The organism is Pseudomonas azadiae (genome assembly GCF_019145355.1).
GTDB lineage: Bacteria > Pseudomonadota > Gammaproteobacteria > Pseudomonadales > Pseudomonadaceae > Aquipseudomonas > Aquipseudomonas azadiae.
Genome location: NZ_JAHSTY010000001.1, coordinates 1,775,929 through 1,888,054, shown reverse-complemented (window position 1 = coordinate 1,888,054; position 112,126 = coordinate 1,775,929). Strand labels below are relative to the sequence as shown.

Here is a 112,126-nt window from a genome sequence, read left to right as displayed (position 1 = left end):
GCGCCCTACGCCTGAGTTGACCGCCCAGGCCGACGACGAGCGCCTCGCCGAAGACCTGCGCCTGTTCTATGTCGCGTTGACCCGCGCCAAACATGCGTGCTGGCTCGGCATCGCCGACCTCAAGCGCGGCAACAGCAGCAGTTCCGTACTGCACCTGTCGGCACTGGGCTATTTGCTGGGCGCCGGTGCCTCGTTGGGAGAATCCGCCGGCCTGGCGCGCTGGCTGCTGGACCTGCAGGAAGGTTGCGCCGCAATCGATTATGCCCAGGTGCCCGAAGCGCAAGACGTCCTCTTTCACCCGCCGCGCAACGACGCCACGCTGCGAGCGCCCTTGCTGCCCAAACGCAAGGCCGCCGAAAACTGGTGGATTGCCTCCTACAGCGCCTTGCGCATCGGCGACAGCATGAGCGCGGCAAGTCCCGAAGCGCCGGAAAGCCCACAAGCCCAGAAGCTGTTCGATGACGAGCGCCTCGACCCCGACGCACCGCGTGAAGTGGCGGCGTCCGGCGGCGACATTCACCGTTTCCCACGCGGGCCCAACCCCGGGACCTTCCTCCACGGCTTGCTGGAATGGGCGGGTGAAGAGCGTTTCAACGTCACCCCCGAGGCTATCGAAAAAGCCGTGGGCGCCCGCTGCAACCGCCGTAACTGGGAAGGCTGGATCATCACCCTCAGCAGTTGGCTCGGCCATCTGCTGCAAGCGCCATTGCCTGTGGATAACGGCCACGTCGCCCTCAGCGGTTTGCAGCAGTACCAGATCGAAATGGAGTTCTGGTTCGCCAGCCATAAGGTCGACGTGCTGGCCCTCGACAAGCTGGTGTGCCAATACACCCACAACGGCGTGTCGCGCGTTGCCGCCGAACCGGTGCTGCTCAACGGTATGTTCAAGGGTTTCATCGACCTGACCTTCGAGCATGACGGCCGCTACTACGTGGCCGATTACAAATCCAACTGGCTTGGCCCCGACGATTCGGCCTACACACACGACGCCATGGAACAGTCGATCCTTGAGCATCGGTACGACCTGCAATACGTGCTTTACCTGCTGGCTCTGCACCGCCAGCTCAAGGCGCGACTGCCCGACTATGACTACGAGCGCCATGTCGGCGGCGCGCTGTACCTGTTCCTGCGCGGTACCCAGTCCGCCAGCCAGGGGGCGTATTTCACCCGGCCGCCACGGGAATTGATCGAAGGCCTGGACCTGCTGTTCCAGGGCAAGCCCATACCGCCCAAGGTTGAGCCCGCCTGGGAACAAGGAGTGTTGCTATGAGCTTGTCGCCGTTACCGCTCGAGGAACTGGCGCCTCTGAGCCGCGCCGCCGACCTGGTGCAACTGCTGGAACGTTGGGTCGATCGCGGATGGTTGCGCGCCCTGGACAAAGCCTTCGTCGGCTTTCTGCACGAACTTGATCCACAGGCCGATCCTTTGGTGCTGTTGGCGGCGGCGCTGACCAGCCACCAATTGGGCCATGGCCACGTTTGCCTCGACGTGTTCGAAACCCTCAAGGCGCCGGATTTCGCCCTGTCTCTGCCGCCAGAGGGTGACCTGCAAACCGGGGCCATGCTGTTGCCCTCGCAGTTGCTGGATGGACTCGATGGCGCCCATTGGTGCCATGCGCTGGCCTCAAGCCGCCTGGTCGCGCTGGCCGTGGACGGCAGTGAGTCCGCCCAAAGCCGCCCGTTGGTGCTGTCCGGCAAGCGCCTGTACCTGCGCCGCTACTGGACCTACGAGCGACGCATCGACACCGCCTTGCGCCTGCGTCTCGCCACCCGGGAAACCGTCGCCGCCGATTTACCGCAGCGCCTGAACAGTTTGTTCGACCAACCGCCGCCCGACGGCGTGATCGACTGGCAAAAGCTCGCCTGCGCCCTGGCCACTCGCGGTGCCTTCAGTATCGTCACCGGCGGCCCCGGCACCGGCAAGACCACCACCGTGGTGCGCTTGCTCGCGCTGTTGCAGGCGCCGGCCGTGGAAACCGGCAACCCGTTGCGCATCCGTCTGGCGGCGCCCACCGGTAAAGCGGCCGCACGGCTCACCGAGTCCATCAGCCAGCAAGTGCTGTCGCTGCAAGTGCCGCAGAGCGTCAAGGAAAAAATCCCGACCCAGGTCACCACCGTCCACCGCCTGCTGGGCAGCCGTCCGGGCACGCGGCACTTTCGCCATCACGTCGGCAACCCGCTGCCCCTGGATGTGCTGGTGGTGGACGAAGCGTCGATGATCGACCTGGAAATGATGGCCAACCTGCTCGACGCCTTGCCGGCCCATGCACGCCTGGTGCTGCTGGGGGACAAGGACCAACTCGCGTCGGTCGAGGCGGGCGCCGTGCTCGGCGATCTGTGCCGCGACGCCGAAGCGGGCTGGTACAGTCCCGACACTCGCCAGTGGCTGCAAGCTGTCAGCGGCGAAGACCTCAGTGGCAGCGGCTTGCATGAGGATCTCGACGCCAGCCACCCTTTGGCTCAGCAAGTGGTGATGCTGCGTTACTCGCGCCGTTTCGGCGAGGGCAGCGGCATCGGCCAACTGGCGCGTTGGGTCAACCAGCAAAACGCCGAAGAGGCGCGCAGGCTGCTGGCCGCTGGCAGCCACAGCGACCTGTTCTGCATCGGTCTCAAGGGCGAGCACGATCATGCGCTGGAGCGTCTGGTGCTGGACGGGCAGGGCAGCGACGGCGCCCAAGGTTATCGTTACTACCTCAACCTGTTGCAAAGCGCGCGCCCCGGGCCCGACACCCCGCGCGAAGACTCCGCCTGGACCCAGTGGGCGCAGCAACTGCTGCAAGCCTTTGATGCGTTCCAACTGCTGTGCGCGGTGCGCAAAGGCCCTTGGGGCGTGGAAGGCCTGAACTTGCGCATCACCGCCGCCTTGCGCAAGGTGCGGCTGATCGAAGGCGACGAGCACTGGTATGAAGGCCGCCCCGTGTTGATGACCCGCAACGATTACGGCCTGGGCTTGATGAATGGCGACATCGGTATCGCCCTCAAACTGCCCGAAAGCGACGGCGGCCCGCAGGTGCTGCGCGTGGCCTTTCCGCGGAACGATGGCCAGGGCGGCGTGCGCTTTGTGTTGCCCAGCCGTTTGAATGATGTGGAAACCGTGTACGCCATGACCGTGCACAAATCCCAGGGCTCGGAATTTACCCACACGGCGTTGATCCTGCCGGATGCGCTGAACCCGGTGCTCACCAAGGAATTGATCTACACCGGCATCACCCGGGCCAAGCGCTGGTTCAGCCTGATCGAGCCCCGTGGCGGCGTGTTTGAAGAAGCGGTGCGGCGCAAGGTCAAGCGCTTGAGTGGCTTGATGCTGGAGTTGGAGCAGCCGTCAGAAATGTCCGACGCTGTGCTATCGTTGCGGCATCCACCCGAACACACCTGAGAGTATCGCTGCATGAACCTGGCTGTCTCGCCGACAGAGCGCAGTTTGAGCTGGAGGCGCATTCTGCCGACGGCGATCCTGTGTGTGCTTGCGCCGCACGCCTTCGCCCAGGCGCCGGATCCCGTGGGCCTTGCAGACCACCGCGCCCAGGCGGTGACCCAAGTGGTGCTGGGAATCCTCAGTTACGCCCGCTGGCCGGTGGAGCCCGCGCAACTGCGCCTGTGCATCGTCGGCCCGACCCAATACACCGATGACCTGATCAAAGGCACCACCCAGGCCACCGGCCGTCCGGTGGTGGTGCAGCGCTTGCTGGCCGACCATGCCGATATCGTCACTGCCTGTGATGCGGTGTACATCGGCAAACTCACCGGGGATGAGCGCAGCCGACTGTTCAGCTCGTTGGCCGGCCACCCGGTGCTCAGCATCAGCGAGGGCGGCGACCAGTGCACCGTGGGCAGCCTGTTCTGCCTGCGCGTTGGGGATGAGCAAGTATCATTCGAGGTCAACCTCGATTCCGTCGCCCGCAGCGGCGTGCGCATTCATCCCAGCGTGCTGCAGCTGTCCCGTCGTCGAGCGCCTGCGTCATGACAGCAGTCAAGGTGCGACCGACCCTGCGCTCGGTCATTGGCCGAGGACACTTGATCCTGGCCCTGGTGGCGGTGACCCTGGCGAGCATCTCACTGACCCTGCTTGGCGTGCTCGCGCTGCGCGTCTATGCCGAACACAATCTGCACCTGATCGTGCGCTCCATCAGCTACACCGTGGAGGCCGCAGTGGTGTTCAACGACAGTGCAGCGGCCACCGAAGCCCTGAGCCTGATCGCCTCCACTGAAGAGGTGGCCCAGGCCGAAGTCCTCGATGCCAACGGCAAGGTGTTGGCGCAGTGGATACGCCCGGATACCGGCGTGCTCTCGCGGGTGGAATTGGAGCTCGCCCATGCGCTGCTTGATCAACCGATCAGTCAGCCGATCCTGCACCAGGGACAGACCATCGGCAGCATTCATCTCACCGGCCACGGCGGTAGCCTGCTGCGCTTCCTGTTGAGCGGGCTGGCCGGGATCCTCATTTGCACCGCCCTCAGCGCGTGGGTCGCCTTGCACTTTGCGCGACGTTTGTTGCGCGGTATTACCGGGCCGCTGCAAAGCCTCGCCGCCGTCGCCCATGCGGCGCGCAGCGAGCGCGACTTCGAGCGGCGCGTGCCGCCGGCGCGGATCGCCGAACTCGACAGCCTGGGCAGCGACTTCAACGCCTTGCTGGGCGAGATGCAGGCTTGGCAAAACCACCTGCAAAGCGAAAACGAATCCTTGGCCCACAAAGCCAACCACGACAGCCTCACCGGCCTGCCCAACCGCGCGTTCTTCGAAAGCCGTTTGATCCGTGCCCTGCGCATCGCCGCCAGAGCCAAGGAACACGTGGCGGTGCTTTACCTCGACAGCGACCGTTTCAAAGAGATCAATGACAGCTTTGGCCATGCCGCCGGCGACGCCGTGCTCGTGGCCGTCGCCGAGCGTGTGCGTGCGCAGTTGCGCGAAGACGACCTGGTGGCGCGCCTGGGTGGCGATGAGTTCGCCATCCTGTTGGCGCCGTTGCACAAGGTAGAAGATGCCGAGCGCATTGCCGACAAGATCATCGCCAGCATGGACTTGCCGATCGCCGTGCCTGGCAACACACAGGTATTGACCTCACTCAGTATCGGCATCGCCGTCTACCCCGATCATGGCGCCACCCCCGGCACCTTGCTCAATGCCGCCGACACCGCGATGTACCAGGCCAAGCGTTTGTCTTCGGGCGGCCAGCAAACGGCGGAATCGGAGCACTGCGCCGTCAACGTTCCACACAGGAGTTGATCCCTTGTTTTTGACTGCGCGTTCCATGTTCATCACCCTGCTGGTGGCGCTGCTCGCCCTTGGCGGCTGCCAGACGACGCCCCCCATGGGCCTGACCCCGGCGCAGGTGGCGGTGCTTAAACAGCAAGGCTTTGAACTGACCGAAGAAGGCTGGGCCTTCGGCCTGTCCGGCAAAGTGCTGTTTGGCAGCGACGTAGAAGCCCTCAACCCAGCCAGCACCGAGATCGTCCAGCGCATCGGCAAGGCCTTGCTGGGCGTGGGTATCGAACGCGTGCGTATCGACGGCCACACCGACGCGTCGGGCAAAGAAACCTACAACCAGCAACTGTCCCTGCGCCGCGCCCAAAGCGTGGCCACGGTGCTGACGGGCGTGGGCATGAAAGAACAAAACGTCCAGCTGCGCGGTTTGGGCAGCAGCCACCCGGTGGCGTCCAACGACACTGTCGATGGGCGAACCGAGAATCGCCGGGTGTCGATTGTGGTCATAGCCGACTGAGCAAACTCACCAGCCTCAAACTGAAATGCAATCAGAATGTGGGAGCTGGCTTGCCTGCGATAGCGGTGTATCAGTACCAGATGTACTGACTGACACACTGCCATCGCAGGCAAGCCAGCTCCCACACTATTTTGTGCCGGTTGTGATATTTGCGCTCGCCACAATAAAAATGTGGGAGCGGGCTTGCTCGCGAATACGGTGTGTCAGTCACTGAAAGTGTCGACTGAACCACCGCTTTCGCGAGCAAGCCCGCTCCCACAGTTGAACAGCGTTCGCTTAACGGCTCGGCGTCATCGCCTGCGTCAAGTCATCCACCACGGCCTTACCCATCTCGCACAGATAATGCGCAGCCCACGCATACTGCTCACCGCGCACATCCATGGCGGCTTCCATCGCGAGCTTTTTGGAATAGAACAGTAGGGTAGAGGCGTGTTCCAGCGCTTCGTGAAGGGGCATGCCGGCGTTGACGCGGAACAGCGGTTTTTCGTTTTCGCCGTAGTCGCCGAAGGTGACGACACCGAGGGTGGTGAGGGAAGAAAGGGGTGGGTCAGGAATGATTTTGCTCATGATGATTGCTCTCTGCTGAAGTAGAGCCGCCACATCACATCGCTAAACATGAAGAGGGTGGCAGCTGTGTGCAGGTTAGCGATCCGGGCCAGAGCGCATCCCGGGTAGACTCGAAAGTCTCCCGCACACAGCCGCCATAAAACGCTAAAAGCTGGCAGACGCCAGCTGATGCTGTTTGGGAGCAGTGTCACGCTCGAATCCGGATCGCTAAACCCGATCGCTGATGTGCAGCGACCCAGGGAGGCTAGTGATCCAAACGGTACAGCGCAATAGGCCGGAGATTCTCTAGGAAACGTCCTGCAAATTAAAGCGAATCGTCATTGATGGCCCTTTAATCGGCAAACTTGATCTCCCGCGTCTCCCCCATCAACAACCCCTGATTCTGCTCCGTCACCTCCCTGATGTAATCCCACAGCAACGTGATCCGCTTCAGTTTGCGCAGGTCCTCCCGGCAATACATCCAGAACTTCCGCGTAATCGCAATCTGCTCCCCCAACACCGGCAACAACCGCGGATCCTGCGCCGCCAGGAAGCACGGCAATATCGCCATTGACCGTCCCTGCTGCGCCGCCACGTACTGCGCAATCACGCTGGTGCTGCGCAAACTGGCGCTGGCGCCGGGCACCACATTTGCCAGGTACAGCAGCTCCGAGCTGAACGCCAAATCATCCACATAGCTGATAAATGGGTGCTCGGCCAAATCCGTGGGTTTGCGGATCGGCGGGTGTTGGTTGAGGTAGTCCTGGGTCGCGTAGAGCTGCAGTTTGTAGTCGCACAGCTTGCAGCACACATAAGGCCCGTGTTCCGGGCGCTCCAGGGCGATGACGATGTCGGCTTCGCGCTTGGACAGGCTGATGAAGTGGGGCAGGGGCAAAATGTCCACCGAGATCGCCGGGTAGGTGTCGACGAAGTGACTCAACTGCGGCGTCACGAAGAAGCTGCCGAAACCTTCGGTGCAGCCCATGCGCACATGGCCGGACAACGCCACGCCGGAGCCGGAGACTTGTTCGCAGGCCATGTGCAGGGTGCTTTCGATGGACTCGGCGTAGCCGAGCAAACGTTGGCCTTCGGTAGTGAGCACAAACCCGTTGGTCCGGGATTTTTCGAACAGCAGCGTACCGAGCGACACTTCCAGTGAACTGATGCGCCGCGACACCGTGGTGTAGTCCACGGCCAGGCGCTTGGCGGCGACGCTGGCCTTGCGGGTGCGGGCCACTTCGAGGAAAAACTTGAGGTCATCCCAGTTCAGGGAACCCAGCGACGTGATGTTTTTTTGCATATTGGTCCGGCTTTTATGTGCGTTCTTATTAGAGATTTGCACATCTATACTCCAAAAACGCCTCATTCCCAAGGCGATTCACGCGCCTTGTCTCTGCATAACTACAAGATTGGAGACCACATGAACGCATCTGCCGATATTTCCGTGCAACAGGTCAAGTTGCTGATCAACGGCGAATGGGTCGAGTCCAAGACCACCGAGTGGCAGGACATCGTCAACCCGGCCACCCAGCAAGTGCTGGCCAAAGTCCCGTTCGCCACTGCCGATGAAGTCAACGCCGCCATCGACGCCGCCCATCGCGCCTTCCAGACCTGGAAGCTGACGCCGATCGGCGCGCGCATGCGCATCATGCTCAAGCTGCAAGCCTTGATCCGCGAACATTCCAAGCGCATTGCCGTGGTCCTCAGCAACGAGCAGGGCAAGACCATTGCCGATGCCGAGGGCGATATTTTCCGCGGCCTGGAAGTGGTGGAACACGCGTGTTCCATCGGCACCCTGCAAATGGGCGAGTTCGCCGAAAATGTCGCCGGTGGGGTCGACACCTATACGCTGCGCCAGCCCATCGGCGTGTGTGCCGGTATTACCCCGTTCAACTTCCCGGCGATGATTCCGCTGTGGATGTTCCCGATGGCGATCGCCTGTGGTAACACCTTCGTCCTCAAGCCGTCCGAGCAGGACCCGCTGTCCACCCTGCTGCTGGTGGAGCTGGCGCTGGAAGCCGGCGTACCGGCCGGCGTGCTCAACGTGGTGCACGGCGGCAAGGACGTGGTGGATGCGCTCTGTACCCATAAAGACATCAAGGCGGTGTCTTTCGTCGGCTCGACCGCCGTGGGCACGCATGTGTATGACCTGGCCGGCAAGCACGGCAAGCGCGTGCAATCGATGATGGGCGCCAAGAACCACGCGGTGGTGCTGCCGGATGCCAACCGTGAACACACCCTCAATGCCTTGGTCGGCGCCGGTTTCGGTGCGGCGGGCCAGCGTTGCATGGCCACCTCGGTGGTGGTGCTGGTGGGCGCGTCGAAACAATGGCTGCCGGACCTCAAGGCGCTGGCGCAAAAACTCAAGGTCAACGCGGGCAGCGAAGCCGGTACTGACGTAGGTCCGGTGATTTCCAAGCGCGCCAAGGCACGCATTCTGGAGCTGATTGAAAGCGGTGTGAAAGAAGGCGCCAAGCTGGAACTGGACGGCCGCGACATCAAGGTGCCGGGCTTCGAACAGGGTAACTTCGTCGGCCCGACGCTGTTCTCGGGCGTGACCACCGACATGCGCATCTACACCGAGGAAATCTTCGGCCCGGTGCTGGTGGTGCTGGAAGTCGATACCCTCGACCAGGCCATCGCTCTGGTCAATGCCAACCCGTTCGGCAACGGCACCGGCCTGTTCACCCAGAGCGGCGCGGCCGCGCGCAAGTTCCAGAGCGAGATCGACGTGGGCCAGGTCGGCATCAACATCCCGATCCCGGTGCCGGTGCCGTTCTTCAGCTTCACCGGTTCCCGTGGTTCCAAGCTCGGCGACCTCGGCCCATACGGCAAGCAGGTGGTGCAGTTCTACACCCAGACCAAAACCGTCACCAGCCGCTGGTTCGATGACGACACGGTCAACGATGGCGTCAACACCACCATCAACCTGCGCTGATTCTGGAGACGACCATGAAGATTGCATTTATCGGCCTGGGCAACATGGGCGCGCCCATGGCCCGTAACCTGATCAAGGCGGGCCACGCGCTGAACCTGTTCGACCTGAACCAAACGGTGCTCAAGGAACTCGCCGAGCTGGGGGCCAGCATCAGCAACTCCCCGCGAGAGGCGGCCAGCGGCGCAGAGCTGGTGATCACCATGCTGCCAGCCGCTGCCCATGTACGCAGCGTCTGGCTGAATGATGACGGCGTGCTCGCCGGCGTCGGCCAAGGCGTGCCGGCGGTGGATTGCAGCACCATCGACCCCCAGACCGCGCGCGACGTGGCGGCTGCTGCGGCCAGACAAGGCGTGGTGATGGCCGACGCACCCGTCTCCGGCGGCACCGGCGGCGCCCAGGCGGGCACCCTGACCTTCATGGTCGGCGCCACCCCGGCACTGTTCGCCACCCTGCAACCGGTGCTGGCGCAGATGGGCCGCAACATCGTGCACTGCGGCGAGGTAGGCACCGGGCAAATCGCCAAGATCTGCAACAACCTGCTGCTGGGCATCAGCATGATCGGCGTCAGCGAAGCCATGGCCCTGGGCGATGCGCTGGGCATCGACACACAAGTGCTGGCGGGGATCATCAACAGCTCCACCGGGCGCTGCTGGAGCTCCGACACCTACAACCCCTGGCCGGGCGTGATCGAAACCGCGCCGTCATCGCGCGGCTACACCGGCGGATTCGGTGCCGACCTTATGCTCAAGGACCTGGGCCTGGCCACCGAGGCGGCGCGTCAGGCGAAACAGCCGGTAATCCTCGGCGCCGTGGCCCAGCAGTTGTATCAATCGATGAGTCAGCGCGGGGAAGGGGGCAAGGACTTCTCGGCGATCATCAATAGTTATCGCAAGCCTGAATAGAGCCCCTGTAGTGAGCGGGCTTGCCCCGCGCTGGGGCGCGAAGCGGCCCTAAAACCAGCCGCCGCGTTCTTCCTGAAAGAATGCGGCGTTTTTTTATTGGGGCTGCTGCGCAGCCCAGCGCGGGGCAAGCCCGCTCACTACAAAAAATTATGCAAACACAAAATACTTACGCACCGTCTCCACCACTTCCCACGTCCCCTTCATCCCCGGTTCCACCACAAAGATATCCCCAGCCCGCAGGTGAATCGGCTCCAGGCCTTGCGGGGTGATGATGCAATAGCCTTCCTGGAAGTGGCAGTACTCCCACTTCACGTAGTCCACGTACCACTTGCCCGGTGTGCAGATCCAGGTGCCCATGATCTTGCTGCCGTCTTCGCTGGTGTAGGCGTTGAGGTTGACGGTGTGCGGGTCGCCTTCGAGCTTTTCCCATTTGCAGGCATCCAGGACCGGCAGTGGGTGGGTGTCGCGCAGTACGGTGATGGGCTTGGACATGATGACTCCAGGGCGGGGAATGGAAGATGCACCCTAAGGCGTTGGGCGTTGCGCCAGTGGTCTGAACTCGACACTGGGATGCCCAGAAGCGCAGGGGAGTGCGATGCTTCGGGCACCCATGCAGTCCGTGGGAGCGGGCTTGCTCGCGAATGCGGTGTGTCAGCCACACATAAATTGACTGACTTACCGCCTTCGCGAGCGAGCCCGCTCCCACATTGGATCTTCAGCGGCTGCTCCACCGGGCCGGAATGATATATCTAAGCGCCAATTCGCCCATTCCTCGCAGTTAGTGCGAAAGTTTTCCCGCTTCACGCCAGAATTCGCAAGAAAATTCACACCTGGCCCTCGTATCATTCATCCCAGTAACCGCCGAGAGCCTTGAAATGAACCCAATAAAAACGTGGTGGGACATCAGCCCGCCCTTGAGTACGGCGACCCCGACCTGGCCGGGGGATACGCCGTTCCAGGAAGAACGTGTGTGGCAGTTCGGCCCGCAATGCCCGGTGAATGTCGGGCGTATCACGTTGTCGCCACACACCGGCGCCCATGTGGACGCGCCGCTGCATTACAGCGAGGACGGTGCGCCGATTGGCGAGGTGTCGCTGGACGTGTACATGGGACCGTGCCGGGTGCTGCATTGCCTGGACAGCGGTGCGCTGGTACTGCCGCAGCAGTTGGACGGTCGTGTGGATAACGTGCCGGAGCGCGTGCTGCTGCGCACTTATCCACAAGCGCCACTGACCGAGTGGGATCCGGACTTCACTGCCATCGCCCCGCAAACCATTGAGCTGCTGGCCAGCCTGGGTGTGCGTCTGATCGGTATCGACACGCCGTCCCTGGACCCGCAACAGTCCAAGACCATGGACTCCCACAACGTCGTGGCGCGCCATGGCATGGCGATCCTCGAAGGCATCGTGCTCGATGACGTACCGGAGGGCGACTATGAACTGATTGCACTGCCGTTGCGTTTCGCCAACCTGGATGCCAGCCCCGTCCGCGCAATCCTGCGCCCGCTTTTGGAGCCCACGCGATGAGCCAATGTCCCTTCTCTGCCGACTACCAGCCCCCGGAAGACTGGCATAACGCCGAATTGAATTTTTCCGAGTCCATGAGCTACGGCGATTACCTGGACCTGGGCAAAGTCCTCAGCGCCCAGCACCCGCTGTCGCCGGACCATAACGAAATGCTCTTCATCATCCAGCACCAGACCTCCGAGCTGTGGATGAAACTGATGCTCCATGAGCTCAAGGCTGCCCGCGAACACGTGCGCCTGGGCGAGCTGCCGCCGGCGTTCAAGATGCTGGCGCGGGTCTCGCGGATCTTCGATCAACTGGTGCACGCCTGGGCGGTGCTGGCGACCATGACGCCTTCGGAGTACAAGGCGATCCGCCCGTTCCTGGGGCAATCGTCGGGGTTCCAGTCGTTCCAGTACCGTGAGATCGAATTCATCCTCGGCAATAAAAGCGCGGCGCTGTTGCGGCCCCACGCCCATCGGCCGGAGCTGCTGAACGAGTTGAAAGTGGCGATTGCCACGCCGTCGCTGTATGACGAGGCGATCAACCTGATGGTCAAGGCAGGTTTGGCGATAGACCCGAAACGGGCCGAGCGCGACCCGACGGCGGCAACGGTTCACGATGAGTCGGTGGAGGCCGCGTGGCGCGTGGTATACCGCGACCCGAGCCGTTACTGGGACTTGTATCAGTTGGCCGAGAAGTTCATCGACCTGGAAGATTCGTTCCGCCAGTGGCGCTTCCGGCATGTGACCACCGTGGAGCGGATTATCGGCTTCCAGCCCGGCACGGGCGGCACGGAAGGGGTGGGGTATCTGCGCAAGATGCTCGACACGGTGCTCTTCCCCGAACTGTGGCGAGTGCGTTCCACCCTCTAAACAAAAAGCCCCGGATCACCGGGGCTTTTTATTTGGAATGCATTCAAAACGGTGGGAGCTGGCTTGCCTGCGATAGCGGTGTATCAGTTGGCAGATCCTGTGCCTGATACACCGCTATCGCGGGCAAGCCCGGCTCCCACGGGAATTACGGTACGCTCACCACCGCATTGCTGTTTCGGACTCGCAACCGATACGCAACGTAGATAATCCCCACCCACACCGGCATCGCATACACCGACTCGCGAATCCCCGGAATCGCCAGCATCACGCTGATGATCATCAGCATGAACGCCAGGCACAGGTAGTTGCTGAACGGAAACCAGAAGGTCTTGAATGACGGCGTCACGCCTTGTTCGCCCATGGCCTTGCGGAACTTGATATGGGTGATGCTGATCAGCGCCCAGTTGATCATCAGCGAGGCAACCACCAGCGCGAACAGCAACTCCAGCGCACTCTGCGGCGCGACGTAGTTGACCACCACACACAGCATCGTCACCAACGCCGAAATCGCCAGCGCCCGCAATGGCACGCCTTGCTTGTTCAGCTTCATCAACGCCTTGGGCGCATCACCTTGCTCGGCCAGGCCGAACAGCATGCGGCTGTTGCAGTAAACGCCGCTGTTGTACACCGACAGCGCGGCGGTCAGCACCACGAAGTTGAGGATGTGCGCAGCGGTGTCGTTGCCTATCAACGAGAAGATCTGCACAAACGGGCTGCCGCTGTAGGCATCGCCTGACGCGCCGAGGGTTTGCAGCAGCTGATCCCACGGGTACAGCGACAGCAGCACGGTCAGGGCGCCGACGTAGAAAATCAGGATGCGGTACACCACCTGATTGATGGCCTTGGGGATCACTTTGCGCGGCTCGCTGGCCTCGGCGGCGGTGATGCCGACGAGCTCCAGGCCACCGAACGAGAACATGATGAACGCCATCGACATCAACAGCCCCATGCCGCCATTCGGGAAGAACCCGCCGTGGCTCCACAGGTTGTTGACGCTCGCCTGCGGGCCGCCGGTGCCGCTGAACAGCAGGTAGCAGCCGAGCACGATCATGCCGACAATCGCCACCACCTTGATGATTGCGAACCAGAACTCGGCTTCACCGAAGAACTTCACGTTCAGGGTATTGATCAGGTTCACCGCCACGAAGAACACCAGGGCACTGACCCAGGTCGGGATTTGCGGCCACCAGAACTGGATGTACTTGCCCACGGCCGTCAGTTCGGCCATGCCCACCAGCACGTACAGCACCCAGTAGTTCCAGCCCGCCAGGAAGCCTGCGTAACCGCCCCAGTACTTATGCGCGAAGTGGCTGAAGGAGCCGGCCACTGGTTCTTCGACGATCATTTCGCCCAGCTGGCGCATGATCAGGAAGGCGATGAAACCGGCAATCGCGTAGCCCAGGATCATCGACGGTCCCGCCGACTTGAGCACCCCGGCCGAGCCGAGGAACAACCCCGTACCGATCGCCCCTCCCAAGGCGATCAGCTGAATATGCCGGTTCTTGAGGCCCCGCTTGAGGCCTACCGGGTTAACCATGTCATCCGCCATTAACGTTCCCTTCTACTTGTTTTTCTTAAGGGTGAGTGCAGGCGCATCAGCCCCTCAGAAGTGCTGAGGGTCAGATATTACTCTGCGTAAACTTTTCGTAATACAGTTGAACGCCATCAAGTGCCTGATCCGCCAGCCATTGCTGGATGGATTCGACCATGGGAGGCGGGCCGCACACATACATATCCGCCGGTCCATCGCGCAATGGTGCCAGGTCGAAATGCTCGGTGAGGTAACCGCGTTTGCCCGGCCATCCCTCTGAGGGGGCGCTGAGCACTTCGGTGTAGCGAAAGCCCGCAATCTTTGTGGCGTAGCCCTGGATGCGCGCCGTTTCGCATAGATCCTCGGCACCGCGCACGCCGTAGTAGAGGTGCACCGGCCGATCGCAACCGTTGGCGGCCAACTCATCGAGCATGCCCAGCAAGGCCGACAGCCCGGTTCCACCGGCCACTAATACCAGCGGCCTGCCGACGTGGCGCAGGTAAAAGGCGCCGAGTGGCGCTTCCATCACCAGCTCATCGCCCACCTGGCAGCGCTCGCGGATGTAGTTGCTCATCACCCCGTCGGGGAGCAGGCGGATCAGGAACTGCAACTGATGGCCCGGTCGGTTGGCGAACGAATACGCGCGCCAACTCTGCGTACCGGGCACTGACAGGCGGGCGTATTGGCCGGGCAGAAAATCCAGCGCCTGCTCCAATTGCACCTGCAGGATCGCCGTGCCGGCCGACACCAACTGCACCGCACTCACCATGCCGCGCACTTGAACCGGGCCCGGCGCATTGCACAGGCTCGAATCAAAGTCGAAGTAAAACGTCGCGTCGGACTTTACCCGCGTCTGGCAACTGAGCATCTTGCGCTGTTGCAGGTCGAGGCTGGACAGCGCTTCTTCGTCCACATAATCCTGGCTGTAGTCGCCGGACTCGCAACGCCCCTGGCAGGTGCCACACACGCCTTCGCGGCAATCCAGCGGGATTTTTATGCCATTGCGCAGCGCCGCATCCAGCAGGATTTCATTCGCGCCCACCGGGAAAAACAGGGTCTTGCCGTCGGCAAAACTGAAGGCCACTTTATGATTCATTTGGTGTGCTCCACATTCGCAGGCAGAACCTTGTAGTGAGCGGGCTTGCCCCGCGCCGGGCTGCGCCGGGCTGCGCAGCCCGGCGCGGGGCAAGCCCGCTCACTACAAGTCACAGTCGGCTGTCAAAGGTGATAGAAATCCAGCACCGAGTTGATGGTGTCGTTGAGCAGCAGCGCGTGTTTGCGGGTAATCAACCAGCTGTCGCCATCGGGCTTGAGGGTGTAAGTGGCCTGCCCGTAGAACTGCTCCGAAGTCGCCAGGCGATAGAACAGCGTGTGCCAGTTCAGCTTCACTTCCAGCCTGCCGTCCGCCTGTTCGGCAATCCTCAGGTTATTGATCAGGTGCAAGGTGCGCGGCATTGGCGTGGCGGATGCCGCCTTGCCGGTGCGCAGGCGGAAGACGCGGTCTTCCAGGCCCGAGCGGTTGGCGTAATAGATCAACGACATTTCGCGCTTTGGATCCTGGGTGTAGACGTGTTCCGAGTCCCATTGCGGCAGGTGAAATTCACTCTGCGGGTCGAACAGCTGCACATAGGCGTCCCAGTCCTGGGCGTCGCACAGTTCGGATTTTCGGTAGAAAAACTGCTCGACCCGGTACTGCAACTCGGCATTCATCATTCCACCTCCCGCAGTGTCAGCGCTTGTCGATCCAGGCCATCGAGCAGGAACTGCTGCCAGTTGCGGTGCTGGTTCACGTACAGGCCTTCATGGGTGAATTCGGTGCCGGTCATGGCCGGCTGAATGCCGATGGCTTCGCTGTTAGGCGTCGGCCCGGTTTCCCAGCGATGGCTGCCGCGTGAAATATCGCTCCAGCGCTCCAGACGGCCCTGGAAACCGCGCTGGGCTTCGCGAAATTCCACCAAGTCGTCCGGCGTGCCCATGCCCGAGACGTTGAAGAAATCTTCAAACTGGCGAATGCGGTTCTCGCGGTCAGCGTCGGACTCGTGCTTCACCCCCAGGCACTGGCTGATGATCTCGGTCTTGTTCCACGCCACCGGGCGGATGATGCGCAACTGCGAGCTGATCTGGTCGAGAAAAAACAGGCTTGGGTAGATGTTCAGGTTGCGCAGGCGATGCATCATCCACTCGGCCTTTCGCTGGCCGTGCTCCTCCACCAGGCGCGGCATGATGGTGGTGTAGCCGGAGCGCACGCTGGGGTTGGGCATGTCGCTGAACAGCAGGCTGTGGCCGTTGTTGAAGGCGAACCAGCCGTCGTCGGTGTTGGCGTCGCCGGCACCGAGCTTGCTGTAGTCCAGCGTAGTTCCCGGGCCTGCGCCGTTTTCGGTATTGACCTGCTGGCGATGCTGCACCGTGGCCACGTAGTTGTAGTGCACGGTACTGACGTGATAACCGTCCAGGCCGTTTTCGTTCTGCAGTTTCCAGTTGCCGTCGTAGGTGTAGGCCGACTTGCCCGGCAGCACTTCAAGCTCGCCGGTGGCGGACTGCGCAACCATCATGTCGAAGAACACTTTGGCATCACCGAGGAAGTCCTCCAGGCTGTCGGTACCGTTCACGTCCAGGCTGATAAACACAAAGCCCTTGTAGCTGTCGATGCGCGCCTTTTTCAGGCCGCGCGTGGCTTTGTCGAAACCTTCCGGGTATTCCGCCGGCGCCTTGACCTTCACCAGCCGGCCATCGCTCTTGTAGCACCAGGCATGGAACGGGCAGGTGAAAGTTGATTGGTTGCCCTTGCCAACCCGCGTCAGCGTGGTGCCGCGATGCTGGCAAGCGTTGATCAGCGCGTTGAGTTGGCCTTCGCCATCGCGGGTGATGATCATCGGCTGGCGTCCGGCGCGCATGGTCACGAAGTCGTGATTATTGGCCAGTTCGCTTTCGTGGCAGGCGTAGATCCAGTTCTTTTCGAAGATCAGTTCCATCTCCAGGTCGAACAGTTCCGGCTCGGTGAACATGTCGCGAGCGATGCGGAATACATCATCGGCCGGGCGAAAATCCAGGCAGCTTTCGATAAAGGTTTTCCACTGCTCGACGCTTCTTGCACCACTCATGGGAGGCACCTTTTTGATGGGGGCTAAACGGTGGTTTATTAGAGGCAGCAGGGCAGGGCGCGGGCTATCCGCTTAATGGAGGAAGGCAGGCCGGAAAATTGGGCAGCAAATACCCAACCCGGTGCGCGGCGGTGACGGGATGCGCTACTGTCTTGCAGGGCAATGGTCGCAAAAGCCGGCTTCTTATCCACTTAATCGACCGTTGCTATCCAGCCAGTGGCAAATTCGCTGGCGTGGCGCATTACTTGCTGTCGAACAATAACGACGCGCCGTCAGAGCGCGCAAAAGCCTAACCGCCGTGGGTGCACCTGATGAGCAGCCAAACGATTCAACGCTTCGACCTGGAGGGCGCGCGTAGCTGGATGTCCGGCATCTGCGGGCCCCATCGCCTGGCCACCGCCACACCCGAACGCCTGCGATTTCACCACAGCGCCAACATGTTCAAGTCCCGTGCGACCACCTTGGGTGTGATCGAATACGGCACTGACGTGACCATCGACATCGAAGACGCCGAACACTTCAGCAGTTACAGCCTGAGTCTGCCCCTGGTGGGCGAGCAGGAGTTGAGCAAGAACGGAGAACGGCTCAGTTCCAACCGCGACCAGGGCGTCATCATCTCGCCCAACGAGCATCAGGTGCTGGCAATTTCCGGCGACTGCCGCAAATTGCAGGTGGTGATCACTCGGGCGGCAATGAGTGAGTCGCTGGAAGGTTTGCTGCAACGGCCGATCGAGGCGCCGTTGCGCTTTGAGTCGGTGATGGACGCAGTGGACGGCGCTTCGGCGTCGTGGTGGCGCATGGCGCGTTACTTCATTGCCGAGCTGGAACACGGCAGTCAGTTGTATGAGCAGGCCGCGTTCACCCGCGACCTGGAAAGCTCATTGATCAAGGGGCTGATCCTGGCGCAGCCGAGCAATTATTCCGAAGAACTGCGCGATGTACTGGGCGTGAAACTGCCCCACTACCTGATCCGTGCGCGCCAGTATATCCACGATAACGCCCGTGAAGCCGTGCACCTGGAAGACCTGGAGGCTGCCGCGGGGGTGTCGCGGTTCAAGCTGTTCGATGCCTTTCGCAAATATTTTGCGCTGTCGCCGATGGCTTATTTGAAAAAGTACCGGCTGGGCGCCGTGCGCCAGGAAATGCTTGAGCATGGCGCCACCCGTACCGTCTCCGAGATCGCCCTGGGCTGGGGCTTTACCCACTTGGGGCGGTTTTCGGCGGAGTATAAAAAGCTGTTTGATGAGTCGCCCAGTCAGACCCTGCAGCGCAAGCGCCTGCGCACTACTTAAGAACCATGAAGAGCAAATGTGGAGCTGGGAGATATCAGATCAACTCTTCCACCAACTGCAGGCAATGACTCAGCCCCGGCGACTGATCATTCACCCGTCGGCTGAGAATGATCGGCGAGGTCGCCGTAGCCTCCACGACCGGCGTATAGCCGATATCCGCCCGGTGCAGCACCTGCACCGAAGCCGGCACCAACGTCACGCCCATCCCCGCACCCACCAGGCCGATAGCGGTCTGCAATTCATTGGTCCACTGCGCCACCTTGAGGCTCAAGCCATGGGCATCGAACAGCGCGATCACGTGATCGGCATAGCTGGGGCGCGGGTTGCCTGGGTAGAGCACAAAAGGTTCGGCGGCCAATTGGGCGAGGGTAGCGGGCGCTGCCAGCAAGGGATGACCGGCGGGCAGCACGGCCACCAACCGATCCTCCACCAGCACGCGCTGGACGATGGCCGGGTCGTCGATCCGAATCCGCCCGAAACCCACATCGATGCGCCCGGCCTTGAGCGCCTCGACCTGTTGCAACGTCGTCATCTCCGACAGGCCCAGCTCCAGCGCCAGCGCCTCATGGGTGCGCAATCGTCGAATCAGTTCCGGCAGCACGCCGTACAAGGTCGATGGGGCGAAACCGATACCCAGCCAGGTTTTTTCACCTTGGCCGATGCGCCGTGTGTTGTCGCACACCTTGCTCAGTTGTTCGAGCAGCACATTGACGTGCTCATAAAAAAACCGCCCGGCCTCGGTCAGCCGCAGTGGCCGGCCGCGCTCAAGCAGAATCACCCCCAGCTCATCCTCCAACTGCTGGATCTGCCGGCTCAACGGCGGCTGGGCGATGTGCAAGCGTTCTGCGGCGCGGGTGAAATTGAGGGTTTCACCCAGCACCTTGAAATAGCGCAGGTGGCGCAGTTCCATGACGGCTCCTTTCATACCTTGAGGGTATTGCTCGAAACCCATTCTATATTGGAAGCCTTTGAAAATACGGCACAGAATCGGCTCAAACCTGAAAAGAACCCAGCGGATATCGCCATGCCGATTTGCACCATCGAGTCGATCGACAGCCTCATTGTTGACCTTCCCACCATTCGCCCACACAAGCTGGCGATGCACACGATGCAGAACCAGACGCTGGTGATCATCCGCCTGCGCTGCGCCGACGGCATCGAAGGCATCGGCGAAGCCACCACCATCGGCGGCCTGAGCTACGGCAATGAAAGCCCCGACAGCATCAAGGTCAACATCGACCGCCACTTCGCGCCGCTGCTGATCGGCCAGGATGCCAGCAATATCAACGCAGCCATGTTGCGCCTGGAGCGCAGTATTCGCGGCAACACCTTTGCCAAGTCCGGTATCGAAAGCGCCTTGCTTGATGCGCAGGGCAAACGCCTGGGCCTGCCGGTCAGCGAACTGCTCGGCGGCCGCGTGCGCGACGCGTTGCCGGTGGCCTGGACCCTGGCGAGCGGCAACACCGAAAAGGACATTGCCGAAGCCGAAAAGATGCTCGACCTGCGCCGCCACCGCATTTTCAAACTGAAGATCGGCGCCGGCGACGTCAGCCACGACCTGGCCCATGTGATCGCGATCAAAAAAGCCCTGGGCGAGCGTGCGAGTGTGCGCGTCGACGTCAACCAGGCGTGGGATGAAGCGGTTGCATTGCGCGCCTGCCAGGTGCTGGGCGACAACGGTATCGACCTGATCGAGCAGCCGATTTCACGCAACAATCGCGGCGGCATGGCGCGACTCAACCGGTCCAGCCCGGCGCCGATCATGGCGGATGAGTCCATCGAGTGTGTCGAGGACGCCTTCAACCTGGCCCGCGAAGGTGCGGCCTCGGTGTTCGCCCTCAAGATCGCCAAGAACGGCGGCCCGCGCGCGGTGTTGCGCACGGCGGCGATCGCCGAGGCGGCGGGGATCGGGCTGTACGGCGGCACCATGCTCGAAGGGGGCATCGGCACCCTGGCTTCGGCGCATGCTTTTCTCACGCTGAACAAACTGGCGTGGGACACCGAACTGTTCGGCCCACTGCTGCTGACCGAAGACATCCTCACCGAGCCGCTGGTGTACCGCGATTTCCATCTGCATGTCTCCACCGCACCGGGCCTGGGCCTGGCCATCGATGAGGAGCGCCTGGCGTTCTTCCGTCGTGACACACACTAAGAGGCGCCTGCCATGTTGTTCCACGTAAAAATGACCGTGAACCTGCCCGTCGACATGAACCCCGAGCGTGCAGCCAGCCTCAAGGCCGATGAGAAAGCCCTGGCGCAGCGTCTGCAACAAGAGGGCAAATGGCGCCATCTGTGGCGCATCGCCGGGCACTACGCCAACTACAGCGTATTTGACGTCGACAGCGTGCAAGGCCTGCACGACCTGCTGATGCAACTGCCACTGTTCCCCTACATGACCCTCGAAGTGAATGGCTTGTGCCGGCACCCTTCGTCGATCCACGAGGACGACCGTTAAGCCGGTCACACGCCCAATAATGACAAGATGAGGAATGCACCATGTCCATCCGACTGTTCCAGACTGCCCAAGCCCAACAGTTTCTCGAACAAGCCAGCGGTAACCTCAATGACGCCGGTAACCCGCGCACCAAGGCGCTGATCTACCGGATCCTGCGCGACACTGTGAACATCATTGAAGACCTGGAGGTGACCCCGGAAGAGTTCTGGAAGGCGGTCAACTACCTCAACGAACTGGGCAAAAACCAAGAGGCGGGTTTGCTCGCCGCCGGGTTGGGCCTGGAGCATTACCTGGACCTGCTGATGGACGCCGCCGACGAGCAAGCCGGCAAGTCTGGCGGCACGCCGCGCACCATCGAAGGCCCGTTGTACGTGGCCGGTGCGCCGCTGTCGAAGTACGAGGCGCGGCTGGATGATGGCAAGGACGACGCGGTGCCGCTGTTCATGCGCGGGCAAGTGCGTGACACCGAGGGCAAGCCGTTGGCGGGGGCGATTGTCGATGTATGGCAGGCCAATACCGGCGGCACGTATTCGTGGTTTGACCCGACGCAATCGGAGTTCAACCTGCGCCGGCGCATCGAGACCGATGCCCAGGGCAACTACCGTTTTCGCAGCATCGTGCCGTCGGGTTACGGCTGTCCTCCAACCGGGCCGACCCAGCAGCTGCTCGATCAACTCGGGCGCCACGGGCAGCGGCCGGCGCATATTCATTTCTTCATTTCGGCAGCGGGGCATCGCCACCTGACCACGCAGATCAACCTCTCGGATGACCCGTACCTGCATGATGATTTTGCCTACGCGACGCGGGATGAATTGATCGCCGAGATTCGCTTCAGTGACGATCAGCAACTGGCGCGGGAATTCGGCGTGCAAGGGCGCTTTGCGCAGATTGATTTTGACTTTGAACTGCAGTTGGCTGATGTACCAGCAGAGCAAAAGCGCATGCAGCGAGTCCGCGCGCTCGAGGACTGAACGCGGTTAAACGTGGGAGCTGGCTTGCCTGCGATAGCGGCGGTGAATCCACCCTAGCTATCGCAGGCAAGCCAGCTCCCACAGAACTTTGTGGCGTTGGTGCTATTTGCGGATGACCAGATCCAAAACCTCATCCCTATCCTTGATCTTCTGCAACACAATCTCCGAGCGTATATCCATCACCCCCGCCGTACGGTTCAGGTGGTTCACGATGAAGTCCGAAAAATGCTTCAAATTCCGCGCCTGCACCCGCAGCACATAGTTGCTCGCACCGGTGATCACATAAGCACTGGCCACTTCCGGCCAGCCCTGCACCTTCTTGATAAACGTCTCATGCCAATCCTCCACATCCTGGCGCAACGACAGGTGGACGATGGCCTCCAGCTCTATTCCCAACTGCTCGGCATTGAGCACCGCACGGTAGCCGCTGATGACACCTTCGCTTTCCAGCAGACGCAGGCGGCGCAGGCAAGCGGAGGGTGACAGCGCGACTTTCTCCGCCAGTTCCTGGTTGCTGATGCGGCCATCCTGTTGCAGGAAATGCAGGAGGCGCAGGTCGGTGGCGTCGAGAATCATGTTGGCATAAATCCGCGTATTTGGAGGTTAAATTCGAATTTCCTACAGCTTAATTAGCCGCTTACGCACCACTTTGCACGAAAATTCTGTAAATGTTCGTTCATTATTTGGTCCATCGTCACTGACAAAAACCAGGACCGCCCCATGATTGAACGAAGCCATTGCCAAGCTCTCGATGCTCAGGACCCGCTGGCGCCCCTGCGGCATCAGTTCGCCTTGCCGCAAGGGGTGATTTACCTCGACGGCAATTCCCTCGGCGCACGCCCCGTGGCATCGTTGGCGCGGGCGCAACAGGTGATCACGCAGGAATGGGGCAATGGCTTGATTCGCAGCTGGAACAGCGCTGGTTGGGCGCACTTGTCCCAGCGCCTCGGCGATCGCCTGGCTCCGCTGATTGGGGCGCATGACGGCGAAGTGGTGATCACCGATACCACTTCGATCAACCTGTTCAAAGTGCTCAGCGCCGCGTTGACCCTGCAGCGCCAGCGTGCGCCTGCCCGTAAGGTGATCGTCAGCGAGGCGAGCAACTTTCCCACCGACCTGTATATCGCCGAAGGCCTGGCCGAGTTGCTGCAACAGGGCTATTCCCTGCGCCTGGTGAACAGCCCGGCCGAGTTGCCCCAGGCTATCGACCAGGACGTTGCGGTGGTGATGCTGACCCACGTCAACTACAAGACCGGCTACCTGTACGACATGCAGGCGCTGACGGCCCTGAGTCATGAGTGCGGCGCCTTGAGTATCTGGGATTTGGCGCACTCGGCGGGCGCGGTGCCCATCGATCTGCATCAGGCCGGCGTCGATTATGCAATTGGCTGCACCTACAAATACCTCAACGGCGGCCCGGGTTCCCAAGCGTTTGTGTGGGTCAACCCGGCGCTGGTGGATGAGGTGCGCCAGCCGCTGTCAGGCTGGTTCGGGCACACCCGCCAGTTCGCCATGGAATCGAGTTACGCACCGAGCGCCGGCATTGCGCGCTACCTGTGCGGCACCCAGCCGATCACCTCGCTGGCCATGGCGGAGTGCGGCCTGGAGATTTTCGAGCAGACCGATATGGCGAGTGTGCGCAGTAAGTCTCTGGCGTTGACCGACCTGTTTATCGCGCGGGTGGAAACGCGCTGCGCCGCCCATGGCCTGGCGTTGATCACCCCGCGTGAGCACGCCAGGCGCGGCAGCCATGTGAGTTTCGAGCATCCCGAAGGTTATGCGGTGATCCAGGCCCTGATAGCCCGTGGGGTGATTGGTGATTATCGCGAGCCGCGCATCATGCGCTTTGGTTTTACGCCGTTGTACACAAGCTTTACCGAAATATGGGACGCGGTGGAAATCCTTGGCGACATCCTCGACAAACGCGCCTGGGACCAGCCGCAATTCAAAGTGCGCAATAGCGTCACTTAAGCGCCACGCACATCAAATGTGGGCGCAGGCAAGCCAGCGCCCACAAGGGCAGTGTCAACCGTCACCATCACAATAATAAAGGGGCACTCCACGTGACCACGCCAGACAACGGTTTTGCAGAGATCACCCACCGCGAACTGGGCCTGCGGCGCCAGCTCCCATCGTGCCATGGAACCAGGCCGGGCAGACCCAGAGCCCGTTTGTCACGGTGATGCAGACCCTAGGCATTCCCGGCGCCACCGGGGTGATGAATTTCGTGATCCTGATCGCGGCGCTGTCGGCGATGAACAGCCAGCTCTATATCACCACGCGCATGATGTTCAGCCTGTCCCGCGCAGGGTTTGCACCCAAGTCCATGGGCGCGTTGAGCAAGAGCGGCATTCCACTGAACGCGTTGTTGCTGTCCAGCTCGGGGATCGCCCTGGCGACCGTGCTCAATGTGGTTTATCCGCAGAGCTCGTTTACCCTGATGATGGCGATCTCGATGTTTGGCGCGATCTTCACCTGGTTCATGATCTTCCTGACGCACCTGTTCTTCCGCTGCTACCGCCGCCGTCATGGCGGCGTGACGTTGTCGTTCCAGCTGCGCCTGTTTCCCTACAGCACCCTGTTGGGCCTGGTACTGATGGGTGCGGTGATGATCACCACCTACTTTACCGATGCGTTCAAAATGACCTTGGTGTTCGGCGTGCCGTTCCTGCTGATTCTGTCGGCGGTGTATTACGGGTTTTTCCGCAAGGGCCGGGCCAGGGCGTCGAGCAAGGCTCTGGCGTAGGCAGGCAATTGTTCGAACGAGCGCGCAGCGAGTAGCAGGGTGCGGCAGGCCCAGTCCTCATTGAGCGGCTGGGTCTTGAAGCGGCGCTCTGCCGGCCAGCGTTCCAGTGCGGCCTGGGGCACGATGCCCAGGCCTGCGCCGCCGGCAACCATGCGAATCAACCCATCAAAACCGTCGGCACGTATGCGTGTCTGCAGACGGAACCCGGCGTGCAATGCTTGTTCTTCCAGATACACCGCCAGCGCACTGTGGGTAGCCAGACCCACGTAGTCGTGTTGCAGGCTGTCGATAAAACTCGCGGGTTGCGCGGTGAGAGGATGGTTCAGCGGCATGATCAGCACCAGCGGGTCATCGCGAAAGGGCAGGGTCTGTAAGCCATGGGTGTCGACCGCATCGGAGATAATCCCGAGGTCGGCCGTGCCCTGGCGTAACGCTTGGGTGATGCGCAGGCTCGGCAACTCTTGCAGGTCGATATCGAGGTTGGGGTGCTCGCGCAGGAACTGCGCGAGCAATTCCGGCAGGTATTCGCTCAAGGCCGTGGTGTTGCACAGCAGGCGCACCTGGCCTTTGATGCCTTTGGCGTATTCGGCCAGGTCTTGTTGCAGATGCTCGGCCTGTTGCAGCAACAGCCGCGCGTGACGGGCCAGGGCCTTGCCGGCGGCGGTTGGCGTGACGCCGCGGCGGCCGCGTTCGAGGCATTCGATGCCCAGCGCGGCTTCCATGGCGCGGATGCGCGCGCTGGCGGCGGCCAGGGAGAGGTGACTGCGGGCCGCGCCGGCGGTGATGTTGCCGGTGTCGAGGGTGTGTAGATAGAGGCGCAGGTCGATCAGGTCAAAGTGCATGGTTGAGCTTCTCGGGTGGCGGGACTGGCCTCATCGCAGGCAAGCCAGCTCCCACATTTTGACGTGTGAATACATCCAAGTGTGGGAGCTGGCTTGCCTGCGATGATCATTCAGCCTCATGCAAAACAAGAGTCTGCCTCAGTATATGGCGAATTTCACGCCTCACTCGCAAGCCTCACAATGAGCCGATGAATACCTTCCTCGGCTTTTACCAAACCATTGGCCCCGCCCTGACCCTGCTGGTGATCGGCACCTTCCTGCTGGCCGGTACCGTCAAGGGTGTGATCGGCCTGGGCCTGCCGACGATCGCCATGGGGTTGCTCGGCCTGGCTATGCTGCCGGCACAGGCAGCGGCATTGCTGATCATCCCGTCGACGGTTACCAACCTCTGGCAACTGGCGTTCGGCGGCCATCTGCGTGGACTGGTCAGACGCCTGTGGCCCATGCTCCTGCTGATTTTTCTCGGCACCGGGCTGGGCACGTTGTGGCTGGGCATGGACGGCGGTGGCTGGGCGGTCCATGCGCTGGGCGGGGCACTGCTGGCCTATGCACTCAGCGGATTGTTCCTGCCCTCGTTCAGAGTGGCGCCCGAAGCCGAACGCTGGCTGGGCCCCGTGTGTGGCGTGATCACGGGCATCATTACCTCGGCGACCGGTGTGTTCGTGATCCCGGCCGTGCCCTATCTGCAAGCGTTGGGGCTGAACCGCGATCAGTTGGTGCAGGCGCTGGGGCTGTCGTTCAGTGTGTCCACCCTGGCGCTCGCTGCCGGGTTGGCCTGGCTCGGCAGCCTGGGCGCGGGTGAAATCAACGCGTCGCTGCTGGCGCTGGTGCCGGCTCTGCTGGGGATGTGGCTTGGCCAAGTGGTGCGCCAGCGCATCAGTGCGGCGTTATTCAAGCGGGTATTCTTCATCGGCATGGCGCTGCTGGGCGGTCATCTGCTGATCAACGGTTAACAATAGCCGAGCATTCGTGCATTCCGGTCAAAGGTATTTTGCCGTGCCGTCGCTTATTCCGACGGGGCAATGTCGATAGTCTGCGTCCAGACATTTTCACTTCTGGATACCCCCCATGAAAAAAGTACTCCTGCTCAACGGCGGCAAACAGTTCGCCCACTCCGACGGTCGCTACAACAGCACCTTGCATGACGCCGCCTTGGCTGTGCTGGACCGTGGCGGCATCGACGTCAAAATCACCCACATCGACGAAGGCTATGACGTCGCCGAAGAGGTCGCCAAATTCCTCTGGGCCGACGTGATCATCTACCAGATGCCCGGCTGGTGGATGGGCGCGCCGTGGATCGTGAAGAAGTACATCGACGAAGTCTTCACCGAAGGCCACGGCAGCCTGTACGCCAGCGATGGCCGCACACGTTCCGATGCCTCGCAGAAGTACGGCAGCGGCGGCCTGGTGCAGGGCAAGCAATACCTGCTGTCGCTGACCTGGAATGCGCCCCAGCAAGCCTTCGACGACCCGAGCGACTTCTTTGAAGCCAAGGGCGTGGACGCGGTGTACTTCCCGTTCCACAAGGCCCACGAGTTCCTCGGCATGACCGCGTTGCCAACCTTCCTCTGCGTTGACGTGATGAAGCGCCCGGCGATCGAAGCTGACGTGGCACGCTACGAGCAGCATCTGGCGCAGGTGTTCAATCTCTCGGTGTAAGCTGCGCTGAACCGATAACGAGGAGCGCCCGTGAAAGCCCGATCCGATGAGCTACAGATCTTTGTCAGCGTGATCGAGTGCGGTTCGATCTCCGCAGCGGCGGAACAGGTCGGGCAGACGCCGTCCGCGGTCAGTCGCACCTTGTCGCGCCTGGAAGCCAAGCTCGACACCACGCTGATCAACCGCACCACGCGGCGCATGGACCTGACCGAAGAGGGCAAGTACTTCTTCGAGCAGGCCAAGGCGATCCTGGCGCAAATGGATGAGCTGGAAGAACGCCTGTCGTCCCGCCAGAAAAAACCCGCCGGGCGCCTGCGCATCAACGCCGCGGTACCGTTCATGTTGCATGGCATCGTGCCGTACATCGCCGAGTTTCGCCGCCTCTACCCCGACATTCAACTGGAGCTGAACAGCGATGACGTGATCATCGACCTGCTCGAGCAAAGCACCGATATCGCCATTCGCATCGGTGCCCTGGCCGACTCCACCCTGCATGCGCGCTCCCTTGGCTGTACGCCGCTGCATATCCTCGCCAGCCCCGATTACCTTGAGCAACACGGCACGCCGACCACGGTCGCCGAGTTGGCGGACCACACCCTGCTCGGGTTTACCCAGACCGAAACCCTCAACCATTGGCCGCTGCGTCATGTGGAAGGCGACCGCTGGCTGATCCAGCCCGGCATCGCCGCGTCCAGCGGTGAAACCGTGCGCCAACTGGCGCTGGAAGGGCAGGGCATCTGCTGCCTGTCGAACTTCATGACCGCTGCCGACATCGACGCCGGGCGCTTGGTGCCGGTGCTGGAAACCTTCAACAGTGGCTACCGACAGCCAATCCACGCGGTGTTCTACCGTAACTCGCAATTGGCGTTGCGTATCCAGTGTTTCCTGGATTTTATCCAGGCCAAGCTGGCGCGCTATGCCTGCTGATTCGTGATTCGGGCGCAAGAGTGAATTGGGCGCCAGGGGGTTATTCAGCGGGAGTGCACCCTCGATACTGGACGCATCACTTACCCAGTCAGGAGAACACGCCATGAACGTATTCGTAACCGGCGCCGCAGGTTTTATCGGCGGTTCCATCGCCACCGGCCTGATCAAGGCTGGCCACACCGTCACCGGCCTGGTGCGCAGCGCCGAGCAAGCTGCCGAGATGACCGCCCTGGGCATCACGCCCGTGATCGGCAGCCTCGATGACGCCGCCGTGCTCACCGAACAGGCGCACAAGGCCGATGCGGTGATCAATGCCGCGAGCAGCGACCATCGCGCTGGCGCCGAAACCCTGCTGGCGGCACTGAAAGGCTCGAACAAGCCGTTCCTGCACACCAGCGGTTCGAGCATCGTCGGCGATGCATCGGGTGGCAAGGCCAGCGATGTCATCTACTACGAAGGCAACCTGCCGGAACCGACGGTCGACAAGGCTGCTCGTGTCGCCATCGACAACCTGATCCTGGCCGCCGCCCGGGACGGCGTGAATTCGGCCGTGATCTGCAACACCTTGATCTACGGTCACAGCCTGGGCGTGAAGCGCGACAGCGTGCAATTGCCGCGCTTGCTCAAGCAGGCGCGCAAGAGCGGGGTGGTCCGCCATGTGGGCAGCGGCCAGAACATCTGGTCCAACGTGCACATTGAAGACGTGGTGGCGCTGTACCTGCTGGCGCTGACCAAAAATGTACCGGGTACGTTTTACTTCGTGGAAAGCAGCGAGGCAGCGTTTGTCGACATGACCACCGCCATCGCCGAAGCGCTGAAACTGGGTCAACCGCAGGATTGGCCATTAGCGGATGCCGAGGCCGAGTGGGGCTATGAAATGGCCAACTATGGCCTGGGCTCCAACAGCCGGGTGCGGGGCAGGCATGCCCGTGAATGGCTGGGCTGGGTGCCGAAGCGGACGTCGGTTGTGGAATGGATTCGTAACGAGATGGTGTGATGTTCGCTTGAGACCGAGGTGTTGCCATCGCAGCCATAGGTATCTACACATTTGTAGTGAGCGGGCTTGCCCCGCGCTGGGCTGCGGCCCCAAACCAGACGGCTCGACTCCATCTGGAACTCGGCGGTGTCTTTATTGGGGCCGCTTCAGCCCAGCGCGGGGCAAGCCCGCTCACTACAGAGAGATTTTCAACCTTTGAAAGTTGTGTAGATGCCTATGGCCATCGCAGGTACCCCGATCTCCCAGACTAGCCCCGGCCCCTTCAATTCCGTACCATTCCCCGCCTTATCCCCCGCACGACCCTGGTACCTCATGAACCTCACCCGTCTGCGCGCCGATGCCCTGGCCGGCCTCACCACTTCCTTTGCGTTGCTGCCCGAGTGCATCGCCTTTGCCCTGGTGGCTCACCTCAACCCGCTGATGGGGCTCTATGGCGCCTTTATCATCTGCACACTGACCGCCTTATTCGGCGGGCGCCCCGGTATGGTCTCCGGTGCGGCAGGCTCCATGGCGGTGGTGATCGTGGCGTTGGTGGTGCAACACGGTGTGGAATATCTGCTGGCCACGGTGCTGCTGGGCGGGCTGATCATGGTCGCGTTCGGCCTGCTGCGCCTGGGCAAACTGGTGCGCATGGTGCCGCACCCGGTGATGCTGGGGTTCGTCAACGGCCTGGCGATCATCATTGCGCTGGCGCAGCTTGAGCATTTCAAGAACGGCGAACGCTGGCTCAGCGGCACACCGCTGTACGTAATGACCGGCCTGGTGCTGGTGACCATGGCCATCGTCTACCTGTTGCCGCGTATCACGCGCGCCGTGCCGCCCGCGCTGGTGGCGATCCTTGGCGTGGGCCTGGCGGTCTATCTGCTCGGTTTGCCGACCCGCACTCTCGGCGACATGGCCCACATCGCCGGCGGCCTGCCGACCTTTGCGTTGCCGCAGATCCCCTGGACCCTGGAAACCCTCGGCATCATCGCGCCCTACGCCTTCCTGATGGCCATGGTCGGTCTGCTGGAAACCCTGCTGACCCTGAACCTCACCGACGAAATCACCGAAACCCGTGGCTACCCCGACCGCGAAAGTGTGGCCTTGGGCGCAGCGAATATGGTCTCGGGCCTGTTCGGCGGCATGGGCGGTTGCGCGATGATCGGGCAAACCGTGATCAACCTCAGCTCCGGCGGACGCGGGCGTTTCTCCGGGGTATTTGCCGGAGTGATGATCCTGCTGTTCATTCTGTTTCTGTCACCGCTGATCGAGCGCATTCCGCTGGCGGCGCTGGTCGGGGTGATGTTCGTGGTGTCGCAGCAGACCTTCGCCTGGGCGTCGTTGCGGGTGATCAACAAGGTGCCGCTCAATGATGTGCTGGTGATCATTGCGGTGACGGTGATCACCGTCTTTACCGACCTGGCCACCGCTGTGCTGTGCGGGATTGTGATTGCGGCGCTGAACTTTGCCTGGCAGCAAGCGCGCGAACTGTATGCCGATGAGCACCTGGAAGCCGATGGCAGCAAGCTCTATCGCCTGCACGGTACCTTGTTCTTTGCCTCGACTACGCCGTTCCTGAACCAATTCGACCCGGCCAACGACCCGGCCCAGGTGACGCTGGATTGCCGTCACCTGAGCTTTGTCGACTACTCGGCGATTGCCGCGCTGATGACCTTGCGTGAGCGCTACGCCAAAGCCGGCAAGCACCTGCGGGTGTTGCATCTGTCGGAGCGCTGCAAGAAGTTGCTCAAGCGTGCGCGGGTGCATCACGACTGATCAAGGCCCGACAAGGTTTTCCAACGCCTGGGCGCGTGCCTGGGTCATGTCCAGCACGCAACCGGAGCCGTTGACCTGATCGATGGTGCCGCCGGTGGCCGAACCGATGAAGCCGCAATTGGCATCGCGGTACTTTATCCACAGGCGCTGCACGTCTTGCAATTGCTGCCTGCGGTTGCCTTCCTGGGCGGCGAGGGCGGCCTTGTAAGCTTTGTTCAGGCGTGCGTCTTGCACCTTGGCTTCCTTGACGTTGCAACCGACCATGTCTGCGGTCGTGCTGGCGCCGTCCATGCATTTTTTCAGCGCCGGGGTGTCGGCTGCGGCGGCGGTGCCGCACAGGGACAGCAACAGGGCGCCGGCGGCAAGTGTCGTGTGTTTCATGGTCGATTTTCCTGGCGTCAATGAATGTGCAGGCTAAGACCCCGACCGCGTGCGGTGAGTTTCCAGCCTGGTCTGATCTTCGTGTAAGAACGCTCCCTGAACTTTCATCGACGGGTGTTGGGCATATCCCAATGCGACAGCGCTTACCTGTGGGCGAAACTTACTTTCATTAAAATTGAAAATACACCTCGGTAATGATTTATGAGTTTCACAACACATCTGACGTGACCCTTTCCGAGGAGTACCGCATGGCCGCATCACTGGGCTTCGGGCTATTGGCATACGCTGCCATCGCCATCATTGCTTTGATCGTGCTGATTGCACGTTACCGGCTCAACCCGTTTATCGTCATCACCCTGGTGTCCATCGGCCTGGCGCTGACGGCCGGGATGCCGGCGGATACCATCATGGGCTCCTATGAGGCGGGCGTCGGTAAAACCTTGGGGCACATCGCTCTGGTCGTCGCGCTGGGCACCATGCTCGGCAAGATGATGGCCGAATCCGGCGGTGCCGAGCAGGTGGCGCGCACGCTGATCAACCGATTCGGCGAGCGCAATGCCCATTGGGCGATGGTGTGCATCGCGTTCCTGGTGGGGCTGCCGCTGTTTTTCGAAGTCGGTTTTGTGTTGCTGGTGCCGATCGCCTTTACCGTGGCGCGGCGTGTAGGCGTTTCAATCTTGATGGTCGGCTTGCCGATGGTCGCCGGCTTGTCGGTGGTGCATGCGCTGGTGCCGCCACACCCGGCGGCGATGATGGCGGTGCTGGCCTATAATGCGTCGGTGGGGCAGACCGTGCTGTATGCGATCCTGATCGGTATTCCCACGGCCATCATCGCCGGCCCCCTGTATGCCAAGTTCATCGTGCCGCGTATCCAGTTGCCGGCGGAAAACCCGCTGGAGCGCCAGTTCATCGAGCGCGAGCCGCGCACCCGTTTGCCCAGCTTCGCACTGACCATGGGCACCATCCTGTTGCCGGTGGTGTTGATGATGATCGGCGGTTGGGCCAACGTGATCGCAACGCCCGGCACGGCGTTCAACCAGTTCCTGTTGTTCATCGGCAACTCGGTGATCGCGCTGCTGGTGGCGACATTGGTCAGCTTCTGGACCTTGGGGATCGCCCAGGGTTTCAACCGCGAGTCGATCCTCAAGTTCACCAATGAATGCCTGGCGCCGACGGCCAGCATCACCTTGTTGGTGGGCGCGGGCGGTGGGTTGAACCGCATACTGGTGGACGCGGGCGTGACCCACGAGATCCTCGGCCTGGCCCATGCGTTTCACCTGTCGCCGCTGGTGATGGGGTGGCTGTTCGCCGCGTTGATGCGCATTGCCACAGGCTCGGCCACCGTTGCCATGACCACCGCGTCCGGCGTGGTGGCGCCGGTGGCCATGGGTCTGGGTTATCCACACCCGGAATTGCTGGTGCTGGCCACCGGTGCGGGCTCGGTGATCTTTTCCCACGTCAACGACGGCGGCTTCTGGCTGATCAAGGAATACTTCAATATGACGGTGATCCAGACCTTCAAGACCTGGACCGTGTTGGAGACGCTGATTTCACTGGTCGCCTTCGGTCTGACCTACGGCCTTTCACTGTTGTTATGAGCCCTGTTTAGTAACCCGGAGACCCCATGGACATCCTCTACCAGATTCGCGCCCGCCAGGATTCCTTCAGCGCAGGGGAGGGGCGTATCGCCAGGCTGATGCTCGATGACGTGGGCTTTGCCGCGTCGGCCAGCCTGGAAGCGTTGTCCCAACGGGCCGAGGTCAGCACCGCGACCTTATCGCGCTTTGCGCGCAGCGTCGGGTGCCGCGATTTGCGCGATCTGCGCCTGCAATTGGCCCAGGCCAGTGGCGTGGGCAGTCGCTTCCTCGACCCGGCGGGGTTGCCGGAACAGTCGGCGTTTCATCGGCAGATCCTGGGTGATATCGAGGCGACGTTGCGTCAGCACCTGTCGGGTTTCAACCAAACGAGCTTCGTCGATGCGGTCAGCCTGTTGGGCAAGGCGCGGATGATTCACGCGTTCGGCATGGGCGGTCCGTCGAGCCTGTGCAGCGATGAGTTGCAAGTGCGCCTGGTGCGCCTGGGCTATCCGATCGCCGCCTGCCATGACCCGGTGATGATGCGTATCACGGCGGCGACCCTGGGCCCGGAACATGCGCTCATTGTGTGTTCCTTGACCGGCCTCACGCCCGAGCTGCTGGACGTGGTGGAGCTGGCGCGCAACTACGACGCGCGCGTTGTCTCCATCACCCTGGCCGGTTCGCCCTTGGCCCGGTTGGCAAATGTCGTGCTGCCACTGCAACCGGCCGAAACCAGTTTTATCTACAAACCCACGGCGGCGCGCTACGGCATGTTGCTGGCCATTGACCTGCTCGCCACCGAGCTGGCGCTGGCCCTGCCGGACGCCAACCAGGAACGCCTGCGCCGCATCAAGCTGGCCCTCGACGATTATCGCGGCGGCCCTGACAGCCTGCCGCTCGGAGACTGATATGAAATACGACACGCTGATTCGCCAGGCGCGGGTCATCGATGGCAGCAACACCCCCGGCTACCTGGCCGATGTGGGGCTGCGCGACGGTCGCATCGCAACGATCGGCGATTTATCCATGGCCGCTGCCGAGCAAGAGATCGATGCCGCCGGCCGCGTATTGGCACCGGGGTTCATCGATGTGCACACCCACGATGACACCGTGGTGATCCGTCACCCGCAGATGCTGCCCAAGCTCAGCCAGGGCGTGACCACGGTGATCGTCGGCAACTGCGGCATCAGCGCCTCGCCGGTGAGCCTGCGAAGTGATCCGCCAGACCCGATGAACCTGCTGGGCCAGCGGGAAGCGTTTGTGTATCCGCGGTTTGCCGACTACCGCGCCGCGGTGGAAAGCGCCCATCCTGCGGTGAACGTGGCAGCCTTGATCGGCCACACGGCATTGCGCAGCAACCATATGGACGATCTGCACCGCACCGCCACGCCGGCTGAAATCGCCGCTATGCGCGTGCAGTTACAGGAAAGCCTCGCCGCTGGCGCCCTCGGTTTATCCACAGGCCTGGCCTACGCCAGTGCGTTCAACGCCGAGACCGACGAGGTGCTGCAACTGAGCGAAGAGTTGACGGCTTTCGGCGCGGTGTACACCACGCATCTGCGCAGCGAATTCGAACCGGTGCTGGAGGCGATGGACGAAGCCTTCCAGATCGGTCGGCATGCCCAGGCGCCGGTTATCATTTCCCACCTCAAGTGTGCGGGCGCGGGAAACTGGGGGCGCAGTCCGCAGCTGCTGGCTGCGCTGGAACGGGCGGCGCAAACCCACCCGGTGGGCTGCGATTGTTATCCCTATGCCGCCAGTTCTTCGACCCTGGACCTCAAGCAAGTCACCGATGCGTTCCGTATCACCATCACCTGGTCGACGCCGCACCCGGACATGGGCGGGTGCGACTTGCAGGCTATCGCGGGCGACTGGAACGTTTCGCTGATGGAGGCAGCGCGTCGGCTGCAACCGGCGGGGGCGGTGTATTACGGAATGGACGAAGCGGATGTGCGGCGTATCCTCGCGCATCCGCTGTCGATGGTGGGTTCCGACGGGCTGCCTGAAGACCCGTTCCCGCACCCGCGTTTGTGGGGCGCGTTTCCACGGGTCCTGGGGCATTTCAGTCGCGATGTCGGGTTGTTCCCGCTGCATACCGCCGTGCACAAGATGACCGGCCTGTCGGCGGCGCGTTTTGGCCTGGCGCAGCGAGGCGAAATTCGCGAAGGGTACTGGGCGGACCTGGTGTTGTTCGACCCTCTGCGCGTGCGCGATGTGGCGGACTTCAAGGAACCGCAGCGTGCGGCAGAGGGCATTGACGGGGTGTGGGTCAATGGCGTGCTGAGCTACCGCGATGGGCAGGCCAATGGTCAGCGACCGGGCCGGTTCCTGGCACGCAGCGGGGATTTGCGTGGCGGGTTTTCATCTTTATAGTGGGGCCATCTCATACACGGAGCAGTTGCCATGCACTTAGGAAAAGTCACCCCCATCCTGCGGATTTTCGACGAGACCAAAGCGTTGGAATTCTACGTCGATTTCCTTGGGTTCAAGGTCGATTGGCAGCATCGGTTCGAGGCCAATTTTCCGCTGTATCTGCAGGTGTCGTTGGGTGAGTGCGTGCTGCATTTGTCCGAGCACCATGGCGATGCGTCGCCGGGCGCGGCAGTGCGGATCCAGGCGCCAGGCGTGGACGCGTACCGGCAGCAATTGCTGGGTAAAGATTACCGTTATGCCAAGCCGGAGGTTGAAGCAACGCCGTGGGGCTCGCGTGAGATGAGCATCAAGGATCCGTTTGGGAATCGGGTGGTGTTTGTCGAGGAAGGTGAGGGCTGAGGGTAAAGCGCAGGCAATAAAAAACCGCCCGGATAGGGCGGTTTTTTATTGCAACCCCAGTTTGCGGCTGGGGTTGCGCTCTCACAGGAGCACTGACGTGAGCGCAATACTACTGCTGCTTCGGGGGCTCATGCAAGACCTTAAAATGATTGAGTAGTACATGCTAAAGCGTCGGAAGCTTATTGGTAACGACTGCAAGATATGGCAACAACTCAAGGAGTAATCGGCCTTTGTCTGTCACATCTTGGAGCCGGGGCTGAGCTAATATCGCCCTCGTTCTGCGTTCGTCGTGATGCAGGTTGGTTGGGTTCGCGCGCACATTTTTGGACCGACCGCCACGGGCTTGCAACCCGTGCCGGATCCATGCGGGAGGACCATAAACCCAGCCGCCTCACAGGAGCACTGACGTGCATCCGAAGGCTCACGTGTTCCGGTAAGTGCGCTGGAGGTAAGGCCCAACTCACGGAGGGCCGAGTATGTCTAAGTTTGCACGACATACATGAAACCTCGTAGTGAACTGCCTGCGTGCTTATCACGTATGGAAGTTCCTGCGGGACAGCTTCGATGACCGTTAAGGTCTGAGAGGTGGAGCCGCCTCGGTTAATCCCGAGGCGGCTTTTTGCTTTCTTACACCCGGAAATGACTGACCATCTGCTGCAACTGGCTGCCCAGGCGCGCCAGTTCCACACTCGACTTGGCCGTCTCGTCACTCGCCGTGGCGGTCTGCTCGGACACATCACGCACATTCACAATGCTGCGGCTGATCTCTTCGGCTACGGCGCTTTGCTGCTCGGCGGCGGCGGCGATCTGCTGGTTCATCGACTGGATATTCGACACGGTACGTGTGATGTTTTCCAGCGACACACCGGCCTTGCGCGTCAGCTCGACACTGCTGTCGGTGAGGCTGCGGCTGTTGTTCATCACGTTGGCCACTTGCTGGGTGCCGTTCTGCAAGCCGGCCACCAGGCCTTCGATTTCTTCGGTGGATTTCTGCGTGCGCTGGGCCAGGCCCCGCACTTCGTCGGCCACCACGGCAAACCCACGGCCGGCTTCACCGGCTCGCGCCGCTTCAATCGCCGCGTTGAGCGCCAGCAGGTTGGTTTGTTCGGCCACGGCCTTGATCACGTCCATCACGCTGCCGATCTTGTTGCTCTCTTGTTGCAGGTGCGCCATGGCGTCGGTGGAGCGCGCCACTTCAGCGGCCAGGCGTTCGATTTGGGCGATGGCTTCAGCCACCACTTTGTCGCCTGCGCGGGCTTGGCCATCGGCGTCGGCGGCGGCCAGTGAAGCCTGTTCGGCGTTGCGCGCCACTTCTTGCACGGTGGCGGTCATTTCGTGCATGGCCGTGGCGACCTGATCGGTCTCGATCTTCTGGCTGTTGACGCCGGCGCTGGTCTGCTCGGTCACGGCCGACAACTCTTCGGCGGCGCTGGCGATCTGGGTCACGCCGTCACGAATACCGCTGATCAGCTCACGCAAGGTGGTGCCCATGCGCTGGATGCCTTGTTGCAGCACGCCCAGTTCGTCGCGGCGGGTGACCTGGATGTTGTGGCTCAGATCGCCTGAAGCAATGCGTTCAACCACCGCCAGGGTTTCTTGCAGCGGACGGGTGATCTGGCGAGTGATGACCCAGGCGGCGATGACACCGACCAACAGGGCCAACAGGGTGCTGATCAGTTGCAGGCTGCGTGCCTGAGCGCTTTCAGCGTCGCGACGGGTGAGCTGGATCTCGTAGAGCTTGTCGCTGATGGTGACGATATCAGCGCCTTGGGAGGTCATTTCAGCGCGAGCGGCGACGATGTTGGCGTTGGCTGCCTTGTAGTTCTGCACAGCCGTGCGGTACGCGCCCAAAGCGGTTTCCAGGGCGCCAAGCGCGCTTTGCTGGCTGACACCAAACACGGCGCCAAGGCTTTTTAACGCATTGATGGCGTTGTCGATCTGTGCCGCGGCGCGGCCTTCGGTTTCTGCGTTGACCGTGTTGATGTATCCGCGCACTTCGTAGCGGGCCAACTGGAACTCGCCCTTGGCTTTTGTCACCGCCTGGTACTGGGTGAAGCGCTCCGGGCTGTCAGGCATCTGTTGCACGCTGGCGTCCAGCGCTTCGATCTGAGCATTGGCGATGTCAGCTTTGTCGCCCATCACTTGGCGGGAGGCGTTGCCGTTACGGTAGGCCTCGCGCATTTTGTTCAAAGATTGTTGGTAGGCAGTAATGATCGCTTTCTGCTCGGTGAGCAGCTTGCGGTTTTCCGGGCTCTTGAAGCTGTCGAGCAGCTTCTGTTGCTGGGCGGCAAAGACGTCCAGATTGGTCTGGACGTTCTGCGCCACGGCCTCGTCGCCATTGGCCAGCATGTACTGCAGGCGCACGACGCGCAGCTTGGTCAGGGACGCATTGAGCTGGGTGATGTCGCTCATCCAGTTGCTGCGGTCGATCAGGCCGCCCAGGCTGGTCCAGCCGGTGAAGGCCAGAATCGAGGTGAGAACCAGCACCAGGCCAAAGCCCAGGCCAAGTTTGAGGTTGACGCTGATGTTACCAAACCAGCTATTCATCGAATGCTCCTTGAGAGTGATGTCTGTCCGCTGGAAGGTGTTGTTATTTGAAACCAGCCAAGATGTGTAGGGCTGTATCGGCGCCAGGGCGGGAAGCTGAAGTGGTTTTTTGCGCGGCGCCGCACTTAGGGTCCAGACCCCGCCGGCCTGGCGGGGTCTGGGGACCGGTCAGGTGAGTCGTGTCAGGCCCGCCCCATCTGGATCCGGTTGCTGGAGCGCATCAAGCATCTTTTCCAGATCGTAGAAGCGCTTACCTTTGACGGCATCCCAGCGATCGATATGGTATCGGCCGCTGTCGTCGATGCTGATCGGCGTGGTGACGATCTCCTGGCTACGTGACCGGTGCACCAGGTTGACCTCACCATCCCCGGTGCGCTCGATGAAATACTCGCCTGGGCGTTTGAGCTTGGCGCGGGTTGGTGGGTTGATATCAACGGCTACACGCCAGCCAGGAATGCCGACGTTCAACACGAAGTCGCTGCGCAGCGCCACTTCGCCACCCATAATCCCCCGCTTAGCCGACTGCCAGCCGCCCACCTTCAGCGGGCTGGCCTGTGCAGGGAAGGTGTCGCGCACATGAAGGCTCACGGCATCCTGCAAATCGACCAACCCCGGGACGCCCTGGTGCAGATCGGTGTGCGTGCTGCCCATGAAGGCGATCCATTTATGCGGGCCGGTCGCCACCTGATCGGCCTTGATCACTTCGTTGGCAAAGTAGCTGAACATCTCGTAGCGTACTTTTTCGTCAAAGCCTTTGACGTGATAGCTGGCTGTGCAGTCGAGCGCGCGAACGCGTATGCCCTGTTTGTTGGCGACCTTGACCACTTTCGTATAGGTATGCGGGCCTTTGTACCCAGGCATGTGGCCGTAATCCTGCGTGGCGAGGTAGTTTTTCAAGGCGGGCGACATCTTCGACGTGGCATAAAACGTATCCAACGCCTCCTGGTGCATATCCGTCAGCAGATGTTCCATATAGAGCGTTTTCACGCCTTGTTTTTTAAGTGCCTTCATATGGTCGATCAGGAACGCTTTGCTCGACTGCGCACTATGGGCTTCGCCGATCACCAGGCCGTTTTTGTGTTTAAACAGCTGCTCGATAAACGCCTTCTCGCTGCCTGCCGAAGCCAGCGTATCCAGTGACGACCGAGGGGCCATCTTAAAGTCGGTGAAAAACGATTTGGCGCTATCGCGCAATCGGGCCTGTACGTTTCTGAAGATAGCGTCGGCCTGTGCATGATGCGGTTTGGCGAAGCCATAATGCCTGTCAAGCCCTTTGCGTGAGCTTGCCATGTAGGTGATGTCTTCACGTATATTCTGTGGAATGTCGAACGCGTCGTAGTGCGTCACCGAGGTCGGAACAGCCGCGGACGACGGGCCCGATGCTTGCGCTGCCGCCTTGTCAGCGGTGACTGCCAACCGATAATCCCCCTTGGATTGAGCGGCCGTGGTGGTATCGGGCCAGACCCCGACCGGCTGCCCAGGCGCCACCTCCTCGATGCGCAACGACGGCGCGTTCTGCAGATCCGCCAGTCCCCTTATCTGCTCGTAAGTACCCAGACGATTGGAGTCAACCAGGGCGATCCAGCCTTCGTCGGGATCGTTGGCCAGGTTTTGCTCGATCGCCTTGTGGGAGTAGAAGTTACGCAATTTGCTGCTGCGCGCCACGAAACGCGGGCCTTCACCCAGGGCCAGCACGTGTTCCATGTGATAGGAGGCGGCAGTGTCCAATCCATCGATCAACACATTGTGCCGCTGCGCTGCGAGCAGCAATTTACGGTAGGTGAAGGGCGCATCTTTGGCCAAGCCCAGGTCTTGGTCGACTTGAGCCAGATGATATTCGAGGATTTTCAGCGACCAGGGTTTATCTCCCTTAAGCTGATTGCCCAGGATCTTCAGCTTGCGATGGAACAGATCCCGCGGCAGGTTTTCGATGTAGATGCGCTTGAGGCCCTGGGCCGCAAGATCGGGCATGTGCTCGATCAACAGCTGTTTGTTGGCAATGGCGCGATTGGGCGCGCCGATGATCAGGCGCTTGTCGCGGCCGAACAGGGTTTTGAGCAGGTCTGCGTGGGAGGTATCGGTGGCCAGTGCGGGGAGTTCGGTCTTAGGCGCTGGGGCCGGCAATGCCTTGAAAAACTGCTCGGCAGCGCCTGTCAGCTTTTGCACGCGGTCGTCATAGAGCTCACGCAACGGTGCCGATTGAATATAGGCGTTGTGCCGGGCCGCCCCCGCGATGTCGACGTCCCAGTCCCGCTGCAGCGCTGTGAAGTCAGGATAGAGCAAGGCCCCGAAGTTCTTGCCTTGATCGGGCGGCATATCATAGGCCGCCAGTGCAGTATCCTCTGGCTTCAACGGTTCATATTTAGGGGCTCCACCCGCCATGCCGCTGCGTACCCATTGACCGTCGACATTCCGGTTGGCCAGGCGCGCTGTCGAATGCAACTGGCCGGTGAGCGGGTCTTTTCGGTACAGCAGATAACGGCCCAGTGCATCGGGCGTTTCGGGCGCCCATAACGCTTGGCCATCGTACAGCACCGGTTGCATGGCCTCGGGCGCGAGGCTGTCCAGTTGTTCCACCACGGCGCGTTGCGTGGCTTGCTCGCCGGTCTTGATAACCGGGCGCAACTTTTTGGTCGCGCTGGCCAGGGCCGGGCGAAAATCGAACAGCAGCGCGCCGCCGATGTTGGCCAGGTAGCCGAGGTAATGATTCAGGGCGCCTGCCGTGTCGCCCTGATGATAGGCATTGAGTGCGAGCATTGCGTCTTTGAATGCCAATGCGCCGCCCAACGTCAGGCTCAGGCTTGGCATCGGCATGGTCGCTACGGCGGTTACCCACTCGATGCAGGTCCAGAGGATGGCGCTGATCACCTGAGCACGGCTGACGGTGGTGGCGCGCACGTCATCGATCTTGCGTTGCAGAACCATGTTGTAGAGCTCGTGGCGCAGGTCGGTGAGCGGTGTGGCGCGGGTGATAGGATCATGTCGGGCCGGGCTTGGGGTAGTGCGATTGATGTCCTCGGGCAGGCCCTTGCGCGCCTCTTCCAGGAACAGGGTAATGCGGCTCTGGGACTGGAGCGGCGCGCGCTTGCACAAATAGGCGAGAAAGCCTTCGACCTTTTTCAGCAGATAGTTGAACAGTTTGGCCTCGCGGAACGCGATGCCGTCGGGGGCGTTCGGGGTGTAGAGCAGCACCGGTTCGTCGGCGTGGCTGAACAGGTAGTTACCGATGATCCAGTCGCCGTTGATGAACAGGCGGTGCACTTTGTAGGTATTGCGCGTCGCGGTGCTACTGTCGGCCAGGCTGTCGATAGCGCTTTGCAGCCAGGTCAGGTCAGCGCTGGCGATATGGCCCTTCAAGCGCGACTCCAGCGCGGCGTTTTCCATCTGCAGTTGCTGGATCTTCAACGTGGCGTCGCGGCGTTTGGCGTAGCCTGGGCTGTCTTCGGCTTGAAGACGCTTGCGCACGTCTTCGATGTAGCGTTCGCCCACCCAGGTTCCTGTTACCGAGCGGGCGACGTTCTGAGGCGTCAATTGGCTCAGGTCGATGTCATCCGGGCCGCGGAAGGTGGCGGAAGCGGAAAACTTCTCGGTGAGAAAGCCGATGCCGTCCTCGTAACCGTCCTGGTACAGCGTGGTGTAGGACATCGGCGGTGCGGACTGCCCGACGAGGGGTTTGGGCGAGTAGGCGAAGACGGTGTCCGGGTCGACATCATTTTGGCGGCGGTCCAAAAGCTTATTCAGGGCAAGCTTGGCCTTTTCATGCAAGTACGATTTGAACGCTGGAAATTTCGCCTCGGCATCCGGCCAGGCGCTGTAGATCTGCACTGCGCCAACAGCATCGTCAGCCAGCTTCGCCAAGCGTGCGCGGTCGGTGGTCGAGGCGGCACGGTACCAGTCGGGAGAGCCGTGCTGGTAATCGTCCAGCAGCATCGATAGCCGGTGGGTGACGGTCGCGTCCAGGCAGTCGGAGTAAGTGCAGGCTTTGCCAAACGTAACTTCCAGATGCTCCTGGGCATCGGGTTTAAGACCAAGGTGTTGCACAAAGTTTTGCAGGCTGGGTTGGAAGCGCAGGGGGACTTGCCCCAGCACGTAATCGCACATCGTGCATCCGTCCGACCGGCTCTTTTCATCCAGCCAGCCGATAATGTGCGTCTGGCATTCCCGCTCGCTGGCGAAGCCGATAAAGTGCACGGCCTTCGGCGCGTCGGGTGTGCACAGCAGCATGCGCTTGACCTGGCCCTGCGGTGTCTCCTCACGCAGCACCCACAGGTCCTTGAGCTGCGCGCCGTGCAACAGCACGGTTTGCGCGCGCAGGTGCATGTGCGTGTTGGCGCGCAGTTGCTCGAACAGTTGATGATCGGCTGCTGTGAGATCACCCCGCAGGCTGGCGATATAGGCCAGTGCAACCAAGCGTTGATCAAAAAATGCGCGCGCCGCCTGCTTGAGGTGCGGATCGCCCAGCATGGGCTTTTGGGTGAGCGCGAATTCCACGCGCGGCTGCAGGTCCTGCAGCAGGGTCAGTACGGTTTGTGGAGTAAGCTCGGCATGCTGCGCGGTCAGTGGCGCATCGTTGTAGGTCAGCGTGGTGTGTTGCAGGAAGGTCGAACCCGGCAATTCGTCGCCGGTGTGCAGGCCTCGCAAGGCCAGGTCAACCAGCGTGCGTTTGTGCTCGTAGGTGCCGACCAGGGGCACAGTGCGCCGGGTGGTCAGGTGCAACAGGTCCGGGTCCAGGTCATGGATATCCAGTTCATTGGCCAGATGCTCGGCCCATTGCTGGCGCGCCAATGCGGCGGGTGTCGCGGCGGGCCCGAACACGTTGAGAAAGTCCCGGCGGGCTTCGTTGTAAGCCTTCAGATGCTCGGCCAGCGTTGCGCGCCGGTCTGTACTCGCCGTTCGGTACCAGTCAGGCAGGCTGGCGTACAAGTCGTGTTCCAGCAGTTGCTGGGCCCTGAACTCCAGGCGCGGGCTCAAGTCGGGCAGGGCGGCTTTCACGGCGTTATCGAGCTGTGTCTTGAGGACGGCGGCGTCGGGGGCTTCGGTGCCTAAGGCCAGATCGATGTCCAGGCTGCGTTTGTCGAGCAGGGCCTGATAAACGTGGTCGAACAGGGGCTCGCCTTCGATAAGCTGCAGTTCGAGCGGCCATATGTCGGCGACGTCCATATGTTGATAGCGCACAGGCAGGTGCGCAGCGATCTCTTTCCTCCCTGCGGGCAACGTCATCATCGAGTGCAGCGCCTGGTCGAGGTCGGCCAAGGTGTCGAACGCTTCCAGGCCGCGGGACGGGGTGAACAGCAACACGGCACCCACCTCCTCTCGCGACGTGAGGTCGATCACCTTGGGGCTGGACTCGCGCGTCAGCACGAAGGCGCCGGCGAAGGTGACGGTCTGGTCCTGATAGCTGAACGTGAGTGCGTATTGGCCTGGCCGAAAGGCCGGGCCACGAGAGCAATCTTCCAGCATTTTTTGATGCGCGGGGGTGAGCAGGTAATCGCGGACATTCAGCCGCGTTTCTGTTTCAAGTGCGGTGATGCCGGCGTCGAAGGTTAAATAGGTCTTGCGCGCCTGGCGCTCGACGGTGCTGGTTTCGTCCAGCGTCTGCAAATCCTTGTTCAGCTGGGTTTTCAGCCGTGAGAGCAGTTGCTGACCCTGCGTCTGGCTGAGGTCGGTGCTGTCCAGATCCTGATAGAGCCTGCGCGCCTGGGTCAGAAACGTTTCATTGATCCTGGCCAGCGTGCCATTAATGCGCTCCAGCGCGGTTCGCTCGGCCGGCAATACAACAGAGGCGGGGCTTGCCGGTTTGAATAACTGCGGATGAATTTCGAGCAAATGTGCCTTGATCTGCGCAAGCGTGGGCGAGGCAGGAGGGTTGGTTGGTGTGCTCATCGGCACGTCCCCGTAATGATGAAAGGAATCATCAGCATGGGGCGCTGCGCCGCGCGGCCAGCGGTAGATACGTATGAGTGGGACGGCCTGGGCTCATCAAGGGCCGGGCTTGTGTGCTAGTCTGCTCGCCCTTTTAGTTCTGGATGGCGCGAAAGACGCCGCCTCGCGCGGGTTCGAGTGCTGTCCTACAGCGGAGCGTTTGCATGTCCGAAGTCAATCTGTCCACCGACGAAACACGCGTCAGCTACGGCATTGGCCGCCAACTGGGCGACCAACTGCGCGACAACCCGCCGCCGGGCGTGAGCCTGGATGCAATCCTGGCTGGCTTGACCGACGCGTTCGCCGGCAAACCAAGCCGTGTTGACCAAGAGCAAATGGCCGCCAGCTTCAAGGTCATCCGCGAAATCATGCAAGCCGAAGCGGCTGCCAAGGCTGAAGCCGCGGCGGGCGCCGGCCTGGCCTTCCTGGCTGAAAACGCCAAGCGTGATGGCATCACCACCCTGGCTTCCGGCCTGCAATTCGAAGTGCTGACGGCTGGCGACGGCGCCAAGCCGACCCGTGAAGACCAGGTGCGTACCCACTACCACGGCACCCTGATCGACGGCACTGTGTTCGACAGCTCCTACGATCGCGGCCAGCCTGCCGAATTCCCGGTGGGCGGCGTGATCGCCGGCTGGACCGAAGCCCTGCAACTGATGAATGCCGGCAGCAAATGGCGCCTGTACGTGCCGAGCGAACTGGCTTACGGCGCTCAAGGTGTTGGCAGCATCCCGCCGCACAGCGTTCTGGTGTTTGACGTCGAGCTGCTCGACGTTCTGTAAAATTTGCTGATGCGCCCGGTTCTATGTGGGAGCCGGGCTTGCCCGCGATGCAGACGACTCGGTCCAAGATGAGACCGAGGTGATGCTATCGCAGGCAAGCCAGCTCCCACACAGAGCGGGTGCATTCAGGTTTTGCGTGGTGGCTCATGGATTAAACTTGCCATGCAGCTCCGTCGCCGGGCGCAACGCTCGGGCATAGCAGAACAGAAACAGATTGCGCACCACCTCCTTCAGCACCCCCGGTTCACTTGAACTCAAGCCATTCACGTCCAGGTCGCCCTGGTCCTGCAGCTCGTTCAGCGCTTCTTCTTCCAGCACCGCACAGACTTCACCGGTTTCCCGGTGCAGGATTCGCAGGTAAGGGTGTGGGCGGTCCAGCCAGGCATCTATCAAATAAGTCATGGGGGTTCTCCTTGATGGGTTTCAATGAGAATAATTCTTATTCGTAGAATAGCAAGTGCCTATTGGCGATTTGTGTTTTTTTCTGGGTGGGGGTGCTTTCGATCAAACAACAGGGCGAAACGCCATCCCGCGACGGGCGCGGGATGGAGGCAAGGTTCAGACTTTGCGCACGAACTCGGATTTGAGCTTCATCGGGCCGATACCGTCGATCTTGCAATCGATATCGTGGTCGCCATCGCACAGGCGGATGTTCTTGACCTTGGTGCCTACCTTGACGACCAGGGAGGTGCCCTTGACCTTGAGGTCCTTGATCACGGTGATGGTGTCGCCATCCTGCAGGACATTGCCCACAGAGTCTTTCTTGACGGTTTCGTCGCTGGCCGCTTCGGCCTCGCCGTTGGCGGACCATTCATGGGCGCATTCCGGGCAGACCAGCTGAGTGCCGTCTTCGTAGGTGAATTCGGAAGTGCATTTCGGGCAGGGTGGCAACGTGCTCACTAAAGCTCCTTGGGAGTCAGGATGGCTAAAAAGTCGCACATTATATAGGGTTTATTGCCTATTTGGGGGCGGCGCCGTAAAACCCTGTAGTGAGCGGGCTCGCCCCGCGCTGGGTGGCGAAGCCGCCCCAAACCAGGCGACCGGGTTTTATCTGGAGCTTGGCGGTGTCTTTATTAGGGCCGCAGCCCAGCGCGGGACAAGCCCGCTCACTACAAAGATGAGCTCCCACATTAATCAGCGCAGAATCAGTGCGTACGCGCTACCGCAAACTCACTCAGTTCAGCCAGGGCATCCCGGTATTCGCTGGCCGGAAGGGCGTCCAGGCATTTGATCGCACGGGCTACATAATCGCGCGCCAGTTGCGCCGTGTACTCCAGCGACCCCGACGCTTCGACGGCGGCGCGGATGGCCTCCAGGTCTTCGATTCCGCCTTTCTGGATCGCCTTGCGCACCAGGGCGGCCTGTTCCGGCGTGCCTTCGCGCATGGTGTAGATCAGCGGCAAGGTCGGCTTGCCTTCGGCCAGGTCGTCACCGACGTTCTTGCCCAGGGTTTCGGCGTCGCCACGGTAGTCGAGCAGGTCGTCCACCAGTTGGAACGCCACGCCCAGGTGATCGCCAAAGGTGCGCAGGGCTTCGGCCTGTTCGGCCGTTGCGCCACACAGCGCCGCAGCGCTGTGTGTGGAGGCTTCGAAGAGCATCGCGGTTTTGCCGCGAATCACTTCCATGTAGGTTTCTTCGGTGGTGCTGGCGTCGCGCACCTTTGACAGCTGCAACACTTCGCCTTCGGCGATGATGCGTGTGGCCTGCGAGAGGATCTTCATCACCGGCATCGAGCCGAGTTCAACCATCATTTCGAACGAGCGCGAGTACAGGAAGTCGCCCACCAGCACGCTGGGCGCGTTGCCCCACATGGCATTGGCGGTCTCGCGGCCACGGCGCATGCCGGACATGTCGACCACGTCGTCATGCAGCAGGGTGGCGGTGTGCAGGAATTCGATAGTCGCCGCCAGCAGGCGCAGGTCATCGCCTTCGCGACCCAGGGCCTTGCCGCACAGCAACACTAATAAAGGACGCAGGCGTTTACCGCCCGCCGAGGTAATATAGTCGCCAATCTTGGAGACCAGCGGCACTTTAGAAGTCAGTTGCTTCTTGATGATGCCGTCGACGGCGCTAAAATCGTCCGCGACCGCGCGGTAGAAAGCTTGGGGTTGCATCAGCGACAGTCGCTCCAGAAGGGTTGCGCGGCATGCTAGGACCCAGGGTCCGCAGTGTCAAGGCGCGATAGACGGCCACTTGCAACGCGCCAACGCCTTGCGTACAATCGCGCACCCTGAACTTCCTGGGCAGCACCTGCCTTACGCAATTGCATTCGGGACGTCCATCCCATGCAGCCATGCCAGCCAATACCTCTTCTTATAAAGCGCTGGGTGAGCAGGATTATCGGAGAAATACCATGTCGTACGCAGTAATTGTTACTGGTGGCAAGCAATACAAGGTCGCCCCAGGTGAATACCTGAAGATCGAAAAACTGGAAATCGCTACCGGCGAATCCGTTACTTTTGATCGCGTTCTGTTGGTCGCCAATGGCGATGACGTGAACATCGGCGCTCCAGTTGTCGCTGGCGCTACCGTTGTGGCTGAAGTGATTTCCCAAGGTCGTCACGATAAAATCCGCATCATCAAGTTCCGTCGTCGTAAGCACCACATGAAGCGTATGGGCCACCGCCAGTGGTACACCGAGATCAAAATCACCGGTATTCAGGCTTAATTTCAGCCTAATTCCTCACTAGGAGAATTGACTCATGGCACACAAAAAAGCTGGTGGTAGTACCCGTAACGGTCGCGACTCAGAAGCCAAACGCCTTGGCGTTAAGATGTATGGCGGCCAGAAAATCATTCCGGGCAACATCATCGTGCGTCAGCGCGGCACCCAATTCCACGCCGGTTACGGTGTAGGCATGGGTAAAGATCACACCCTCTTCGCGAAAATCGAAGGCGTGATCAAGTTCGAAGTAAAAGGCGCGTTCAACCGCCGTTACGTGAGCGTTGTCGCAGCCTAACTGCGAGATCGCTGGAAAAGCCCTGTCTCGCGACGGGGCTTTTTCGTTTGTGGGGTGAGTCTCTTGCAAAGCTGTTTGTGATGGGCTCCGGGGCTGGGTTTGCGGTCGCTGATTGAGGTCGCTACGCTCATTTTTGCAAGAGTCTTATGTCTTGGTTTTTTAAGCTCGTCCATGCGGCGAGAGGCGTTTTGTTATGAAGTTCGTTGATGAAGTTTCCATCCGAGTAAAAGCAGGCGACGGCGGTAACGGTTGCATGAGTTTCCGTCGCGAAAAATTCATTGAAAACGGTGGCCCCAACGGCGGTGACGGCGGTGACGGTGGTTCCATCTACCTGATGGCCGACGAAAACCTCAACACCCTGGTCGACTACCGTTACACCCGGCACTTCGATGCCGAGCGTGGCTCCAACGGCGGCAGCACCGACTGTACCGGTAAAAAAGGCGAAGACATGGTGCTGCGCGTACCGGTCGGCACCACGATTATCGACTCCGCTACCCAGGAAGTGATCGGCGACCTGACCAAGGCCGGCCAGAAGCTGATGGTGGTGCAGGGCGGCTGGCACGGTCTGGGTAACACCCGATTCAAGTCCAGTACCAACCGTGCGCCACGCCAGACGACCCCCGGCAAGCCCGGCGAGCAGCGTGACCTCAAGCTGGAAATGAAAGTACTCGCCGACGTAGGCCTTCTGGGCCTGCCGAACGCCGGTAAAAGTACCTTCATCCGCTCGGTGTCGGCGGCCAAGCCGAAAGTCGCCGACTACCCGTTCACCACACTGGTGCCAAACCTGGGTGTGGTCAGCGTCGACCGTTGGAAGAGCTTCGTGATCGCCGACATTCCCGGCCTGATCGAAGGGGCTTCCGATGGCGCCGGCCTGGGGATTCGCTTCCTCAAGCACTTGTCGCGTACCCGTTTGCTGTTGCACCTCGTCGACATGGCGCCGCTGGATGACACCAGCGCTGCGGACGCCGCCGAAGTGATCGTCAGCGAACTGACCAAATTCAGCCCGGCCCTGGCCGAGCGTGATCGCTGGCTGGTGCTGAACAAGTGCGACCAGATCCTCGAAGAAGAGCACGAGGAGCGCGTCAAGGAAATCGTCGACCGCCTGGAGTGGGAAGGTCCGGTCTACGTGATCTCGGCCATCGCCAAAGAAGGCACCGAGCGCCTGACCCGCGACATCATGCGCTACCTCGAAGACCGTGCCGACCGCCTGGCGGCCGACCCGGTATTCAAGGCCGAGCTGGCCGAGCTCGACCAGCAGATCGAAGACGAAGCCCGTGCGCAGCTGCAGGCCCTGGACGATCAGCGTGCCCTGCGCCGCAGCGGCGTGAAGTCGGTCCATGACATCGGCGACGATGAGTGGGACGAAGAAGACGTGGATGATGAAGACGGTCCGGAAATCATTTACGTGCGCGACTGATTCGTTGCGATAAACTTGAACGCCGCTCCTTTGGAGCGGCGTTTTGGTATCCGGGTATAACGTTATGGGCCGCGCTGGGTCGCGCAGCCCTCAATCTAAGGTTGAAGATGATGCGGAGCAAAGTGACAGGTGCGCAGCGCTGGGTCGTGAAGATCGGAAGTGCGCTGCTGACGGCCGATGGCAAGGGGCTCGATCGCGCAGCCATGAGCGTCTGGGTCGAGCAGATGGTGGCCTTGCATGAGGCCGGTGTGGAGTTGGTGCTGGTCTCGTCCGGGGCTGTTGCCGCCGGCATGAGCCGCCTCGGCTGGACCGCGCGACCCAGCGCAATGCACGAACTGCAAGCCGCTGCCGCCATCGGCCAGATGGGCCTGGTGCAAGCCTGGGAATCCAGCTTTGCCGAGCATGGCCGCCACACGGCGCAGATCCTGCTGACCCACGACGACCTGTCCGACCGCAAGCGCTACCTCAACGCCCGCAGCACTCTGCGTGCGCTGGTGGAGCTCAAGGTCATCCCGGTGATCAACGAAAACGATACCGTGGTCACCGATGAAATCCGCTTCGGCGACAACGACACCCTGGCCGCCCTGGTGGCCAACCTGGTGGAAGCCGACCTGCTGGTGATCCTCACTGACCGCGACGGCATGTTTGACGCCGATCCGCGCAACAACCCGGATGCCCAGTTGATCTACGAAGCCCGCGCCGATGACCCGGCACTGGATGCCGTGGCCGGCAGCGTCGGCGGTGCCTTGGGCCGTGGCGGCATGCAGACCAAACTGCGCGCCGCGCGCCTGGCTGCACGTTCCGGTGCCCATACCATCATTGTAGGCGGGCGTATTGAGCGCGTGCTGGACCGTCTCAAGGCCGGCGAGCGCATCGGCACCCTGTTGTCGCCGGAACGCGGCATGCTCGCGGCGCGCAAGCAATGGCTGGCCGGTCACCTGCAAACCCGCGGCACCCTGGTGCTTGACGAAGGCGCGGTATCGGCCCTGTCCGAGGGCAACAAGAGCCTGCTGCCGGTGGGCGTCAAGTTGGTGCAGGGCAGTTTCCGCCGTGGCGAGATGGTGGTGTGCGTTGCGCCGGACGGTCGCGAGATCGCCCGTGGCCTGGCCAACTACAGTGCCCTTGAAGCGCAGAAAATCATTGGGCAATCGTCTGATGCGATTGTCGCACTATTGGGTTACATGGCCGAGCCGGAACTGGTTCACCGCGACAACCTGATCCTGGTTTAACCAAAGGAAGACACGATGCGTTTAATGAAGGGATTGCTCGGCCTGCTGTTGGTCATGCCGCTGCTGGCCTCGGCCGAAGAAATCGGCCAGGTCTCAACGGTGTTCAAGTTTGTCGGCCCCAACGACCGAATCGTCGTTGAAGCCTTTGATGACCCCAAGGTCGACGGCGTGACCTGCTACCTGTCGCGCGCCAAGACCGGTGGCGTCAAAGGCGGCCTGGGGCTGGCCGAAGACCGCGCCGAAGCCTCGATTGCCTGCCGCCAGGTCGGGCCGATCCGCTTCAAGGGCGAGCTCAAGGATGGCGACGAAGTGTTCAAGGAGCGCACGTCCCTGGTGTTCAAGACCATGCAGGTGGTGCGCTTCCTCGACAAGAAGCGCAATACCTTGGTGTATTTGGTGTACAGCGACCGCCTGATCGAAGGCAGCCCGCAGAACGCCGTGACGGCGATTCCGATTTTGCCCTGGCCGACCGCTCAGTAACCTGCAGGCGAGTTTTGCAATCGGCGTCTATGATTGCAGGCTTGCGGGTTGTAATCTCGAAACGCCGCAATGCGAAGAACATGGATATCTGGAGTTCGTCATGAGTGCTTTCCACGACCTGAAACTCAAAGCTTTGGACGGACAAGAGCTGCCGCTGGCGCCGTTCAAGGGCCAAGTGGTGCTGGTGGTCAACGTGGCTTCCAAATGTGGCTTGACCCCGCAATACGCGGCGTTGGAAAACCTCTACCAGCAATACAAGGGCCAGGGGTTTACCGTGCTAGGCCTGCCTTGCAATCAATTTGCAGGCCAGGAGCCGGGTACCGAGCAAGAGATCCAGGCATTCTGCAGCCTCAATTACGGGGTGACTTTCCCCCTGGGCAGCAAGCTTGAGGTCAACGGCCCTGACCGTCACCAACTGTACCGCTTGCTGGCAGGCGAGGGCGCCGAGTTTCCAGGGGATATCACCTGGAACTTCGAGAAATTCCTGCTGGGCAAAGATGGCCGGGTCCTGGCGCGCTTTTCGCCGCGCACCCCACCGGAAGATCCCTCGATCGTCCAGGCCATCGAAAAAGCCCTGAGCTGAATCGCTATCCCCGCGACGACGGGCTGCCCAGCAGCCCGAATGCCTCAACGCTTTTACCGCTTAATCACCCAGATCAATAGTGCTACCAGGCGCTCCCCACCCTGCATATTATCCGCATCATAAACCCCGTTCCCCGTGGAGTGCTCCCATGCCTGTCCAAGCCTTGTTCAAACCTTTCCAGCTGGGCGCATTGCAACTGTCGACCCGCGTCGTCATGGCCCCGATGACCCGTTCGTTCTCTCCAGGCGGCGTGCCGAATGCCCAGGTCATCGAGTACTACCGCCGCCGTGCCGCCGCCGGCGTGGGCCTGATCATCACCGAAGGCACCGTGGTCGGCCATCAAGCCTCCAACGGCTACCCCAACGTTCCGCACTTTTACGGTGAGGCCGCGCTGGCCGGCTGGAAGAAAGTGGTCGACGCGGTACACGCCGAAGGCGGCAAGATCGTCCCGCAGTTGTGGCACGTGGGCAGCGTTCGCCGTCTTGGCACCGAGCCTGATGCCAGCGTACCGGCCTACGGCCCGATGGAAAAACTCAAGGAAGGCAATGTGGTGGTCCACGGCATGACCGCCCAGGACATCAAGGACGTGATCAACGCCTTCGCCCAAGCCGCCAAGGACGCCCAGCGCATCGGCATGGACGGTGTGGAGATCCACGGCGCCCACGGCTATCTGGTCGACCAGTTCTTCTGGGAAGGCAGCAACCAGCGTACCGACGAATACGGCGGCAGCCTGGCCAATCGCTCGCGCTTCGCCATCGAGTTGATCCAGGCCACCCGCGCCGCTGTTGGCCCGGACTTCCCGATCATCTTTCGCTTTTCGCAGTGGAAACAACAGGACTACACCGCGCGCCTGGTGCAAACCCCCGAAGCACTGGGGGAATTTCTCCAGCCGTTGTCTGACGCCGGTGTGGACATTTTCCACTGTTCCACCCGTCGTTTCTGGGAGCCGGAATTCGAAGGCTCCGACCTCAACCTGGCCGGCTGGACCCGCCAGCTCACCGGCAAGCCGACCATTACCGTCGGCAGCGTTGGCCTGGATGGCGAGTTCCTGCAGTTCATGGTCAACACCGACAAGGTCGCGCAGCCGGCGAGCCTGGAGAAACTGCTGGAGCGCCTGAACAACGACGAGTTCGACCTGGTCGCCGTAGGCCGCGCGCTGCTGGTGGATCCGGATTGGGCGGTGAAGGTGCGCGAAGGCCGCGAGGGCGACATTCTGCCATTCAGTCGTGAGGCGTTGACGACCCTGGTGTGAGTGGCTGGACTCCCTGTGCGCGCACAGGGAGTTTTGCTGCACGGGTGATTAATACTGCGGTCTCTTACTCAGCTCGTTGCGGTGATCAATTTTGTTCGGATCTTTTTGATGCCCAGCCTGGCCGTAGACGGGCGGTTCTGCTCGAGACTGATCCAACCACTGTTGCTGACGCGTCCATTCTGCAGTTGGCATGTTGACTCCGTTTCGTACACCCATTCCATAAATTGGCATGATCGATCTCTCCATTGATTCAAAGGCCCTGCTTAACGCAGCAGGTACCAATGATTGGTAAGCGGGCGCTGCTCGTTCCCAACTTAAATATCAAGTAAATCATCCCATGCGCAGCCAAACGATGGTGTGCCCCGTGGGCTTTCTATTTTGCGTAAGGCAGCGAGGGCATCACAGTGTGCTCGCCGCATACACCTCGTAATTGGTTCTCGAACTGCTCGATAATCGCCGGCCAGCCCTGTCGACTCGCGTGCTGGCGCGCATTCAGGCGCATGCGACGCAGGCTTTCGGCGTCCTCCAGCAGCCAATTGGCAGCCTCGCAAAACGCGTTCTCGTCTCCCGGCATTGCCAATACCCCGTTGTAGCCGTGGCGAATATGCTGGGTTGCCGCCGCCTGGTCATAGGCCACCACGCCCAACCCCGATGCCATCGCTTCCAGGACCACGTTGCCGAACGTTTCGGTCAGGCTGGGGAACAGGAACACATCACCTGAGGCGTAGTGCCGCGCCAGTTCTTCACCACGCAAGGCACCGCAGAAGATCGCCTCCGGCAGGTCCTTTTCCATCATCGCTCGCTGGGGCCCATCGCCGACGATGATCAGTTTCATCTGGCGCTGCGGGTAGGTGGCCTGCAACGTCTCGAAGCACCGCTTGAGCAACCCAAGGTTCTTCTCGTGCGCCAGCCTGCCCACATAAAGGACGGCGGTTTGTCCGCTGTTCAAGGCCCAACTTTCGCGCAGCGCGTTATCGCGTTTCGCAGGATGGAACAGCTGGCTGTCCACGCCGCGCGACAACATCCCCAAGCGTTCGAAATGCCTGCGCTCCAGTTCCAGGCGCTGGCTGGCGCTGGGCACCAGGGTCAGGCTCGAGCGGTTATGAAACCAGCGCAGGTAATGGGTGACCATGCGGCTGAGCAAGCTCAAGCCGTACTGGTTCGAGTACTGCTGGAAATTGGTGTGGAAACCGCTGACGACGCTGATCCCCAAACGTCTCGCCGCACGCAATGCCGACAGCCCCAGCGGCCCCTCGGTGGCGATATACAGCACGTCCGGGCGTTGGCGCGTCCAGCGTCGCAGCAACTTGTGCATCGACGACTGGCCCCATTGCAGGCCTGGGTAACCCGGCAACGGCCAGCCTCGGCACAGCAGCAATGCGTCGTCGCTGGGACGGCTCTGGTCGGCGCCCTGGCGCGGTCTCACCAGCTCGACTTGATGGCCACGTGCGCGCAAGCCCTCGCACAGGCGGCCGAGGGTATTGGCCACCCCGTTGATCTCTGGCGGGAAGGTTTCGGTGATGAGGGTGATGTGGAGCGAAGCTGTCGTCATGACCCACAGTGTCGTCGTGGGCCATGTCGTCATTGTGTCACTGGCATGATGGATTTATGACTGGGTCACTTTCGGCTGCTGCGCCATCGCCTCGGCGCCCTGCTCGCGCACCCAGAACAACGTCGCGCCCGCCACCGCCGCCGGCATCATCAGCAGGTTGACCACCGGCACCAGCAACACCAGGTAGACAGTCCCGCCGAAGCTCATGCTCTGCCAGCGTTTCTGGCGCAGCCAGGCGAGCATTTCGTTCCAGCCCAGTTTGTGGTTGTCTGCCGGGTAGTCGATGTACTGGATCGCCATCATCCACACGCCGAACAACAGCCATAGCGGCGCGGCAATCAGGTTGACCACGGGAATGAATGACAGGATAAACAGGCCGATGGCCCGCGGCAGGAAGTAGCCCAGCTTGCGCATTTCCCGCGCCAGGGTGCGTGGCACCATGGCGATCAGCTCGCCCCAACTGAAGGCCGGGAAGTCGTCGGTGCCGCGCACCACCACTTCGACTTTCTCCGAGAGAAAGCCATTGAACGGCGCAGCGATGATGTTGGCCAGCATGGTGAAGGTGAAAAACACCATCAATACCACCAGCACCACAAACAGCGGCCAGATCAGGTAATTCAGAAAGCTCAGCCAGCTCGGCAGCGTCGGCATCAGGTGGTCGACCCACAGGCTGAACTGATGACCGGCGAAGTAGATCAAGCCGACGAACAGCACCAGGTTGATCGCCAGCGGTAGCAGCACAAACAGGCGCAAGCCAGGGCTCAACACCAGTTTGAGGCCTTCACGCAGGTATTGCGGGCCGGAAAGAACAGGGGCGGGCATGGAGAACTCCGAGCAAAGGGACGAACGCGCCGACCTTACCGGCTTTGCCTCTTGGGCGAAAGCGGCGACATCAGCAGTAACAAACGTGTCGATCAACCGGGTCGACTGCATAGAGACCGCCTATGAGCTGGATTGTTATTGCGTATTTCCTTAATCTTGCCCCCCTCGATACGCTGCACCCATTATTTTCAGGGCCCGCGAGTTCAAGCCTTCCCCAAGTGCTTCGTGGTCCCTTTTTTATTCCAGCCGCCTTGTAGTCCGGGCGGTCGATAGGAGTGAGTCATGTCTGCTACCCGTCATTCGCGAGTGATTATTCTCGGTTCCGGCCCTGCCGGTTACAGCGCTGCCGTCTACGCTGCCCGAGCCAACCTCAAGCCGCTGCTGATCACCGGCATGCAGGCGGGCGGTCAGTTGACCACCACCACTGAAGTCGACAACTGGCCGGGCGACGTCCACGGCCTGACCGGCCCGGTGCTGATGGAGCGTATGAAAGAACACGCCGAGCGCTTTGAAACCGAAATCGTGTTTGATCACATCAACAAAGTCGACTTCTCGAAAAAGCCTTACAGCCTGACCGGCGACAGCGGCGTGTACACCTGTGACGCGCTGATCATCGCCACCGGCGCCAGCGCCCGTTACCTGGGCCTGCCATCGGAAGAAGCGTTCATGGGTAAAGGCGTTTCAGCCTGCGCGACCTGCGACGGTTTCTTCTACCGCAACAAACCGGTCGCCGTGGTCGGCGGCGGCAACACGGCTGTGGAAGAAGCGCTGTACCTGGCCAACATCGCCAGCACCGTGACCCTGGTTCACCGCCGCGAGACCTTCCGCGCCGAGAAGATCCTGATCGACAAGCTGCACGCCCGTGTCGCTGAAGGCAAGATCATCCTCAAGCTCAACGCCACCCTGGACGAAGTCCTGGGCGACAACATGGGCGTGACCGGTGCGCGCCTGAAAAACAATGACGGCAGCTTCGACGAGCTGACAGTCGACGGCGTGTTCATCGCCATCGGCCACACCCCGAACACCTCGCTGTTCGAAGGCGTGCTGGAAGCCAAAGACGGTTACCTGGTGGTGCAGGGCGGCCGTGAAGGCAACGCCACTGCGACCAACATCGAAGGTATCTTCGCCGCTGGTGACGTGGCCGATCACGTATACCGCCAGGCCATCACCTCGGCCGGCGCCGGTTGCATGGCGGCACTGGATGCCGAGCGTTACCTCGACGGGCTGCAGAACGCTACGTTCTGAACCTGTTGAACCAAAAAAACCGGCTGCGAGGCCGGTTTTTTTATGCGCGGGATTTAAACAGCGCCGCAATCTTGAAGTGCTAACCCCATCACTGTGGGAGCTGGCTTGCCTGCGATGGCGGTGTATCAGTCACACCGTCATCGCGGGCAAGCCCGGCTCCCACACTGACCGGGTTTTCAAATTGAATCAGCGGCGGGTCAGGGGTGGCGCAGTAAATTTCACACCCGCCAAACCATGAGCAATCAACGCCCGGATATTCCCATGGTCACTGCCCTCAGGCGTGGCCACCACCGAACGGTAATGCTCACCGAACGCCAGCAGCGCTTGCTGGTCGCTCAACCCTTCCAGCAGTGCCAACCCCAGGGTCTTGCACGAACCTTCATTCTGCCCGGCAGCGTTTTCAACATCGCCGTTGGTGAAGGCTTGCGGCTGGTAGTCGTAGCCGGCGGCAACAAAGGCCAGGGTATCGGCAAAAACATGTTCGCCGCTGTCGAGGCTGGCGCGCAGGGTGTTCAAATCAGTCATGGGTTTTTCCTTTGGCGAACGCCGCCTGCTGGTCGGCGCTGGCTTCTTTCTGGTACTGGGCTTTCCACTCGGCGTAGGGCATGCCGTACACCACTTCGCGTGCGTCATCGAGGCTCAGCTCGATCTGGCGCTCATCGGCTTCGGCCTTGTACCACTTGGACAAGCAGTTGCGGCAGAAGCCCGAGAGGTTCATCAGGTCAATGTTCTGCACATCCTTGCGGCTGTCCAGATGGGCTACCAGCCGGCGGAAGGCGGCGGCTTCGAGTTCGAGGCGTTGTTGATCGTTCATAAGGCTCACTGCAGGTTCAGGGTTAGCGGCTGGCCGCCAGGGTAATCGACACCGATTCGGCAAAGCGCAGCGCATGGGGCTTGTCCACTTCGACCTCGGCGTACAGCACCGAGTCGTTGCCCATCACCAGGTCCAGCAGTTCCTGGGTCAGGCGCTCCAGCAGGGCAAAGCGGTTGCCTTCGACATGGGCGATGATCGCCTTGGTGATGGTGCGGTAGTTCAGCGCGTGGTCGATGTCGTTGTCGCGCACGGCTTCCTGGGCGGCATACAGGATGGTCAGGTTGATCAGCACATCCTGCTTGTTGAGGATTTCATCCTCGTTGATGCCGATATAGGTGCGCAGGCACAGGTCCTTGACCCGGATGCGTGCCATGCCTGGTTGAAGTTGTGGCATTGCTACTTGCTCCGTCCGATCAGTTGCAGGAACTCCATGCGCGTGGTGGTCGACCCGCGGAACGCGCCGAGCATCACGGAGGTGTTCATGGTTGAATTCTGTTTTTCTACGCCGCGCATCATCATGCACATGTGCCTGGCTTCGATCACCACGGCCACGCCGGCGGCCTGGGTCACGTCCTGGATGGCGTCGGCGATTTGCCGCGTGAGGTTTTCCTGGATCTGCAGGCGCCGGGCGAACATGTCGACGATGCGCGCCAGTTTCGACAGGCCCAGTACCTTGCCGGTCGGAATATAGGCCACATGGGCCTTGCCGATAAAGGGCAGCAGGTGGTGCTCGCACAGCGAGTAGAGCTCGATGTCCTTGAGGATCACCATCTCGTCATTGTCGGAGGCGAACAGCGCGCCGTTGACGATCTCTTCCAGGTTCTGCCCGTAGCCATGACACAGGTACTGCATGGCCTTGGCGGCGCGCTGGGGGGTGTCGAGCAGGCCTTCGCGCTCCGGGTCTTCACCCAGGCCCTTGAGGATCTCGCGGTAGTGTTGCGGCAGGGACAAAGTCATACAACATCCTCAAAAACGGCTTACTTGATATGCCGCCCGCCGTTGACGGTCAGGGTGGTACCGGTGACGTAGGGGTTGTCCAGCAGGTAACGCAGGCTCTGGTAGATCACCTCGGGGCCGGGCTCGATGCCCAGGGCCGACTTGGCGAGCACCTTGGCGCGGTAGGCGTCGTCATCGCCGTCGTTGAACATCACCATCGCCGGGGCGATGCCGTTGACCTTGATCAGTGGCGCGAACTGCGCGGCAAACGACAGCGTAAGGCTGTCGAGCCCGGCCTTGGTGGCGCAGTACGCGATGTGCTGACGGCTGCCCTTGCGCACGACGTCGTCGCTGATGTGCACGATGTCAGCCGGTGTCGAGCGTTGCAGCAAGGGTGAACAATGCAGGTTGATGAGGTACGGCGCAAGCATGTGCACGCTGAACATGTCGATGAAGGCGCGGCTTTCGTCGCCAGGCATTTCAGCGACCCAGGCCGATGCGTTGTGGATGATCGCGCGCAAGCGTTGGGTATGGGTGTTCAGTTCAGCGATGAACGCCAGGATTCCGGCTTCATCGGAGAAATCCGCATGGACGCCTATCGCGCCACGCTCGCGCAGCGCCTGCACGCCGGGCCGTTCGCTGCGGTAGCTGAAAATCACCGAGTGGCCTTCGTCCAGCAGGCGCTGGGCGCAATGCAGGCCGACACGCTGGCCGGCACCGGTGATCAGGATCGGGGCGTTCGTTGCAGTCATGGGAGGCTCGAGTCGCTGGCAGAGTGAAACTATACCAGCGAGCGTCGCACCTGTGCTCAAGCGGCGGCTTCACGCACCTTGCGCGCAGGGGTTGGGTGCAGCCAGTTCGCCAACAGGTGGGTGGACAACGGGATAAACAGGTAAACCATCAAGGGCGTGAGCGCCAGAGTGCTGACCAGCACACGGGGCAGCAACTCCAGTTCATTGAGCAACGGGCCCAGCACAAAGTTGAACAGCAGTGACACCGGAAAGAACGCCAGCCAGATCGCCACAGCCTGCTTCCAGCGTGGCGGCCGTGCGCCTGCCGCGCCGAACCAGCCATCGATGCCCCGTACACGGTGCTCGGACGGGTCGGCAAACAACTCGCTGCCACGGCCCAGCCAGGCACTGCGGGACGCGGAAAACTCCCAGGCATGCAGGGTTTTTTCATCGGCAAAGCGGAAAATAATCTGGAATTCATCATCATGGGGCGGTGGTGCAAGCACGCCCGAACCCAGGTAACCGGGAAAGTCGGTGGCCAATTGCTCGCCTTCACGCAGCCAGGCCATCAGTTCTTCGTAGCGACCCTTGGCCACGCGGCGCGCAACCATCAGGGTGACGGGAGAGGTAGACATTGTGTATCTCCAGATAGGCGGGTGCGCTGGGCCGGGTAGGCGGCGCACAAACGAAGCTGCGGGATGCTGCAGCTTTGTTGAAATGACAGGCAAGGATTATTCCTGTTTCAGCGAAATACGCCAGATACTTTGGTCGGTCCGCCGTGCATCTTGAATCGACCTGTCGAATAAGCGTTAAATGGGATCCACATCGACTCGGATGTTTTTGACCCCTGATGCCCGACATTATTGCTCCCCAGCGCGAAACCTCTCCAGTGAGTGCCCCCGGTTCCGGTGATCTTTTCCCGATTCGTGAAGTCGCTCGGCTGACCGGCGTCAACCCGGTGACCTTGCGTGCCTGGGAACGACGCTACGGCCTCATCCAGCCCACCCGCACCGAAAGCGGGCACCGGTTGTATTCGCGCACCGACATCGACACGGTGCACCGGATTCTCGATTGGATCGAACGTGGCGTGGCGGTGAGTAAAGTGGCCAGGATCCTGGCACGCGGCGAGCGGCTCGGCGAACCTGGTGCAGCTTCCGAGGCTGCGCTTGCGTGGCGCCAGTGGCAACGCCAACTGCGCATGGCAATCAGCGCATTCGATGACCGCCAGTTGGATCTGCTGTACGGCCAGGTCTGTTGCGCTTACCCGTTGCCCATCGTGTTTCAAGACATCCTCATGCCGCTCTGGCAGCAATTGTTGCGTCACCAGGGGCGTTTCGGCCAAGCCAGCGAATGGCTGTTCTTGGACAGCTTCCTGCGCTCGCGCACCGCGCAACGCCTCCAGGCGGCCGCCGCCGTACCGGGGCCGCGCGTGCTGGTGGCGGCCATTGCCGGGGAATGCCGCGAGCTGGAGTTGCTGGTCGCGGGTCTGTTGATGGCTGCGCAAGACCTTGCGGTAAAACTACTGGGCATCGGCCAGCCGTTCGATGAGTTGACACTGATTTGTGAGAAGACCCAGCCGCAAGCCCTGGTGCTGTTTTCCAATCGTGCCCCCGGCAGTGATCTGCCACAGCGGCTCAAGCGCCTGGCGATGACATTGAATTGCCCGTTGTTGCTGGCCGGCGATGCCGCGGACCTGGCGCAGGAAAACCTGGCGGGCTCGTCAATCGGGTGCCTGGGTAATGAAGGGCAACTGATGCAACGCCGCTTGCAGCTATTCCTGAGCGGTAGCCTCGACACCTGATATCAGGCATGCACTTCAGGATGAACCAGGCGGTGCTGGTGCAGGATGAACTGGCGCAGACGCTCGGTTTCATCGGCGTTGCTTTGGCTCAGTCGGTAGGCGAACTGCCCGCGCGCGGTTTCCCGTTCGAACGTTCCGCGCAACGCTATGCGTTCATAGCCCGAGGGGCTGAACCACAGCGAAAAGGTCTTTGGCGGTTTGATCCGGCCACGAATCTCTATCAGCACACCCTTGAACGACACTTCATGCGCCCACAACGCGCCTGGGGTGCCCTTGATATTCTCCAAGGCCACCGGCGTTTCCAGCACCAGGCGCCACGGCCGGATCATCGGCCCATCCTCGAAGATGCTCGGCACGCCCAGGCGCAGGTGCACCGCGTGAAACTCGTCCTCCACCAATTGCAGCGGAAAAGTGAGTTGCTGATTGTCGAACTGGGCCTGGAGGGTGACATGGTCATGAGCGGCCAGGCGCGTGAGCAAGTCGCGGATCTGCGCGCCACCGTTGACCGTCAGGCTCGATGACGCGTCCCGCACGTTGAGTTGCGGGTTGTGCTGCATGTTCTGGATGAACTCCAGCTCATCCTGGGTCAGAAGCGCGTCGCGTTGCATCGCTTTTGCTCAATAGGTGGGGTGCTAAAATGCCATTATCCCCTCTACTGACTCCTTTTTCTAAATTTTGTTAGATCCGCTCGTCGCTTTGAGCGACGCCAGCTCGGCTTTTACCAGTGTCAATTCAGCTTCCAGCTGGGTGACGCGCTGCTGGGCTTTGACTTGCAAGGTGACGTCCTTCTGTACGCCGACGAAATAGGTCTGCCTGTCGGCCTCGTTATAAACCGTTGAAACTGACAGTTCATTCCAGAAGTGGCTGCCATCCTTGCGGTAATTGCGCAGGATTTCGCGGCAGGCGGCGCCACTTTCCAGGGCCTCCCGAAGCGCCATCAGGGCTGGCTGATCGCGGTCGCCCGACTGCAGGAAGCGGCAATCCTGATAGAGGATTTCATCCAGCGTGTAGCCAGTCATGCGTTCGAATGCCGGGTTGACGTAGATCAGCGGCTTGTCCGGGCCTTCCCGTTCGGCGACGACGATGCCGTCGTTAGAGGCGTTGATCACCAATTGCATCAGCTTGGCATTAATCATTGAGCGGTCCATGGCTTGTTGTGGAGTATGGAGTTTATGGCAACGCCTGAATGTTGCACGGGGCGCACCGAAAAATTTGCGTCAGCTGCTAATATCCCAGGCTTTCGCTCAATTACAGGATCAGATTGATGAAAGTCGCCATCCTTTCCGGCTCGGTCTACGGCACCGCTGAAGAAGTGGCCCGCCACGCCGCCGGTATCCTCAATGCCGCCGGTTTCGAGGCCTGGCACAACCCGCGCGCCAACCTGGCGGATGTGCAGGCGTTTGCACCGGACGCCTTCCTGGCGGTGACGTCCACCACCGGCATGGGCGAGCTGCCCGACAACCTGCAGCCGTTGTATTCGAGCATCCGCGACCAACTGCCCGCCGCCTGGCGCGGTCTGCCCGGTGCGGTGATCGGCCTGGGTGACGCCAGCTATGGCGATACTTTTTGCGCCGGCGGCGAGCAACTGCGCGAGCTGTTTGGCGAACTGGGCGTGCGCGAAGTGCTGCCGATGCTGCGCCTGGACGCCAGCGAAAGCGTCACCCCGGAAGCGGACGCCGAACCGTGGCTGGCCGAATTGGTAATTGCGCTGCGCGGTTGACTGCAAACGCCCGTTCCGTGGCTTTCTTGGCGGCACTTCTCTGGCGTCACTTGTGCGGATCTGGACTATTCTCAACGCTGACTCGCAGGGTCATCAAGCTGGCTGCCAAGGCAACTACGGCGGCGTTGAGGCCTGGCTAGACTGGCCCATCACTTAAAAAAACAATAAGAAAATGCGCCAAAGAGATCGTTACCGTGAGCCTAGCCCCCGTTCCGTCACCGCATCTCAAAGATCAGGTCAGCGCTGCCGAGTGGCAAACCCGCGTCGACCTGGCAGCCTGTTATCGCCTGGTGGCGATGCACGGTTGGGACGACCTGATCTTCACGCACATCTCGGCCAAGGTACCCGGCACCGATGATTTCCTGATCAACCCTTATGGGCTGATGTTCCATGAGATTACCGCGTCGAGCCTGGTCAAGGTCGACCAGGCAGGCAACAAGCTGATGGACAGCCCCTACGAGATCAACCCGGCGGGCTACACCATCCACAGCGCCATCCACGAGGTGCGTCACGACGTGACCTGCGTGTTGCATACCCACACCGCCGCCGGTGTCGCGGTGGCGGCGCAGAAGCAAGGCGTGTTGCCGATCAGCCAGCAATCGATATTCGTGTTGTCGAGCCTGGCCTATCACGCCTACGAAGGGGTGGCGTTGAACCCTGAAGAAAAGGTCCGGTTGCAGGCCGATCTTGGCGAAAAAAATTTCCTGATGTTGCATAACCACGGCCTGCTGACCTGCGGCAGCACCATCGCCGACACCTTCTTGATGATGTTTACCTTCCAGCGCGCCTGCGATATTCAGGTCCTGGCACAAAACGGCGGCGCTGAATTAATACCCATCGGGCCGCAGATACTCGCCGGTGCCAAGGCGATGGTCGCGGCGGTCACCCAGAGCGCGCAAGGCATGGGGGGCGCATTGGCCTGGCCGGCGTTGCTGCGCACGTTGGACAGTCGGGACCCAGGGTATAAAACCTGATGCCACTCGCCGAGATTCCGCTCAGTGTCTGGCGCAAACGCAGCCAGGCACTCGACTTCCAGGGCCGCACCATCCGTTATTGGGTGGCGGGGCAGGGTGAGCCGTTGCTGTTGATCCATGGTTTCCCCACCGCCAGTTGGGACTGGCATTACCTGTGGCAACCCTTGGCCCAGCGCAACCTGGTGATTGCCTGCGACATGCTCGGTTTTGGCGACTCGGCCAAGCCGTTGGACCATGGCTACTGCCTGCTGGAACAAGCGGATCTGCAACAGGCGCTGCTGGCACATTTGCGCGTTGAGCAGCCGATACACGTGCTGGCCCACGACTACGGCGACAGCGTTGCCCAGGAATTGCTGGCTCGACACTACGAAGGCCGCTTTCACATGGCCAGTTGCGTGTTTCTCAACGGCGGGCTGTTTCCTGAAACCCATCGGCCGGCGCTGATGCAAAAACTCTTGCTCAGCCCCCTGGGATGGGTGATCGGCCGCGCCTTCGGACGCAATGCCTTGGCCAACAGTTTCAACCAGATCTTTGGGCCTGATACCCGCCCCAGTGAAAGCGCCCTGGATGATTTCTGGAGCCTGATCGACTGTCACGGCGGTACGCGCATCCTGCACAAGCTCATCGGCTACCTTCCCCAGCGGCGGCGACTGCGTGAGCGTTGGGTCGCAGCGATGCAACAGGGTCAAGTGCCGTTGCGGGTGATCGACGGCGAGATCGACCCGATCTCTGGTGCCCATATGGTGGAGCGTTACCATCAATTGGTGCCCCACGCCGACACGGTGCTGCTGGCCAATATCGGTCACTACCCGCAGATCGAAGCGCCAGTGCAGGTGCTCAAGCATTACCTGGCGTTTCGTGAGCGGATTAGTTGCCCCGTGTCGCGGGCGGCCTATTCCTGAGAGCAAATCTCCAGCAGATGTAGAGATTTATGTGGGAGCTGGCTTGCCTGCGATGGCCCTAGCTATCTACACAATTTTTAAAGGCTAAAAAACCTCCTGTAGTGAGCGGGCTTGCCCCGCGCTGGGCTGCGGCCCCAAACCAGACGAATTGGGTTTGCCTGAAACTGCGCGGTGTCTTTATTGGGGCGGCTTCGCCACCCAGCGCGGGCGGTGCGACGATTCGCCAAGCCCGCTCACTACAAAGATGTGTAGATACCCATGCTGCGATAGCATCACCGCGTTGTCACGGGCACACCGAGGCGATCCCATCGCGGGCAAGCCCGGCTCCCACACAAGCCAGCTCCCACAGTGAGCGCCATCATCCCCGTGCCTTATCGCGCACCATTCAGCCTCAACCGTGTCTGTTGTGACCCGCGCTCCCGTGCCTGACACTCGACCCATTCCCATTGTCGCCATTGGAGTTCGGTATGAGTGAGTCAGTGCAGTTCCAGGATAAGGTCGTGATCGTCACCGGGGCTGGCGGCGGATTGGGCCGGGCCCATGCGCTGCTGTTCGCCCGGCATGGCGCCAAAGTACTGGTCAACGATCTGGGCGGCTCTACCCAGGGCGAAGGCGCGAGTGCCTCGGCCGCCGATCGGGTCGTGGCGGAAATTCGCGAAGCCGGCGGCATTGCCGAGGCCAACCATGACTCTGTCACCGACGGTGACAAGATCGTACAGAACGCCCTCGACGCTTTCGGCCGTATCGACGTGGTGGTCAACAACGCCGGCATCCTGCGCGACAAGACCTTTCACAAGATGGACGACAGCGACTGGGACCTGGTTTACCGGGTGCATGTCGAAGGCGCCTACAAAGTCACCCGCGCCGCCTGGCCCCACCTGCGCGAGCAAAGCTACGGCCGGGTGATCTTTACCGCGTCCACCTCAGGCATCTACGGCAACTTCGGCCAGTCCAACTACGGCATGGCCAAGCTCGGCCTGTATGGGCTGACACGCACCCTGGCGCTGGAAGGCCGCAAGAACAACATTCTGGTCAACGCGATTGCCCCCACCGGCGCGACACGCATGACCGAAGGCCTGATCCCGCCGCACGTGTTCGAACGCCTCAAGCCGGAGCTGGTCAGCCCGTTGGTGGTGTACCTGGGCAGCGAGGCGTGCCAGGAAACCTCAGGCCTGTTTGAAGTCGGCGGCGGCTGGATCGGCAAGACTCGCTGGGAGCGCAGCCTGGGCGTGGGCTTTGACCCCGAAGCCGGGTTCTCTCCCGAGGATGTGGCGGCGCATTGGCAGCAAATCTGCGATTTTGAAGGGGCCGCCCACCCCAGGGACAACATCGAGGCTTTGAAGGAGATGATGGCCAATTTGCAGAAATACAGCCTGTGATCATTGCTTGAAAAAGCTTGAATCCTACGGGGCGCTGATGGCGCCCCGTTTTATTCCAGGCATAAAAAAGGCCGCTGCACAGGCAGCGGCCGAAGTAAGACGTTGGATCAAGGAGCGACAAATCAACGTCAGTGAACACCGGTAACGGGTTGAAAAAAATCATCAATCCATTCAAATCTGGCTTTTCTTCCAGCGAGGGAAGCGGGCCGTTGGCCCTGAAAGCCCGCTAAGCATAATTGCTTGTAACAAGATGAGTAATGCCGGTTCATGACAAGGACTGTTACGCAAATTGCAACAGTGCCAGCGCGTGCCATCCATTCTCCTGATATTCCGTGATCCATGCGGCGCATGCCCGCGCCCAGACCCAGGCCAGAGCGCCCGCTAATCCTTTCGAGCGACAACACAAATCCCTCCTTGGTGCGCTTATCGCTCCTCTCGGGCGGCAGTAGGGTGGGGCCTTCTGTCACTCACCGGGGAAGACGCATGACAAAAACAACAATGCGCGCCATCTTCAAGCCACAGGCGCTGGCCGCTGCGGTTGCATTGGGTTGCTGTGCCCAGGCACAGGCTGTTTCATTCAACATTGGCGAGATCGAAGGGCAATTCGATTCCTCGCTGTCGGTCGGTTCGAGTTGGGGCATGCGCGATGCCGACAAGAAACTGGTGAGTACCGTCAATGGCGGTACCGGCCAAGCGTCCACCGGTGATGACGGGCGCTTGAATTTCAAGAAGGGCGAGACCTTCTCCAAGATCTTCAAGGGGCTGCATGACCTTGAATTGAAATACGGCGACACCGGCGTGTTTGTACGCGGCAAGTACTGGTACGACTTTGAACTCAAGGACGAAGACCGAGAGTTCAAGCCAATCAGCGACCACAACCGCAAGGAAGGCGCCAAATCCAGCGGTGCGCAGATCCTCGACGCCTTCGTGTATCACAACTACTCGCTGGGCGACCTGCCGGGCACCGTGCGCGCGGGCAAGCAGGTGGTGAGCTGGGGCGAAAGTACCTTCATCGGCAACTCCATCAACAGCATCAACCCCATCGACGTCTCGGCGTTTCGCCGCCCGGGTGCCGAAATCAAGGAAGGCCTGATCCCGGTGAACATGCTGTTCGCCTCCCAAGGCCTGACCAACCAACTGACCGTCGAGGGTTTCTACCAGCTGGAGTGGGACCAGACGGTGCTGGATAATTGCGGCACTTTTTTTGGCAGCGATGTGGCGGCGGATGGCTGCACCAATAACTACACGGTGGGTAACCCTGCGATCGCGCCGCTGCAACCAGTGGCCGCTGCGTTTGGCCAAGGGTTTGGCGTGGTCAACGAAGGGGTGATCGTGCGCCGCGCCGGCGACCGTGATGCCCGCGATTCAGGCCAGTTCGGCACGGCCTTGCGTTGGCTGGGGGACGACACGGAGTACGGCCTGTACTTCATGAACTACCACAGCCGTACGCCCATCGTGGGCACCATCACCAACACGACCAGCCTGGCTACGCTCGGCGCGATCTCCGGCACCGCCAACGCCATCGCGCCGGGCTCCGGTGCCGGCCTGCTCCAAAGCCTGATGCTCGGTCGCGGCCAGTACTACCTCGACTATCCGGAAGATATTCGTCTGTTCGGCGCCAGTTTTTCCACCACCCTGCCCACTGGGACAGCATGGACCGGGGAAATCAGCTACCGTCCGAATGCGCCGGTGCAATTGAACACTACCGACCTGACCCTGGCCCTGATCAATCCCGTCGCCGGCCAACTCGCCTCACCCATCCGCAGCAACTTCGGTTCCGACAATAAAGGCTACCGCCGTAAGGAAATCACCCAGATCCAAAGCAGCATGACCCAGTTCTTCGACCAGGTCCTGGGCGCCGAGCGCCTGACCCTGGTGGGCGAAGCGGCCATCGTGCACGTCGGCGGACTGGAAGATAAATCCAAGCTGCGCTACGGCCGCGACTCGGTGTATGGCGCCTATGGTTTCCAGGGCGATACCGACGGTTTTGTCACCTCCACCTCCTGGGGCTACCGCGCGCGGGCGATCCTGGACTACAACAACGTGATCGCCGGGATCAACCTCAAGCCCAACCTGTCCTGGTCCCACGACGTCGCCGGCTACGGCCCCAACGGCCTGTTCAACAAAGGCGCCAAGGCCATCAGCGCAGGTGTCGACGCGGACTACCGCAACACCTACACCGCCAGCCTCAGCTACACCGACTTTTTCGGCGGTGACTACAACACCCTGACCGACCGTGACTTCCTCGCCCTCAGCTTCGGCGTGAACTTCTGATTTGGCTTAAAGAAGGACAAGACTCTATGCGTAAGATATTTGCGGTAATGGCCCTCAGCCTGTTGGCAGCCAACGTAATGGCCGCTGTGTCGCCGGATGAGGCGGCCAAGCTGGGCACCACTTTGACCCCGGTGGGCGCCGAAAAAGCCGGTAACGCCGATGGCTCGATCCCGGCCTGGACCGGCGGCATCCCGAAAAACGCCGGCGCGGTGGACAGCAAAGGCTTTCTCGCCGACCCGTTTGCCAGTGAAAAGCCGCTGTTCGTGATCACCGCGGCCACGGTCGACAAATACAAGGACAAACTCTCCGACGGCCAGGTCGCGATGTTCAAGCGCTACCCCGAGACCTACAAGATCCCGGTCTACCCGACCCACCGCACGGTCAACCTGCCGCCGGACATCTACGAGTCGATCAAGCGCAGCGCGCTGAACGTCAAGGCGATCAACGACGGCAACGGCCTGGAAAACTTCACCGGCAACCGCTACTACGCCTTCCCGATTCCGAAGAATGGCGTGGAGGTGCTGTGGAACCACATCACCCGCTACCACGGGGGCAACCTGCGCCGCATCATCACCCAAGCCACGCCTCAGACCAACGGCAGCTACACGCCGATCCGTTTCGAGGAAGAAGTGGCGGTGCCCCAGCTGATCCCGGACATGGACCCGGCCAAGGGCGCCAACGTGCTGACCTTCTTCAAGCAGTCAGTGACCGCGCCGGCGCGCCTGGCGGGCAACGTGCTGCTGGTGCATGAAACCCTCGACCAGGTGAAGGAGCCGCGCCTGGCGTGGATCTACAACGCCGGCCAGCGTCGCGTACGTCGTGCACCGCAAGTGGCCTATGACGGGCCGGGCACCGCGTCCGATGGCCTGCGCACGTCCGACAACTTCGACATGTTCTCCGGCGCCCCGGACCGCTACGACTGGAAGCTGGTGGGCAAGAAGGAAATCTACATCCCCTACAACAGCTACAAGCTCGACCAGCCGACGCTCAAGTATGACGACATCATCAAGGCCGGCCACATCAACCAGGACCTGACCCGCTATGAGCTGCACCGCGTGTGGGAAGTGGTGGGCACCGTCAAGCCGAGCGAGCGGCATATCTACGCCAAGCGCCACATGTACATCGACGAAGACAGCTGGCAGGTGGCCCTGGTGGATCACTACGATGGCCGTGGCCAGTTGTGGCGGGTTGCCGAAGGTCATGCGCAGTTCTACTACAACCACCAGACCCCGGCCTACACCGTGGAAACCCTGTACGACATCATTGCCGGCCGTTACCTCGCGTTGGGCATGAAGAACGAAGAGAAGAGCAGCTTTGTGTTCGGCTTCAATGCCCGGGCGGCGGACTACACCCCGGCGGCATTGAGGGCCTCCGGCGTTCGCTGATTCTCACCTGAAATACCATCCAACTGTGGGAGCTGGCTTGCCTGCGATAGCGGTAGTGAATTCACCACCGCCATCGCAGGCAAGCCAGCTCCCACAGTGGGTTTTGTGCATGTCTTTCAATCATTGTGCTGAATCTTTCTTCAACAAACGCCAGCCACAGGACTAGGGTAGACGTCAGGTTGCATAACAATAAGAACGCAGGATGCAGCAATGACCGCCATGACACGCTGCCTGGACCGTCCTGGATTCATGCCTCGGCTGTCCGCCCACCATCTGCTGCGCCCGCGCTTGGCCGAGCCGTTGCTGGCGGCGCCGGTGCGGGTCAAATTGCTGTGCGCGCCTGGCGGCAGCGGCAAGAGTGCGCTGCTGGCCGAATGCGCATTGCAGGTGCCGGCGGGCTGCCAGGTGTACTGGTTGCCGCTCAATGGCGTTGCCCTGGGCCCGAGCGATTTTTGTCGGCGCCTGGCGCAGAACCTCGGCCTGCCGTTCACCGATGAAGCGACGCTGCTGCTGGACCTGGCTCGCTGGCAGGCCCCGGCGTGGTTGTTCGTCGATGACTTCTGCCGCTTGCCCACACCCGAAACCGACGCATTGCTCGACCGCCTGCTTACCGTCAGCAGCCCGGCCTTGACCTGGTGGCTCGGCGCGCGGCGTCGGCCCCTGTGCAATTGGCCCCGGTTGCTGCTCGACGACGAACTGCTGGAGTGCGGCGCCGACCTGGCGTTCAACCCTGCCGAGATCCAGCAACTGCTTATTCATTCGCCAGGACAGTCCGTCGACAGCGTCATGCAGTTCAGTGCCGGCTGGTGCGCCGGTGTGCGTATCGCATTGCTGGGGGAAGGCCATCCGGAAAAAACCTTGCTCGATTATTTGCAACACGAGCTGTTCAACACCTTGGCGCCCGAACTGGCCGAAGCCTGGCGCGTGCTGGCTCATTTGCCGCGTTTTAACCCGGGGTTATGCGAGCACCTGTTCGGCGCCGGCGACGGTGGCCAATACCTGCGCGATCTGCAGGCCCTCGGCGCGTTTATCCAGCCTTGGGAAGACACCGACTGGCTGCAGGTTTTCCCTCCGCTTGCGCAATTGCTGCGCGATGAACCCTGGCCGGCCAAGCGCTCCTGGCATCGCCGTGCCTGCCAATGGTTCACCGCCGAACAGGACTGGCAAGCCGCGTTTGAACAGGCGCTGCTGGCCGAAGAATACGAAGTGGCGGTCAGCCTGTTGCAGCACTTCAGTTTCGAAGACCTGTTCCGCCAGCAGAACGCCGTGCTGCTGTTGCGTCTGCATCAAGAGCATGGCGATGAATTGATGCTCGGTTCGGCGCAACTGGTGGGGCTGGTGACAGCGGCGTTACTGTTTGCCGGGCGTTTCGAGCAGGCCGCGCAGTGTATCGATCAGCTTGCACGGTTCGCGCCGCAACCGACGGCGGCGCAACAACGCTACCTGCTGGCGCGGTGGCAGGCGCAGTGGGGTTGGCTGTTGCATCTGGACGGCGATGCCGAGCGTTCGCGCGAACATTTTATCGAAGCGCTGCACGCCTTGCCCGACAGCGCCTGGACGTCGCGGTTGATGTGCTTGTCGGGGCTCACTCAACAAGCCTTGCTGCGCGGTGAACTGGACGTAGCCCAGACCCTCAACCGCGAGGCGTTGTGCCTGGCCCGCGCCCACGGCTCGTTGCTGCTCGAAGCCTTGCTCGAGCTGGATCATGCGCAATTGCTGGAACAGCGCGGCGCCCCCTATCGCGCCCAGAGCCTGCTGGAAAACGTGCAGGCGATGCTGCTCAAACAGCAACTCACGGCCGGGCCATTGGTGGGGCGTATCGCGCTGCGGCGCGGGCATCTGGCGTTGCGCCAGGGACAGGACAGCCTGGCCGCCGAATGTTTCGAGACCGGCTTGAAAATGTGCCTGCACAGCCAGGACAAGCGCGTGCTCTACGGGTTTCTCGGCCTGGCGCTGTTGGCCGCCAACCGTGGCGATTACGCCGAAGCGTTTGTGCAATTGCGCGAGGCCGAACGGCTGATGCAGCAACGTCAGGTGCCCGACACGGTGTACCGCGCGGTGCTGCTGCTGGTCAGCGGGCACTTCTGGTTGCAGCAGGGCCGCGCCGAATTGACCGCGCAAGCGATGCGCCGCGTCCTTCGCCATTTTCGCGGGCCCCAGGCCAAGCAAGCGCCGCCGGCCACCCTGGAGCTGATCCCGCGTCTGGAGTACCTGCTGGTGCTGGCGGAGGTGAAATTGGGCTGTGCCGAGCAGCCGCTGGCGCGGCTCAACGCCCTGCTGGAAACCACGCGTCAACGCGGCATGCTCTGCCTGGAAACCGAACTGCACCTGGTGCTGGGCGAGGTCGCCTGGCATGTCGGCGACCCCATCCTGGCGCGCCGCTCGCTGCAAACCGGGCTGGCGCTGGCGGCGCGTTGCCAGGTGCAGCAGGCGATCCGCGAACTGCGGCTGCGTTCGCCCGCGCTGTTGAGCGAGCTGGGCATGGAACCGGCGGTATCGACTTCGGGCGCATTGGACAATCCTCTCAGCCAGCGCGAGTTGGAAGTGCTGCAGTTAATCGCCCTCGGCAACTCCAACCTGGAAATTGCCGATCGCCTGTTCATCTCTTTGCACACCGTCAAGACCCATGCGCGGCGCATCCACAGCAAGTTAGGGGTGGAGCGGCGTACGCAAGCAGTGGCCAAGGCGAAAACCCTGGGGTTGATGACCTAGGCGCAGAACGCCTGGCGGTATTCACCGGGCGTGGCGCCCATGGTTTGGCGGAAGCGACGGGCAAAGTGGCTGGCGCTGGAAAAACCGCACATCAAGGCAATCTCTCCCAGGGCCAGGGGGCCGCCGCGCAGCAGGGCCTGCGCACGGGCCAGCCGTCGCGCCAGCAGGTATTGATGGGGCGGCAGGCCGAAGCTCTGGCGGAACATCCGCGCGAAATGGTATTCCGACAACGCGCACAGTCCGGCCAGTTGGCCCAGGCTGATCGGCTCTTCCACATGCTGGTCGATGTACTCCACCAACAATCGCCGTTGATGCGCCGCCAACCCGCCCTTGAGGCGCAGCCCGTCGCGGGCGCCCACCTGGCTGAGCAGGGTGTGGCTGAGCAGTTCATGGGCCAGGCTGCTGGTCAGCAAGCGCTCGGCGGGTTCGTGCCAGTTCAGCGCGATCAACTGGTGAAAGCGCCGAGCCTGGCCGGCGTCTTCCAGAAAAGTGCTCTCGCGCAGGTGCAGCGTGCGCGGTTCGCGGTCGAGGAGGGTGACGCAGCCCAGGGCGAACTGCTCCGGGCTGAAATACACGTGGGCCAGGCGGATCTCGCCGTTGATCACCCAGGCCGACTGATGCTCGGCAGGCAGGATGCACAGTTTGTCGGGCCCGCCCTTGGTGCCCGGCTGGTCACGCCGAAAGGTGCCGGTGCCGCCGCCGATGTAGCAGGACAAGGTGTGATGGCTGGGTGCCTGGTAATCCTGTGCGTCGTGTTGGTTGCTCCACAACGCTGCGGACACGCCGTCACCGAGCTCGGCGCAGGCTTCCAGGCGTGCGTTGGGCGAGCGATTAAGGGCTTGGAAAACGTGCAGTGATTGCAGATCAGGCATGGTTCGTTTCTCCGACGCCTTGCATCCTACTCCCCGCGGTTGGCGCTGTGATCCCGTCGCCCGACAAAAGCGCAAGAATGTGCAAGAACGCAACACGGCTCAGGCACGACACTGTGGCTCAATCGACGGAGCCCGCTATGAACCTTTCCCTGTATTTACTCACCGTGCTGATCTGGGGCACCACCTGGATCGCCCTTAAATGGCAACTGGGCGTGGTGGCGATTCCTGTGTCGATCGTGTATCGCTTCGGCCTGGCGGCGCTGGTGCTGTTTGCGTTGTTGCTGCTCAGTCGCAAGTTGCAGGTGATGAACCGACGCGGGCACCTGATTTGCGTGGCCCAGGGGCTGTGCCTGTTTTGCGTGAACTTCATGTGCTTTCTCACGGCCAGCCAGTGGATCCCCAGCGGTCTGGTGGCGGTGGTGTTTTCCACGGCGACGCTGTGGAACGCACTGAACGCCCGAGTGTTCTTCGGCCAGCGCGTGGCGCGCAATGTATTGATGGGTGGCGGACTGGGGTTGATGGGATTGGGCCTGTTGTTCTGGCCGGAACTGGTGGGGCACACCACCAGTCCGCAGACCTTGCTGGGCCTGGGCCTGGCCTTGTTGGGGACGATGTGTTTCTCGGCGGGCAATATGCTGTCGAGCTTGCAGCAGAAGGCGGGGCTCAGGCCTCTGACCACCAATGCCTGGGGCATGGCGTATGGCGCCTTGATGCTTGCAACCTACTGCGCGGTGCGTGGGATCCCGTTCGAGATGGACTGGAGCGCGCGGTATGTCGGCGCGTTGTGGTACTTGGTGATCCCGGGGTCGGTGATCGGGTTTACCGCTTACCTGACCCTGGTAGGGCGGATGGGGCCGGAGCGGGCGGCGTATTGCACGGTGCTGTTTCCGGTGGTGGCGTTGAATGTGTCGGCGTTTGTCGAGGGCTATCAGTGGACGGCACCGGCGTTGATGGGGTTGGTGTTGGTGATGGCGGGGAATGTGTTGGTGTTTCGAAAACCGAAGGTTGCGAGCCCAACCTTCAAGACGAAACCGGTCTGAAAATGTGGGAGCTGGCTTGCCTGCGATGGCGGTGTATCAGTCAGCTTACCTTTAACTGACCCACCGCCATCGCAGGCAAGCCAGCTCCCACAGGGGATTGGTCGTGTTCGCAATTTCCGTGCATGGCACGAAAAAGTGAAGAATCCGGCGGCTGGCACGGCGCTTTCGCAGGCAAGCCAGCTCCCACATTGGACCGAGTTGTTCGGGCTATTTGAGGCCAAGGCGCTTGGCCATGCGGCCGAGGTTGGCGCGGTCCAGGCCCAGTTCGCGGGCGGCGCTGGCCCAGTTGTGCTGGTGGCGTTCCAGGCAGGCGTTGATCACGTGGCGTTGATAGTGCTCGGTGGCCTGGCGCAGGTCGCCGGTGACAATGGGCACAACCTCAGTCTGTTCTTCAACCAACGGCGCGCTGACAGGGGGCAGGTCGAGGTCCTGGGCGCTCAGGCTGAGAATCTTCGGACGCTCGCGACAGTTGCCCAGGGCTTTAAGCGCGCTGCGTCCGATCAAATGTTCCAGCTCGCGCACATTGCCTGGCCAGTTATAGGCAAGCAGCGCCGCCTGGGCATCGCTGGTCAGGCGCAGGCTGCCCAGGCCCATGCGTGAGCGGTTCTGTTCAAGGAAGAAACCGGCCAGCAGCAACACGTCGCGCCCGCGTTCGCGCAGCGCCGGGACTTGCAGCGGGTACACGCTCAGGCGGTGGTAGAAGTCGGCGCGGTAGCGACCCTGGCGGACCTCGTCGGCCAGGTCGCGGTTGGTGGCCGCGATCAGGCGTACGTCCACCCGGTGCTCCTTGTCCGACCCCAGGCGCTGCAACTGGCCGCTTTGCAACACCCGCAGCAGCTTGGCCTGCACCGTCAGCGACAGTTCGCCGACTTCATCCAGGAACAACGTGCCGCCATTGGCCAGTTCGAACTTGCCGCGGCGCTCGTTCAATGCACCGGTAAAGGCGCCGCGTACATGGCCGAACAGCTCGCTTTCCACCAGGGTTTCCGGCAGGGCGGCGCAGTTGAGGCTGATCAGCGGTTTGTCCGCGCGGGTTGAGGCGGCATGAATGGCCTGGGCCACCAGTTCCTTGCCCACGCCGGTTTCGCCAGTGATCAGTACGGTCAGGTCGCTGCCGCCCACCAGCTTGATTTCCTCGACCAGGCGCTTGTGCGTCTTGCTCTGGCCGATCATTTCCGTGTGCTGCTGGCCGCTGGCCTGGCGGTAGATCTCGGCGCGCTGGTGCGCGTCTTCGGCGCGCAACGCCAGGCGCTCGATGCGTTCGGCGACGTTGACGGTGGCGGCGGCGAGGCTGGCGAAGGCTTGCAGGGCGTCCAGCTCTACGCGTTCGAAGCGTTCGGTGTCGAGCGCATCCAGGGTCAGCAGGCCCCAGGGCTGGTCGTCGACGAACAGCGGGCAGCCCATGCAGTCGTGTACTTCCAGGTGCCCGTGCAGGCCGTCGACCAGGCCGTCGTAGGGGTCAGGCAATTCGCTGTCGCTGTCAAAACGCGTGGGGCCGGGGCTGCCCAGCAGCACGGCGAAACGCGGGTGTTCGCTGATCTTGAAGCGTCGGCCGAGGGTGTCGGCGCTCAAACCATCCACGGCCAGCGGCACCAGCCATTCGCCGTCCAGCCGCAACAGCGCGGCGGCATCGCAAGGGAGCAGGGCGCGCATGGCTTGCAGCAGGCGGCGATAACGCTCGCCTTCGGGCAGTTCGCGGGACAGGTCGGCGACCAGCGGCAGGAGGGTGGTGAGCAACGGTTGCGCAGTCATAATGACTCCTTGTAGTCCTTATGACTATAAAGCGTAGGAAGTCATACTGACTACGTATTATTTAACGCATTGAAATTTAACGCTTTATAAGTTGGCACGAATACTGAGTGCATCAGGGGCATCAGTGAAGAAGCCCAGGAGGCTCCCATGCTAAGTGCCCAAGACCGTGCCATCGTCAAATCCACCGTGCCCTTGCTGGAAAGCGGCGGTGAAGCGTTGATCACCCATTTCTACCGCATGATGCTGTCCGAGTACCCCGAGGTTCGCCCGCTGTTCAACCAGGCCCACCAGGCCAGCGGCGACCAGCCGCGTGCCTTGGCCAACGGTGTGTTGATGTACGCGCGGCATATCGACCAGTTGGATCAACTGGGCGACCTGGTGGCCAAGATCATCAACAAACACGTGGCCCTGCAGATCCTGCCGGAGCATTACCCGATCGTCGGGGCCTGCCTGCTGCGCGCGATCTCTGAAGTGCTGGGCAGCGAGATCGCGACCTCCGAGGTGATGACGGCCTGGGGCAATGCGTATGGGCAACTGGCGGACATCCTGATCGGTGCCGAAGCCGCGATCTATGAAGAGAAAGCCCAGGCCCCTGGCGGCTGGCGCGGTGCGCGGGCGTTTACCGTGGTCAACCGTGTGGAGGAGAGCGCCGAGATTACTTCGTTCTATTTCGCCCCGGCCGACAACGGGGCGATTCTTGCTGCGGCGCCGGGCCAATACATCGGCATGAGGCTGGTGCTCGACGGTGAAGAAGTGCGCCGCAACTATTCGCTGTCGGCGTTGAGCGATGCCGGCCAGTACCGCATCAGCGTCAAGCGCGAGGCCGGCGGGCGGGTCTCCAACTACCTGCATGATCAGTTGCAAGTCGGGGCGACGATTGACCTGTTTCCGCCGTCGGGCGAGTTCACCCTGGCGCCGGGCGACAAACCGCTGGTGCTGATCAGCGGCGGTGTGGGCATCACGCCCACCTTGCCGATGCTCGAAGCCGCGCTGGCCACCCAGCGCCCAGTGCACTTTATCCACTGTGCGCGTAACGGCGCCGTGCACGCGTTCCGTGACTGGGTGGATGCGTTGGCGGCCAAGCATCCGCAGCTCCAGCGCTTCTACTGCTATGCCGAAGATGACGGCGTGAGTCCGGCGGCGGATAAAGTCGGCCTGCTGAGCCAGGAGCAACTGGCCGCCTGGTTGCCCGAGCAGCGCGATATCGATGCTTACTTCCTGGGGCCTAAAGGCTTCATGGCGGCGGTCAAGCGCCACCTCAAGGCGCTGGGCGTACCCGAGAAACAAAGTCGCTACGAGTTCTTCGGCCCGGCGGCGGCGCTGGAGTAGAGTTTCAGCCCGAATACCGAGTCGGCATCATCGCGGGCAAGCCCGGCTCCCACATTGGATTGCGGTCTAATGTGGGAGCCGGGCTTGCCCGCGATGGCGTCCGCCCGGCCACACCATTGCTCCCGATTAATCCCCCGTTAACCCCCCTCTGTTTAAACCACTCCCTGTGTGTAAACTTGCGGCCATTGGCACAACCAAACAAAGGGAACCGGAGATGAGTGACGAATTGCGTTTAGGCAGGGAGCGGCGCTTTCTGGTGTTGCTGGGCATCATCTGCCTGGCGCTGATCGGCGGTGCGCTGTACATGCAGGTGGTGCTGGGCGAGGCGCCGTGCCCGCTGTGCATCCTGCAACGCTACGCCTTGCTGTTGATCGCGATCTTCGCGTTCATTGGCGCGGGCATGCGCAGCAAAGGCGCTGTCACCGTGTTTGAAGGGCTGGTGATACTCAGCGCCCTCGGTGGTGTGGCGGCAGCCGGTCACCATGTGTACACCCAGTTTTTCCCCCAGGTCAGCTGCGGCGTCGATGTGCTGCAACCTATCGTCGACGACTTGCCCCTGGCCAAGGTGTTTCCCCTGGGCTTCCAGGTCGATGGCTTCTGCAGCACCCCGTACCCACCGGTGCTGGGCCTGTCATTGGCACAGTGGGCGCTCGTGGCGTTCGTGCTGACCGTGATCCTAGTGCCCCTGGGCATCTATCGAAATCGCCAGCGCAACGCTTGACGCGGATTCGCGCAAACGCCCCGGTCCTTCGTAAAAGAAGGCCGGGGCGTTTTTGCTTGCAGGGATTTGTGAACAGAACGTGACGCCGGGCAATTTCAGGTGCGCGCAGTGTGCGACATGTTGTCACACGGAAGCTGGCGCAGGACGTTTCTGAGCGCCCGGCCAAGCCTTTGGATTTGCATCCAACGCCCAAGATGTGCTGTCAGTTTATAGTCCTTTAGATCCCGCGAACCTCGCGCCGCATCAGGGATTTCGTGATGTCCCAATGCCTTGATTTATGGGGGCTTGCATCGGTTTGGCAAGCCCTTACGCAGGGTAAGGGGTGCGACGTCCTGCCCTATAACTCGGCAATTTTTGTGGTTTTTGTTGAGAATCCAACGCGATAAGATCGCGAACCTTTGCAATATTGGTGAAGGATTATTGCTGTAATCGATAAAAATTATTTCTTTATCAGACATGGTTTATAGATCGCCAGCTAACTACAATCGCCCGCACTGAATGTCCGGTGCCGTTCAATCTTTGAGCACTGGAGCGGTCGAGGGGCAGATGGATGGCTCTGTGCGACCCCAAGGTTCCGGCAGCCTTCCAACTATCCGCACCAAATGGAATTGGTCTGTAACAAGGCCTTTGACCACGAAATCGAATAAGAACTCACCGCAGGTCCGTGAAACGTTCCTTTATGACGTGATGGGCAGGCTCTTATTCAATCGAAGAGAAATGCCAACCCTTGGCAGGGTGAAGTGTTGGCGATCAAAACCCAACTGCATTGCGCAAGCTGCTTTAGAGGTCGTGAGATGAGTAAAAACAGGTACCCCCGATTACTAGGCTTTTTGCCGCTGCTTGGCATGATGTTAATGCTGGGAGGCTGCAAGTGGACCTTGCTCGACCCAAAAGGACAGGTCGGTCTGGATGAACGAAACCTGATCATCACCGCCACCCTGCTGATGCTGCTGGTCGTGGTGCCTGTGATCATCATGACCTTCGCCTTCGCCTGGAAATACCGCGCGTCGAACACCAGCGCCACCTACGCGCCGAAGTGGTCGCACTCCACCAAGATCGAAATCGCGGTGTGGCTGGTCCCGATCCTCATCATCATTGCCCTGGGTTATGTGACCTACAAGTCCACCCACGCACTGGACCCGTACCGTCCGCTGGAATCCGACGTCAAGCCGATCAACATCGAAGTGGTCGCGCTGGACTGGAAGTGGCTGTTCATCTACCCGGACCTGGGTATCGCCACGGTGAACCAGATCCGGTTCCCGGAGCACACCCCGCTGAACTTCAAGATCACCTCCGACGCTGTGATGAACTCGTTCTTCATCCCGGCCCTGGGCGGCCAGATCTACGCGATGGCAGGCATGCAGACCAAGCTGCACCTGATCGCCAACCAGAAAGCTGAAATGGAAGGCATCTCCGCCAACTACAGCGGCGCTGGCTTCACCGGCATGAAATTCAAAGCGATCTCGACGAGCCAGGAAGATTTCGACGCCTGGGTAGCCGAAGTCAAGGCCGCACCTAAACAGCTTGATCAAGCTGAATACGACGCCCTGACCAAACCAAGCCAGAACAACCCTGTCGCGCTGTACTCCGCGTTTGAGCCGAACCTGTTTCAGAAAATCGTCGACAAGTACGAAGGTATGAAGCCAGGCAAGCCGGTCAAGCACGAGAAGAAAGAAGTGGCCGCGGTTGAAGGTTCTGACACGGGCGCGCATTCAACTGCTGGGGCAGAGGAGTAAACGATGTTTGGTAAATTAAGTTGGGATGCGGTCCCGTTCCACGAGCCGATTGTGATGATTACCATCGCCATGATCGCGCTGGGTGGTCTGGCACTGTTTGCAGCAATCACTTATTTCAAGAAGTGGACCTACCTGTGGACCGAGTGGCTGACGTCGGTCGACCACAAGAAAATCGGCGTCATGTACGTCATCGTGGCCATGGTCATGCTGCTGCGCGGTTTTGCCGACGCGATCATGATGCGTACCCAGTTGGCCATGGCCACCGAGGGTTCGCCTGGCTACCTGCCGCCTGAACACTATGACCAGATCTTCACCGCCCACGGTGTGATCATGATCATCTTCATGGCGATGCCTTTCTTCACCGGCCTGATGAACCTTGCCTTGCCGCTGCAGATCGGTGCGCGTGACGTTGCCTACCCGTTCCTGAACTCCCTGAGCTTCTGGCTGCTGGTCTCCGGCGTGGTGCTGATCAACGTGTCCCTGGGCGTCGGCGAATTCGCCAAGACCGGTTGGGTTGCGTATCCGCCATTGTCGGGCCTGCAATACAGCCCTGGCGTGGGTGTGGACTACTACATCTGGGCGCTACAGTTATCAGGACTCGGGACGACATTGACGGGGGTCAACTTCCTGGCCACCGTGCTGAAAATGCGCGCCCCTGGCATGAAACTGATGGACATGCCGATCTTCACCTGGACCTGCACCTGGGCAAACGTCCTGATCGTGGCTTCGTTCCCGATCCTGGCCGCCACCATGGCGCTGCTGTCGCTTGACCGTTACCTGGATTTCCACATTTTCACCAATGAACTTGGTGGCAATCCGATGATGTACGTGAACCTGTTCTGGGCATGGGGTCACCCTGAGGTGTACATCCTGATCCTGCCAGCGTTCGGTATCTTCTCCGAAGTGATCTCGACCTTTACCGGCAAGCGCCTGTTCGGTCACCACTCGATGGTTTACGCATCGGGCGCGATCTCGGTACTGGGCTTCATGGTGTGGCTGCACCACTTCTTCACCATGGGTTCGGGGGCCAGCGTCAACGCCTTCTTCGGCCTGGCGACGATGCTGATTTCCATCCCGACGGGGGTGAAGCTGTTCAACTGGCTGTTCACCATCTACCACGGTCGTCTGCGCATGACCAGCCAGGTCCTGTGGACCCTGGGCTTCATGGTGACCTTCGCCATCGGCGGCATGACCGGCGTACTGCTGGCCATCCCGGGTGCTGACTTCGTACTGCACAACAGCCTGTTCGTGATCGCTCACTTCCACAACGTGATCATCGGCGGCGCGGTATTCGGTTACATCGCTGGTTTCAGCTTCTACTTCCCGAAAGCGTTCGGCTTCAAGCTGCACGAAGGCTGGGGCAAGGCTGCATTCTGGTTCTGGATCTCGGGCTTCTTCGTCGCGTTCATGCCGCTCTATGCACTGGGCTTCATGGGCATGACCCGTCGTCTGAACGCCACCACCAACCCTGAGTGGGTGCCGTACCTGTACGTCGCCATGTTCGGTGCGGTGATGATCGCTGTGGGCATTGCCTGCCAGTTGATCCAGCTGTATGTCAGTGTGCGTGACCGCAAGCAGAACCTGTGCGAGTCGGGCGATCCATGGAACGGCCACACCCTGGAATGGTCGACCTCCTCGCCTCCGCCGTTCTACAACTTCGCCGTGATTCCTACCGCGAACACCATCGATGCGTTCACCGAAGCCAAGGAAGACGGTACTGCGTACCAGAAGCCCAAGCACTACGAGCCGATCCACATGCCAAACAACACCGCCACTGGCGTGGTGATGGGTGCGCTGTTGACCGTGTTCGGTTTCGCGATGATCTGGCACATCTGGTGGCTGGCAATCGTGGGCCTGGTGGGCACCATCGGCTACTTCATTGTCCACGCTGCACGTGATGATCAAGGCTACATGGTGCCGGTCGAAACGATCGAGCGCATCGAAGCCGAGCAGCACGCTCGCCTGGTCGCCGAGAAGAAAATCCCGGCCAACCGTGTAGAAACCTCGTTGGAACAGGCTTAAACCATGTCGAACTTAGTGACCAATGCTGGACACGCCCATGTCGATGACCATGGGCACGATGACCATCACCACGACTCGGGGCCAATAACCGTCTTCGGTTTCTGGCTCTACCTGATGACCGACTGCATCTTGTTCGCGTCGATCTTCGCGGTGTACGCGGTACTGGTAAACAACGTAGCGGGTGGCCCGTCGGGCCACGACATCTTCGAACTGCCTTACGTGCTCGGCGAAACCGCCTTGCTGTTGTTCAGTTCGATCACCTACGGCTTCGCCATGTTGGCCTTCTACAAGGGCAACAAGAAAGGCGTGCTGACCTGGCTGGGCCTGACCTTCCTGTTCGGCCTGGGCTTTATCGGCATGGAGATCAACGAGTTCCACCTGCTGATCTCCGAAGGCTACGGCCCGCACCGCAGCGGTTTCCTGTCGGCGTTCTTCACGCTGGTGGGCACCCACGGTCTGCACGTGACCGCAGGTTTGCTGTGGATGGCGGTGATGATCTACCAGGTCAATAAGCACGGCCTGACCAACACCAACAAGACTCGCCTGAGCTGCCTGAGCCTGTTCTGGCACTTCCTGGACGTGGTCTGGATCTGCGTATTCACCGTCGTCTACTTGATGGGGACTCTGTAATGGCTAATGCACACTCCCATGACAGCCACGATTCAAGCCACGGCAGCGTAAAGTCTTACGCTATCGGCTTTATCCTGTCGGTCATCCTGACCCTGATCCCGTTCGGCCTGGTGATGTACCCAACCTTGCCGAAGTCGATCACCTTGATGATCGTGTTGGCGTTCGCAGTGATCCAGGTACTGGTTCACCTGGTGTACTTCCTGCACCTGGATCGTTCCAAGGAGCAGCGCGAGAACGTGATTGCGTTCGTGTTCGCAGGCCTGGTGATTGTTCTGCTGGTTGGTCTGTCGCTGTGGATCATGTTCAGCATCCACACCTACATGATGGCGAAGTGAGGTAAAACCCGATGTCGCTTAAGCACTTTATCCAAATCACCAAACCGGGGATCATTTTCGGTAACGTGCTTTCTGTGGCGGGCGGTTTCTTCCTGGCCTCCAAGGGACATGTCGATCTGGCCATCTTCCTGGCAGCAATGATCGGCACGTCCCTGGTGGTAGCTTCCGGATGCGTGTTCAACAACTGCATCGACCGTGACATCGACATCAAGATGGAACGCACCAAGAATCGCGTGCTGGTCCAGGGCCTTATCTCCCTGAAGCTGGCGCTGATCTTCGCGACCGTCCTGGGTGTTGCCGGTGTAGTGCTGTTGTACAAGGTGGCCAACCCGCTGGCGGCGCTGTTTGCCGTGATCGGCTTTGTCATCTACGTCGGCCTCTACAGCCTCTACCTCAAGCGCAAGTCGGTGCACGGCACGCTGGTGGGCAGTCTGTCGGGGGCGATGCCGCCGGTGATTGGTTATGTGGCTGTAACCAATAGCTTCGACATGGCCGCGCTGGTGCTGCTGGTGATGTTCAGCCTGTGGCAGATGCCGCATTCCTACGCCATCGCGATTTTTCGCTTCAATGACTACCTGGCTGCTTCGATTCCGGTCCTGCCGGTAAAACGCGGTATTCAGGTCGCCAAGAAACACATCCTGCTCTACATCCTGGCCTTCCTCGTGGCGACCTTGATGTTGACCTTCAGTGGCTACGCCGGCATGAGCTACCTCGCCGTGGCCGCGGCCATGGGCATGTACTGGTTGTACATGGCCTGGACCGGCTACAAGGCGGTGGATGACACCGTCTGGGCGCGCAAGCTGTTCGTGTTCTCGATCTTCACCATCACCGCGCTCAGCGTGATGATGTCCCTGGATTTCCAAGTGCCGAAAGAGCTGTTGCTGACCTCCGCTCACTGACCGCCGCTCACTGAAGAGTCCCGCAGTGAAAAAGCCCCGCCTTCGAAAGAAGCGCGGGGCTTTTTCTTGGGCGCAGGTTTAAATTCGCAGGCGCCTTTCTCGTCATACCTCCCTGTACGAGCTGTGCGAATCCATCACCTGCCTACAACAAGGAGTTGTCACATGGTCAGCGTTAGTCGTCGGACCCTTCTCGCCGTGGGCGCTGCCCTGCCATTGCTGGGGCGCCTGGATTGGGCGGTTGCGGCGCCGCCGCCGGCCAAGTCCGACAAGGTGCGGCTCAACTACAACGAGAGCCCCTACGGCCCCTCCAGCGCTGCGCGCGAGGCGATGCAGCAGGGCATCGCGACGTCCGGACGCTATCCTTACGGCCATATGTATGCGTTGGCCGCGCTGTTCGCCCAGCAGCAGGGCATAGCCGAAGAGCAGGTGGCGGTGTTCGCAGGCTCCATGGCCGCCTTGCGCTATGCGGTGCTGGCCTTTACCAGCGAGACCCGCGGCCTGGTCATGGCCACGCCGTCCTACGAAGTGCCACGCCAGGCCGCCGCATCCAACAAAGCACCGGTGAAGGAAGTCAGCCTGAACGCCGACCACGCCCACGACATCCCCGCCATGCTCGCCGCCGATTCCCAGCCCGGCATGCTCTACCTGTGCAACCCCAACAACCCCACCGGCACCGTCACGCCCGTCGACGCTATCCGTCAGGCGCTGGCGGACAAACCCAAGGGCAGCGTGTTGGTGGTGGACGAGGCTTATATCGACTTCGCCGACGTACCCAGCGTTGTCAGTTGGGTCAAGGACCACGACGACCTGCTGGTGCTGCGCACCTTTTCGAAAATCTACGGCATGGCCGGCGCTCGCCTGGGCCTGGCCATCGGTCACCCGGCGCTGCTGGAGCGGCTCGCGGTGTTTGGCGGTGACAACGTGCCGGCGGGCGCAAGTCTGCTCGGCGGCCTTGCCAGCCTGGAAGATGTGAAGCTGCTGCCCCAGCGCAAGGCGCTCAATCACCAACTGCGCGATGAGACGGTGACATGGTTGAAAGGCCGTGGCTTTACCTGCACGGCGTCCCAGGCCAATTGCTTCATGATCGACGTGCAACAGCCGGCCGAACAGGTAATCGAGCGCCTCGCGGCGAACGGCGTGCTGATTGGACGTGTATGGAAAGACTGGCCGCAGTGGGTGCGGGTGACGGTGGGGAGCAAACGGGAGATGGCGCGTTTTCGCGAGGTGTTTGCGGCGCAAGTCAAAAGGGTCGATTCAGCCAATACAAACTAATGTGGGAGCTGGCTTGCCTGCGATAGCATCACCTCGGTAACACTGTTACACCGAGGTGTCTGCATCGCAGGCAAGCCAGCTCCCACATGGGGCCTGGCAGAGTTACTGCTAATGGGTTACTGCTGCGCGATGCTATACCCCTCAAACGCCGTCTGCTGTTGCAACGCCGTGATCACGCTCTTGCGGCTCAGCGGCTGCTCGGTGCCGGCGTTATCCACAAAGCTTTCAACCTCCAGTTCCGCTTCGTCCCCTTCACCCACAAAGCTGAAACCCAGGAACTCGAACGCCTCGCGGTCCACGTTCAGCTTTGAGCGCGGCGTGCGCAGCGGCAGGGTGACGCTGGTGCCGTCCTTGCTGATCACAAACACTTCGGCTTCTTTCTTGGGCCGTGACGCCTTGCTCTTGCCGGCGCTCGGGTTGCTGATGGCCTGGTGGCTCTGGTTCAGCACTTTCAATGCCAGGCCGTAGACCAATTCCTGGAACTCGGGGTCGTCCTTGAAGCTGGACAGGATGCGGCTGATGGAGAACTGGCTGCTGAGGTTTTCCAGGGCGGCGTTGTCGGCGGCCTCGGCGTCTTTGAGTTGCTTGAGCTGGCCCATCAGGTCGTAGGCGGTGTCGTCGTCGAAGGCATCGTGGGCCTGGCGGATCGCCACGCGCAGCTCACGGATCTGGTCGCTTTCCTTGGAGGTGTGGAATGCGTCCAGCACCATCTCGCTGATGATCTTGGCGGCAGGCACATGCTGTGAAAGATTGATGGCGTTTTCGTATTCGGCTTTGGCGCGCAAGGCGACTACGGATTCTTCAGGGGTGTAGGAATCGGACATTGAAATTTCACTACTTCAGTAAACGAGGACAAAAAAGCGTCGGGCATTTTCAGGGGGGAGGGGGATCAGGTCAAGGCAGTAAGAAATAGTCGCCCCTAAACATACTTTGAGGGGGCAGGAGTCACTTGTAGTGAGCGGGCTTGCCCCGCGCTGGGTGGCGAAGCCGCCCCAAACCCGACGACCTAGTCCTATCTGAAGCTCGGCGGTGACTTTTATTGGGGCGGCTTCGCCACCCAGCGCGGGACAAGCCCGCTCACTACAGGGAGATTTGTCAGGCGCAGGCATTGGCGACTAGACCAACTGCTTCAGGCACGTCTCAAGAATATCCAGCCCTTCCTCCAATACCGCAGGCTCTATCGTCAGGGGGGCCAGCAAGCGGATGATATGCCGAGCCTTGCCGCTGGGCATCAGCAGCAGACCGGCGTCCCGCGCCAGGCTGAGCAATTGGGCCAGTTGGTTCGGCGCGGGGGTGCCGTCGGCGTTGGCCAGCTCGATGCCACGCATCGCGCCGACGCCCGTCAGGCGCCCGAGGTAGGGCGTGAGGCCTTGGGCCCGCCAGGTTTCATAACGGCTGACAGTGACTTCCTCCTGGTGTGAGCCCCAGGCTTTCAAGTGTTCATCGGTCATTGCATCCAGCGTGGCCAATGCCGCCGCACAGGCGATGGGGTTGCCGGAATAGGTGCCACCCAAGCCCCCTTTGGGCAGGTTGTCCATCAGCGCCTTGCGCCCAACGACTGCACCCAGCGGCATGCCACCGGCGATGCTTTTACCCAGCAGGATCAAGTCCGGTTCGATCCCCAGGCGCGAGAAGGCAAAGCGCTGGCCGGTACGGCCGAAGCCCGACTGGATCTCATCGGCAATCAACAGGATATTTTTCTCATCACAAAAGCGCCGCAGGGCCTGGGCGAATTCGCGGTCCAATGCCAGGAACCCTGCTTCGCCCTGCACCGGCTCAATGATGAAACAGGCCACATCGTTGACGTCGATTTCCACGCTGAACAGGCGGTCCATGGCTTTCAGCGCCTCGGCGCAGCTCACGTCGTTATCAGCGCTGGGGTAGGGCAGGTGATACACAGGGCCGGGTAGTACGCCGACCTTTTGCTTGTAGGGCGCAACCTTGCCGTTGAGGTTGAGCGTGGCCAGGGTGCGGCCGTGGAAGGCGCCGTCAAACGCAATCACCGCCGTGCGACCGGTGGCGCCGCGTGCGATTTTCAGCGCGTTTTCCGCGGCCTCTGCGCCGCTGTTGGTCAGCATGCCGCTGACCGGGTAGCTCACCGGGACGAACGCGGTCAGACGGTCCATCAGCTCAATGTAGGGCGCATGTGGGGCAGCGTTGAACGCGTAGTGCGTCAGCCGAGTGGCCTGTTCACGAATCGCCTCCACCACGCCGGGGTGGCAATGGCCGAGGTTGAGCACACCGATGCCGCCTACAAAGTCGATATAGCGTTTGCCCGAGGTGTCCCAGACCTCGGCGTTTTTGCCGTGGCTGAGGCTGATGGGGTGAACGATGGAAATCGACTGGCTGATGGTTTCGCGGCTCATGAATCGGCGACTCGGCAGTGGCGGGCGTGTTTTTATCTAAGCCGGGCGCCTGCCCCTGCCGCAAACGAAATAAAGTCGCCGGGTCATTCCAAATCGGAAGGAGCTCTTGCCTAAAGGTCGTTTGCGGCTCAAATGAACGCGCCGCCGGTTCGATAACAGCAAGGCGTTATTCCGACACGCCATCCTTCCCCGCCGCTTTGGCGCGATACAACGCCTGATCGGCACGCGCCATCAGGTCGGCGGGGGATTCATGCATTCGGCGTTCAGCCACGCCCAGGCTCACGGTAATCTTGATACCGCCCGTGTGCGGGCGGTGGCTTAATGTCTGGCGGATGCTCTGCGCCAGTGCCTTTGCGGCCTCCAGGGAAGTCTCGGGCAGGACCAGCATGAATTCATCGCCGCCCCACCTGGCCAAGAGGTCACCCGGGCGAACGCAGCTTTCCAGGCACTCTGCCAACTGAACCAGCGTCTGGTCACCCACTCCATGGCCGTGCTGGTCATTGATCGGCTTGAAGTCATCGACATCCATCGCAATCAGGGTCAGCGCCAGGCGAAAGCGCTGCGCGCGGACGCATTCTTCCAACAGTACTTTTTCCAGGCGGTAGCGGTTGGCGACCAGGGTCAAGGCATCTCGTTCGGCCAGGGAGCGATTTTCATCAAGTTGCAATTGCAACTGCTGATTGACCCGCGACAGCTCACGGGTGCGTTCGGCTACCAGCGCCTCAAGGGATTGGTTACGTCGCTGCAACTGCTCGACAGAGCATTTTCTCAGATGAATATCGCGGTGGGCGCCCACCATCCGCGCCACCGAGCCGTCAGCATTGCGCGCGATGACGTAACCCCGGTCTTCGATCCACAGGTAGCTGCCATCTTTCTTGCGGCAGCGGTACTCGGCCTGGTAATTGGGGGCGCGACGGTGGATGTAGTCGTCGAACTGCTTCATCACCTGGGGATAATCCTGCGGATGGATCACGCTCTCCCAGGTGAATATGTTGTTTTCCAGCGTATGGCGGTGATAGCCCAGCATTTCGTACCAGCCAGGGTTGCGGTAGACGAACCCGGTATTGGCGTTCCAATCCCAGATCCCGTCACTGACCAGCTCAAGGACGGTGTGCAGCATGTCCGCGTTGAAGTGAGAGAAATCCTGCTTCAGCGGATTTGTGTCGGAGGTATCGTCCATCTGCGCATTCCTTGCGTGGGCAGGCACTCAAGGCCTGCCACTGTTGTCGCCGATACTCCGTGGCTGGGGCTACTGTACATCGGGACTTGGGCGCTTTGAATAGGGCAGATGTACGGTTATAGATGATGGCTATTAGCTACCGTTTCGGCGCCACCATCCTCGTCCGCACCCTCCCATCCGCGTTGTGCTGGTAAATCGCCTCAGGCTGGCCCTGCCCGTTGAAAAACACTTGGCCAATCCCCGCTGAATTCCATAAGCGTTCGCCGGCCTCGGCGTGCTCCGGAATATGCGGCACCACCTGCATGGTGCGGCGGCGGGTGAACCAGTTCAGGGGGGAGCGCGGTGAGTAGAGCCAGCGATTGAGGCGGTCGAACCATTCCAGCAGGCGCGGTGGGAATTGGTTCTTGATGCCGCTGCTGGTGACCTGCCAGATGCGCGGGCCGGCGTTGCGATGACGGATCAGCACTTCATAGACGAACGAGTAGTGCACGTCGCCCGAGAGGATCACGTAGTTACCCGGCGTGCGCGAGTGACGGAAGATATTGAGGATCACCTGGGCGGCGCCGCGATGGGCCATCCAGTTTTCCGCATCCACCAACAACGGATGGCCGCACCAACTGAAGATTTTCTGCACGGTCTCGATCAGCTTGACGCCAAAGATCGGGGCGGGCGAGACGATGATCGCCGACGGATGGTCCAGCAGTTCCTGTTGCAGTTCGCTCAAGGCCTCCCAGTCGAGCAGGCCCGACGGTTGCTTGAGGGTGAACTCGCTGCGCCAACGGCGGGTGCGGGTGTCGAGCACCACCAGGGCGGGCGAGGTGGGCAGCACGTAATGCCAACGCTGGAATTTCAGCAGCGCTTCGAGCAGTTCATCCTGCGCGGCGGCGTCCAGGTGGTTGGCCTGGGGCTTGGCAGTGAGCGCCTGGGTTTGGCCGATCAGCTCGCCAAACACATCCGGTTGGTTGCCCCAGCCCTGGCATAGCAGGTAGGCGAGCAAAGCGTTGCCAATGATGCGCTTGGAGAAGGGATGGCCGTAGGCAGTCTCTTCCCATTGGGCGCTCAGGTTCCAGTCGTCGGTGATGTCGTGATCGTCAAAGATCATCAGTGTCGACAGGTGAGCGAAGACCCGCGCGACACCGGGCAGGCCGTCGCGGAATCGATCTATCTGCACCTGCTCGCGGGTGTAACGCTGCTGTCGTTCCGCGCTCAGTTGCGCAGGCACGGGCGAGATCAGTGTCCAAGGCGTCGGCGACCACACCAGCAGATACATCGCGATGACCTCAGCGAAGGTCACCAGGTGATTGTCGGCGGTGCTGCTGGTGAAGATCGGTTTTTTCACTCCGCCGAAGAAGCGTTCGCGCAGGGTTTCATTGCTGTCCAGCGCTGGCAGCAAGTCGGCGCGATGGTAATAGCTGGCAGGGTGGCCGTAGAGGCTGGCGCTGTCATCGACTACGGCACCCTCCAGGTACTCATCGAACAGGCCCAGGCGCGCGATCAACGCATGTATTGCGCGCAGCATCGGCCCGGCCACGTCGTCGGCGTAGACCTGATCGCCGCTCATCATCAGCAAGGCCGGTCGGTCGGCCGCGGTCCTGGCATCGGCCAGCAGGCGGTCGACACACAGCAGACCCTCGTCGGCGCTGTGATGGGGTTTGCGGCATGAGCCATGTACCAACTGATGGATACAGCTGTGCACTACGAAACTGGGGTATTGGGCGTTGGCGTACAGCAGGTGCGGTGCCCACTCGGCAATGCCGGCGTCGTCAACCAGCAGGTCGTAGCTGATTACCACGTCAAGCGGCAGCGCGTCGTCCAGAGGCACATCGATCAAGTGGATAAACGCCTGGAGGCCGACGGGAACAACCTGGCAGTTGTCCAGGTTGATCACCAGTGTCTGCGTGGGTAAATGCAACTTCAGCTTCAATTCCAATGCACGGCTGCCCACCAGCCACAACACCAGGCGCCGAGGTTCGAGGCGCCTCAGCAGTGGGCCGGCGAGTACGTCGGGCAGTGTGTCGTTGTGCGGCATGCAGGCAGTGGTCCCGGGCTGGATTGAACCGGCGAGTTTAAGCGAGTGAATGTCATGGTTTTGTTAAGGGGGAACGAGGGGCCGTGCACTGCCCCTCGTACGCGGATGGTTAAAGCACGTTGCCCCGACCCAGGCTGTCCATACCGCCTCGGTTTGTGCGTCGATCGTTGTTCCCTGTGCATCCAGAGTCAGCGACGTTCAGTTGTGTCTCGTCAATGCTGCGCTTCCTGCGCTGGGGCTGCGCAGCATCCTGCTGCAGAGGTTGGTAATGAAAGCTGCCCAGGGAGTGGTTGATAGCGCTAGACATGAATGTTTCCTTCTATAAGTAGAGGATTACTTCACCTTCAGGAGCGAAGTGAGCCCAAACTTATAGGCTCCGAAGCCTGTCGGCGATAAACACCATGCTGCAAGATATGACTCTCAATAGGCGCGTTTTAAAAGTCGTCCGAAGCTTTGTTCGCACAACCCTCAAGTGCCGCGGATGTCGCGCCTTCCTGGCCTTCATGCACAAAAGCAGCCCGGTTTTGCGCCACCACATTACGCAATGCGCTGTAGTAATCCGGCAGTTTTTGCAGGCTGTCGGTAAGCGGCAACAGTGACGCCCGTGTATCCACCGTACCGCCGACCAGGCTGATAGTGCCCAGGGTCTGCACCGTATCGCTGTCCCCCAGTGGCGACACCAGGAAGCCCAAGACCTTGCCCGCGGCATCCCGGCTGTTGCTCGTGCCCAGCAGGGGCAATTCGACAATGGGGCCGTTGCCCACGCCCCACACGCCGAATGTCTGGCCGAAATCGGCGGTATGGCGCGGGATGCCCAGACGGTCCGACACATCGAACAGTCCCACCACGCCCACTGTCGTGTTCACGGCGAAGCGCCCCAGGGTGTTGACCGAGCGGCGCGGGTTGCCTTGCAGCAGGTCGTTGATAAACACCTGCGGCTCGCTGAAGTTGCTCGCGAAGTTATGCACACCCTGCTGGAAAAAATCCGGCAGGTAGCGGTAACCACGCGCCACAGGCGCGAGGGCGTAGTCATCCACCGTACGGTTGAAGGCAAACACCCCGCGGTTGACCGGTTCGGCCGGGTCATACACCGGGTGGTTCACCTGCGCGCAGCGGGTGGTGGGTGTTACCGGGGCCGGGCTGGCACAACCGGTCAGGTAAGATATCGTCAGTAACAGCACGGCCTGGCGAGCCAGATGCCGGGGGGAGGTCAATGAGTGCATGGGCGCAGTCTCCGCAAAAAGGAGGCCGATGCTGGCATGGGCGCCTTGCGCAAAGATGTCCGGTTTATTGCGCTGTTGACGCTTTATTGCACGGTTGAAATATATGACGGGCCGCTTCGAATAGTTTTAGATGACGCCTTGTCCCAGCCCAGTGAAGCCTGCCGGTGAGCCACCTGTTAATCGTTGACGATGACCTTGAAGTCCTCGCCCTGCTGAAGAAATTTTTCCTGCAACACGGCTATTCGGTGCAGACCGTCGCCAGTGGTGCCGAGCTGTGGTCGGCCATGGAGCAACAGCCCGCCGACTTGATCATCCTCGACCTGATGCTTCCCGGCGACAACGGTTTGCTGCTGTGCCAGCGCCTGCGCCAGCAATACGCTACGCCGGTGATCATGCTCACTGCCATGGGTGAACTCAGCGACCGCGTGGTAGGCCTGGAAATGGGCGCCGATGATTACCTGAGCAAGCCCTTCGACGCCCGCGAACTGCTCGCCAGGGTGCGGGCGGTATTGCGCCGCGCGGGTGAGAGCCGTCCGCCGATGGGCGAGGCTGCGCGCCCGCTGATCCGTTTTGCCGGCTGGCAACTGGACCTCACCCGCCGCGAGTTGCGCTCGCCCGACCAGGTGATGATCCCGCTGTCGTCCGGCGAGTTCGACCTGTTGCTGGTGTTCGTCGAGCACCCCCAACGCGTGCTCACCCGCGAACAGTTGCTCAACCTGGCGCGCGGCCATAGCCATGATGCCTTCGACCGCAGCATCGACGTGCAAGTCAGCCGCCTGCGCCGCAAGTTGGAATTCGATACCAAGCGACCGGCGATGATCCGCACCGTGCGCAACGGCGGCTACCAGTTTACCGCCAGCGTGACCCGCTCATGAGCCGGCGACCGCACGACACGGTGGCGCGCTGGATCGCACTCACCGTGCTGATTGCGATGATCACCGCGCTGGCGTTCAACGCGTTGTTCGTGCAACTGGCCGGGGTGTGGGCCAGGCCACCTTTGACCGAAACCGGCCTGCTGGAAAAAGTCGCTGTGGTGGTGCGCGTGATCGAGGCGTCCGAACCGGCACAACGACCGCATCTTGCCCAAGTGATGGGCGACAGGTCTTTCAGCGTGACCTGGGCGGCGCAGCGAACGGCATTTGATCTGCCGGTGCTCACTGACCCGGACTTCAACACGGGAGAACAGGTGTTCAAGCACCTGCTCAACGGCCCGATGCGCCCCATGGAGGTCTATGGGCCAGCCGACTGGCCCGACCGCAACGGCCAGTACGTGCTGTTGATGCAATTGGCCGATCAATCCTGGCTGATGTTCAGCACCGGCGCCCGCAGTTGGGGAATGGACGACGGGCCGCGCAGCCTGATCGTGGTGCTGCTGGTGTTGATCTCCACCGCATTGGTCACCCTGGTCGCGACCCGCCGCTTGGCTCGCCCGCTGCAACACTTCGCCCAAGGTGCGCGGCGCTTTGGCAGCGACTTTCGCGCGCCGCCCATCGAGCCGGTGGGGCCTCACGAAATCCGGCAGGCGATTCTTGCCTTCAACAGCATGCAGGCGCAGTTGCAGCACTTCATACAGGACCGCACCCAGATGCTCGCCGCCATCTCCCACGACCTGCGTGCGCCGCTGACCCGCCTGCGCCTGCGCGGCGAATTCATCGAAGACACCGACCAGCAGCAGCGGCTGTTCCGCGACGTCGATGAAATGCAGGCGATGATTAACACCGCTTTGGAGTTCTTCCGCGACGACGCGCGTCTGGAACAGGCCACCCAACTGGACCTGGCGGAGTTGCTGCAGACCCTGATCGACGATTATCGCGACCAGGCCATCGACCTCACCTTCAACGGCCCGCCACGCCTGGTGTACTTCGGCCGGCCCCTGGGCCTCAAGCGGGTGATGACCAACCTGATGGACAACGCCATCCACTACGGCAAGACACCGCAGATCGAGTTGCAGCACAAGCAGGGTGAGGTGGTAATTCGCGTGCTGGACCGTGGCCCGGGTATACCCGCAGCGCACCGCGAGGATGTATTCCTGCCGTTTTATCGCCTGGAGGGTTCACGCAACAAAAGCACCGGCGGCGTCGGGCTTGGGCTCTCTACCGCACGGGCGATTGTGCTGGAACATGGCGGCACGCTGACCCTGGCCGAGCGCCAGGGCGGCGGGTTGGAAGTGGTGGTGATACTGCCGGTCTAAGTTCTACCGGCAACCGCATCAGGTAGGCGAGCCTTCAGCCACCCTCGGTACCGTAAACCGGAACTCACTGCCTCGGCCCACCTCACTCTCGGCGACGATCTTGCCGCCATGGGCGTGAATGATGCCTTGGGTGATATACAGCCCCAGGCCGTTACCGGTGGGGTTGTTTTCGGTCTGGGTCCAGTAGCGATCAAACACATGAGGCAGTTGTTCCGGCGCAATGCCTTCGCCGGTATCACGCACCGAGAACACGATTTCCCCGCCATTGCTCATGGCGCTGATGCCGATATTGCCCTGGCGCGGGGTGAACTTGATGGCGTTGCCGATCAGGTTCGACAGCACCTGGAACAGGCGCTCCGGGTCGGCGTTGATCTGCAGGCCCGGCTCGGCGTTGAACGACAGGTCAATGCCTTTTTCCGACGCCAGCGGTGCGAGCAAGGAACAGGCCTCTTCGAACATCTGGCTGACATCCAGCGCCACCGGCTTGACCACATACCGCCCGGCATCGATTTTCGACGTGTCGAGCAAGTCTTCCAGCAGCACGTTCATGCGCCCGGCCGCCTGTTGCATGGTATCGATGGCCGAGGAAATCCGTCGCGACGTATGCGGGCCATCGGAGCTGAAAGCTTTTTGCAGCATGCCGCAGAGCATCGATATCACGGTCATGGGGTTGCGCAGGTCATGGGACACCACCGCCACCAGCTCTTCACGCGCCCGCACGGCTTGTTGTTCGCGCAGCACCTGGCGCGCCAGGTCGTTTTCCAGGGCCGAGCGGCGCAGGTCGTTGGCGGCGAACAGGTCGCCATGGCTCCACTTGGTTGAGATGCCGGCCATTTCGACCTTCCAGATTTCAAACGACGTACGTGGGCGAAGGCGCAGGCCGGCGTCGGAGCTTTCCATGTCCAGCGGCTTTTTCGGATCGCCGCTCCACTGGATGCTCTCTTTCACTTCCGGGCGAAACCACAGCACGCCGTTATCCACCGGTTTGGGCAGGCTCATGGCCAGTACGCCGCTGGCCACCTGCTGGAACGCGGCCGCCGGCGGGTACACCGCCACCAGGTTATGGCTGGAAAACACCGGCTCGGCGCTTTGCTGCAGCCACTTGTGCAACACCCGGATCTGCGCCGGCTCCGGACAGTTGCCGTAGCGGTGCAACTGTTTGTCTTCAATGATCGCCACGCCGCCGGACAGGGTCAGGTCCATCAGCCATTGCGGTTGTTGGGCCAGGCCATCGAACACGCTGACTTGCGACGCCTTCATGGTGCGATCCAGCCGCGCAAGGGCTTCGAGTTTTTCATCACGCTGGCGGCTGAGGTCCAGCGCTTCCATGGCGCTGATCTGCAACGACAGCACCTGGCCGATGGTCTGGCAGGCGATGCGCAGGTCATTGGGCACCAGCAGGGGTTCGCGGTTGCCGCAGCTGATCAGGCCCCAGAGTTTATCGCCGCTCATCAGCGAGATGCTCATGGACGACAGTACGCCCATGTTCTGCATGTATTGGCAATGGATCGGCGACACGCTGCGCAGGGTGGAAAAGCTCAAATCCAGAGGCTGGCCGGTGTCGGGGCGCAACGTGGGCACCAACGGCACCGGTTCGTAGGCTGCATTCGGAATAATGCGCAGCCAGTTGGTGCGATACAACTCGCGAGCCTGCTCCGGGATGTCGGACGCTGGGAAGAACAGGCCGTTGAAAAGCTCCATGGACGGCGCCGACGCTTCGGCGATGACTTGGCCATGGCCTTCGTCTTCGAAGCGGTAGATCAGCACGCGGTCGTAGCCAGTCATGGCCTGGATTTCATTCACGCTGATTTCGTACAGCGCCTGCAGGGTTTTCGCCGCCTGCAAACGTTGCAGCATCTTGCCCAGGTTACTGGTGCGACCGTTCACCGCGCGAGGGCGGAAGTCCTTGAGTCGCGGCTCGAACTCCAACACCAGCACGTTCTGATGGCGGTGCAGCAAGCCTTCGAAATCCTTACCGTTCAGGGTAACGTGCAACGGTGGCATATCGAAGAAGGTATTGGTTTGGGCCATGACCCGGACGGCTTGGGCGTGTTCGGCACCGATCAAGCTGTGCAGCGGCTGGCCCAGCAGCGCTTCGGGCGCTTGGCCGAACAAGGTGCCGACGTTGGCGCTGACCTGGATGATCTCCAGGCCGGGTTCCGACAGCGTCAGCAGCACCCCGTGGGGCTGGATTGCCCCGGGAAAGCGGATGGGTTCGTCGGCACAGTTGGCAAGCAGCTCTTCAAAATCTTCGGGTTTCATAGCAGTACCTCCTGGCTGTCGAGCCATTGCTCAAAGCAGCTGAATGTCGAGCGGGCGGCGTCCACGGCGCGCTGTTTTGCGTGCGCGTCCAGCGTCTGGTCGCCCAGGTAATCAAGAAAATCTTTCCAGCGCCGCCCGGTCTCCACCCCGTAGATATTGAGAAATGCACCGCCGTTGTCGGCATTCACATGCAGACGCTGAGCCATTTCACGGCGAAGCACCTGACCACCCAAGGTCGCGCCCTCCAGGACATACAGGGCACCGAGGCAGGCGGCATGGGTGTCGAACGTCGGGAGTTGCGTGCAACGGGGCAGGGTGTCGATGGCGTGATCATCCAGGCCCAAGGCGTAGAGATCACTCAGCAGTGTCGGTGTTTTCACACGCAACGTTGTGTTGAAGCCTTCAGGAATCAAGGCGCTGCCGTAAAGTGCCGCTTCCATGGGCTGATAAAAGCCGAAATACGCCTGGAGCAGGCGCCGATACCAGTCGGCATCAAAACGCTCGGAGAAAAACGGCAGGCGCTGCTCCAGCGCGGTATGCAGCAGGGCCGTGCCTGTGCGCAACGCTTCCAGCAGGGAGGGCGCATCGACGTCATGGGCCTGAGAATGCATTCAGTAAGCTCGAACTGTGGGCCTCTCGGCCATGAATGACGCGCGCAAATGGGCGACGATTCTACACAACTCGTAGTCGGTAACTAGACGCACAAGGCGAAAAGGCTGACTAGCGGATCAGAAATGTCGCTCCTTGCGTCATCAATGGACCACCGGGCCCGTCGCGAAGTTCGCTGCAAGTGATGTCGCGACGCTATCAATGCAGGGGCAAGCCTTGCTGGGCGAGCGCCATCTGCACGCACTCGATTAAATGCTCGGTGCTCCAGGGTTTGGGCAGGAACCGTACGGAGCCACCCAACTGCTCGGCCATTTTGGTATTCCCGGAAGTCAACAACACCCGCACCGATGGCCAGCGGTGGGCGACCACTCGGCTTAAGTCATAGCCATTGAGTAAACCCGGCATTTGAATATCGCTGACAATCAGGTCGACAGGGTCATCCTCGCGTTCCAGGTAAATCATCCCCTCATCCGCCGAAGGAAAAGACGTCACTACCGCACCGAAATCCTCCAATACGTCCACCATTAATGCGCGAATGATCTCGTCATCTTCCAGTACTAAAATCGATGGCTGAGCCATGATCCTTACTTCTCCATCAGGGGAATACACTAAGGTGGAGTGGGGCGCGGCGGGATAGGTTCGATAGAATCTGCGCGGGGCGATGGGTGGTCGCTTCAGGGCGTCTAGGTTGCGCGTTTGACGCGTGGTGCGCCGTGGTCACCGCCTGGACCGAAGCGATGATCTGAATGGGCATGTGCTCCCGACAAACAGGCATAATTGCCCGTAACAGCCGATGTGGAGTCAACCATGAAGTACGCCTTGTTCACCCTCGCCCTGATGTTCAACACCCACGCGGCCTTTGCCGCCGGCGATGCCGAGGCGGGCGCCAAGCTCTTCACCAAGGCCTGCGGTGGCTGCCACAGTGTCGGCGAAGATGCGCGCGGTGGTTTCGGGCCGCAGCTCAACGGCATCATCGGCCGGCCCGCGGGGACTACCACGGATTACCAGTATTCCGACGCGATGAAAAACTCTGGTGTGGTCTGGACCCGCGACAAACTGGCCGCCTACATTGAAGCGCCGAAGAAGGTGGTAAGCGGCACGCGGATGATCTTCTGGGGGATCAGTGATCAGCAGAAGATTGAAAACATATTGGCGTATCTTGAGACGTTTCAGCCGAAATAACCCTGTTTAATCGCAGGTCAAGGCATCAGTCCCTCACACCGATAAGGACATTCCCTGTGAAGCGAATTGCGCTGCTCTCTCTCATCACCCTCATCCTGTGCGCCTGCCAGTCCGACCAACGCGACTCATCGCCAAGCCTGTTCAAGGAAGAAACTCACCGCATCCAGCTCGGCGCGTAGCCAGGGCAATGGCGCCTACTACAGCTGCGGGCCGGTAATGAGTACGCTCAGCCCGGAGAAGGCGAAGGTGTATCTGGTGGAGTTTCAGTTCAAAGGCACTAATTCGGCGTGTTCGCAGCAGGTGTTTGATATTACGGATCCGGCGAATCGGGTGTTGGTTGAAGGGAAGAAGGAGGGTCGAGCGCAGTTGATTGGACGGTGGGCATTGCCCACCGTTCGCGCGGTAGAGCCTGTGCGAATACTAAGCCGTTGAAGGTATGGGTGCAGCAGTCGCAGAACGATTTCATGTGCTCGGGCGTCAGCTGCGGGTTGACCTTCTGCAGCAGGCCAGCCTCGTCCACCCACAAGCCGCTGTAGTAGGTATTCTCATCCGTCCTCACGTATTCCTGCTTGTCGCTTTCATGCAGCGCAACCATCCAGAACACCGGGTCCGGACGATCCAGGCGGGCGGTGGCTTCGCTGAAGACCTTGCTCCATGGGTGGCCGACTTTGGAGAGGAGGAATCGGAATAGCGGTGTGTAATCAAAACCGTGCCGTTGATGACTGTGCATTGAGCCTCGGGTAGATAGGGCGCGCTTTTTCTTTTTGCTGTGTCGTTCGTACCGGTAAGCGCTGCAACTCCCGTGGTGAACGCCGTGGGTTCGGGTGTTGACGGAGCGATAGAGGAGAGGCTTTTGCTGTGTAGGTCTCATTGCATCAGGTCCTCGTCTTAGGTTGCTTTGGAGGAGGTGGCCACGCGCCTTGGTAACGGAAGGAAATCTGGTAGTCGAGGCGGTCGGGTTCAATCATGTGCTGGAAATACGGCTGAATAATCATTGTCCAGTCAGGCAGCATGTCGAATACATCGGCATATATCGCGGTTTCCCCGCCTAAACCCAACGCTTCAAAAACACTGTCCGAGTCCTCGATATCCACTGAATACTCATCTGCCTTCAAGTCATTGCTGTGTTTTTCGTACCACCGCAATCTGATTTTCATTACCATTTTCCGCGTTCCTCTTTATCTGTAAATTCGGCGTTTTGGATCCGCCGGTCCTCGACGTTCGGCGGTGTAAGGGTCAAATGCGCCGAGGTGTTCCAAATCACTGTTTCGATAGACTTCCAGTTCGCCTTTCTTGGCATCCCATTCAAAAATTTTTCGTCCTTTTGCGTCTATCCATCGTTCACGTAAGCCCGCTCCGTTTTTTCTTCGTGTCACAGGCTTTTGGGCAATAAGACCAGGGAAGCCTGTTATGTCTTCGGTTTCGGGGGCAGGGAAGTAATCATGGTCTGGGTTTCTTAGCCCTTTCCTTGGCTTGTTAACCACCAGATACAATGACCGAACCCCCGCCTCCACCGGGAACACCAGAATAAAATCCCGATACTCCGGCGGATACACCGGGTTCACCAGAATCTGCGCGGCTTTCTCCGTCGGCGGGTAAATCCAGATGACCGGCGCTTGCGGTGCAGCCTCCAATGCCGGAATACCCAGCGTGTCCTGCGGATCAACGGCAGGCGTCCAGATCAGCTCGACACCCTCACCCAAATCCGCCACAAACTGCTCGCCACGGCGTTGGAACTGCACCACATCAATCATCTGCCAGGTCGGATGATTGCCGGTATAAAACCCATAGCCCTTGAGCGTACCGTCCTCGCGTTGTTCGATATGCAAACGCATCTGTGACCGCGCCCGCGCCATCGAGCGCAACTGCTCCTCACTGTAGAGCGCGCTGTCACCCAACTCGGACGGCCAGGCCAGCGCCACCAAACCGGTCAACAGGCCACCGGCGACAGACCCGACGGCAGTCGCCGCCGACTCCCACACTGCTGAACGCAACGCCAACTGCCCCAAGCCCGCGGGCAATGCGCTGCCGCCGATCTTGCGCAACGCCACCGCGCCTCGTCCGTCCACCTCGCGCCCACCCAACAGGCTGAAATGGGCGTACTCCTTGACCAGCTCCATCGGGACATAACCGGTGGGGTCTGCGTACCGGGTGAAACCGTCCGGCAGTTGGCAGGGCTTGATGAAGACGCAACCGGGAGGTTTGGCTGGCGTGGGTGCCGGGGCAGGGGAGGGCTCGGATAAATCAATCGCTGGCGAATAGGGCACGCACGACGGTTGCGGCGTCAGGATTCGTTGCCTGCGTTGTTCTTCTTCGGTAAGGGGGTAAAAGCGTTCTGACATGACTGGCTCACTTCCTTGTGCGAGGAAGTGAGCCTACGGGGGGCGATCAGGGGGCTGGAATTGGCATTGTTCGACTGTGAGTGTGGGAAAAGTAAACAGGATCACCAGTTGGTTTCGAATATTGCGATTTTCGTTTGTTTCGTTTAGGTTGAGCTCAATTGAACTACGTGACGACGAGGCAGCACCATGATCACCCATCACCTCCCTAAAACAATTCCTCCGCTGGAAAAGGAAGTCGAAGCCGCCGTGCAAGGCCAACGCGAACTGGCCTCGTTGCTATCGACCAAATTCGAAACCCAACGCATCGACATTTTCGACAAAGAAGACAAGCCCCACACTCTCGTGCTCCCCACATCCGCGCTGCGCCTGCTGGTCGATATTTTGGGTGAGCTGGCGCTGGGCAATGCCGTCAAAGTTGTCCCCGTCCATGCTGAATTAACTTCCCAGGAAGCTGCCGACCTGCTTAACGTTTCACGCCCGCATTTGGTCAAAATGCTGGAAGAAGGCGCCATTCCTTTTACGAAGACGGGGCGTCATCGACGTATTCGGTTTTCGGATTTGATGGCGTTCAAGCAGCAGCGCGATGCAGAAAGCCAAGAGGCGATGGAGGAGTTGGTGCGGCAGACCCGGGAGTTGGGATTGGGGTACGACGAATGAGGTGTTCGCCGTTCACTGCGGTTTACGACGCCTGTGTTCTCTACCCCGCGGCTCTCAGGGATTTGTTGATGTGGCTTGGTTTATCCGGGCTGTACCGGGCGCGGTGGACCCGACAGATTCATGGGGAGTGGAAGCGTAACGTCCTCAAAAACCGACCTGATGTCACTACCGACCAAGTAGATAAAATTTCGGCGTTGATGGACAAGGCTATACCGGATGCGTTGGTGACGGGTTACGGAGACTTGTGTTCAAGCTTGGATTTGCCTGACCCGGATGATCGTCACGTACTGGCGGCGGCGATCCGGAGTAAGGCGGAAGTCATCGTGACTTTCAATTTGAAAGACTTTCCAGTGCATGTGCTCGCGGCTTATGACATAGAACCGATGCATCCCGACGATTTTATCTCGGACCTTTGGGATTTGGATCAGGCGGCCGTGTTGGCTGCAGTGCAGAAGCAAAGGCGCGCACTAGCGAGGCCGTCGATGAATGGTGAAGGGTATCTCGAGATGTTGATGCGGCAGGGGCTAGTGCAGACCAGTAAGCTGCTTGGGCCCTATGAAGTAATGTTGTAGTTTTAGAATGCAATTCTTGCTTAATTGTGAGCAAGCCAGCTCTCACCTTTTGATCGAGGTACATCCGTTTAAACCGTGTAGGCAGTAAAAAGACCTCGGGACGCTGAGGTCTTTTTTTCACCCGCTGATCAAGTCAGCAGGTGCTTGGAAATCAACCGGGATATTTCCACAATCGAGGTCTTGCCGGTGAACTCAAACTTCACCTTCCCCAACGAAGAAAAGTAAATCTCCAGCTCCGAGTCTAAATCAAACGTCCCCGACGTTTCCACCGAATACGCCACGATGTTCTTGTACGGCAGCGACGTGAAGTCCTTCTTGCTGCCGGTAATCCCCTGCACGTTCACTGCGATGATGCGCTTGGTGGTGAACACCACGCCGTCGCGCATGGCCTTGTACGCGCCGACCACTTCCTCGCCGTCCAGCAGCAATGACGCCACGCGTTCGGCGTACTCGTTGTTTTGTTTGAGCTTGAAGAAGCCTTTGTTGTTGAAATCGATCATGTGCCTGCCCTTGGGTGAGTGCTGCGGTCGGTGTATGACGTTTTGATCACGGATCTGTATCTAACGCGCGCATTTTGAACGCCCTACCATGGCGTCCAACCCTTCAACGTTGACCAGATGTTTCGCGTCGACAGAACAACCTCCAGGGAGCCCGACCATGCCTGAACTGTCCAGCTGGCTTGCCTATGCGCTGATATCCCTCGGCATGGTGCTGACGCCCGGCCCGAACATGGTTTACCTCATTTCGCGGTCGATCTGCCAGGGGCGCGCGGCCGGGTTTATTTCCCTAGGCGGCGTGGCGTTGGGTTTTCTGGTTTATATGCTGTGCGCGGCCTTGGGTATTACCGCGTTGGTGATGGCGGTGCCCTTTGCGTACGACGCGCTGCGGTTTGGCGGGGCGTTGTACCTGGCCTATCTGGCCTGGCAGGCGGTCAAGCCGGGTGGCCGTTCGCCGTTCCAGGTGCAGCGCCTGCCCCAGGACAGCCCGCGCAAACTGTTCACCATGGGGCTGGTGACCAACCTGCTGAACCCCAAGGTGGCGGTGATGTACTTATCGTTGCTGCCCCAGTTCATCGACCCGCACGGCCATGGCAGTGTGCTGATGCAATCCCTGGTGCTGGGCTTCACGCAGATATTCATCAGCGTCAGCGTGAATGCGGTGATTGCGACCCTGGCGGGGTCCATTGCGGTGTTTTTCGTTACGCGTCCGGGATGGCAGATGGTGCAGCGCTGGCTGATGGGCTCGGTGCTGATGGGGCTGGCGGTGCGGATGGCAGTGGAAGGCCGGCGCTAGTCGCGGGTTACAGGATGGCTTTCAGGTAATCCTTGAGTGCGTCGAGCGGGGCATTGAGGGCTTCCAGTGTCGGCGCCTGGCGCACTTGCAGCGCAAGCCGTTGCAGCTCGCGCCCCATCACGGTCGTTGCGCCGCCCAGTGATTCGAGCGCTGACGCCAGGCACTCATCCAGCTTCAACTGAATCGCGCACAAATCCCCCTGCCGCACCAACAACCCAAACACCTCGCGGTCATACGCTTGCATCACCAGATCATCCCGCAACACCGGGCTGCCGCCGTCCGTCTCGTGCACCAGCTTCAGTGCAAAGAGCGCAACCGCTTCCAGCGTCAATTCCATGGTCTCTGTTCCCGGGGCTTTAGGGGGAGGGCGATGATCACTGTTCTGCGCATGAAAAAAAAGGCCTTAAAGTTGTGATGCGTTTGGCTTGTGCAGGCTAAAGTCGTCCGCACAAGGAACGATATTAATTAGCCATGCTCCAACTCGCCGTGCCAGCGCACCCAGCCACCAGAAGGATAGGGTGCAAGGCCTAACCCATTACAAGGACGCGAATACCCATGCAGTCATCCCCCACTCAAGCGCCATCCGCCACCGGCGAACTGATCGCCAGTTTTCGCCACGGCAAGGGTTTCCTGATCTTCAGTTTGATATTCGGCGTTGCGTTGCTGGGGCTCGCGGTGTTTGTGCTGTACCTGGGCACCATTCTGCCGGCGGGCAGTAACGGCCCCGTCACCCAGACTGCGCGCGGCATGTCGTTCAGCTTCAGCAGCCCTCAAACCGTGATTTACTTCACCAGCGCCTTGCTCACCGTTCTTGCGTTGGGCGTGTTTGCCGGCTATGCCTGGCACAAAAAACTGCGCGCGCCGCGTTACAACGTGTATGAGCACGGCATTGAGCGCTTCATCCACGACCAGCGCGACTACACCGCCTTTGCCGACATCGAAGACCTGTACCTGTTCGGCTCCGGGCAAACCGTGATGACTGGCATGATCACCAACGTGGCCTATCGTCGTAACGCGTCGGAGCCGTTTCACCGAGTGATTGAAAGCCTCAAGGGCTTTTTCGAATTCCAGCAATTGGTGCGCGAGCTGCACATACGCGCACGCATGCCGGCAGTGATCGCGACGCTGGAGATGGGTGGGGCGGTGACGTTCAACTGCATCAGCTCGGGGCAGGTCTGGGGCAAGCGCATGAGCGGCAACTTCCTGAAAATCACCACTTCGCCGATTCTCGTCAGCCGCGCCTTCCTCGAATACCAAGGCCGCAAAGTGCCGATGTCCTCACTGCGCACCGTCGACCTCAATGCCTGGACCGAAAAAGTGGTGATCAAGGACGAGAGCGACAAAGCCGTATTGTCGACCATCGCCACCGGCATTCTGAGCCATGACCTGTTCCTCAATACCCTGGACGCTGTGTTTGCCGCCCAGGAACACACCCGCGAGCTGGCGTGAGCCGGCAGCTTTAACACTGAGGACTGAACGATGATCTATCGCGGTGCAGGCTGGTTCACCTTGTTTACACCTATAGCCATGTTGCTGCTGGTGATGTGGCTTTGGCCCGATCCGAGCGTCAAGCCCGGCGATACGTCGCTCACGCAGCTGTTGATCGGGTTCGGGATCGGATCGGCGATCAACGTTGTGCTGGGCTTTGTATTGAATCGCCAAGTTCACGCCGACGGCGTGCGCCATCACTTCTTTTTCATGCCCATGCAGTGGCCGGCGCTGGCGATCATGCTGGTGTGCGCGCTGATCGCCCTGTTGAAATAAGCTGGCCGACCGCTCGGTAAGGGCGGTCGCGTCACATCAGCGTCGCAGCGCTCACCTGTCTGCGCTCCGAGGCTCCTTGATTCAGGATGCCAAGAATAGAGCAAGGCAACTTGCACGTTGTTCTTCTGGTCTTGGCGATTCGTACCTTCGCAGCTACCGGCATCAAGATCTGCGGCAATTTTATTTGAGCAACAAAAATTCAATTTGGTTTGGGTTTCCGCAGCAGATAACAGCATTTCCGGAGCTATGGCATCCGCTCTTATCGGAAGTGCAGGTTTAGACTCTCCAATTGTTTCAAGCATCCACCGAATAATTGCCCCTGCAGGCAAAGCTGATGTTCGTGTCGCCATCTCAGGAACCGATAGTTCTTTTGCAGCCAACTCAGCTATTGCCGCTTTAAGTAACACCTCAAGCATGCTCCCTAAGTTGCAACTTGCATTTATTGGTTCGAAATCAGACGCCGCGGCAGTTCGCTCGGCAGTTGAAGCTAAAGGCGGTAAATTCTTACATTCCACACCAAATGGCTCCTAACCAGCGATTTTAGTCGGCCACAGAAGGCAGAAATCGGGTATCAGTGACGTGTCGATTTTTTAGCTTGCTGAAACGTTTCATCACGTTTATAAAAATGGCACAACTCCAAGATAGGCTGCCGCCATGACCCCGCTCAAACTCTTTGTTGCCCTCAGCGCACTGTCCGCTGCGTCCCACGCCATGGCCTGGGATTACGTTCTTCTCGACACTGACAAAGCCGCCCAGGGCTGGCAGATCACCAGTACGCAACTCGGAATAAAAACCGACAAACCCTTCAGCGTTACCTTGCGCACCTTGCACGGCGGTCGGCAGGAGGGCGTCAGCATCGTCGACATCGATAACGGCACGATGAAGCTCTCGGTAGTGCCGACTCGCGGAATGAACGTCTTGCAGGCCTCGGTTGGCAATGTGCGCATGGGCTGGGATTCGCCGGTCAAGGAAGTGGTCAATCCATCTTTCATCGAACTCAATGGCCGCGGTGGCCTGGGCTGGTTGGAAGGTTTCAATGAGCTGGTCACCCGCTGCGGATACGAATGGGTCGGCCACCCCGGCGTCGACAACGGCGAACTGCTGACCCTGCACGGTCGGGCCGCCAACATTCCTGCGAACAAAGTCACGCTGCATATCGATGAAAAACCACCGTACGCCATCACCCTGCGCGGCGAACTGAAAGAGCAGGCGTTCAAGAAGGTCGACTTCTCGGTCGCGACCGAACTGGTCACCGAACCCGGCAGCGTCGTGTTCGCCCTCAACGACACCCTGACCAACAACGGCGACTATCCGAAGGAATACCAGGCGCTGTATCACAGCAACTTCAGCACCCCGTTCCTGGAGCAGGGCGCTCGTTTCGCCGCGCCAGTGAAACAGGTGTCGCCGTTCAACGACAAAGCCAAGGACGATCTGTCCGACTGGCAAACCTACCGCGCACCGACCAAGGACTACGACGAAACGGTGTACAACGTGGTGCCGTATGCCGATGCCAATGGCGATACGTTGACCGTGTTGCATGACAAGGCCGGCAGCCTGGGCGTTTCGGTCGGCTTCAATACCCAGACCCTGCCCGTGTTTTCCCTGTGGAAAAACACCGATACCCAAGGCCAGGGCTATGTCACGGGGCTGGAGCCGGGGACAAGTTTTTCCTACAACCGCCGTTATCAGCGGCCACTGAATCTGGTGCCGACAATTGGGCCCAAGGAACACAAGCAGTTCCGCATCAGCTATAGCTTGTTGGCGGATAAGGCGGCGGTGGATAAAGCCTTGAAGCGGGTGAGCGAGATTCAGGATGGGCGGGAGACTGAGGTGCGGCAGACGCCGTTGGTTGATCTTACCAAGGGGTGACACGGGCTGGAGCACTGTCGACCAATATTGCAGCCTCTCGGCCATGTGTTCGCGTCTGATTCCGTCGGCTTGCTCAAGTTCCGCCAGCGCGCGCGACCTTGAGCACATTGTGGGTGCCTGACGCCAAGCCTGAGTGAGGGCGCCAGGTCACGCGGACGGTGTGGGCCATGACTTCTTTTATGCCCATCTGGCGATCATGCTGATCGCCCTGTTGAAATAAGCTTACCGACCGCTCGGCAAGGGCGGTCGGGTTTCGACTTGTTCTAGGCTTATGCGATACGTGGTGTAAGTGTCGCCGTCCCTCAGGTAAAGGTCGCTGTGATAACGGCTGACGGCGCCTTTGAGTTTGATGTGCAGGCCGTTGGCGACGCGCTGGATGACCACGTCTTTCAAGTCAGTGTCCGTGACCAGAAAGGGCGGCGTCTTGCCCAGGTACACCTTCATGGTTTCGTCAGTCGACTCACGGTAATCCATATAAAACTTCAACGTCTTGGGCTCCGAACGGTCCCTGGCTTCCTCGACGATATAAAGCCATTCCCCCGGTATGAAGTTTTGCTTCAGGACTATTTGGGGAGCAAGCTCTGGTTTGTGCAGGTAGCCGTAGGTAAGCAGCCCCGCTAAGCCGAGCATGAAGATAATTGCGAAGTACTTTTTAAGCTTGGGCTTAAGGGCTTGCCATTCGGTTTTATTCATAGGCTTCAACGTTGGTTGGGTGTCAATGGTTGTCTTGGTAGGCGCCCAGCGTCGCGCAATGGCGACACTTGAATACGTAGGCGGTAGGCCCGTGGTCCTTATCCAGCGCATTGAAAAACGCTTGCCACTGCGGACCGTCTTCCAAGCCCGTCGAATCCTGGACCGCCGCGATGGCTTCATTACCCAGTGCAAGCAACTCGGCATGGCCTGCCTTACCGATAAACTCGCCCGCATCATCGCAGTGAGTGAACCAGCGCTCCTGTTGCCAGCCATTGAAGCCCGGCGTGCGTTGACTGACTTCGACAATCTGCTCCTCGCTCAGGGTTTCCTCACCGTCCAGGCCGATGCTCTCTTCATCGACAAACGTCGCACCCAGGCGCTGGTGCGCGCTCCCGTCGGCAATGCACCATGGGCAGATGCACGCGTCGTATTCTTCGATGGCATAGACCGGGCCTACGTAGATGTAGCCTCGCGCCTGATCGCAGCTCACGCAGACGGTCGAGGAGGGTTGTACCGAACCGCTGCCGAGAGGGTCCGGGTGGTAACTAAAGTGGGGCAGTATCATGGCGCTATCCTCCTTAATGTGCCTGGGCTTTCAAGCAGCTTGGCGTACTGGCGGTCGAGCGCGCGCTCGTCAGCCGTGGCCGGAAGGTCGATGGTTTTCCCGCAGTCTTCCTTGAAGCATTGCAGCAGATCATAACCGGTTGAGAAGGTTTCATTGCCGGGGCACTGATGATCGTGCCCTGGGCCAAGGGCAATCTTCAGATCCACTGATCATTCAAGGCGGTTCGGTCCCCGCCTTCATGGCCGGTGTTCAAAATGCCCCGTGGCTCGATCATCATCAGCTTGGCTTCGCCTTCGGCGGCCGTTCGGTGTTCTACCCCACGTGGGACCACATACAGCTCGCCTGGCGCTACATAGACGGGGCCGTCGGGAAGGTCGATACGCAGCGTGCCTTCCAGCACCAGGAATGCCTCGTCGGTTTCGGGGTGGGAGTGCCAGATGAATTCGCCTTCGATGCGCACCACCTTGAATTGGTAGTCGTTCATTTCGGCGACGACGCGTGGGCTCCATTGTTGGTCGATGAACGAGGCTTTTTGGGTGAGGTTTATGGGGGCGGCGGGAGGCTGAGCCATGACGGATACTCGGGTAGGTGAGGAAAGTCAGGTTAGCCAGAAGACGGGGTGTAGGGCTTGAACGATCATGCAATAGGCGTTATCGCGCTGTTCTGAATTCAAGCCTGCCGCAATTTGCCGGCAAGCCATGACAGCGCTATCGCCGGAATTGAGAGAACAGCCGCATACAGGATACCGACACCCAGCAACGGGGAAGCACCAGAAATAACCAGAACCACGGGAATCTGAGCAAGCATTACGACGGCGCCTGCGGACCACTGGGCGCTTTTTAGCACGGCACCAAGGATCACTGACAACGCAAGCGCGGCGGGATAGATGAGGGTCCAATAACTCGCCAGATCCCAAGGCTCCTTGCCTCCTGTGATGGCTGAAACAACAGTCCAAAAAAACAGGGACGCGACGCAGGTAGCCGTGAATGCCATGATTTTCCTATGTCGACTTCGTTGAAAGACCGTTGGACGCAATCGAAAACCCGAAAAGGGGACGGCTTTATTTTTCCTGGACTTCAATTATCAATTTTTTTGAACTCGCTGCGCCACGTCGCAAAGCCAACGGCGCAACAGATGGGCTGCCTCACCCAACGCCACATCTTTAGCCTGCACCAGATAATAGCCCTTGCCAGTCTTTAGTACAGCGTCAAAGACAGGTACGAGAAGGCCTCTTTCTACGTCTTCCTCAACCAGCCAAGGGCTGGTGAGCACTAAACCTTGATCGCGACGCGCTGCGTCGATTGCCAGCTCAGACTGGTCGAACTTGAGGCTGCTGGAAAAGCTATCGGGGGACATACCGACCGATGATAGCCATTGAGACCAGTGAGCATGAGACGTCGTATAGATCAAGGTTGCCCCGGGCAAACGCTCAAGGCTATGCAACTGGAGCCGTTCGCGGTAAGCCGCGCTGGAATAGACCCTGACCTCGTCTGGCAAGAGCAGCTCTGCGTTCACATCACTGCTATGTCCATCGAAATGCCGCACCGCCAGGTCGCAGGTAGCGTCATTGAAATCCACGTTATCGGTGGATGCGCTCAGGTGCAGGTGCACCTCTGGATGACGCTCCGTGAACAATGGCATCCGCTTTGCGAACCAGGAGTTAGCGAACGCCGGCGGCAAGCTTAACCGTACCTGCCTGTCTCTAAGACTCCGGACGGCCAGGTTGGCGGTCTCCAACTGGCGAAGCGCCGGCTTGACCTGCTCCCAGTAGCTCAGCGCCTGCGCCGTGGGTTGCAGCCTGCGCACATTGCGTATGAACAGTGGCGTTCCCAACCAACCTTCCAGCTTGCGAATCTGTTGCCCTACCGCTCCCGGCGTCACGAACAACTGGCTTGCAGCAAGGCTGACGCTGCCGGTGCGCATGACCGCGTCAAAGCATGCGATGGCCCTGAGGGGCGTATCAGCTCTCATGGCGTAGTTTTTCTCTTCTATAGATCGAAAACATATGATTTGTAGCGGCTTGCGTACTTTCCCACAATCGAATTTCGCCATCGGCTGTTTGGCCTGCCGAGTGAGGAATAAATTGTTGTCCAAGTTAATGATAAAAGGTGCCGACAAGTGAGGAAGTCAGTAGATGGGGCTGCCACGGCGGTAATGGTGCTGCTGTGTCTCATCTGGGGCGCCCAGCAGGTGGCAATCAAGGCGGTCGCCGGTGACATAGCACCGCTCATGCAGGTTGCCGTTCGCTCCGGAGTCGCTGCAGCCTTGGTCTGGCTGATCGGAAAATCGATCATGCGGGAGGTGTGGTTACCCGGCGTCTGGTGCCGCTCCGGGTTAGTCGTGGCCGTTCTGTTCGCGGGTGAATTTTTGTTCATCGCGCAAGGATTGCGCTGGACAAGTGCTTCGCATATGGCGGTTTTCCTGTATACGGCGCCCTTGTTTGCCGCCATTGGTCTGCACCTGCGCTTGCCGGAGGAGCGTCTGAGCGCGATTCAGTGGTTGGGTATGTCGCTGGCGTTCGCAGGCATTGCCATCACCTTCCTCATGCCACGCGATGGAACAGCCATTCAAACCTCCAACACAAACAGCCTGCTGGGTGACCTGTTGGGCTTGTGCGCGGGCGCTGCCTGGGGATTTACGACGGTAGCGGTGCGTATCAGTCGCCTAAGTGAAGCCCCCGCAACCCAGACCCTGTTTTACCAACTGGCAGGGGCCTTTCTCCTTCTGCTGCCTTTAAGCCTGCTAGCGGGCCAAAGCGCAATGATCTTTTCAACCGGTGCAGTGGCCAGCCTGGTTTTCCAGACATTGGTCGTGTCAGTGGCAAGCTACTTGATCTGGTTCTGGATGCTTCGTCGCTACCTCGCGGCTCGCCTGGGAGTGCTGGCCTTCATGAGTCCGCTGTTTGGCGTATCGATGGGGTATCTATGGCTCAAAGAGCAGACGAGCATCGGGTTTCTGCTGGGCGCAAGCCTGACTATTGTCGGCCTGCTTGTGGTGAGCCTAAGCAAAGCGGTCGGACAGAACCGGGGCGATAGACGTTACCCAACACCGAAGATTCGCAAGGAGAAGATGCAGTTATGAAGACGTTAATCGTATTGGCGCATCCAGAACCACGCTCTTTCAACGGCGCCTTAAAGGACGCAGCTGTTGAAACAATGCGCGAACTCGGCCACCCGGTTCAGGTGAGCGATCTCTACGCGATGAATTGGAAAGCTGAGCTGGGCATGGGTGACTTCCCCGATAATCGCGCCGATCCTGACTATCTTGATCTTCCCCGCGAGCAAGAACATGCGTTTGCAAACAACGCTCACACCGACGACGTCAAAGCCGAGCAATCGAAAGTCATGTGGGCTGACCTGGTGATTTTTCAGTTTCCTGTGTGGTGGTTTTCGATGCCGGCCATTCTGAAAGGCTGGGTAGACCGGGTATTAAGTCGCGGGTTCGCGTACTCATCGGGGCACAAGTATGGATCAGGCCTGCTCAAGGACAAGAGGGCCATGCTTTGCCTGACCACGGGCACCGCGAGCAGCCTTTATACACCTGCTGGCATTGATGGCGACTTGCATCACATACTCTGGCCTATCCATAACGGCATCCTGGCTTATACCGGTTTCACCGTTCTTCCGCCGTTTGCTGCATGGATGCCCGCGCAGCTCAGCGATGACGAACGTCAGCAATATTTGAATTCATATGCCGACTACCTGCGAAGCTTGGAAGCGGTGCAGCCGCTGTTTTTTCATCCCCGTGAAGACTATGACCACAACCAGCAGCTCAAACCCGGGATTGAAGCCCGCTCGGGTGTGCAGTGGAATCCACGTGCAGGACAAAGTTTTGAACAGGCTGCATCCCGTTTCTCAGGGCAGCCTAAGTCCAAAATCTAGCTCTCATGCTGGCCGGCGCCGGAAAAATATCCAATGCGATAGCTGAGCGGTTGTAATCGTTCCCTCGCTCCGCGTGGGAATGCATCCCGTGACGCTCCGCGTCACCCTTGCGCAAGTAGCGGATTTTTGCGCTGAAAGCAGGACGCGGAGCGTCCAGGGCGGCATTCCCACGCAGAGCGTGGGAACGATCAACTGGCCGCCGCAATCAACCCGCGTCGCTGCAAAGCCACTTGCGCCTCCTCTGGATTCATCCGCACTAGGTTCACCGGGATGGATTTCGCCGCCGGTGTGTTACTGCGGCTATCCCGATTCGCCAGTGGCAGCAAGCCGTTGGTTTCCGGGTAGTACGCGGCGCAACAGCCTTGCGGGACGTCGAAGGGGATGACCTTGAAACCGGACGCACGACGCGGCGTTGTCACGTCCAGGGCGGTCTGGAACTCGACATAGTCCCCGGCCTTAAGCCCCAGGCGCTCGATGTCCTGCGGGTTGAGCATCACCACCATACGGTCGCCGTAGATACCCCGGTAACGGTCATCGTTGGAATACACCGTGGTATTGAACTGGTCATGGCTGCGGATCGTCATCAACTGCAGATGCTCAGCGCCCGGTGGCGTGTCGTCCTCGTCAAAAACCCCTGCAGGAAACAGGAAGTTGGCCTTGCCTGACTCGGTGTTCCACTTGCGCTCGCTGGCGCCATTGGGCAGGCGGAAACCGCCGGGCTCCTTGATGCGCTGATTGAAGTCATAAAACTGCTCGGGCAGCACGGCTTCGATCTTGTCGCGAATGCGCGCGTAGTCGTTCACGTAGCTGTCCCAATCCACCTTGGGGTTGGGCGCAAGCGTCGCCTTGGCCATACCGGCGATGATCGCCACTTCAGAGATCAGGTGTTTCGACGCAGGCTCCAGCATGCCGGTGGAACCGTGCACCA

109 protein-coding genes and 3 pseudogenes (2 of these 112 running past the window's edge) are annotated in these 112,126 nt (G+C 60.6%); 63 read left to right on the top strand and 49 right to left on the bottom strand.

Features of this window, described 5'->3' with window-relative positions; genetic code table 11:
* The 5 genes in view from recB to KVG91_RS08505 are tightly spaced (at most 12 nt apart) and all read left to right on the top strand, a layout consistent with a single transcriptional unit that may run on beyond the window.
* Positions 1-1,270 carry the 3' end of an exodeoxyribonuclease V subunit beta gene (gene recB, locus KVG91_RS08525; protein WP_169377785.1) on the top strand. Its footprint begins 2,405 nt before the window's first position, so the window shows 1,270 of its 3,675 coding nt (coding positions 2,406-3,675); its start codon lies beyond the left edge, outside the window; its stop codon occupies positions 1,268-1,270.
* The gene (gene recD, locus KVG91_RS08520) at positions 1,267-3,375 is read left to right on the top strand and encodes an exodeoxyribonuclease V subunit alpha (RefSeq protein WP_169377784.1); all 2,109 of its coding nucleotides are present in this window, start codon (positions 1,267-1,269) and stop codon (positions 3,373-3,375) included. The genes recB and recD overlap by 4 nt, the downstream gene beginning before the upstream one ends.
* 12 nt (positions 3,376-3,387) lie before the next feature.
* Positions 3,388-3,963, top strand: a complete 576-nt coding sequence (locus tag KVG91_RS08515; protein WP_169377783.1) for a YfiR family protein — start codon at positions 3,388-3,390, stop codon at positions 3,961-3,963.
* The gene (locus KVG91_RS08510) at positions 3,960-5,222 is read left to right on the top strand and encodes a diguanylate cyclase domain-containing protein (protein WP_169377782.1); all 1,263 of its coding nucleotides are present in this window, start codon (positions 3,960-3,962) and stop codon (positions 5,220-5,222) included. The genes KVG91_RS08515 and KVG91_RS08510 overlap by 4 nt, the downstream gene beginning before the upstream one ends.
* A gap of 4 nt (positions 5,223-5,226) precedes the next feature.
* Positions 5,227-5,718: an OmpA family protein gene (locus KVG91_RS08505; RefSeq protein ID WP_169377781.1), complete on the top strand. Its 492-nt coding sequence runs from the start codon at positions 5,227-5,229 to the stop codon at positions 5,716-5,718.
* A 276-nt stretch (positions 5,719-5,994) separates the two neighbouring features.
* On the opposite strand, the gene KVG91_RS08500 is transcribed toward KVG91_RS08505, so the two are convergent.
* Both KVG91_RS08500 and KVG91_RS08495 read right to left on the bottom strand, forming a co-directional pair.
* The gene (locus KVG91_RS08500) at positions 5,995-6,285 is read right to left on the bottom strand and encodes a DUF3077 domain-containing protein (RefSeq protein WP_076949976.1); all 291 of its coding nucleotides are present in this window, start codon (positions 6,283-6,285) and stop codon (positions 5,995-5,997) included.
* A 331-nt stretch (positions 6,286-6,616) separates the two neighbouring features.
* Entirely contained in the window at positions 6,617-7,564 is a 948-nt protein-coding gene (locus KVG91_RS08495; RefSeq protein WP_169377780.1) for a LysR family transcriptional regulator, read from the bottom strand.
* Positions 7,565-7,684: 120 nt separating this feature from the next.
* Here KVG91_RS08495 and KVG91_RS08490 point away from each other — a divergent pair, with 120 nt between their 5' ends.
* Together KVG91_RS08490 and mmsB are read left to right on the top strand one after the other, a co-directional pair.
* Entirely contained in the window at positions 7,685-9,202 is a 1,518-nt protein-coding gene (locus tag KVG91_RS08490) for a CoA-acylating methylmalonate-semialdehyde dehydrogenase (protein ID WP_169377779.1), read from the top strand.
* A gap of 14 nt (positions 9,203-9,216) precedes the next feature.
* Positions 9,217-10,104, top strand: a complete 888-nt coding sequence (gene mmsB / locus KVG91_RS08485) for a 3-hydroxyisobutyrate dehydrogenase (protein ID WP_169377778.1) — start codon at positions 9,217-9,219, stop codon at positions 10,102-10,104.
* 147 nt (positions 10,105-10,251) lie between these two features.
* Here mmsB and KVG91_RS08480 read toward each other — a convergent pair whose 3' ends face one another.
* Positions 10,252-10,596 (bottom strand): cupin domain-containing protein, encoded by a 345-nt coding sequence (locus KVG91_RS08480; RefSeq protein WP_169377777.1) that lies wholly within the window; start codon positions 10,594-10,596, stop codon positions 10,252-10,254.
* Positions 10,597-10,979: 383 nt separating this feature from the next.
* Here KVG91_RS08480 and kynB point away from each other — a divergent pair, with 383 nt between their 5' ends.
* Both kynB and kynA read left to right on the top strand, forming a co-directional pair.
* Positions 10,980-11,630, top strand: coding sequence for an arylformamidase (gene kynB, locus KVG91_RS08475; protein ID WP_169377776.1), 651 nt, complete (start codon positions 10,980-10,982; stop codon positions 11,628-11,630).
* Positions 11,627-12,484 carry a tryptophan 2,3-dioxygenase gene (gene kynA, locus KVG91_RS08470; protein WP_169377775.1) on the top strand — a complete coding sequence of 286 codons (858 nt, stop codon included), beginning with the start codon at positions 11,627-11,629 and terminating at the stop codon, positions 12,482-12,484. The genes kynB and kynA overlap by 4 nt, the downstream gene beginning before the upstream one ends.
* 145 nt (positions 12,485-12,629) lie before the next feature.
* Here the strand turns inward: kynA and KVG91_RS08465 are convergent, their stop codons facing one another.
* From KVG91_RS08465 to antA, 4 genes are all read right to left on the bottom strand, one after another.
* Complete coding sequence (locus KVG91_RS08465; protein ID WP_169377774.1) at positions 12,630-14,033, bottom strand: amino acid permease; 1,404 nt, start codon at positions 14,031-14,033, stop codon at positions 12,630-12,632.
* A gap of 70 nt (positions 14,034-14,103) precedes the next feature.
* Positions 14,104-15,111, bottom strand: coding sequence for an anthranilate 1,2-dioxygenase electron transfer component AntC (gene antC / locus KVG91_RS08460; protein ID WP_169377773.1), 1,008 nt, complete (start codon positions 15,109-15,111; stop codon positions 14,104-14,106).
* Between the two features lie 122 nt (positions 15,112-15,233).
* Positions 15,234-15,725, bottom strand: a complete 492-nt coding sequence (antB, locus tag KVG91_RS08455; RefSeq protein ID WP_169374522.1) for an anthranilate 1,2-dioxygenase small subunit — start codon at positions 15,723-15,725, stop codon at positions 15,234-15,236.
* A complete protein-coding gene (gene antA / locus KVG91_RS08450) occupies positions 15,725-17,116 on the bottom strand; it encodes an anthranilate 1,2-dioxygenase large subunit (protein ID WP_169374523.1) in 1,392 nt (463 codons plus the stop codon). Before antA ends, antB begins: the two co-directional genes overlap by 1 nt.
* A gap of 311 nt (positions 17,117-17,427) precedes the next feature.
* Here antA and KVG91_RS08445 point away from each other — a divergent pair, with 311 nt between their 5' ends.
* Entirely contained in the window at positions 17,428-18,408 is a 981-nt protein-coding gene (locus tag KVG91_RS08445; RefSeq protein WP_169374524.1) for an AraC family transcriptional regulator, read from the top strand.
* A 34-nt stretch (positions 18,409-18,442) separates the two neighbouring features.
* Here the strand turns inward: KVG91_RS08445 and KVG91_RS08440 are convergent, their stop codons facing one another.
* Positions 18,443-19,318: a LysR family transcriptional regulator gene (locus tag KVG91_RS08440; protein ID WP_169374525.1), complete on the bottom strand. Its 876-nt coding sequence runs from the start codon at positions 19,316-19,318 to the stop codon at positions 18,443-18,445.
* Between the two features lie 114 nt (positions 19,319-19,432).
* On the opposite strand from KVG91_RS08440, the gene KVG91_RS08435 reads away from it, so the two are divergent.
* From KVG91_RS08435 to catA, 3 genes are read left to right on the top strand one after another with little or no spacing between them, the layout of a single operon-like run.
* Positions 19,433-20,560 carry a muconate cycloisomerase family protein gene (locus tag KVG91_RS08435; protein WP_169374526.1) on the top strand — a complete coding sequence of 376 codons (1,128 nt, stop codon included), beginning with the start codon at positions 19,433-19,435 and terminating at the stop codon, positions 20,558-20,560.
* A gap of 12 nt (positions 20,561-20,572) precedes the next feature.
* Positions 20,573-20,863, top strand: a complete 291-nt coding sequence (catC, locus tag KVG91_RS08430; protein WP_169374527.1) for a muconolactone Delta-isomerase — start codon at positions 20,573-20,575, stop codon at positions 20,861-20,863.
* A 41-nt stretch (positions 20,864-20,904) separates the two neighbouring features.
* A complete protein-coding gene (gene catA, locus KVG91_RS08425) occupies positions 20,905-21,834 on the top strand; it encodes a catechol 1,2-dioxygenase (RefSeq protein ID WP_169374528.1) in 930 nt (309 codons plus the stop codon).
* Between the two features lie 102 nt (positions 21,835-21,936).
* Here the strand turns inward: catA and KVG91_RS08420 are convergent, their stop codons facing one another.
* Positions 21,937-22,410, bottom strand: coding sequence for an Lrp/AsnC family transcriptional regulator (locus tag KVG91_RS08420; RefSeq protein ID WP_058420006.1), 474 nt, complete (start codon positions 22,408-22,410; stop codon positions 21,937-21,939).
* A gap of 144 nt (positions 22,411-22,554) precedes the next feature.
* On the opposite strand from KVG91_RS08420, the gene kynU reads away from it, so the two are divergent.
* Both kynU and KVG91_RS08410 read left to right on the top strand, forming a co-directional pair.
* Positions 22,555-23,805, top strand: coding sequence for a kynureninase (gene kynU / locus KVG91_RS08415; protein WP_169374529.1), 1,251 nt, complete (start codon positions 22,555-22,557; stop codon positions 23,803-23,805).
* A 160-nt stretch (positions 23,806-23,965) separates the two neighbouring features.
* Positions 23,966-24,580 (top strand): annotated as a pseudogene (locus KVG91_RS08410) (amino acid permease); the annotation flags it as partial.
* Here KVG91_RS08410 and KVG91_RS08405 read toward each other — a convergent pair.
* Positions 24,526-25,422 (bottom strand): LysR family transcriptional regulator, encoded by an 897-nt coding sequence (locus KVG91_RS08405; RefSeq protein ID WP_169374530.1) that lies wholly within the window; start codon positions 25,420-25,422, stop codon positions 24,526-24,528. The pseudogene KVG91_RS08410 and the gene KVG91_RS08405 sit on opposite strands and share 55 nt — an antisense overlap.
* Before the next feature lie 188 nt (positions 25,423-25,610).
* Here KVG91_RS08405 and KVG91_RS08400 point away from each other — a divergent pair, with 188 nt between their 5' ends.
* From KVG91_RS08400 to KVG91_RS08380, 5 genes are all read left to right on the top strand, one after another.
* Positions 25,611-26,375, top strand: coding sequence for a sulfite exporter TauE/SafE family protein (locus KVG91_RS08400; protein WP_169374531.1), 765 nt, complete (start codon positions 25,611-25,613; stop codon positions 26,373-26,375).
* 115 nt (positions 26,376-26,490) lie between these two features.
* Positions 26,491-27,081 (top strand): NAD(P)H-dependent oxidoreductase, encoded by a 591-nt coding sequence (locus KVG91_RS08395; protein ID WP_169374532.1) that lies wholly within the window; start codon positions 26,491-26,493, stop codon positions 27,079-27,081.
* A gap of 30 nt (positions 27,082-27,111) precedes the next feature.
* On the top strand, positions 27,112-28,008 hold the full coding sequence (locus KVG91_RS08390) for a LysR substrate-binding domain-containing protein (RefSeq protein ID WP_169374533.1): 897 nt from the start codon (positions 27,112-27,114) through the stop codon (positions 28,006-28,008).
* 103 nt (positions 28,009-28,111) lie between these two features.
* Positions 28,112-29,005, top strand: coding sequence for an NAD-dependent epimerase/dehydratase family protein (locus KVG91_RS08385; RefSeq protein ID WP_169374534.1), 894 nt, complete (start codon positions 28,112-28,114; stop codon positions 29,003-29,005).
* Between the two features lie 312 nt (positions 29,006-29,317).
* Positions 29,318-30,763: a SulP family inorganic anion transporter gene (locus KVG91_RS08380; protein WP_169374535.1), complete on the top strand. Its 1,446-nt coding sequence runs from the start codon at positions 29,318-29,320 to the stop codon at positions 30,761-30,763.
* Here KVG91_RS08380 and KVG91_RS08375 read toward each other — a convergent pair whose 3' ends face one another.
* Positions 30,764-31,144 carry a lysozyme inhibitor LprI family protein gene (locus tag KVG91_RS08375; protein ID WP_169374536.1) on the bottom strand — a complete coding sequence of 127 codons (381 nt, stop codon included), beginning with the start codon at positions 31,142-31,144 and terminating at the stop codon, positions 30,764-30,766.
* Positions 31,145-31,392: 248 nt separating this feature from the next.
* On the opposite strand from KVG91_RS08375, the gene KVG91_RS08370 reads away from it, so the two are divergent.
* The 4 genes from KVG91_RS08370 to KVG91_RS08355 are packed head-to-tail and all read left to right on the top strand — an operon-like array spanning position 31,393 to position 35,493.
* Complete coding sequence (locus KVG91_RS08370; RefSeq protein WP_225926958.1) at positions 31,393-32,742, top strand: GntT/GntP/DsdX family permease; 1,350 nt, start codon at positions 31,393-31,395, stop codon at positions 32,740-32,742.
* 26 nt (positions 32,743-32,768) lie between these two features.
* Positions 32,769-33,629, top strand: coding sequence for a MurR/RpiR family transcriptional regulator (locus tag KVG91_RS08365; RefSeq protein ID WP_169374538.1), 861 nt, complete (start codon positions 32,769-32,771; stop codon positions 33,627-33,629).
* A 1-nt stretch (position 33,630) separates the two neighbouring features.
* Positions 33,631-35,094, top strand: coding sequence for an N-acyl-D-amino-acid deacylase family protein (locus tag KVG91_RS08360; protein WP_169374539.1), 1,464 nt, complete (start codon positions 33,631-33,633; stop codon positions 35,092-35,094).
* 30 nt (positions 35,095-35,124) lie between these two features.
* On the top strand, positions 35,125-35,493 hold the full coding sequence (locus KVG91_RS08355; RefSeq protein ID WP_169374540.1) for a glyoxalase superfamily protein: 369 nt from the start codon (positions 35,125-35,127) through the stop codon (positions 35,491-35,493).
* A 627-nt stretch (positions 35,494-36,120) separates the two neighbouring features.
* Here the strand turns inward: KVG91_RS08355 and KVG91_RS27975 are convergent.
* The 3 genes and pseudogenes from KVG91_RS27975 to KVG91_RS08345 all read right to left on the bottom strand — a co-directional run.
* Positions 36,121-36,714: pseudogene (locus tag KVG91_RS27975) on the bottom strand (methyl-accepting chemotaxis protein); the annotation flags it as partial.
* A 261-nt stretch (positions 36,715-36,975) separates the two neighbouring features.
* A pseudogene (locus KVG91_RS27970) lies at positions 36,976-38,040 on the bottom strand (methyl-accepting chemotaxis protein); the annotation flags it as partial.
* A 168-nt stretch (positions 38,041-38,208) separates the two neighbouring features.
* Positions 38,209-43,923, bottom strand: a complete 5,715-nt coding sequence (locus KVG91_RS08345) for a membrane-targeted effector domain-containing toxin (protein ID WP_169374542.1) — start codon at positions 43,921-43,923, stop codon at positions 38,209-38,211.
* Between the two features lie 203 nt (positions 43,924-44,126).
* On the opposite strand from KVG91_RS08345, the gene KVG91_RS08340 reads away from it, so the two are divergent.
* Positions 44,127-44,744 (top strand): FKBP-type peptidyl-prolyl cis-trans isomerase, encoded by a 618-nt coding sequence (locus KVG91_RS08340; RefSeq protein ID WP_015885846.1) that lies wholly within the window; start codon positions 44,127-44,129, stop codon positions 44,742-44,744.
* Between the two features lie 144 nt (positions 44,745-44,888).
* On the opposite strand, the gene KVG91_RS08335 is transcribed toward KVG91_RS08340, so the two are convergent.
* From KVG91_RS08335 to KVG91_RS08325, 3 genes are all read right to left on the bottom strand, one after another.
* Positions 44,889-45,146 carry a PA4570 family protein gene (locus KVG91_RS08335; RefSeq protein ID WP_169374543.1) on the bottom strand — a complete coding sequence of 86 codons (258 nt, stop codon included), beginning with the start codon at positions 45,144-45,146 and terminating at the stop codon, positions 44,889-44,891.
* Between the two features lie 156 nt (positions 45,147-45,302).
* Entirely contained in the window at positions 45,303-45,644 is a 342-nt protein-coding gene (locus tag KVG91_RS08330; RefSeq protein ID WP_169374544.1) for a zinc ribbon domain-containing protein YjdM, read from the bottom strand.
* Positions 45,645-45,889: 245 nt separating this feature from the next.
* Positions 45,890-46,858 (bottom strand): polyprenyl synthetase family protein, encoded by a 969-nt coding sequence (locus KVG91_RS08325; protein WP_169374545.1) that lies wholly within the window; start codon positions 46,856-46,858, stop codon positions 45,890-45,892.
* A 239-nt stretch (positions 46,859-47,097) separates the two neighbouring features.
* Here KVG91_RS08325 and rplU point away from each other — a divergent pair, with 239 nt between their 5' ends.
* The 7 genes from rplU to KVG91_RS08290 all read left to right on the top strand — a co-directional run bounded on the left by rplU (position 47,098) and on the right by KVG91_RS08290 (position 52,665).
* Positions 47,098-47,412 carry a 50S ribosomal protein L21 gene (rplU, locus tag KVG91_RS08320; RefSeq protein ID WP_003230856.1) on the top strand — a complete coding sequence of 105 codons (315 nt, stop codon included), beginning with the start codon at positions 47,098-47,100 and terminating at the stop codon, positions 47,410-47,412.
* A gap of 34 nt (positions 47,413-47,446) precedes the next feature.
* Positions 47,447-47,704: a 50S ribosomal protein L27 gene (gene rpmA / locus KVG91_RS08315; RefSeq protein WP_003176049.1), complete on the top strand. Its 258-nt coding sequence runs from the start codon at positions 47,447-47,449 to the stop codon at positions 47,702-47,704.
* 193 nt (positions 47,705-47,897) lie between these two features.
* Positions 47,898-49,121 carry an Obg family GTPase CgtA gene (gene cgtA, locus KVG91_RS08310; RefSeq protein ID WP_076949950.1) on the top strand — a complete coding sequence of 408 codons (1,224 nt, stop codon included), beginning with the start codon at positions 47,898-47,900 and terminating at the stop codon, positions 49,119-49,121.
* 110 nt (positions 49,122-49,231) lie between these two features.
* A complete protein-coding gene (gene proB / locus KVG91_RS08305; RefSeq protein ID WP_169374562.1) occupies positions 49,232-50,350 on the top strand; it encodes a glutamate 5-kinase in 1,119 nt (372 codons plus the stop codon).
* 15 nt (positions 50,351-50,365) lie between these two features.
* Complete coding sequence (locus tag KVG91_RS08300) at positions 50,366-50,830, top strand: CreA family protein (RefSeq protein ID WP_169374546.1); 465 nt, start codon at positions 50,366-50,368, stop codon at positions 50,828-50,830.
* Positions 50,831-50,930: 100 nt separating this feature from the next.
* Positions 50,931-51,413 (top strand): glutathione peroxidase, encoded by a 483-nt coding sequence (locus KVG91_RS08295; RefSeq protein ID WP_169374547.1) that lies wholly within the window; start codon positions 50,931-50,933, stop codon positions 51,411-51,413.
* Positions 51,414-51,561: 148 nt separating this feature from the next.
* Positions 51,562-52,665 (top strand): NADH:flavin oxidoreductase, encoded by a 1,104-nt coding sequence (locus KVG91_RS08290; RefSeq protein ID WP_169374548.1) that lies wholly within the window; start codon positions 51,562-51,564, stop codon positions 52,663-52,665.
* Between the two features lie 373 nt (positions 52,666-53,038).
* Here the strand turns inward: KVG91_RS08290 and KVG91_RS08285 are convergent, their stop codons facing one another.
* Positions 53,039-54,217, bottom strand: a complete 1,179-nt coding sequence (locus KVG91_RS08285; RefSeq protein ID WP_169374549.1) for a glycosyltransferase family 4 protein — start codon at positions 54,215-54,217, stop codon at positions 53,039-53,041.
* A 54-nt stretch (positions 54,218-54,271) separates the two neighbouring features.
* On the bottom strand, positions 54,272-55,039 hold the full coding sequence (cysZ, locus tag KVG91_RS08280; protein ID WP_169374550.1) for a sulfate transporter CysZ: 768 nt from the start codon (positions 55,037-55,039) through the stop codon (positions 54,272-54,274).
* A gap of 282 nt (positions 55,040-55,321) precedes the next feature.
* On the opposite strand from cysZ, the gene trxB reads away from it, so the two are divergent.
* The gene (trxB, locus tag KVG91_RS08275) at positions 55,322-56,284 is read left to right on the top strand and encodes a thioredoxin-disulfide reductase (RefSeq protein ID WP_169374551.1); all 963 of its coding nucleotides are present in this window, start codon (positions 55,322-55,324) and stop codon (positions 56,282-56,284) included.
* A 186-nt stretch (positions 56,285-56,470) separates the two neighbouring features.
* Here trxB and KVG91_RS08270 read toward each other — a convergent pair whose 3' ends face one another.
* From KVG91_RS08270 to KVG91_RS08245, 6 genes are read right to left on the bottom strand one after another with little or no spacing between them, the layout of a single operon-like run.
* On the bottom strand, positions 56,471-56,809 hold the full coding sequence (locus KVG91_RS08270; RefSeq protein WP_076949942.1) for a HopJ type III effector protein: 339 nt from the start codon (positions 56,807-56,809) through the stop codon (positions 56,471-56,473).
* Positions 56,802-57,098 (bottom strand): DUF1244 domain-containing protein, encoded by a 297-nt coding sequence (locus KVG91_RS08265; protein WP_010206472.1) that lies wholly within the window; start codon positions 57,096-57,098, stop codon positions 56,802-56,804. Before KVG91_RS08265 ends, KVG91_RS08270 begins: the two co-directional genes overlap by 8 nt.
* 22 nt (positions 57,099-57,120) lie before the next feature.
* Complete coding sequence (folX, locus tag KVG91_RS08260) at positions 57,121-57,492, bottom strand: dihydroneopterin triphosphate 2'-epimerase (RefSeq protein ID WP_169374552.1); 372 nt, start codon at positions 57,490-57,492, stop codon at positions 57,121-57,123.
* A gap of 2 nt (positions 57,493-57,494) precedes the next feature.
* On the bottom strand, positions 57,495-58,055 hold the full coding sequence (gene folE, locus KVG91_RS08255; RefSeq protein WP_169374553.1) for a GTP cyclohydrolase I FolE: 561 nt from the start codon (positions 58,053-58,055) through the stop codon (positions 57,495-57,497).
* A gap of 20 nt (positions 58,056-58,075) precedes the next feature.
* Positions 58,076-58,786, bottom strand: a complete 711-nt coding sequence (folM, locus tag KVG91_RS08250; RefSeq protein WP_169374554.1) for a dihydromonapterin reductase — start codon at positions 58,784-58,786, stop codon at positions 58,076-58,078.
* A gap of 56 nt (positions 58,787-58,842) precedes the next feature.
* The gene (locus KVG91_RS08245) at positions 58,843-59,400 is read right to left on the bottom strand and encodes an antibiotic biosynthesis monooxygenase (protein WP_169374555.1); all 558 of its coding nucleotides are present in this window, start codon (positions 59,398-59,400) and stop codon (positions 58,843-58,845) included.
* Between the two features lie 215 nt (positions 59,401-59,615).
* On the opposite strand from KVG91_RS08245, the gene KVG91_RS08240 reads away from it, so the two are divergent.
* Entirely contained in the window at positions 59,616-60,566 is a 951-nt protein-coding gene (locus KVG91_RS08240) for a MerR family transcriptional regulator (RefSeq protein WP_169374556.1), read from the top strand.
* Between the two features lie 2 nt (positions 60,567-60,568).
* Here KVG91_RS08240 and KVG91_RS08235 read toward each other — a convergent pair whose 3' ends face one another.
* Positions 60,569-61,174 carry a hypothetical protein gene (locus KVG91_RS08235; protein WP_169374557.1) on the bottom strand — a complete coding sequence of 202 codons (606 nt, stop codon included), beginning with the start codon at positions 61,172-61,174 and terminating at the stop codon, positions 60,569-60,571.
* A 60-nt stretch (positions 61,175-61,234) separates the two neighbouring features.
* Positions 61,235-61,702, bottom strand: coding sequence for a PAS domain-containing protein (locus tag KVG91_RS08230; RefSeq protein ID WP_169374558.1), 468 nt, complete (start codon positions 61,700-61,702; stop codon positions 61,235-61,237).
* 128 nt (positions 61,703-61,830) lie between these two features.
* On the opposite strand from KVG91_RS08230, the gene KVG91_RS08225 reads away from it, so the two are divergent.
* The 7 genes from KVG91_RS08225 (at position 61,831) to KVG91_RS08195 (ending at position 71,912) form a co-directional block, all read left to right on the top strand.
* Positions 61,831-62,286, top strand: a complete 456-nt coding sequence (locus KVG91_RS08225) for a flavodoxin (RefSeq protein WP_169374559.1) — start codon at positions 61,831-61,833, stop codon at positions 62,284-62,286.
* 194 nt (positions 62,287-62,480) lie between these two features.
* Entirely contained in the window at positions 62,481-63,260 is a 780-nt protein-coding gene (locus KVG91_RS08220; protein WP_169374560.1) for a class II aldolase/adducin family protein, read from the top strand.
* A complete protein-coding gene (locus tag KVG91_RS08215) occupies positions 63,260-64,162 on the top strand; it encodes an alpha/beta fold hydrolase (protein ID WP_169374561.1) in 903 nt (300 codons plus the stop codon). The genes KVG91_RS08220 and KVG91_RS08215 overlap by 1 nt, the downstream gene beginning before the upstream one ends.
* A gap of 467 nt (positions 64,163-64,629) precedes the next feature.
* On the top strand, positions 64,630-65,541 hold the full coding sequence (locus KVG91_RS08210; protein ID WP_169376130.1) for an SDR family oxidoreductase: 912 nt from the start codon (positions 64,630-64,632) through the stop codon (positions 65,539-65,541).
* Between the two features lie 483 nt (positions 65,542-66,024).
* Positions 66,025-67,815 carry a DUF1302 domain-containing protein gene (locus KVG91_RS08205; protein ID WP_169376131.1) on the top strand — a complete coding sequence of 597 codons (1,791 nt, stop codon included), beginning with the start codon at positions 66,025-66,027 and terminating at the stop codon, positions 67,813-67,815.
* A gap of 26 nt (positions 67,816-67,841) precedes the next feature.
* Positions 67,842-69,200 carry a DUF1329 domain-containing protein gene (locus tag KVG91_RS08200; protein WP_169376132.1) on the top strand — a complete coding sequence of 453 codons (1,359 nt, stop codon included), beginning with the start codon at positions 67,842-67,844 and terminating at the stop codon, positions 69,198-69,200.
* A gap of 210 nt (positions 69,201-69,410) precedes the next feature.
* A complete protein-coding gene (locus tag KVG91_RS08195; RefSeq protein ID WP_169376133.1) occupies positions 69,411-71,912 on the top strand; it encodes a LuxR C-terminal-related transcriptional regulator in 2,502 nt (833 codons plus the stop codon).
* Here the strand turns inward: KVG91_RS08195 and KVG91_RS08190 are convergent.
* Positions 71,909-72,784 (bottom strand): helix-turn-helix transcriptional regulator, encoded by an 876-nt coding sequence (locus KVG91_RS08190; protein ID WP_169376134.1) that lies wholly within the window; start codon positions 72,782-72,784, stop codon positions 71,909-71,911. The genes KVG91_RS08195 and KVG91_RS08190 overlap by 4 nt on opposite strands.
* Before the next feature lie 137 nt (positions 72,785-72,921).
* Here KVG91_RS08190 and KVG91_RS08185 point away from each other — a divergent pair, with 137 nt between their 5' ends.
* On the top strand, positions 72,922-73,824 hold the full coding sequence (locus KVG91_RS08185; protein ID WP_169376135.1) for a DMT family transporter: 903 nt from the start codon (positions 72,922-72,924) through the stop codon (positions 73,822-73,824).
* A 207-nt stretch (positions 73,825-74,031) separates the two neighbouring features.
* Here the strand turns inward: KVG91_RS08185 and norR are convergent, their stop codons facing one another.
* On the bottom strand, positions 74,032-75,576 hold the full coding sequence (gene norR, locus KVG91_RS08180) for a nitric oxide reductase transcriptional regulator NorR (protein WP_169376136.1): 1,545 nt from the start codon (positions 75,574-75,576) through the stop codon (positions 74,032-74,034).
* A 147-nt stretch (positions 75,577-75,723) separates the two neighbouring features.
* On the opposite strand from norR, the gene hmpA reads away from it, so the two are divergent.
* The 8 genes from hmpA to ptaA all read left to right on the top strand — a co-directional run bounded on the left by hmpA (position 75,724) and on the right by ptaA (position 84,520).
* Entirely contained in the window at positions 75,724-76,905 is a 1,182-nt protein-coding gene (gene hmpA, locus KVG91_RS08175; RefSeq protein WP_169376137.1) for an NO-inducible flavohemoprotein, read from the top strand.
* A gap of 214 nt (positions 76,906-77,119) precedes the next feature.
* The gene (locus KVG91_RS08170) at positions 77,120-77,626 is read left to right on the top strand and encodes a disulfide bond formation protein B (protein ID WP_169376138.1); all 507 of its coding nucleotides are present in this window, start codon (positions 77,120-77,122) and stop codon (positions 77,624-77,626) included.
* A gap of 794 nt (positions 77,627-78,420) precedes the next feature.
* Entirely contained in the window at positions 78,421-79,362 is a 942-nt protein-coding gene (cyoA, locus tag KVG91_RS08165; protein WP_169376139.1) for a ubiquinol oxidase subunit II, read from the top strand.
* 3 nt (positions 79,363-79,365) lie between these two features.
* Positions 79,366-81,384 carry a cytochrome o ubiquinol oxidase subunit I gene (gene cyoB / locus KVG91_RS08160; RefSeq protein ID WP_169376140.1) on the top strand — a complete coding sequence of 673 codons (2,019 nt, stop codon included), beginning with the start codon at positions 79,366-79,368 and terminating at the stop codon, positions 81,382-81,384.
* A 3-nt stretch (positions 81,385-81,387) separates the two neighbouring features.
* Complete coding sequence (locus KVG91_RS08155; protein ID WP_169376141.1) at positions 81,388-82,014, top strand: cytochrome o ubiquinol oxidase subunit III; 627 nt, start codon at positions 81,388-81,390, stop codon at positions 82,012-82,014.
* Positions 82,014-82,349 (top strand): cytochrome o ubiquinol oxidase subunit IV, encoded by a 336-nt coding sequence (cyoD, locus tag KVG91_RS08150; RefSeq protein WP_003194051.1) that lies wholly within the window; start codon positions 82,014-82,016, stop codon positions 82,347-82,349. The genes KVG91_RS08155 and cyoD overlap by 1 nt, the downstream gene beginning before the upstream one ends.
* 11 nt (positions 82,350-82,360) lie before the next feature.
* The gene (gene cyoE, locus KVG91_RS08145) at positions 82,361-83,248 is read left to right on the top strand and encodes a heme o synthase (protein WP_076949921.1); all 888 of its coding nucleotides are present in this window, start codon (positions 82,361-82,363) and stop codon (positions 83,246-83,248) included.
* A gap of 162 nt (positions 83,249-83,410) precedes the next feature.
* The gene (gene ptaA, locus KVG91_RS08140) at positions 83,411-84,520 is read left to right on the top strand and encodes a pyoverdine biosynthesis transaminase PtaA (protein WP_169376142.1); all 1,110 of its coding nucleotides are present in this window, start codon (positions 83,411-83,413) and stop codon (positions 84,518-84,520) included.
* Between the two features lie 116 nt (positions 84,521-84,636).
* Here the strand turns inward: ptaA and KVG91_RS08135 are convergent, their stop codons facing one another.
* From KVG91_RS08135 to KVG91_RS08115, 5 genes are all read right to left on the bottom strand, one after another.
* A complete protein-coding gene (locus KVG91_RS08135; protein ID WP_169376143.1) occupies positions 84,637-85,344 on the bottom strand; it encodes a hypothetical protein in 708 nt (235 codons plus the stop codon).
* A gap of 291 nt (positions 85,345-85,635) precedes the next feature.
* The gene (locus KVG91_RS08130; RefSeq protein WP_169376144.1) at positions 85,636-86,886 is read right to left on the bottom strand and encodes a 2-aminoadipate transaminase; all 1,251 of its coding nucleotides are present in this window, start codon (positions 86,884-86,886) and stop codon (positions 85,636-85,638) included.
* Positions 86,887-87,052: 166 nt separating this feature from the next.
* Entirely contained in the window at positions 87,053-88,066 is a 1,014-nt protein-coding gene (locus KVG91_RS08125) for a diguanylate cyclase domain-containing protein (RefSeq protein WP_169376145.1), read from the bottom strand.
* A 136-nt stretch (positions 88,067-88,202) separates the two neighbouring features.
* Positions 88,203-90,095, bottom strand: coding sequence for an alkaline phosphatase D family protein (locus KVG91_RS08120; RefSeq protein ID WP_169376146.1), 1,893 nt, complete (start codon positions 90,093-90,095; stop codon positions 88,203-88,205).
* A 434-nt stretch (positions 90,096-90,529) separates the two neighbouring features.
* On the bottom strand, positions 90,530-91,318 hold the full coding sequence (locus KVG91_RS08115) for an MlaA family lipoprotein (protein ID WP_169376147.1): 789 nt from the start codon (positions 91,316-91,318) through the stop codon (positions 90,530-90,532).
* 164 nt (positions 91,319-91,482) lie between these two features.
* Between KVG91_RS08115 and KVG91_RS08110 the strand changes: the two genes are divergently transcribed.
* Both KVG91_RS08110 and KVG91_RS08105 read left to right on the top strand, forming a co-directional pair.
* Positions 91,483-92,193, top strand: a complete 711-nt coding sequence (locus KVG91_RS08110; RefSeq protein ID WP_169376148.1) for a response regulator — start codon at positions 91,483-91,485, stop codon at positions 92,191-92,193.
* Positions 92,190-93,509 (top strand): sensor histidine kinase, encoded by a 1,320-nt coding sequence (locus tag KVG91_RS08105; protein WP_169376149.1) that lies wholly within the window; start codon positions 92,190-92,192, stop codon positions 93,507-93,509. Before KVG91_RS08110 ends, KVG91_RS08105 begins: the two co-directional genes overlap by 4 nt.
* A gap of 18 nt (positions 93,510-93,527) precedes the next feature.
* Here KVG91_RS08105 and KVG91_RS08100 read toward each other — a convergent pair whose 3' ends face one another.
* From KVG91_RS08100 to KVG91_RS08090, 3 genes are all read right to left on the bottom strand, one after another.
* Positions 93,528-95,771 (bottom strand): ATP-binding protein, encoded by a 2,244-nt coding sequence (locus KVG91_RS08100; RefSeq protein WP_169376150.1) that lies wholly within the window; start codon positions 95,769-95,771, stop codon positions 93,528-93,530.
* On the bottom strand, positions 95,768-96,382 hold the full coding sequence (locus KVG91_RS08095; RefSeq protein ID WP_169376151.1) for a biliverdin-producing heme oxygenase: 615 nt from the start codon (positions 96,380-96,382) through the stop codon (positions 95,768-95,770). Before KVG91_RS08095 ends, KVG91_RS08100 begins: the two co-directional genes overlap by 4 nt.
* 196 nt (positions 96,383-96,578) lie before the next feature.
* The gene (locus KVG91_RS08090; RefSeq protein ID WP_169376152.1) at positions 96,579-96,959 is read right to left on the bottom strand and encodes a response regulator; all 381 of its coding nucleotides are present in this window, start codon (positions 96,957-96,959) and stop codon (positions 96,579-96,581) included.
* 228 nt (positions 96,960-97,187) lie between these two features.
* On the opposite strand from KVG91_RS08090, the gene KVG91_RS08085 reads away from it, so the two are divergent.
* Complete coding sequence (locus KVG91_RS08085; protein WP_169376153.1) at positions 97,188-97,562, top strand: c-type cytochrome; 375 nt, start codon at positions 97,188-97,190, stop codon at positions 97,560-97,562.
* Between the two features lie 56 nt (positions 97,563-97,618).
* Positions 97,619-97,741, top strand: coding sequence for a hypothetical protein (locus tag KVG91_RS27810; RefSeq protein ID WP_264083109.1), 123 nt, complete (start codon positions 97,619-97,621; stop codon positions 97,739-97,741).
* A 131-nt stretch (positions 97,742-97,872) separates the two neighbouring features.
* On the opposite strand, the gene KVG91_RS08075 is transcribed toward KVG91_RS27810, so the two are convergent.
* The 3 genes from KVG91_RS08075 to KVG91_RS08065 form a co-directional block, all read right to left on the bottom strand.
* Positions 97,873-98,292 carry a hypothetical protein gene (locus KVG91_RS08075; RefSeq protein ID WP_318840839.1) on the bottom strand — a complete coding sequence of 140 codons (420 nt, stop codon included), beginning with the start codon at positions 98,290-98,292 and terminating at the stop codon, positions 97,873-97,875.
* Between the two features lie 145 nt (positions 98,293-98,437).
* The gene (locus tag KVG91_RS08070; RefSeq protein WP_169376154.1) at positions 98,438-98,725 is read right to left on the bottom strand and encodes a colicin E3-like toxin immunity protein; all 288 of its coding nucleotides are present in this window, start codon (positions 98,723-98,725) and stop codon (positions 98,438-98,440) included.
* 15 nt (positions 98,726-98,740) lie between these two features.
* A complete protein-coding gene (locus KVG91_RS08065) occupies positions 98,741-99,904 on the bottom strand; it encodes an S-type pyocin domain-containing protein (RefSeq protein ID WP_169376155.1) in 1,164 nt (387 codons plus the stop codon).
* 186 nt (positions 99,905-100,090) lie between these two features.
* Here KVG91_RS08065 and KVG91_RS08060 point away from each other — a divergent pair, with 186 nt between their 5' ends.
* Positions 100,091-100,561 (top strand): helix-turn-helix domain-containing protein, encoded by a 471-nt coding sequence (locus KVG91_RS08060; RefSeq protein WP_169376156.1) that lies wholly within the window; start codon positions 100,091-100,093, stop codon positions 100,559-100,561.
* Positions 100,558-101,133 (top strand): PIN domain-containing protein, encoded by a 576-nt coding sequence (locus KVG91_RS08055; protein WP_169376157.1) that lies wholly within the window; start codon positions 100,558-100,560, stop codon positions 101,131-101,133. The genes KVG91_RS08060 and KVG91_RS08055 overlap by 4 nt, the downstream gene beginning before the upstream one ends.
* Before the next feature lie 128 nt (positions 101,134-101,261).
* Here KVG91_RS08055 and KVG91_RS08050 read toward each other — a convergent pair whose 3' ends face one another.
* Positions 101,262-101,633: a PH domain-containing protein gene (locus KVG91_RS08050; RefSeq protein WP_169376158.1), complete on the bottom strand. Its 372-nt coding sequence runs from the start codon at positions 101,631-101,633 to the stop codon at positions 101,262-101,264.
* A gap of 157 nt (positions 101,634-101,790) precedes the next feature.
* Between KVG91_RS08050 and KVG91_RS08045 the strand changes: the two genes are divergently transcribed.
* On the top strand, positions 101,791-102,426 hold the full coding sequence (locus tag KVG91_RS08045) for a LysE family translocator (protein WP_169376159.1): 636 nt from the start codon (positions 101,791-101,793) through the stop codon (positions 102,424-102,426).
* Positions 102,427-102,433: 7 nt separating this feature from the next.
* On the opposite strand, the gene KVG91_RS08040 is transcribed toward KVG91_RS08045, so the two are convergent.
* Positions 102,434-102,763: a hypothetical protein gene (locus tag KVG91_RS08040; protein ID WP_169376160.1), complete on the bottom strand. Its 330-nt coding sequence runs from the start codon at positions 102,761-102,763 to the stop codon at positions 102,434-102,436.
* 218 nt (positions 102,764-102,981) lie between these two features.
* On the opposite strand from KVG91_RS08040, the gene KVG91_RS08035 reads away from it, so the two are divergent.
* From KVG91_RS08035 to KVG91_RS08020, 4 genes are all read left to right on the top strand, one after another.
* Complete coding sequence (locus KVG91_RS08035; RefSeq protein WP_169376161.1) at positions 102,982-103,875, top strand: hypothetical protein; 894 nt, start codon at positions 102,982-102,984, stop codon at positions 103,873-103,875.
* A 30-nt stretch (positions 103,876-103,905) separates the two neighbouring features.
* On the top strand, positions 103,906-104,190 hold the full coding sequence (locus KVG91_RS08030; RefSeq protein WP_169376162.1) for a hypothetical protein: 285 nt from the start codon (positions 103,906-103,908) through the stop codon (positions 104,188-104,190).
* A 117-nt stretch (positions 104,191-104,307) separates the two neighbouring features.
* On the top strand, positions 104,308-104,721 hold the full coding sequence (locus KVG91_RS08025) for a hypothetical protein (protein ID WP_169376163.1): 414 nt from the start codon (positions 104,308-104,310) through the stop codon (positions 104,719-104,721).
* Positions 104,722-104,844: 123 nt separating this feature from the next.
* Positions 104,845-106,059, top strand: a complete 1,215-nt coding sequence (locus KVG91_RS08020) for an aldose 1-epimerase family protein (protein ID WP_169376164.1) — start codon at positions 104,845-104,847, stop codon at positions 106,057-106,059.
* A 222-nt stretch (positions 106,060-106,281) separates the two neighbouring features.
* Here the strand turns inward: KVG91_RS08020 and KVG91_RS08015 are convergent, their stop codons facing one another.
* The 6 genes from KVG91_RS08015 to KVG91_RS07990 all read right to left on the bottom strand — a co-directional run bounded on the left by KVG91_RS08015 (position 106,282) and on the right by KVG91_RS07990 (position 109,435).
* Positions 106,282-106,752, bottom strand: coding sequence for a hypothetical protein (locus tag KVG91_RS08015; protein ID WP_169376165.1), 471 nt, complete (start codon positions 106,750-106,752; stop codon positions 106,282-106,284).
* A gap of 22 nt (positions 106,753-106,774) precedes the next feature.
* Positions 106,775-107,317, bottom strand: a complete 543-nt coding sequence (locus KVG91_RS08010; protein WP_169376166.1) for a CbrC family protein — start codon at positions 107,315-107,317, stop codon at positions 106,775-106,777.
* Entirely contained in the window at positions 107,314-107,523 is a 210-nt protein-coding gene (locus KVG91_RS08005) for a hypothetical protein (protein WP_169376167.1), read from the bottom strand. Before KVG91_RS08005 ends, KVG91_RS08010 begins: the two co-directional genes overlap by 4 nt.
* Entirely contained in the window at positions 107,514-107,888 is a 375-nt protein-coding gene (locus KVG91_RS08000) for a cupin domain-containing protein (RefSeq protein ID WP_169376168.1), read from the bottom strand. Before KVG91_RS08000 ends, KVG91_RS08005 begins: the two co-directional genes overlap by 10 nt.
* A gap of 98 nt (positions 107,889-107,986) precedes the next feature.
* Complete coding sequence (locus tag KVG91_RS07995; RefSeq protein WP_169376169.1) at positions 107,987-108,310, bottom strand: hypothetical protein; 324 nt, start codon at positions 108,308-108,310, stop codon at positions 107,987-107,989.
* Between the two features lie 90 nt (positions 108,311-108,400).
* Entirely contained in the window at positions 108,401-109,435 is a 1,035-nt protein-coding gene (locus KVG91_RS07990) for a LysR substrate-binding domain-containing protein (protein ID WP_225926957.1), read from the bottom strand.
* Positions 109,436-109,471: 36 nt separating this feature from the next.
* On the opposite strand from KVG91_RS07990, the gene KVG91_RS07985 reads away from it, so the two are divergent.
* Together KVG91_RS07985 and KVG91_RS07980 are read left to right on the top strand one after the other, a co-directional pair.
* Complete coding sequence (locus KVG91_RS07985) at positions 109,472-110,398, top strand: DMT family transporter (RefSeq protein ID WP_169376184.1); 927 nt, start codon at positions 109,472-109,474, stop codon at positions 110,396-110,398.
* Positions 110,395-111,198, top strand: a complete 804-nt coding sequence (locus KVG91_RS07980) for an NAD(P)H-dependent oxidoreductase (RefSeq protein ID WP_169376170.1) — start codon at positions 110,395-110,397, stop codon at positions 111,196-111,198. The genes KVG91_RS07985 and KVG91_RS07980 overlap by 4 nt, the downstream gene beginning before the upstream one ends.
* A 188-nt stretch (positions 111,199-111,386) precedes the next feature.
* On the opposite strand, the gene KVG91_RS07975 is transcribed toward KVG91_RS07980, so the two are convergent.
* On the bottom strand, positions 111,387-112,126 hold the 3' end of the coding sequence (locus tag KVG91_RS07975) for an FdhF/YdeP family oxidoreductase (RefSeq protein ID WP_169376171.1). The gene runs 1,618 nt beyond the window's last position; 740 of the gene's 2,358 nt are visible here — the last part of the coding sequence; the start codon falls outside the window, past its right edge; it ends in the stop codon at positions 111,387-111,389.

Bases quoted from the DNA above. Each gene is read 5' to 3' on its own strand.
- KVG91_RS08340 (WP_015885846.1), top strand. From the start codon at position 44,127: ATGTCCGAAGTCAATCTGTCCACCGACGAAACACGCGTCAGCTACGGC.
- antA (WP_169374523.1), bottom strand. From the start codon at position 17,116: ATGAGTGGTGCAAGAAGCGTCGAGCAGTGGAAAACCTTTATCGAAAGC.
- cysZ (WP_169374550.1), bottom strand. From the start codon at position 55,039: ATGCCCGCCCCTGTTCTTTCCGGCCCGCAATACCTGCGTGAAGGCCTC.
- KVG91_RS08465 (WP_169377774.1), bottom strand. From the start codon at position 14,033: ATGGCGGATGACATGGTTAACCCGGTAGGCCTCAAGCGGGGCCTCAAG.
- KVG91_RS08170 (WP_169376138.1), top strand. From the start codon at position 77,120: ATGAGTGACGAATTGCGTTTAGGCAGGGAGCGGCGCTTTCTGGTGTTG.
- KVG91_RS08040 (WP_169376160.1), bottom strand. From the start codon at position 102,763: ATGGAATTGACGCTGGAAGCGGTTGCGCTCTTTGCACTGAAGCTGGTG.
- recD (WP_169377784.1), top strand. From the start codon at position 1,267: ATGAGCTTGTCGCCGTTACCGCTCGAGGAACTGGCGCCTCTGAGCCGC.
- mmsB (WP_169377778.1), top strand. From the start codon at position 9,217: ATGAAGATTGCATTTATCGGCCTGGGCAACATGGGCGCGCCCATGGCC.
- KVG91_RS08380 (WP_169374535.1), top strand. From the start codon at position 29,318: ATGAACCTCACCCGTCTGCGCGCCGATGCCCTGGCCGGCCTCACCACT.
- KVG91_RS08360 (WP_169374539.1), top strand. From the start codon at position 33,631: ATGAAATACGACACGCTGATTCGCCAGGCGCGGGTCATCGATGGCAGC.
- KVG91_RS08060 (WP_169376156.1), top strand. From the start codon at position 100,091: ATGATCACCCATCACCTCCCTAAAACAATTCCTCCGCTGGAAAAGGAA.
- KVG91_RS08195 (WP_169376133.1), top strand. From the start codon at position 69,411: ATGACCGCCATGACACGCTGCCTGGACCGTCCTGGATTCATGCCTCGG.
- KVG91_RS08420 (WP_058420006.1), bottom strand. From the start codon at position 22,410: ATGATTCTCGACGCCACCGACCTGCGCCTCCTGCATTTCCTGCAACAG.
- KVG91_RS08215 (WP_169374561.1), top strand. From the start codon at position 63,260: ATGCCACTCGCCGAGATTCCGCTCAGTGTCTGGCGCAAACGCAGCCAG.
- KVG91_RS08405 (WP_169374530.1), bottom strand. From the start codon at position 25,422: ATGCACTTTGACCTGATCGACCTGCGCCTCTATCTACACACCCTCGAC.
- KVG91_RS08000 (WP_169376168.1), bottom strand. From the start codon at position 107,888: ATGGCTCAGCCTCCCGCCGCCCCCATAAACCTCACCCAAAAAGCCTCG.
- KVG91_RS08155 (WP_169376141.1), top strand. From the start codon at position 81,388: ATGTCGAACTTAGTGACCAATGCTGGACACGCCCATGTCGATGACCAT.
- KVG91_RS08245 (WP_169374555.1), bottom strand. From the start codon at position 59,400: ATGTCTACCTCTCCCGTCACCCTGATGGTTGCGCGCCGCGTGGCCAAG.
- folX (WP_169374552.1), bottom strand. From the start codon at position 57,492: ATGCCACAACTTCAACCAGGCATGGCACGCATCCGGGTCAAGGACCTG.
- KVG91_RS08225 (WP_169374559.1), top strand. From the start codon at position 61,831: ATGAAAGTCGCCATCCTTTCCGGCTCGGTCTACGGCACCGCTGAAGAA.
- cyoE (WP_076949921.1), top strand. From the start codon at position 82,361: ATGTCGCTTAAGCACTTTATCCAAATCACCAAACCGGGGATCATTTTC.
- cgtA (WP_076949950.1), top strand. From the start codon at position 47,898: ATGAAGTTCGTTGATGAAGTTTCCATCCGAGTAAAAGCAGGCGACGGC.
- KVG91_RS08445 (WP_169374524.1), top strand. From the start codon at position 17,428: ATGAGCAGCCAAACGATTCAACGCTTCGACCTGGAGGGCGCGCGTAGC.
- antC (WP_169377773.1), bottom strand. From the start codon at position 15,111: ATGAATCATAAAGTGGCCTTCAGTTTTGCCGACGGCAAGACCCTGTTT.
- kynU (WP_169374529.1), top strand. From the start codon at position 22,555: ATGATTGAACGAAGCCATTGCCAAGCTCTCGATGCTCAGGACCCGCTG.
- KVG91_RS08135 (WP_169376143.1), bottom strand. From the start codon at position 85,344: ATGTCCGATTCCTACACCCCTGAAGAATCCGTAGTCGCCTTGCGCGCC.
- KVG91_RS08010 (WP_169376166.1), bottom strand. From the start codon at position 107,317: ATGATACTGCCCCACTTTAGTTACCACCCGGACCCTCTCGGCAGCGGT.
- KVG91_RS08490 (WP_169377779.1), top strand. From the start codon at position 7,685: ATGAACGCATCTGCCGATATTTCCGTGCAACAGGTCAAGTTGCTGATC.
- KVG91_RS08515 (WP_169377783.1), top strand. From the start codon at position 3,388: ATGAACCTGGCTGTCTCGCCGACAGAGCGCAGTTTGAGCTGGAGGCGC.
- ptaA (WP_169376142.1), top strand. From the start codon at position 83,411: ATGGTCAGCGTTAGTCGTCGGACCCTTCTCGCCGTGGGCGCTGCCCTG.
- cyoD (WP_003194051.1), top strand. From the start codon at position 82,014: ATGGCTAATGCACACTCCCATGACAGCCACGATTCAAGCCACGGCAGC.
- KVG91_RS08120 (WP_169376146.1), bottom strand. From the start codon at position 90,095: ATGCCGCACAACGACACACTGCCCGACGTACTCGCCGGCCCACTGCTG.
- KVG91_RS08235 (WP_169374557.1), bottom strand. From the start codon at position 61,174: ATGCAACGCGACGCGCTTCTGACCCAGGATGAGCTGGAGTTCATCCAG.
- KVG91_RS08030 (WP_169376162.1), top strand. From the start codon at position 103,906: ATGATCTATCGCGGTGCAGGCTGGTTCACCTTGTTTACACCTATAGCC.
- KVG91_RS08370 (WP_225926958.1), top strand. From the start codon at position 31,393: ATGGCCGCATCACTGGGCTTCGGGCTATTGGCATACGCTGCCATCGCC.
- KVG91_RS08500 (WP_076949976.1), bottom strand. From the start codon at position 6,285: ATGAGCAAAATCATTCCTGACCCACCCCTTTCTTCCCTCACCACCCTC.
- KVG91_RS08290 (WP_169374548.1), top strand. From the start codon at position 51,562: ATGCCTGTCCAAGCCTTGTTCAAACCTTTCCAGCTGGGCGCATTGCAA.
- KVG91_RS08365 (WP_169374538.1), top strand. From the start codon at position 32,769: ATGGACATCCTCTACCAGATTCGCGCCCGCCAGGATTCCTTCAGCGCA.
- KVG91_RS08100 (WP_169376150.1), bottom strand. From the start codon at position 95,771: ATGAAACCCGAAGATTTTGAAGAGCTGCTTGCCAACTGTGCCGACGAA.
- KVG91_RS08400 (WP_169374531.1), top strand. From the start codon at position 25,611: ATGAATACCTTCCTCGGCTTTTACCAAACCATTGGCCCCGCCCTGACC.
- KVG91_RS08115 (WP_169376147.1), bottom strand. From the start codon at position 91,318: ATGCACTCATTGACCTCCCCCCGGCATCTGGCTCGCCAGGCCGTGCTG.
- KVG91_RS08230 (WP_169374558.1), bottom strand. From the start codon at position 61,702: ATGATTAATGCCAAGCTGATGCAATTGGTGATCAACGCCTCTAACGAC.
- antB (WP_169374522.1), bottom strand. From the start codon at position 15,725: ATGAATGCCGAGTTGCAGTACCGGGTCGAGCAGTTTTTCTACCGAAAA.
- cyoA (WP_169376139.1), top strand. From the start codon at position 78,421: ATGAGTAAAAACAGGTACCCCCGATTACTAGGCTTTTTGCCGCTGCTT.
- KVG91_RS08300 (WP_169374546.1), top strand. From the start codon at position 50,366: ATGCGTTTAATGAAGGGATTGCTCGGCCTGCTGTTGGTCATGCCGCTG.
- KVG91_RS08125 (WP_169376145.1), bottom strand. From the start codon at position 88,066: ATGGACGATACCTCCGACACAAATCCGCTGAAGCAGGATTTCTCTCAC.
- KVG91_RS08335 (WP_169374543.1), bottom strand. From the start codon at position 45,146: ATGACTTATTTGATAGATGCCTGGCTGGACCGCCCACACCCTTACCTG.
- catC (WP_169374527.1), top strand. From the start codon at position 20,573: ATGTTGTTCCACGTAAAAATGACCGTGAACCTGCCCGTCGACATGAAC.
- KVG91_RS08050 (WP_169376158.1), bottom strand. From the start codon at position 101,633: ATGATCGATTTCAACAACAAAGGCTTCTTCAAGCTCAAACAAAACAAC.
- KVG91_RS08200 (WP_169376132.1), top strand. From the start codon at position 67,842: ATGCGTAAGATATTTGCGGTAATGGCCCTCAGCCTGTTGGCAGCCAAC.
- KVG91_RS08105 (WP_169376149.1), top strand. From the start codon at position 92,190: ATGAGCCGGCGACCGCACGACACGGTGGCGCGCTGGATCGCACTCACC.
- KVG91_RS08185 (WP_169376135.1), top strand. From the start codon at position 72,922: ATGAACCTTTCCCTGTATTTACTCACCGTGCTGATCTGGGGCACCACC.
- KVG91_RS08055 (WP_169376157.1), top strand. From the start codon at position 100,558: ATGAGGTGTTCGCCGTTCACTGCGGTTTACGACGCCTGTGTTCTCTAC.
- KVG91_RS08065 (WP_169376155.1), bottom strand. From the start codon at position 99,904: ATGTCAGAACGCTTTTACCCCCTTACCGAAGAAGAACAACGCAGGCAA.
- folM (WP_169374554.1), bottom strand. From the start codon at position 58,786: ATGACTGCAACGAACGCCCCGATCCTGATCACCGGTGCCGGCCAGCGT.
- KVG91_RS07985 (WP_169376184.1), top strand. From the start codon at position 109,472: ATGGTGCTGCTGTGTCTCATCTGGGGCGCCCAGCAGGTGGCAATCAAG.
- KVG91_RS08045 (WP_169376159.1), top strand. From the start codon at position 101,791: ATGCCTGAACTGTCCAGCTGGCTTGCCTATGCGCTGATATCCCTCGGC.
- KVG91_RS08495 (WP_169377780.1), bottom strand. From the start codon at position 7,564: ATGCAAAAAAACATCACGTCGCTGGGTTCCCTGAACTGGGATGACCTC.
- KVG91_RS08480 (WP_169377777.1), bottom strand. From the start codon at position 10,596: ATGTCCAAGCCCATCACCGTACTGCGCGACACCCACCCACTGCCGGTC.
- KVG91_RS08015 (WP_169376165.1), bottom strand. From the start codon at position 106,752: ATGAATAAAACCGAATGGCAAGCCCTTAAGCCCAAGCTTAAAAAGTAC.
- KVG91_RS08345 (WP_169374542.1), bottom strand. From the start codon at position 43,923: ATGAGCACACCAACCAACCCTCCTGCCTCGCCCACGCTTGCGCAGATC.
- KVG91_RS07980 (WP_169376170.1), top strand. From the start codon at position 110,395: ATGAAGACGTTAATCGTATTGGCGCATCCAGAACCACGCTCTTTCAAC.
- KVG91_RS08020 (WP_169376164.1), top strand. From the start codon at position 104,845: ATGACCCCGCTCAAACTCTTTGTTGCCCTCAGCGCACTGTCCGCTGCG.
- KVG91_RS08355 (WP_169374540.1), top strand. From the start codon at position 35,125: ATGCACTTAGGAAAAGTCACCCCCATCCTGCGGATTTTCGACGAGACC.
- trxB (WP_169374551.1), top strand. From the start codon at position 55,322: ATGTCTGCTACCCGTCATTCGCGAGTGATTATTCTCGGTTCCGGCCCT.
- KVG91_RS08130 (WP_169376144.1), bottom strand. From the start codon at position 86,886: ATGAGCCGCGAAACCATCAGCCAGTCGATTTCCATCGTTCACCCCATC.
- KVG91_RS08085 (WP_169376153.1), top strand. From the start codon at position 97,188: ATGAAGTACGCCTTGTTCACCCTCGCCCTGATGTTCAACACCCACGCG.
- KVG91_RS08265 (WP_010206472.1), bottom strand. From the start codon at position 57,098: ATGAACGATCAACAACGCCTCGAACTCGAAGCCGCCGCCTTCCGCCGG.
- KVG91_RS08240 (WP_169374556.1), top strand. From the start codon at position 59,616: ATGCCCGACATTATTGCTCCCCAGCGCGAAACCTCTCCAGTGAGTGCC.
- KVG91_RS08075 (WP_318840839.1), bottom strand. From the start codon at position 98,292: ATGCACAGTCATCAACGGCACGGTTTTGATTACACACCGCTATTCCGA.
- proB (WP_169374562.1), top strand. From the start codon at position 49,232: ATGCGGAGCAAAGTGACAGGTGCGCAGCGCTGGGTCGTGAAGATCGGA.
- KVG91_RS08295 (WP_169374547.1), top strand. From the start codon at position 50,931: ATGAGTGCTTTCCACGACCTGAAACTCAAAGCTTTGGACGGACAAGAG.
- KVG91_RS08285 (WP_169374549.1), bottom strand. From the start codon at position 54,217: ATGACGACAGCTTCGCTCCACATCACCCTCATCACCGAAACCTTCCCG.
- KVG91_RS08440 (WP_169374525.1), bottom strand. From the start codon at position 19,318: ATGGAACTGCGCCACCTGCGCTATTTCAAGGTGCTGGGTGAAACCCTC.
- KVG91_RS08190 (WP_169376134.1), bottom strand. From the start codon at position 72,784: ATGCCTGATCTGCAATCACTGCACGTTTTCCAAGCCCTTAATCGCTCG.
- KVG91_RS08035 (WP_169376161.1), top strand. From the start codon at position 102,982: ATGCAGTCATCCCCCACTCAAGCGCCATCCGCCACCGGCGAACTGATC.
- KVG91_RS07995 (WP_169376169.1), bottom strand. From the start codon at position 108,310: ATGGCATTCACGGCTACCTGCGTCGCGTCCCTGTTTTTTTGGACTGTT.
- norR (WP_169376136.1), bottom strand. From the start codon at position 75,576: ATGACTGCGCAACCGTTGCTCACCACCCTCCTGCCGCTGGTCGCCGAC.
- kynA (WP_169377775.1), top strand. From the start codon at position 11,627: ATGAGCCAATGTCCCTTCTCTGCCGACTACCAGCCCCCGGAAGACTGG.
- catA (WP_169374528.1), top strand. From the start codon at position 20,905: ATGTCCATCCGACTGTTCCAGACTGCCCAAGCCCAACAGTTTCTCGAA.
- KVG91_RS08385 (WP_169374534.1), top strand. From the start codon at position 28,112: ATGAACGTATTCGTAACCGGCGCCGCAGGTTTTATCGGCGGTTCCATC.
- cyoB (WP_169376140.1), top strand. From the start codon at position 79,366: ATGTTTGGTAAATTAAGTTGGGATGCGGTCCCGTTCCACGAGCCGATT.
- KVG91_RS08070 (WP_169376154.1), bottom strand. From the start codon at position 98,725: ATGGTAATGAAAATCAGATTGCGGTGGTACGAAAAACACAGCAATGAC.
- hmpA (WP_169376137.1), top strand. From the start codon at position 75,724: ATGCTAAGTGCCCAAGACCGTGCCATCGTCAAATCCACCGTGCCCTTG.
- KVG91_RS08395 (WP_169374532.1), top strand. From the start codon at position 26,491: ATGAAAAAAGTACTCCTGCTCAACGGCGGCAAACAGTTCGCCCACTCC.
- kynB (WP_169377776.1), top strand. From the start codon at position 10,980: ATGAACCCAATAAAAACGTGGTGGGACATCAGCCCGCCCTTGAGTACG.
- KVG91_RS08095 (WP_169376151.1), bottom strand. From the start codon at position 96,382: ATGCATTCTCAGGCCCATGACGTCGATGCGCCCTCCCTGCTGGAAGCG.
- KVG91_RS08205 (WP_169376131.1), top strand. From the start codon at position 66,025: ATGACAAAAACAACAATGCGCGCCATCTTCAAGCCACAGGCGCTGGCC.
- folE (WP_169374553.1), bottom strand. From the start codon at position 58,055: ATGACTTTGTCCCTGCCGCAACACTACCGCGAGATCCTCAAGGGCCTG.
- rplU (WP_003230856.1), top strand. From the start codon at position 47,098: ATGTCGTACGCAGTAATTGTTACTGGTGGCAAGCAATACAAGGTCGCC.
- KVG91_RS08510 (WP_169377782.1), top strand. From the start codon at position 3,960: ATGACAGCAGTCAAGGTGCGACCGACCCTGCGCTCGGTCATTGGCCGA.
- KVG91_RS08090 (WP_169376152.1), bottom strand. From the start codon at position 96,959: ATGGCTCAGCCATCGATTTTAGTACTGGAAGATGACGAGATCATTCGC.
- KVG91_RS08325 (WP_169374545.1), bottom strand. From the start codon at position 46,858: ATGCAACCCCAAGCTTTCTACCGCGCGGTCGCGGACGATTTTAGCGCC.
- KVG91_RS08435 (WP_169374526.1), top strand. From the start codon at position 19,433: ATGCCGATTTGCACCATCGAGTCGATCGACAGCCTCATTGTTGACCTT.
- KVG91_RS08210 (WP_169376130.1), top strand. From the start codon at position 64,630: ATGAGTGAGTCAGTGCAGTTCCAGGATAAGGTCGTGATCGTCACCGGG.
- KVG91_RS08375 (WP_169374536.1), bottom strand. From the start codon at position 31,144: ATGAAACACACGACACTTGCCGCCGGCGCCCTGTTGCTGTCCCTGTGC.
- rpmA (WP_003176049.1), top strand. From the start codon at position 47,447: ATGGCACACAAAAAAGCTGGTGGTAGTACCCGTAACGGTCGCGACTCA.
- KVG91_RS08270 (WP_076949942.1), bottom strand. From the start codon at position 56,809: ATGACTGATTTGAACACCCTGCGCGCCAGCCTCGACAGCGGCGAACAT.